The sequence below is a fragment of the Bradyrhizobium sp. CCBAU 45389 genome (assembly GCF_028128625.1).
Lineage (GTDB): Bacteria > Pseudomonadota > Alphaproteobacteria > Rhizobiales > Xanthobacteraceae > Bradyrhizobium > Bradyrhizobium liaoningense_B.
The window spans coordinates 62,161-153,349 of record NZ_LBIY01000006.1; the positions used below are offsets into that span (position 1 = coordinate 62,161).

Genomic DNA, 91,189 nt, shown 5'->3' on the forward strand with positions numbered 1-91,189 from the left:
CCCTCCGCCCCGGACCGGGAGCAGCCGGGCGACGACAATTGCGCGATCTGCGCCGTCGTTGCGATGGCAGGCACGGTCCTGTTCGCGACGCCGCCGCTGCTGCAGCTGCCGCAGGCGATCGAGCTGCTCTACCGCACCACTGATGCCGAGTTCATCCATCTGAAATCGGCCGGCACGGCGTTCCAGCCGCGCGCCCCTCCCGCGTCCTGACTCCAGACATCGCTAGATCACGCCCGCCCTCGCCGCTTCAGGCGATCGGCCGGGAGAAAGTTTGAAGTCGAATTCCGTCGCGCTGCGACGGCAGGCCGCCTCCGATCAGCAAAGAATCTTCCGGACGGCGCCTGAGTGGAATCAGGACCATGTCATTTGAATTGCGACGCGCGCAGCGTCTCGCCGGAGCGAGCCTGCTCCTGCTCGGCGCCGCCGCCACATCTGCGTTCGCCCAAGAGCTCGCACAGGCGCCTGCACAAGCACCTGCGCAAGACAAGTCATCGACGGAGATCCCCGCCGTCACCGTGACGGCGCCGAGCCCGATCGTGCGCAGGGTGGTGCCGACCCGCAGCCCGGTCCGCGTCGCCCGCACCGGACGCTCCCGCAGCCAGCAGCGCACGGCGGAAGCGACGCCGGCAGCGCCCGCGGCGGCTGCGGCGGCCGCGCCTCAGCAGGGCGTGCTGCCAATCGTGACCAACCAGTTCGCCACCGTCACCGTGGTGCCGAACGACGAGATCCGCCGCGAGGGCGGCGGCCAGCTCGGCGATCTCCTGTTCTCCAAGCCCGGCATCACCGGCTCGAGCTTCGCACCCGGCGCCTCCAGCCGGCCGATCATCCGGGGTCTCGACGTCAACCGCGTCGGCATCGTCGAGAACGGCACCAATGGCGGCGGCGCCTCCGATCTCGGCGAGGATCATTTCGTGCCGATCGATCCGCTCGCCACCAACCAGGTCGAGGTGGTGCGCGGGCCGGCGGCGCTGCGCTACGGCTCGACCTCGATCGGCGGCGTCGTCAGCGCCACCAACAACCGCATCCCGGATGCGCTGCCGTCTTGCGCGCCGTCGTTCCAGACCTGGGGAATGCCGACCAAGGCGCCGCTCGCATCAGCCGCGACATCGCCTTGCGTCACCGCGGAGACGCGCACCGCGTTCTCTTCGGTCGATCGCGGCGTCGAGAGCGGCGTGCTGCTCGACACCGGCGGCGGCAATTTTGCCTTCCATGCCGATGCCTATGGCCGCACGACCTCCGATTACAACATCCCGAGCTACCCCTACCTGAACGACCAGACGCGGCCCGTGAACGGGCGCCAGCCGAACTCGGCGACGCGCTCGGACGGCGCCTCGATCGGCGGCTCCTACTTCTTCCAGGGCGGCTATATCGGGGCTGCGATCACGCAGAACGACTCGCTCTACCACATCCCCGGCATCGACGGCGCCGATCACCAGACGCGCATCGACGGCCACCAGACCAAGATCAACGTCAAGGGCGAGTACCGCCCCGATGCGACCGCGATCGACACGATTCGCTTCTGGGCCGGCGCGACCGACTACCGGCACAACGAGATCGGCCTTGCCGATCCCGCCGATCTCAACAGCGACGGCATCAGACAGACCTTCACCAACAAGGAGCAGGAGATCCGCACCGAGGTGCAGCTGATGCCGTTCAACGCGCGCTTCGCCGAGGTGACGACGGCGCTGGGCTTCCAGGTTGGCCATCAGGAATTGAGCGCGCCGAGCCCGGACAATCCCGGCACGCTGTTCAACGGCCTGTGGGACCCCAACAACAACACGCGCGTCGCGGCTTACGCCTTCAACGAGTTCAAGTTCACGGAAGCGACGCGGGCGCAGATCGCCGGGCGCATCGAGCATGTCGAGCTGCACGGCACGACGCCGAACTTCCCGGCGGATTATCTGCCCGACGGCACGCCGCAGACGGCGATCGCGCGCAATCCGTCCTACACGCCGAAGAGCGGCAGCATCGGCCTGTTGCAGGACCTGCCGGGCGGCATGGTCGGCAGCATCACCGCGCAATATGTCGAGCGCGCGCCGAAGGCGGCCGAGCTGTTTTCCCGCGGCGGCCACGACGCGACGGCGACCTTCGACATCGGCAATCCTAACCTCGCCATCGAGACCGCCAAGTCCGTCGAGCTCGGCGTGCGCAAGGCGACGGGACCGTTCCGCTTCGAGGCGACCGTCTACTACACGCATTTCGACAATTTCATCTATCGCCGCCTCACCGGCGTGATGTGCGACGACGACTTCGCCTCCTGCGGCACACCCGGCGCGGAGTTGAACCAGGCGGTCTATTCGCAACGCAATGCCAACTTCCGCGGCGGCGAATTCCAGTCGCAGCTCGATATCGGCGCGTTCCAGGGCGGCATCTGGGGCATCGAGAACCAGCTCGATTTCGTCCGCGCCACCTTCACCGACGGCACCAACGTGCCGCGGATTCCGCCGGTGCGGCTGGGCGGCGGCGTGTTCTGGCGCGACGACAACTGGCTGATGCGGGTCAATCTGCTGCATGCCTTCGCACAGAACAATATCGCCCCGATCGCGGAGACGCCGACGCCGGGCTACAATCTGCTGAAGGCCGAGGTGAGCTACAAGACCAAGCTCGATCGCAACTGGTTCGGCGCGCGCGAGATGATTGCCGGCATCGTCGGCAACAATCTCCTCAACGAAAGCATCCGCAACTCGGTGTCCTACACCAAGGACGAGGTGCTGATGCCGGGCATCGGCGTGCGGGCGTTCGCGAACTTCAAGTTTTAGCCTCGGCTCTCGTCGGGGCCTGCGTCTGCGGGCCCCGACATGCTCACGTCGAGCACGCCAGCCGCTTCTCGAAGCGCCACTGGTCGACGGGGAACGGCCCGTTCGAGGTCTCCGATAGCATCACGAAGGTGCCGGCGTTGCGCCAGCCGCTTTTCTCGTAGAACCGTGCAGCGCGGTTGTTGCCGACGGCACATGCCAGCCACGCCAGCTCTACACCGCGCGCAGCGAGGCGGGTCTCGGCGTCGACGATCAGCGCTGCGGCCACGCCCGCGCCATGCGCCTCGGATGATACGAAGAGCTGGTATAATTCACCGTCCCTGATGGCGCAGAAGCCGAGAGGCGCACCGGCTGGGCCGACAACGCTGATATTGGGAAGCATGACCGCGAGCCGGTCGCGAAAGCTCGAGAGGGTGCGGAGGCGGACCAGCTCGGGCGGCGCAAGCGAGGCATGCGACCCGTGCCAGGCATCGTGCCATAGCTGTGCGAGATGATCGATCTCACTGGCATCGGCGGGCCGCACCTGCATGGTCGAAGCTCCAGTAGCAGCTATCCCCGCGCCTTGCTCCAGTCGGGCACGACCTGCCCCGACACGCCCTCGAAGGCGCCGTCGACGAGCTCGAACACCAGGATGCGGGCTGCGTCGACCGGGCCGGGCATGGTGACGCGGCCCTTGGGGACCGGCTTGAAGCCGACGCGGCTGTAATAGGGCTCATCGCCGACCAGCAGCACCAGGCGGTGGCCCCTCGCCTTGGCGTCCTTCAGCGCGCGCTCCATCAACAAGCGGCCGATGCCGCGGTCGCGGAACGGCGGCTCGACGGTGAGCGGCCCGAGCAGCAGCGCCGGCGTGTCACCGACCAGCACCGGCAATTGCCTGACCGAGCCGACCAGCAGCGTGCCGATGCGGGCGGTGAAGGAGACGTCGAGCAGATGGTCGACGTGCTCGCGGATGCGGTAGGCGCTGAGCACGAAGCGGCCGGGGCCGAAGGTACGCTCATGCAGCCGTTCGATCGCCTGGGCGTCGCCGGCGGCTTCGGGAAGGATGGTCAGGGAGAGATCGCTCATATCGTCTGGCGGAGTAGCATTTGCGAATGTTGAGGTCCATGGGCGTTGCAGCCAACCTCAGTTCCTTTTCAGCGCCGGCTGGGACAGGTAGGCCAGCATCTTCATCTCCTGCCGCCCCCGCGTCACCGTGTCGAGCACGAGCCCGGACGAGACCGACAGCATCGCCATGATCATCAGCCCCATCGACAGGATGGCAGTCGGGAAACGCGGCACGAGCCCGGTCTCGATGAAGGTGATCACGATCGGGATCGCAAGCACGATCGACACAGCGGCCAGCAGGATTGCGATGGCGCTGAAGAAGCGCAGCGGCTTCTCCGCGCGGTACAGCTTCAGCATGGTGCCGAGGATGCGAAAGCCGTCACGCCAGGTGTTGAGCTTCGAGAACGAACCCTCGGGTCGTGCGTAATAGGGCGTTTCGACCTCGGCGACCGGCAGCGACAATTCCAGTGCGTAAACCGCGAGCTCCGTTTCGATCTCGAAACCGTCGGACAGGACGGGGAAGGACTTGACGAAGCGGCGCGAAAACACGCGATAGCCGGACAAGATGTCCTGGAAGTCGCGGCCGAAGGTCCAGGCCAGAAAGCCGGTCAGCATGCGGTTGCCGGTGCGATGGCCGAGGCGGTAGGCCGCCTGCGACTGGTCGATGCGGAGCCCGACCACCATGTCGAGGTGCTCGTCGAGCAGCTTGTCGATCATGCGCGGCGCGCTCGGCGCGTCATAGGTGGCATCGCCGTCGACCAGGACATAGATGTCGGCCTCGACGTCGGCGAACATGCGGCGCACCACGTGGCCCTTGCCCTGCCGACGCTCGCTGCGCACGATGGCACCGGCCTCGCGCGCAACGGCCGTGGTGCGATCGCGCGAGTTGTTGTCGTAGACGTAGATCTCCGCCGACGGCAGCGCGGCACGGAATCCGGCGGCGACGCACGCGACCGCCGCCTCCTCGTTGTAGCAGGGCACCAGCACCGCGATTCGAAGTGGCGCGGATGTCATTGCGGCAGCGCCTCCAGCCGCCCCGGCTGCGGCCGGAGTGCCGCGACCTGCCACCCCGGCTCCCGCATCAGCCAGGCGAACCAGACGCTCCACAGCGAGAGCATCGCGATCGGCACGATGTAATAGGGCGTGAAGATCGGATGGCTGAGGAAGAAGACGAGATTGACGAGGAGATTGCCGGCGACGACGAGCGCGACCTGACGCACGGTCCCCTTGCCCGCCCGCAGCAGCCAAGCCGTCGAACCGATCGCCAGCACGATCAGCACGAACTGCATGTCGCGCAGGTACTGGCCGAGAATGGCGAGATCAAAGGCCGGCGCGACCACGTCGGCGCTGCCGTATGTCGTCGCCAGCGGGCTGCCGGCGTTGATGGCCTGCGCGATCAATGTCGGGCTCATGCCGACGAGCACGCCGGCGCCGAAGCCGAGGCCCTGCATGAAGGTCGCAAGCGTCCGCGCCGACAGGAATGCACCAGCCAGAAACAGGCAATAGCCGGCCGCGAGCAGCGCGTTCGGCAACCTGAAATTGACCGACGCGCCCAGCAGAAGTCCGATCAGTGCAATCAGTAGCACGCTGCGCCTGTCCCTGCTCAGCCATAGCGCGGTCAGGAAGCCCGCGACGGCGCAGATCGCCATGGTCGGCGCGACCGAATAGCTCGCCTTCGCCGGGTTGATCATGAGATAGACCGCGAGCGCGCCGAACAGGCCGGCGCCGACGATCGACGACTGCGTGCGCGCCATGGCAATGGCCGATAGCGCGAGGCCGCAGACGATCAGGCTTGCGGCAACGTAGAGCGGCACGACCTGATGGTCTTCCGGAAACAGCGCCAGCAAAAATCCGGTGCCGGGCGGATATTGTATCACGATGTTTCCGCTCGGCATCGGATTGTGGCACGGCCAGCGCGTCGAATCGCTCCACTCGGCATACGCGATCGCCTTCCACCTGCCTTTGGCATAGTCATCGTCATCCAGCACAACATTGGTGTTGAGCCCGGCGATGCCGAGGCGCTGGAACAGATGGGCCTGCCGGAGATAGCAGATGTCGTCATAGACCCCGCGTGCCTCGCTCCAGCGCGACATCGTGACGATGTTGCTGGCGAGGATCGCAAGGCAGATCAGACCGAAGGCGAGTTTGGCAATCTTCATCCGGTTTCCGTGGCGCGCTTTGGGGCAGGTTACTAGCACAGGCCGCCCTCACCGCCACGTCGCAATCAGCGGCCGGCCATCCAGCACCTCCGCGAGTCTTTGCCGGGTACCGAGCGTGGTCCCTTCGGGCAATGCGGAAATCGCGAAGAACCCGCATTCGACGATCTCGCGGTTGGGCTCGGGCAGCCGATCCTGCCTGAACTGCCTGACGACATAGACCGCGACGTGGTCGCGCCGGGAGATGTGGCTGTTGAAGAAGATGCCGTGCAGCACGGCCTCGCCGGTGAGATCGATGTCGCCCTCCTCCTTGAGCTCGCGCCGCATCGCCTGCTCCATGGTCTCGCCGAGATCGACGCCGCCGCCGGGCAGATACCAGCCGCTGATGTAGCTGTGCCTGACCAGAAACACCCGGTTCTCGGCGTCCAGCACCACGGCGCGGACCCCAAGCGTCATGCCGCGCACTAGCAGGAAATAGACGTGGAAGATCCGCCGCAGCAGCGGCTCGAATTTGCGTCGAACGCGGTTCAGACGATCCCCCATCAGGCTCCCAACAGGCCCCTGTGGGGACCACGCTTGCACAGTCCTTTCGACCTTGCCATTACAGCGGAGGAATAGCGAGGCAATCGCGCGCCATGGCCCCCTTCACGCTCGCCCATCTGTCCGACCCGCATCTGGCGCCGCTGCCGAAGCCGCGGCTGATCGAGCTCGCCGGCAAGCGCGCGCTCGGCTACGTCAACTGGACGCGCAACCGCCACAAATACCAGCGCCGCGAGGTGCTCGACGCGCTCGTCGCCGACATGAAGGCGCAGGCGCCCGACCACATCGCAGTGACGGGCGATCTCGTCAACCTGGCGCTGGAGGCCGAGTTCGCCCCCGCACGCGCCTGGCTCGACGAGGTCGGGCCGCCCGACCGCGTCACCACGATTCCCGGCAATCACGACGCCTATGTCCGCGCCACCTCTCATCGCTTCGGCGAGACCTTCGCACCCTATCTCGCGGGCGACGACGGCCGCATCGGTTTTCCGAGCGTGCGCCGGCGCGGGCCGCTGGCGCTGATCAGCCTGTCCACGGCGGTGCCGACCCTGCCGCTGATGGCGACGGGCACGCTCGGGCGCGATCAGCTCGCCGCCCTCGAGCAGGTGCTCGACCGGCTCGCGGCTGAGGACGTCTTCCGCGTGCTGTTGGTGCATCATCCCCTGAAGTCCGCCGCGCGCCAGAAGCGGATGACGGACTCCACCGATCTCCTGGCACTCTTGAAGCGCCACGGCGTGGAGCTGATCCTGCACGGACACGACCACATTCATTCGACGATGTGGTTCGAGGGTCCCAACGGCAACATTCCCGCGCTGGGCGTGCCCTCGGCCTCCGCGCTCGCACACGGACGCTATCCGGCGGCGGCGTACAATCTGTTCGCAATCGAGAAGGACAATGCCGGCTGGCGCTGCGAGCAGACGGTGCGGGCGCTGGGGGCGGGATTTCAGATCGGGCAGATCAAGCATACGAGGTTGATCTAGTCCCTGCCGTCATTCCGGGGCATGCGAAGCATGAACCCGGAATCCATCGGACCGCGGTACGTGACGATAAATGGATTCCGGGCTCGCGCTTCGCGCGCCCCGGAATGACAGTGAGTATTTTCACCAGCTCCGCAAGACCGCCAGCACGGCAAGCCCGAACAGCGCGGCGGCGCCGAGGATGAAGCCGAATAGAAACGGCCAGACGCGCGACCGGCGTGGCGGCTCCGTGGCCGGGGCTTGCGGTTCGGGCGGCACGACCATCGCATGCTCGCGCTCGATCATGCGGCGGGCGACATAGTCGGTGACGGCCTCGACGATTGCCTCCGTGTCGTGCGACTCGGCCAGCACGATGCGGCCGAAGCGGGTGTCCTGGACGAAGCGGTACATCCGCTTGTCGCGCCCCATCATGATGTGCGCGACGACATCGATCCAGAGCCGCGGCGTATCGCCCTGGCTGATGCCGCGGTCGAACAGGTCGATCTTGTCAGGCACCTGGGCGAACAGCGGGTCGAGCGCGTCATTGAGGATCTCGAGCCGCGCCACCTCGGCGTCCCTGAGGTCGACGACGACGCCGGTCCGGTCGGCGGCCTCGATCCGCGCGCGCAGCAGCGCATCGCGCAGCCGCACCGGGCGCGGCTGGCTGGGATGGGTCCCGCTGGTCTCCGGCTCTGACATTGTCGGCCTCGTCCTCGACTTATCGCCGTTAACCTATCAGCAACCAAGCTGCCCGCAAAGGGTCCATAATTCCAGATACTTACGGCACCCACAGGCGCGTCACCTGTGCCAAAAACAGACGATCCCACCCAGGCAGAGCCTGGATGGGACCATCCGTCCTTGGACGTCTTCTTAGTTCAGATTGGCAGCCTGGCCTTTAGGCCGAGACGCGCGAGGGCTCTTCTACGATCGAGAAGCGGACGCCGGCCTTGTGGCGGCTCTCTTCCGACACTTCGCGCCAGCAGTCCTCGGCTTCCTTCCGGGTCTTGAAGGGGCCTTTGACCTGGGCCGAGCCCTCCACGAGCTTGTGGAAGTTCATCGAACCGAACTCGCCGCCGATCACCCAGAAATTGCTGCCTTTGGTCATTGTCAGTCTCCTGTCGAAGCTCGTGGTGCGTTAGCCGAACTGGTTCATGGTGTTGTGGGCGCCGCCCGCCTTCAGGGCGGCTTCGCCCGCGAAGTACTCCTTGTGGTCGTCACCGATGTCGGAGCCGGCCATGTTCTGGTGCTTCACGCAGGCGATGCCCTGACGGATCTCGGCGCGCTGGACGTTCTTGACGTAGCCGAGCATGCCCTGCTCGCCGAAATACTCGCGAGCGAGGTTGTCGGTCGAGAGCGCTGCCGTGTGATAGGTCGGCAACGTGATCAGGTGGTGGAAGATGCCGGCGCGCTTGGCCGAATCCGCCTGGAAGGTGCGGATGCGCTCGTCGGCTTCCTTCGCCAGCGGCGTATCGTCGTACTCCGCCTTCATCAGCTCGGCACGGTTGTACTTGCTGACGTCCTGGCCCGCTTCCTTCATCGCGTCGTAGACCTGCCAACGGAAGTTGAGGGTCCAGTTGAACGACGGCGAGTTGTTATAGGCGAGCTTGGCGTTCGGCACGACCTTGCGGATGCGATCGACCATGCTGGCGATCTGCTCGATATGCGGCTTCTCGGTCTCGATCCAGAGCAGGTCGGCGCCGTTCTGCAGCGAGGTGATGCAGTCGAGCACGCAGCGATCCGCACCGGTGCCGGGACGGAACTGGTAGAGATTGGAGGGCAGCCGCTTCGGACGCATCATCTTGCCGTTTCGGTTGATGATGACGTCGCCGTTGCGGGCGTTCTCCGGCGTCACTTCCTCGCAATCGAGGAAGCTGTTGTACTGGTCGCCGATGTCGCCGGGCTTGTGGCTGACGGCGATCTGCTGCGTCAGGCCGGCGCCGAGCGAGTCGGTGCGGGTCACGACGATGCCGTCTTCGATGCCGAGCTCGAGGAAGGCGTGGCGGCAGGCGCGGATCTTGGCGAGGAAGACGTCATGCGGCACGGTGACCTTGCCGTCCTGGTGGCCGCACTGCTTCTCGTCCGAGACCTGGTTCTCGATCTGGAGCGCGCAGGCGCCCGCCTCGATCATCTTCTTGGCGAGCAGATAGGTCGCCTCCGCATTGCCGAAGCCGGCATCGATGTCGGCGATGACGGGGACGACATGGGTCTGGAAGTTGTCGATCTTCTCGATCAGCTCCTTCTCGCGGATGTTGTCGCCTTCCTTGCGCGCCTTGTCGAGGTTGCGGAAGATGTCGTTGAGCTCACGCGAGTCCGCCTGACGCAGGAAGGTGTAGAGCTCCTCAATCAGCGCCGGCACCGAGGTCTTCTCGTGCATCGACTGGTCGGGCAGCGGTCCGAACTCGGAGCGCAGCGCCGCGATCATCCAGCCCGAGAGGTACAGATAGGTGCGATCGGTCTTGCCGCCGAAATGCTTCTTGACCGAGATCAGCTTCTGCTGGGCAATGAAGCCGTGCCAGCAGCCCAGCGACTGCGTGTACTTGGTCGGGTCCTTGTCATAGGCCGCCATGTCGGCCCGCATCAGCGCCGCGGTGTAGCGGGCGACGTCGAGACCGGTCTTGAAGCGGTTCTGCAGGCGCATGCGGGCGACAGCCTCGGCCGACACGCCGTTCCAGGTCGGCTGGTTCTTGAGGAGCGCCTGGGCTGCCTCGATCTCGCTCTGATACGAAGCCGGGCGCTGGAGCGCGTTGATGCCGCGGGGCTGGTAATTCATGTGCCTATCCTTTCGCTGACGACGGCCGATGGCTGGCCATCGACATTCTTGACAATGCATTGCGAGATGCGTGTCAGGAGCTAAACGCGAAAACCGAAACTTCGTATAGATGGCTTGTTTTTTATTGGTGATGTCATGTAACATCAGAACATGTAATAGATGTTATTTTGTAAAGTTTGTAAAAATATAGGTCAGTAAGACTGTCCTTGATGCGTCAGGAGATCTGAAACATGCCCGCCGAATCCGGGAAGAAACTGTTCGTCGGCCCGCGCTTCCGGCGGATCCGGCAGCAATTGGGGCTGTCGCAGACCCAGATCGCCGAGGGGCTTGGGATCTCGCCGAGCTACGTCAACCTGATCGAGCGCAACCAGCGCCCGGTGACCGCGCAGATCCTGCTGCGGCTGGCCGAGACCTACGACCTCGATTTGCGCGACCTCGCCACCGCCGACGAGGACCGCTTCTTCGCCGAGCTGAACGAGATCTTCTCCGATCCGCTGTTCCGCCAGATCGACGTTCCCAAGCAGGAACTGCGGGACCTCGCCGAGCTCTGCCCCGGCGTCACCCATGCGCTGCAGCGGCTCTACGCGGCCTATACCGAGGCCCGCCAGGGTGAGACGCTGGCCGCCGCCCAGATGGCCGACCGCGACGTCGGAACGCGCTATGAAGCCAATCCGGTCGAACGCGTGCGCGAGCTGATCGAGGCCAACCGCAACTATTTTCCGGAACTCGAGCAGGCCGCGGAAAATCTGCGCGATGAACTGAACGTGCCGGCCGAGGGGCTTTATGCGGCGCTCGTTGAGCGCCTGCGCGAGAAGCATTCAATCCAGACCCGCATCATGCCGGTGGATGTGATGCGCGAGACGCTGCGGCGCTTCGACCGCCACCGCCGGCAGCTCCTGATCTCCGAGCTGGTCGACCCGCCCGGCCGCGCGTTCCAGCTCGCCTTCCAGCTGGGCTTAGGCGAATGCGCGCAAGCCCTGGAGACCATCATCGGCCGCGCCGGCCCGCTCGACGATGCGCCGCGGCGGCTGTTCAGGATCACGCTCGGCAACTATTTTGCCGCCGCCGTGATGATGCCCTACCCGGCCTTCCTCGCCGCCGCCGAAGCGCTGAACTACGACATCCACGTGCTGGCGCAGCGCTTCAATTCCGGCTTCGAGCAGGTCTGCCACCGCCTCACCACGCTGCAACGGCCGAACGCGCGCGGCATCCCATTCTTCCTCTTGCGCGTCGACAATGCCGGCAACGTCTCCAAGCGCTTCTCGTCCGGCACGTTCCCGTTCTCGAAATTCGGCGGCACCTGTCCGCTGTGGAACGTGCACTCGACCTTCGACACGCCGGACCGCCTGCTCAAGCAGGTGATCGAGCTGTCCGACGGCACGCGCTATTTCTCGATCGCACAGATGGTGCGCCGCCCGGTCGCGCCGCATCCGCTGCCGCAGCCGCGCTTCGCCATCGGCCTCGGCTGCGAGATCCGCCACGCCGCGCGCCTGACCTACGCCGCCGGCATGGATCTGGAGAAGACCGAGGGCACGCCGATCGGCGTCAACTGCCGCCTCTGCGAGCGCGAAAACTGCGCCCAGCGCGCCGAGCCGCCGATCACGCGCACGCTGATTTTGGACGAGACGACGCGGCGGGTGTCGAGTTTTGCGTTCTCGAATGCGAGGGAGTTGTGAGGGACGGCTGCGGGTTTAGCAAAAGACGGGCAATACAAACTCGGTGTCGTCCCGGCGAAGGCCGGGACCCATAACCACAGGCCGTAGTTTGGCGAAGACTGGTAACTCCGATCTCGCGCCACAACTCCTGCCTGTGAGTATGGGTCCCGGCCTTCGCCGGGACGACTCGTTGAGGGAGTTCGCGCCAGCCCTACGCCAGCGTATGCACGATCACCGGCCCCGCGGCGGCGTGCGCGTCGCCGGCGAGCAGCGGGCCGAGATTCGTCTCGATCCAGGCGATGGCGCGCTTGTTCGCCTCCTCGGCCTGCTCGAACTTGTCGAAGATCGAGATCGCGGTGACCGTGTCGTCGCCGGCATAGACGACGTAATAGGCGCGGAAACCGTCGACATCGCTGATGATCGGAACGGCGCCGTCCTTGATGCGACGCGTCAGCTCTTCCGCACTCCCGCTTTTCGCCTTGGCCTGACGGATGGCGGCATACATGGCATCCTCCCCTTCCGGCTGTTTGAAGCTTGGTGCTGTGAGCTTACACCTGACAGCAAACCCCGTCATCCTTGGTTAACCCCGCCCTAATCCGTCTCCGCGATCCGCAACCAACGGTTAAGCACGCCTCAACATCGCTGCCTTAGTCTCGCCCCACTCACTTTTCGCAAACAACGGCGGCCTATCCTGCCGGGCGAAGTGACATCAGGGGGTTCATCATGCGCATTGCGTTGCTGCTGACCGCGACCATCGTCGGCGCGCTCTTTGCCAATCCGTCCAGGGCCGGTTCGCTCGATGCCGACGCGGCGCAAGCGTTGCCGCCGGGCTTCCAGAGCTACCGCGGCTACATGTTCGACATCTCCGAGAACCGCGACCGCAAGGACGTCGACAAGCTCACCGAGAACCTCAAGAGCCAGATCGACGTCGTCGAAGGCGTCGGCCTCTCGCCGCGCGTGCTGCGCTTCTTCCACACCGTTCCGATCGTCGCCAGCGAGCTCGCCTGCCTCGACGAAGGCGCCGCCACCGCCTGCTACGGCCGGGTCACGCCGGACATGCAGCGCACCGCGCCCCGGGCCCTGACGGTCTGGGACCCCGCCAAGCAGCGCTGGACCAATCCCAATGCCGTCGACCTCGCGGTCGATTCGGGCCTCGGCGTGATCATGCTGCGGCCGGACATGATGCGCTACGAGAAGGAGGCCGTACTGCTGCACGAGATGCTGCACGCCTTCCACGCGCGGCTGCTGCCGGACGGCTACGCCAACAAGGGCGTGATCGGCTATTATGCCCTGGCCAAGTCCAAGGACATGCTGCCCAAGGAATCCTATGCGATGAAGAACCCGATGGAGTTCTTCGCCGTCACCGCCAGCATCTTCCTCTCCGGAAAGAGCGAATTCCACGATCCCAAGTCGCGCGAGACGCTCAAGGAAAAGATGCCGGACTATTACAAATACCTCGTCGGCGTATTCGGCTTCGACCCCGACCCGGCAGGATCGAGCGGCCCGGTTGCCTCGCTGAAGTGAGGCGAAACACCGCCAGAACGCAGAAGAGCCGCGCAAAATGCGCGGCTTTCTTGTTTTGGGTGCCGGAAGCTGCGGATGACGGGCGGCCGCCAATTGCCAAGGTGGGGCCCGATCTGCATAGTCCCGCCCGCATCGATACCTGTTTTCAAGAGGATGGAAGAACATGGCGGACGCCGACCTGGATGTCGTGATCCGGCAACTGGCCAGACAGCTGCATACGGGCCTGATGACCCGCGCCAAGGAGCGGCGGGATCGCTTCAACGGCCTTGCGGCCAAGGCCAAGGGCAAGGAGACCGGCGACCGCTTCAAGATGATGGCCAAGGCCACCATGGAGCAGGCCACCGCCGCCGCCAAGCGCCTGCAGATGTCCGCCGACAACGTCGCCGACAGCTACGCCCGCGCGATGCGCCTCGCCGCCAGCACGCCTGTCACGGTGAAGGTGGAGAAGAAGGCAAAGGACGAGAAGCCGGCGAAGAAGGTCAAAGCCAAGAAGGCGAAGGCCAAGAAGGCGAAGTAAGCGCGGTCCCTTCCCTTCTCCCGTTGCGGGAGAAGGTGGCGCGAAGCGCCCGATGAGGGGTTCTCTCCACTCGCAAGATTGTTCGTGAGGATAGAACCCCCTCACCCGTCTCGCCGCTACGCGGCGAGCCACCCTCTCCCGCAAGGGAAGAGGGTGCAGCGGCGAATGCCGCTTTAGGTATCCCTACCGCCTTGGCGTGGTGAGCCGGGTCGGCTCGGCACTGGCGAGTTCGGCGAGCTTGGCGCGCGCGGCATCGCGGGTGCGGACGTCCTTGCCGGGCGGAAGCGCCAGCGCTGCTTCGAAATCGGCGCGCGCGTCGTCGAGCTGGCCGCGGGCGAGAAATGCCAGACCACGGTCGAGGCGCGCCTGCGCATCGGAGGGATCGAGGCGCACCGCCGTGTTGTAGCTCAGGATGGCGCGATCGAGATCGCCGGTGGCCGCGAGCGCGAGGCCGCGCTGGTGATAGGGCGCGGCGTGCTTGGGATCATGCGCGATCGCCTCGTCGTAATCCTCGATGGCCAGCTCCAGATCACCGTTCTGCCGGCGTGCGAGCGCGCGGTCGCGATAGAGCGAGGCGCGGTTGGGATTGAGGTTGATGGCCTCGTCGAAATCGGCGATCGCCCGGCGGAAGTCGCCATGGCGCAGCGCGATCCGTCCGCGCCCCTCATAGGCAAAGGCGATCAGCGAGCCGCGCAGCGGCGAGAAGCCGATCACGGCCGCGCAAATATCGGGATCGTCCTCGTCCCCGCAATTGACGACCATATGCGTGGACAGGCCGACGAGCACGGCCAGGACGATCAGCAATGGTACGGCAACTCTGGTCATCTTCGACGCCGGCCGGCATTGCGCCGGCCACGCATCCCCTTTCGAAGGAAATCTCACGGCGAGGTGTTAGCACCCGCCGCGACGATCCTGTGTGCGCCAGGTCACAAAGCCCCGCGCAAATCCTGCCCGGTTCCGTCAGCCCCAGGGACCGCGCGAAGGGCCACGTGAGGGACCGCGCCAGGACGAGCGGCCCCACGGGCCTTGTGGCGGATAGTTCTCGTTGGCGCCCAGCGACGGCGCCGCATGCGCGCCAAGCTCGGCCGCGAGCTGTTGAAGCGCCGCGATGCGGTTCTGCGTCGAGGGATGGGTGGTGAAGAGATTGTCCATACCATGCCCAGACAGCGGATTGATGATGAACATGTGCGCGGTCGCGGGATTGCGCTCGGCCTCAAAGTTCGGGACCTGGTGCGCGGCGCCCTCGATCTTCATCAGAGCCGAGGCGAGCCACATCGGCTGGCCGACGATGCGGCCGCCGAGATTGTCCGCTGCATATTCGCGGGTGCGGCTGATCGCCATCTGCACCAGCATGGCGCCGAGCGGGGCCAGGATCATCAGCAGGATCGAGCCGACGATGCCCGGGCCGCTGTTGTTGTCGCGATGACCGCCGAAGAACATGCCGAATTGGGCGAGCATGGAGATGGCACCCGCAATGGTCGCGGTGATCGTCATCAGCAGCGTGTCGTGATGCTTGATGTGCGCGAGCTCGTGCGCGATCACGCCGGCGAGCTCCTCGCGGCTGAGCTGGTTCATCAGACCGGTGGTGACGGCGACTGCGGCGTTCTCGGGGTTGCGCCCCGTCGCGAACGCATTCGGCTGCGCTTCGTCCATCACGAATACGCGCGGCATGGGCAGGCCAGCGCGGCCCGCAAGTTCCGCAACGAGTCCGACCAGTTCCGGCGCACTTGCGCGATCGACCTGATGGGCGCCGTACATCGACAGCACCATGCGGTCGGAGTTCCAGTAGGTGAAGAGATTGGTCGCGGCAGCAATGACGAGCGCGATCATGGCACCGGAGGCCCCGCCAATCAGATAGCCCACCCCCATGAACAGGGCGGTGAGGCCTGCGAGCAGCATTGCGGTACGAAGATAGTTCATGGCCGTCTCCTGGAACGGCCGCGGGCAAGCCTCCGGCCGGCCCCTTCGAGGTATGGATGCAGGCAGCCGCTGCAAGGTTCGTGCGTCGCCGGGCCGCAGATTCATTGCGGTACGGCCAGCCTTTCCCTCCTCGCTAAATCTTGACCGGGATTTACACAAAAACGCGCGTCGGCGCTTAGCAACCTGGAAAGCGCAGGCTCGGCTAAATCGGCGGTAGCCGGGCACACCGCATGGTTGTCGTGCATTGACCCGGTTCCGTTGACATTGCGTCAGCACGGTGACCGTCATGATCGATCGCTCTCGCGCCGCTTCCACCGAGCCAGCATCCGCTGCCCCGCCTCACGACGCCAAGGAGGCCAAAGGTGACGCCAAGGGATTGCAGGAGGCGCTGCACGAGCAGCTGTTCGCCAATGACGACCACGGTCATTCGCCCGAGGCGCAGGCGCCGGCGGAACCGCAGCGGCGCTGGCCGCACCTGCGACGTGGCGCCAAGATCGCCATCGGCCTTGCCATCCTTGCCGTGTTCGGCTGGTTGCCGCTGCGCGCGATCTGGGAATATTCGAGCGTCGAGGCCGTGCTGAATTCCCGCCTCGTCACCCTGCGCACGCCGATCGGCGGTCGCGTGGTGGCCGCCCAGCGCCTGACCGATCAGGCCAGGTTAGACGCCGGCGCCGTGGTCTTGCGCGTGGTGAACTCGCGCGGCGACCGCACCCGGCTCGACGATCTCCGGCGGCAGAAATCGCGGCTGGAGAACGAGCGGCCGAGCCTCGCCGCCAAGCTCGCCTCCGCGCAAGCCGCGCAAAAGGACCTGGCGCGGCAGGCCGCGCAATTCCGCGACGGGCGGGTGCTTCAGCTCGAGGCCCGCATTGCGGAGATCCAGACCTCGATCGAGGCGGCCGCGGCGCGGCGGGACGAGGCCAGCGCCGCCGTCGAGCGCGCCTCCTCGCTGGCGAAAACCGGCAACGTCTCGACCGTCGAGCTGGCGCGGCTGACCCGCGAGCTCTCGGTGTCGCAGCAGACAGAGCTCGGTGCGCGTAAGCGGCTGGACGCCGCGAAGGTCGAGCTCACTGCGGCACGGAACGGCTCGTTTCTCGGCGACAGCTACAACGATCGTCCGAGCTCGGTGCAGCGCGAGGAGGAGATGCGCCAGCGCGCCAGCGATCTCGAGGCCGACCTCGCACGCATCGACACCGAGATCGCCTGGCTCGGCAGCGAGATCATCGTCGAGGAGGTCCGCTTCGCCGATCTCTCCGAGGCCAACATCACGTCACCCGTCTCAGGGCGCGTCTGGGAGATGATGACCTCGCCCGGCGAGGACGTGCAGGCCGGCCAGCCCCTGCTCAAGGTGCTCGATTGCAGCAGCGCCGTCATCACCGCGAACGTCACCGAGAATGTCTACAACCGCCTGCAGCTCGGCGACCACGCGACGTTCGAGCCGAACGACGGCGGTGCGCCGATCTCCGGCACCGTGGTCAATCTGACCGGCGCCGCCGGCGCGCCCGCCAATCTCGCCATCAATCCCGACGCGCTGAGCAAGGAGCCGTATCGCGTGACCGTTGCGCTTGCCGATGCCGCCGCCCACGGCTGCACGGTGGGACGCACCGGCCGCGTCGTGTTCGCAAGGCATGAGACCGCGCCGTGACGAGCGCGCTGACGCCCGGCCTGATAGCGCTCGGCGCCTTCCTGGCGATCGTGCCGCTGCTCCGGCGCGACAGCACGATGGCACGCTCATTCCTGGCCGTCGTGTCGCTGGTTCTCCTGCTGCGCTATCTCCAATGGCGCGTCACCGCGACCCTTCCTCCGCCGCATCTGACGGCGGATGCCGTGATCGGCTATCCTTTCATGCTGCTGGAGGCGGCTTCGCTGGTTGCGGTCTCACTGTCGCTGCTGTTCCTCAGTCGCACGCTCGACCGCACCAAGTCAGCCAGGATCGATGGCCGCGCCAGAGATCCGCGCGCGCCGCTGATCGACGTCTTCATCTGCACCTACAATGAGGAGCGATCGATCCTCGAGCGCACCATCATCGGCGCGACCGGCATGGCGTACGGCAATTATCGCGTCTGGGTGCTCGACGACGGAAGGCGACCCTGGCTGCGGCGGCTCGTCGGCGAACTCGGCTGCCATTATCTGACGCGGCCCGACAACCGCCACGCCAAGGCCGGCAACATCAATCATGCGCTCCGGCATGTCGGCGCGCTGCCGGAGCCGCCGCAATTCATCGCCGTTCTCGACGCGGATTTCGTGCCGCGGCCCGATTTCCTTTCGCGCACCGTCTCGCTGATGGACGATGCCTCGGTCGGCGTGGTGCAGACGCCGCAACACTTCATCAATCCCGACCCGATCCAGACCAACCTTGCCGCAACCGACGTCTGGCCGGACGAGCAACGCTTCTTCTTCGACATCCTGCTGCCGGCGAAGGATGCCTGGGGTGTCGCCTTCTGCTGCGGCACCTCGTCGCTCATCCGCTATGCCGGGCTGGTGCGGATCGGCGGGTTTCCGACCGACTCGGTGACGGAAGATTATCTCGTCACGCTGCGCCTGAAGGAATACGGCCTCAACACGATCTATCTCAACGAGCGATTGACCATCGGGCTCGCGCCGGAAGGGTTGAAAGAATACATCACCCAGCGCGCCCGCTGGTGCCTCGGCCTGATGCAGATCGTGCGCGGCCGCAGCGGACCGCTGTCGCGGACGTCGGAGCTCTCCTTCATCGACCGGCTCTCGCTGGCCGATGCCTTCATGAGCTGGGCCGCGGTCTACACGTCGAAGGTGGCGGGGCTCGTGGTGCCCTGGCTGTTCCTGCTGTTCGGCATCAAGGCGGTCCGGGCCGACCTGACCGAGCTGCTGCGCTATTTTCTGCCGTTCTATGTCTGGCACGGTCTCACCATGGCCTGGCTGTCGCGCGGCCGCTCGCTCGCCATGATGACGGATGTCTCGCAACTCATCGCCGCGCCTGCGGTGCTGAAGGCGGTGGCAACCGGCCTCTTGAAGCCGAAAGGACACAAGTTCAAGGTCACCGCGAAAGGCGGCGACCGTGACAGGCGGTTCGTCGAATGGCCGCTGCTGCGGCTCTATGGCAGCGCCCTTGTCATCACGCTCGCTGCCATCGCCTATGCCTTCATCCTGCATTTGCGCGGCGAGAACATCGCCTATGGCGGATTGGCCCTGGCATGGAGCCTCTACAACGCGGTCATCCTCACCGTGGTCTGCTTCGTCTGCATCGAGCAGCCGCGCAAGCGCAAGGCGGAGCGCTTCCATCGCAACGAGCCGGTGCTGCTGCGCCAGGACGGCAGGTCGCATCTGGCGCGGCTCGCCGACATCTCCATCACCGGCGCCCGGCTGATCGATCCCGATCCGCCGAGGCCCGGTAGCACGATCGAATGCCAGATCTACGGCCGCTCGATCGCCGCGATCGTGGTGCGGCGGACGACGGACGGATTCGCAGTCCGGTTCGAGGAGGGCATGGACACGCGCGTGCACGCGATCCGGGCGTTCTATGCCGGCGAGTATGTGCGCGCCTATCAGGGCGTCCGGGCGCTGCCGGTCGGCAAAGCGCTGCTGATGCGGCTGTTCGGCTAGGGTCTGCACGCGTGAACGTCGGCGTCTCACGGTTAACGATTCCCTTCCGAGCGGAATCGCTTCGAAGTTTGTTAAATTTTGCTGGGTACCTCTTTTGGGCATGATGACCTGGGGTACGACATGAGCAAGCGGGCCAAACGCAAGAAGGCAGAGGCCCTCGCAATACCCATGGCTGCGAGAGTTGCAATTGCGGCCGTGGCTGTCGCCGCAGCGGGATACGGTTTGCTGTTTCACCCCGCGAGCGTGCAGCCGGCGCGGAAGCCGTCCGCGCTCCAGGCCCAGGCCTCGTCAACGCCGGTCTACGTGGCAACGCCAGCTCGTGCATCGGCGCCGGTTGCGGCCGCGGCTACGGCTGCGATTCCGATTCCGGCTCCCGCCCCGGCACCGCTGGTCGAGCCGCCAAAAGCCGACGCCGGCGTTCCCGGAGCACTTGCTCGGCAAGTGGTTGACTACGCCAGCCGTCAGGCCCCGGGCACCGTGATCATCGATACCGGAAACACATTCCTTTATTTCGTGCTGAACGACAGGCAGGCGATGCGCTATGGCATCGGTGTCGGCCGCGAAGGTTTCACGTGGTCGGGTGAACAGACTGTAGCCCGCAAGGCAGAATGGCCGGACTGGCATCCGCCTGCCGAGATGGTTGGGCGTCAACCTTATCTGCCGCGGTTCATGGCGGGGGGCCCCGGCAATCCGCTCGGCGCCCGGGCGATGTATCTCGGCGAGACCGAATATCGCATTCACGGCACCAACAACCCCGATACGATCGGGAAGAAGGTTTCATCCGGCTGTATCCGGCTGACCAATGACGACGTCGTGGACCTCTATGAGCGCGTGAAAGTCGGAGCGAAAGTGATCGTGCTTCCGGCAACGGCTGCCCGCCGACCATCGCAGGGACCGACGCCCGACGCCGCTTTCCGATTGCCGGACCCGGCATCGCCGTCGAAGCGGCCCCTGGCAGCCAACGCGCAGATGTTGTCACCCGGACCGAAGATCGCCGAAGCCGTCCGGTAAACGCACGGCGAGCGCCCGGTCGCGAACCAGACTGGATGAGCCGGCCTGGCCTTGAGGGGATGGCCTGGGGCCGTCACTTCACATAAACTTCGGGCGAATCCACGCCCGCCTCCCCGCCGGAACCCCTATGCTCCAGACCCGATTTGCGATCGCGGCCGTCGCGCTCCTCGCATGCTCCGCCACCGCCTCTGCCCAATTCGTACCGCCGCCCGCAAGGCCTGTGGCGCCCAAGGCCAGCGCGCCCTCGCCGCGCGCGGCCTCGTGCCATAACGGCGCGAGCTTCGACCGCTTCCTCGCCGACGTGAAGCAACAAGCCGTCGCGGCCGGCGTCTCGCAGCGAACGATCGCGGAGGCTTCGCCCTACCTCGTCTACGACCAGGGCATCGTCAACCGCGACCGCGGCCAGCGCGTGTTCGGTCAGCTCTTCACCGAGTTCGCGGGACGCATGGCCGCGCCCTATCGCATGCAGAACGGCCAGCAGCACATCAAGAACCACGCCTCTGCATTCGCGCGCGCGGAAAAGGAGTATGGCGTGCCGCCGGCGGTGATCGCCGCGTTCTGGGGCCTGGAGAGCGATTTCGGCGCCAACATGGGCAATCTGCCGACGCTGAAATCGCTGGTCTCGCTCGCCTATGACTGCCGGCGCTCGGAGATGTTCGTGAACGAGACCATCGCCGCGCTGAAGATCATCGATCGCGGCGATCTCACGCCCGAGGAGATGGTCGGATCCTGGGCCGGCGAGCTCGGGCAGACGCAATTTCTGCCGGTGCACTACGTCAACTATGCCGTCGACTATGACGGCGACGGACGGCGCGATCTGCTGCGCAGCGAGGACGACGTGATCGGCTCGACCGCGAACTACATCGCCAATGGATTGAAATGGCGGCGCGGCGAGCCGTGGCTGGAAGAGATCAAGGTGCCGCAAAACCTGCCATGGGAGCAGACCGATCTCACCGTACAACAACCACGCTCGAAATGGGCGCAGCTGGGCGTCACCTATCCCGACGGACGGCCGCTGCCGAACGACAATCTGCCCGCCTCCGTGCTGCTGCCGATGGGACGGACCGGCCCTGCCTTCATGGCCTATGCGAATTTCGCGGCCTACACCGAGTGGAATAACTCGCTGATCTATTCGACCACCGCAGGTTATCTCGCCACCCGCATCGCGGGCGCGCCGCCGATGCGCAAGCCGGCCGCGCCGGTCGCGCAACTGCCGTTCAACGAGCTGAAGCAATTGCAGCAGCTTCTGGTCCAGGCCGGTTACAATGTCGGCAAGGTCGACGGCGTGCTCGGCCAGCAGAGCCGCGCAGCGGTGAAGGCGATGCAGATCAAGTTCGGCCTTCCCGCGGATTCCTGGCCGACCGCCGAACTGCTCGCCCGCATGCGCGGCGGCACGGCACAGGCGCAGCCGGCGGGAATTGTGCGGTAGAATTTTCGCATCGCACAAGCCGCTTTCGCGATTGTATTTTTCCATGAGGCTCCCATGTGAGTGGCTCAGGTTTTCTCCTGAGAATTCCACTCATTGAAGCGAGCATCACATGTCCTTCTACGACGCCGTCGTCCCCGCCTATTTGCAAATGCTGAACAGCCTGACCGGCCTGCTCACCAAAGCCGAGGCGCATTGCGCGGCGAAGAAGATCGATCCGAGCGTGTTGCTCGGCTCGCGCCTGTTCCCGGACATGCTGCCGCTGTCGAAGCAAATCCAGCTCGTCAGCGATTTCGCTGCCAAGGGCTGCGCGCGGCTGACCCATAGCGAGGTGCCGTCGAACCCCGATACGGAAAAGACGTTTGAGGAGCTGAAGCAGCGGCTGGCGAAGACGATCGACTACGTCAAATCGTTCAAGCCCGAGCAGTTCGAGGGTGCCGAGACCAAGGACGTCACCTTCCCGGCCGGCCCCGACAAATCCATCACCATGAAGGGGCAGCAATTCTTCAGCGCGTTCTCGCTGCCGAACTTCTATTTCCACGCGGCGACCACTCACGGCATTTTGCGCCACAACGGCGTCGAGATCGGCAAGCGCGATTTCATGGGCGCGAACTGACTTGTCAAATCGCACGGCGGCGGCAGTCAAAATCCGCTGCCGTCGCCGGAATTGCACATGAATTGTGCTACGCGGGCTTTGCCGCGTAGCTCGCCTGCACTTTCCGTATGGCTCGTCTCTTGCGCCTGATGTCGCGATGCACAAGTGTTCGGGACCTCTCACCGCCTGGAAGCATTCTCATGAGCCGTTCGACCAAATTGTTTGAGACCTACAAGCTCGGCCCGATCACGCTGGCCAACCGCCTCGTCATGGCGCCGCTGACGCGCAACCGCGCGGTGCCCGGCACGTTCGTCCCCGGCGCGCTCGCCGCCGACTATTACGGCCAGCGCGCCTCCGCGGGCCTCTTGATCACCGAAGCGAGCCAGGTCTCGCAACAGGGCCAGGGCTACCAGGACACCCCCGGCATCTACAGCAAGGAGCAGGTCGCCGGCTGGCGCAAGGTCACCGACAAGGTGCATGAGCGTGGCGGCAAGATCTTCATCCAGCTCTGGCATGTCGGCCGCATCTCGCATGTCGATCTGCAGGCGAATGGCGCGGCCCCGGTGGCGCCGAGCGCGATCCGCGCCAAGGGCAAGACCTTCGTCAACGGCAGCTTCGCCGACGTCTCCGAGCCGCGCGCGCTCGAGCTGTCCGAAATTCCCGGGATCATCGACGACTTCAAGCGCGCGACGAAGAATGCGCTGGAAGCGGGCTTCGACGGCGTCGAGATCCATGGTGCCAATGGCTATTTGCTCGAGCAGTTCGCCAAGGACGGCGCCAACAAGCGCACGGACGCCTATGGCGGCTCGATCGAGAACCGCGCACGGCTGATGCTGGAAGTCTCCAAGGCCGTCGTGACTGAAGCCGGCGCCGATCGCACCGGCATCCGCATCTCGCCGGTGACGCCCGCCAACGACATCTCGGATTCCAATCCGCAGGCGCTGTACGACCACATCGTCGACGGCCTCAGCGCGCTGAAGCTGGTCTATCTCCACGTCGTCGAAGGTGCCACCGGCGGGCCGCGCGACATCGCGCCGTTCGACTATGCGAGCCTGCGCAAGCGTTTTGCCGGCGCCTACGTCGCCAACAACGGCTACGATTTCGATCTCGCCAGCAAGGTGCTGGACGCGAATGCGGCCGATCTCATCGCCTTCGGCAAGCCGTTCATCTCCAACCCCGACCTCGTCGAGCGCCTGAAGGCGGGTGCGGCGCTGAACGACTGGGACAAGAACACGTTCTACGGCGGCGGCGCGAAGGGGTATACGGACTACCCGACGCTGGCGGCCGAGCCGGCGGAGTAGCGGCCCCGTAGCTCCATCCTCCGTCGTTGCGAAGAGCTCTTGCGACGAAGCAATCCAGACTGCCTCCAGGGAAAGACTCTGGATTGCTTCGCTGCGCTCGCAATGACGTTGTGGTGACAGCTGCGCCACAAACAAAAAGGCCGGGATCGCTCCCGGCCTTTCGCATTTGATGACGCTACGCGCCGCTTACTTTGCTTCCGCGCGCTTGGGCGGGGTGGCCGGCCACGACTTGATCAGGGTGTCGTAGTCCACCGTCTCGCCCTTCGGCTTCTCGTTGGCGAGCTTGCGCTGCGGGGCGATGGTGCCGTCCTTCTGGGCCTTGGCGAACCAGTATTCGGCCGTCTCCTTCTTGTGCAGCTTCGGACCGCAGGCGCCCTGCACGCCGGACTTCTCCAGGCGCTCCATCACGGAGTCCTGGGCAGCGGCCAGTGCGTCCATCGCGGCTTGCGGCGTCTTGGTACCGGACGATGCATCGCCGATGTTCTGCCACCAGAGCTGGGCGAGCTTCGGATAGTCGGGCACGTTGTTGCCGGTCGGGGTCCACTGCACGCGCGCGGGCGAGCGGTAGAACTCGATCAGGCCGCCGAGCTTCGGCGCACGCTCGGTGAACGACTTGTCCCAGATGTCGGATTCACGGATGAAGGTGAGACCGACATGGCTCTTCTTCAAGCTGACCGTCTTGGAGACGATGAACTGGAGATAGAGCCAGGCCGCCTTGCGGCGATCCGCGGGGGTCGACTTCAAGAGCGTCACGGAGCCGGCGTCCTGGTAGCCGAGCTTCATGCCTTCCTTCCAGTAGGCGCCGTGCGGCGACGGAGCCATACGCCACTTCGGCGTACCGTCCGCGTTCATCACGGCGATGCCCGGCTTCACCATGTCGGCGGTGAAGGCGGTGTACCAGAACATCTGCTGGGCGATGTTGCCCTGGGCCGGCACGGGGCCGGACTCGGAGAAGGTCATGCCCTGGGCCTGCGGCGGAGCATACTTCTTCATCCACTCGAGGTACTTCGTGATCGAGTAGACCGCGGCCGGACCGTTGGTGTCGCCACCACGCTCGACCGAGGAGCCGACCGGACGGCAGCCTTCCATGCGGATGCCCCACTCGTCCACCGGCAGACCGTTCGGAATGCCCTTGTCACCGTTGCCGGCCATCGACAGCCAGGCGTCGGTGAACCGCCATCCGAGCGAGGGGTCCTTCTTGCCATAGTCCATATGGCCGTAGACCTTGACGCCGTTGATCTCCTTGATGTCGTTGGTGAAGAACTCGGCGATGTCCTCATAGGCGGACCAGTTCACGGGCACGCCGAGCTCGTAGCCGTACTTGGCCTTGAACTTGGCCTTGTAGTCGGGGTTGGTGAACCAGTCGTAGCGGAACCAGTAGAGGTTGGCGAACTGCTGGTCGGGCAACTGGTAGAGCTTGCCGTCCGGCGCCGTGCCGAACGATTTGCCGATGAAGTCGTTGACGTCGAGCATGGGATCGGTGACGTCCTTGCCCTCGCCGGTCATGTAGTCCGATAGCGCGATCGTCTGATTGTAGCGGAAGTGCGTGCCGATCAGGTCGCTGTCGTTGATCCAGCCGTCATAGACGTTCTTGCCGGACTGCATCTGGGTCTGCAGCTTCTCGACGACGTCACCTTCCTGGATGATGTCGTGCTTGAGCTTGATGCCGGTGAGCTCGGAGAACGCCTTGGCCAGCGTCTGCGATTCGTATTCGTGAGTCGTGATGGTTTCGGAGACGACGTTGATCTCCATGCCCTTGAAGGGCTCGGCGGCCTTGGCGAACCACTCCAGCTCCTTCTTCTGGTCTTCCTTCGACAGCGTCGAGGGCTGGAACTCCGCAATCCACTTCTGGATCGCGGCGTCGTCGGCAGCGCGGACCGGCGCCGAGACGGTGAACGACACCGCCAGAAGCGCGGCAGTGCTGGACATGGTCAGAAAACTGCTCTTGGTCAATGGACCTTTCCTTCTCCTAAACTGTCGCATGTTGTTCCTCCGTTGCAGCGACAAACTTTTATACAGGCCCGGGTTGCCCCCGGATCTGGCCGTCCCTTCGCAAGCTTCAGACCGTGCGGAAAATGAGCACGGCCGTGGCCAGCGAAATTCCACTTGCGAGCCACAGGCTCGAGATCTCAAACCCCTCCTCACCGATCGGCAGCGTCGCGAGCGCGTCGGTGCCGACGAGGCCGATCCACGCGAGATGGATGACGGCTGCCGCAATAAGCGAGACGAACAGGCGGTCGCCGCGCGTGGTCGGAATACTGAGCACGCCGACGCGTTCGGCCTCGGGATAGACCGCGGCGAGCCACGTCATCACCGCCAGCGTGCAGGCCAGCGCGGCGAAGAAGATCGCGGTCGGCAGCGTCCAGGCCATCCATGCGATGGATTCCATAAGAACCTCCCTACACCCGGCCGAGCGCGAAGCCGCGCGCGATGTAATTGCGGACGAACCAGATCACCAGCGCGCCCGGAATGATGGTGAGCACGCCGGCCGCAGCCAACAGGCCCCAGTCCATGCCCGCGGCCGACACCGTGCGCGTCATGATCGCCGCGATCGGCTTGGCGTGCACCGAGGTCAGCGTGCGCGCCAGCAGCAGCTCGACCCAGGAGAACATGAAGCAGAAGAAGGCGGCGACGCCGATGCCGCTCGCGATCAGCGGCACCAGGATCTTGATGAAGAAGCGCGGGAAGGAATAGCCGTCGAGGAAGGCGGTCTCGTCGATCTCGCGCGGCACGCCTGACACGAAGCCTTCGAGGATCCACACCGCCAGCGGAACGTTGAAGATGCAGTGCGCGAGCGCGACGGCCCAGGGCGTGTCGAACAGCCCGATCGCCGAATAGAGGTTGAAGAACGGCAGCGCATAGACCGCCGCCGGCGCCATGCGGTTGGACAGCAGCCAGAAGAACAGATGCTTGTCGCCGAGGAAGCGGTAGCGCGAGAATGCATAGGCCGCCGGCAGCGCCACCGAGATCGAGATGATGGTGTTGAGGACGACGTATTCGAGCGAGTTGATGTAACCGGAATACCAGCTCTCGTCGGTGAAGATGCGCTTGTAATGCTGCAGCGTCGGGGTGTGCGGCCACAGCGTCATCGTCGAGACGATCTCGCTGTTGGTCTTGAAGCTCATGTTGATGAGCCAGTAGATCGGCAGCAGCAGGAAGATCAGGAACAGCCCCATGATGAGGCGGCGGCCGGGGATCGAATGCATCAGGCCACTCCTTCCTTTGGCTTGAGCGCTGGCACGGGCTTGAGCGCGGCCGAAGGCTTCGGCTCCGCCGCCGGCTCGCTCTCCGCCTGAACCTTCCGCTCGACACCGGCATTGGTCATGACGGTATAGAAGATCCAGCAGACGATCAGGATGATCAGGTTGTAGACCAGCGACAGCGCCGCGGCCTTGCCGAGATCGAACTGGCCGAGCGCGATCTTGACGAGCTCGATCGACACGAAGGTGGTGGAGTTGCCGGGTCCGCCGCCGGTGACGACGAACGGCTCGGTGTAGATCATGAAGCTGTCCATGAAGCGCAGCAGCACCGCGATCAGCAGCACGCGGTTCATCTTCGGCAGCTGGATCGCCTTGAACACCGCCCAGCGCGAGGCGCCGTCGATCTGCGCGGCCTGGTAATAGGCATCCGGGATCGACTTCAGGCCGGCATAGCAGAGCAGCGCGACGAGGCTGGTCCAGTGCCAGACGTCCATCACGATGACCGTGACCCAGGCATCGACTTCATTGGAGACGTAATTGTAGTCGATGCCGATGGCGTTCAGCACATAGCCGAGCAGGCCGATGTCGGGCCGGCCGAAGATCTGCCAGATCGTGCCGACCACGTTCCACGGAATCAGCAGCGGCAGCGCGAGGATGATCAGGCAGGCCGCCACGGTCCAGCCCTCGCGCGGCATCGACAGCGCCACGACGATGCCGAGCGGCACCTCGATGGCGAGGATCACCATCGAGAAGAACAGGTTGCGGCCGAGCGAGGCGAGGAAGCGGCCACCGAGATCGGTCGAGGGATCGAGCAGCTCCTTGAACCAGCCGACGCCGTTCCAGAAGAACTGGTTGTTGCCGAAGGTATCCTGCATCGAATAGTTCACCACCGTCATCAGCGGCAGCACCGCGGAGAAGGCGACGACCAGGAACACCGGCAGCACCAGGAACCAGGCTTTTTGGTTGACGGTCTTGTCCATCAGGCGGCTCCCTCCACCAGAAGGCTGTCGGCATAGACGTGCACGTGCGACGGATCGAATCTCAGCCCGGCGCTGCCGTCCGAACTCGTGAAGCCCGCCGGCGCGCGCGCCGCGAGCTTGGCATCGCCGAGGCGCGCACGGGCAAAGCGGATGCGGCCGAGATCGTCGATGCGCTCGATCCTGGCGGTGAGCAGGCCGGGCGCGGGTGCGACCACCTCGACGAATTCGGGGCGCACGCCGATCTCGATCCTGGCGCCGACCGGAAGGTTGTCGTAGCTGCGGTTCAGCGCGATGACGTGGCCGTCGATCAGCGCCTCGCGCCCCCTCACCTCCGCCGGCAGGATGTTCATGCCGGGCGAGCCGATGAAATAACCGACGAAGGTATGCGCCGGCTTGTCGAACAGCTCGGCCGGCGTGCCGCTCTGCACGACGCGGCCGTCATGCATCACGACGACGGTGTCGGCGAAGGTCAGCGCCTCGGTCTGGTCGTGGGTGACGTAGATCATCGTGAGATCGAGCTCACGATGCAGCGCCTTCAGCTTGGACCGGAGCTGCCATTTCAGCTCGGGATCGATCACGGTGAGCGGCTCGTCGAACAGCACGGCGGCAACGTCGTTGCGCACGAGGCCGCGGCCGAGCGAGATCTTCTGCTTGGCGTCGGCGGTCAGGCGGGTGGCCTTGCGGTTCAGATAAGGCTCGAGGTCGAGCAGGCGGCCGATCTCGGCGACGCGCCTGTCGATATCGGCCTTCGGCACGCCGCGGTTCTTCAGCGGAAACGCCAGGTTCTGCCCCACCGTCATGGTGTCGTAGATCACCGGAAACTGGAACACTTGGGCGATGTTGCGCTTCTGGGTTGACAGCGGTGTGATGTCCTTGCCGTCGAACAGGATTTTCCCCCGCGACGGCGTGATGATGCCGGAGATGACGTTGAGCAGCGTGGTCTTGCCGCAGCCGCTTGGGCCGAGCAGCGCATAAGCGCCGCCTTGCCGCCAGGTCATGGTGACAGGCTTGAGCGCAAAACTCTCCTGCGGCGCATCATTGCCGCCGTAGGAATGGGCGAGATCGACGAGGTCAATGCGGGCCATCGCGCATCTCCCCCTTACGAGCCCGGTGCCGCGACCAAACGGTCGGCGGCATCGAAGACGAAGACATCATTGGGATCGAGCACGGCATCGATGGTCTGGCCCGGCTCGAACTCGTGCACGCCGTGCAGCACCGCCACCCAGTTCAATCCGTCGCGGGTCAAATGCACAAAGCTCTCCGAACCGGTGATTTCGGTCACCGTCACCGTGGCATGGAAGGCGTGGCGGTCGGCCTCACCATTGGCAAGCCCGAGCTGATGGGCGCGGAAGCCGACGCGGTAGGTGCCGTCGGCGAGCGACGAATAGAGTCCCGAGGCCGGGGACGCGGTGCCGCCGGCATAGGCGACGTGCCCGTTCTTCTTCTCGATGCCGACGAGGTTGAGCGGCGGATCGGAAAACACCTGCGCGACGCGCAAGGTCTGCGGCCGGCGGTAGACGTTGGCGGTCTCGCCCATCTGCAGCGCCTTGCCCTCCCACATGCACACCGTATTGCCGCCGAGCAGCAGCGCTTCGGTCGGCTCGGTGGTGGCATAGACGAAGATCGCGCCGGAGGCTTCGAAGATGCGCGGCAGCTCGGCGCGCAGCTCCTCGCGGAGCTTGTAGTCGAGATTGGCGAGCGGCTCGTCGAGCAGCACGAGATCGGCGCCCTTGACCAGGGCGCGCGCGATCGCGGTGCGCTGCTGCTGGCCGCCGGAGAGCTGGAGCGGCGTCCGTTTCAGGAACGGCTCGAGCCGCAGCAGCTTCGCGGCCTCCGCCACGCGCGTCTCGATCTCCTCGCGCGGCTTGCCCTGCACACGCAAAGGCGACGCGATGTTCTCGTAGACCGTCAGCGAGGGGTAGTTGATGAACTGCTGATAGACCATCGCGACCGAACGCTGGCGCACGTCGGCGCCGGTGACGTCCTTGCCGCCAACCAGCACCCTCCCCGTGGTCGGCTTGTCGAGGCCGGCGAGCAGCCGCATGATCGAGGTCTTGCCCGACAGCGTCGGCCCGAGCAGCACGTTGAGCGTGCCGCTCTCGAGCGTCAGCGAGACGTCGCGGATGTGCTCGACACCGTCGACGGTCCGGGTCACGTGATCGAGTGTCACGCTCATGAGCGTCCTCCCGCTTCGAGCAGGGGACTTTGCGACACGGAGTGGGCCCTGATCCAGTCGTCAAGCGCCCCGATCTCGTCGGCAGATAGTCGCAGGCCGAGCTTGGAACGGCGCCAGACGATATCCTCGGCGGTGACGGCCCATTCGTTGGCCATGAGGTAGCGGACCTCGCGCTCGGTCAGCGTGGCGCCAAAGGCCTGGCCGAGATCGGCGGCCGACTTCGCATCGCCGAGCAGCTTGATGGCGCGGGTGCCATAGGCGCGCGCGAGGCGCCGCGCATGCTCATGGCCGAGGAAGGGATAGCCGCGCTGCAACTCCACGATCAGGCCGTCGATATCGGACACGTTCATGTCGCCGCCCGGCAGCGGCCATTTTCCGGTCCAGCCCTCGCGCGCTTTCGCACTGCGGAGATAGGGCGAAAGCCGCTCCAGCGCCTCCTCGGCGAGGCGGCGATAGGTCGTGATCTTGCCGCCATAGATCGACAGCAGCGGAGAGCCGCCGGGCGTGTCGAGCTCGAACACGTAGTCGCGCGTTGCGGCCTTGGCCTCGCTGGCGCCGTCGTCATAGAGCGGACGCACGCCGGAATAGGTCCAGACCACGTCCTCCGGCGTCACCGGCTTGGCCAGATATTCGCTCGCCGCGGTGCAGAGATATTGGATCTCCTCCGGCGTCGCCTTCACCTTGGCGGGATCGCCGTCATAGTCGCGGTCGGTGGTGCCGATCAGCGTGAAATCGTCCTGGTACGGGATCACGAAGATGATGCGGCCGTCGGCATTCTGGAACATGTAGGCGCGGTCGTGGTCGTAGAGCTTCTTGACCACGATGTGCGAGCCCTGCACGAGGCGCACCTTGGCTTTCGCATTGACGCCGGCGCCGCGGCCGAGCACGTCCTCGACCCAGGGGCCGCCGGCATTGACCAGCGCCTTCGCCCGGATCTGCGAGCGCTCGCCGGTGAGCGTGTTGAGCATGCTGACGGTCCAGACGCCGTCGGCCTGACGGATCTCGGTGGCGCGGGTGCGGGTGCGGATCTCGGCGCCCTTGTCGGCGGCATCGCGCGCGTTGAGCACGACGAGGCGGGCGTCGTCGACGAAGCAGTCCGAATATTCGAAGGCGCGGCTGTAGCGATTCGGGATCAGCGGCTTGCCGACCTCGTCACGCTTGAGGTCGACCGAGCGCGTGGCGGGCAGCAGATGGCGGCCGCCGATGTGGTCATAGAGGAAAAGGCCGAGACGCAGCAGCCAGGCCGGACGCAGACCGGCGTGATGCGGCAAAACGAAACGCAGGGGACGGATGATGTGGGGCGCAATGCCCCAGAGAATCTCGCGCTCGATCAGCGCCTCGCGGACCAGCCGAAACTCGTAATATTCGAGATAGCGCAGGCCGCCATGCACCAGCTTGGTCGACCAGGACGACGTCCCGGACGCCAGGTCGTTCATTTCGCACAGGAAAACCGTGTTGCCCCGGCCCACCGCGTCGCGCGCGATGCCGCAGCCGTTAACACCGCCTCCAATGATGGCGAGATCGAAAATACGCTCCAACAGACGCATCCCCCGGCGACCGCTCGTTCCTTCGAGCGGCTACTTTCGTTTTTGATTAGATCACACCGAAAAACGAAAGCAAGATGAAAGAGAGGCGAAAGGAAGTGAAAGAGGAACTTTTTGGTGGGCAAAAGGCTGCGGGAATGAGCAGCTTCGACGGCAATTCGAGAAGCAGCAGCGCCCTTGAATGATCCAATTCACAGAATTATAGTCATAATAGTCATATTGGTTTTAAGCTTGCATGGCCGACCGAAACACTGCACCCGACGCACTTCCGACTGATGACACCTGGACGCTCGCCAACGCCAAGGCGCGGCTGTCCGAGGTGATCGACCGCGCCCAAGCCGGCCCGCAGGTCATCACCCGACACGGCAAGCCCAACGCGGTGGTCGTTTCCGCCGAGGAATGGGCGCGCAAGACCGCACGCAAAGGCACGCTCGCCGAATTTCTGCTGGCCTCGCCGCTGCGCGGCGCCGACCTCGACCTTGAACGCGTGCCCGACGCACCACGCGACGAAATGCCGTGAACCTGTTGCTCGACACCAACGTGCTCTCGGAGATTCAGCGGCCCGCACCTTCGCCGAAAGTTCTGGCATGGCTCGATACGGTCGATGAGGATCGCGCGTTCATCAGCGTCGCCTCTATCGCGGAGCTTCGCCGCGGCATCGCATTGCTGGAGGATGGCCGCCGGCGCACCGCGCTGGCCGCCTGGCTTGCCCACGATCTGCCGGCGCGGTTTGCCGAACGAGTCCTACCGATCGACCATGCGGTGGCGGAGCGCTGGGGCGATCTGATGGCTCAGAGCCGCAGGAGCGGCGTTGCGTTGTCAGTGATGGACGGCTTCTTTGCGGCGACCGCGCTCGCAAACAGCCTCACGCTGGTAACGCGCAATGTAAAGGATTTTGCGACGTTCGGCGTCCCGCTGCTCAATCCGTGGGACGACGTATAGGACCCTATCTCAGCCGCACCACCGGTGCGGCTTCCGGTGCTGCATCCTGGGCATCGGCCTGCGGATCATCGATGTCGGCCCCCTTCGGCATCGCCTCGACCACCTCGATACCCTTGCTGTGGCAGATGGTGGCGAGGCGCTCGGGCAGCTCCTGGTCGGTGACGAAGGTCTGGATCTGGGTGATGTGGGCGATGCGCACCGGTGCGCTGCGGCGGAGCTTTGTCGAATCGGCGACCAGCATGACGCTGCGGGCATTGGCGATGATGGCCTGCGCCACCTGCACCTCGCGATAGTCGAAGTCGAGCAGCGCGCCCTCCTCGTCGATCGCGGACGCCCCGATGATGGCGTAGTCGACCTTGAACTGGCCGATCAGCTGCGTCGCGGTCGAGCCGACCACGGCGCCGTCGGCGCGCCGCACCGTGCCGCCGGCGACCACAACCTCGATGCGGGGATGGCGGTACAGCAGCATCGCGACATTGAGGTTGTTGGTGATGACGAGCAGATCCTCGTGCGAGGTCAGCGCGCTCGCGACCTCCTCCGTCGTGGTGCCGATGTTGATGAAGAGCGAGCAGCCGTTCGGGATCAGCGACGCAGCGGCGGCCCCGATCGCCTTCTTCTCGTCGGCGGCGACGAAGCGGCGCGCCTCATAGGCAAGGTTCTCGACGCCGGAGGCGATGATGGCGCCGCCATGGATGCGGGTCAGCGATCTCCGCTCGCAGAGATCGTTGAGATCCTTGCGGATGGTCTGCGCCGAGACCTCGAACCGGCGTGCGAGCTCCTCGACCATGACACGGCCGGACGCGCGTGCGATGTTGAGGATTTCGGCTTGGCGGTGGGTCAATCCGGTCACGGCAACGCCCTCAAATCAGAATGATGCATGGTGCGGCGGTTCGCGCCTTCGGTCAATGCGGGCGCCAATCACGGTTAACGGACGAAGGGCTCTCACCACGCCATTTCTTACCAAGTCATGGCGGCGGCAAGACGCGCGAGCAGGTCCGGATCGTCGTAGGCGCTCGCGGAAGCGACCGCGCCGGCGGCAACAAGGTCAGCATGGCTGAGAGTGGTGCGCATCCCGATGGTCGGGATACCGGCGGCCGTCGCCGACTCAATGCCGGTGCGGGAATCCTCGAACGCGATCGAGGCTTGCGCGCTGGCGCCGACAAAGCGCAAGCCTTCCTGATAGGGCAGCGGATGCGGCTTGCCGTGCGGCAGCTCGGCGCCGATCACGAGCGCCTTGAAACGGTGCGTAATGCCGAGGCCGGAGAGCAGCAGCTCGGCGTTGAGACGCGGCGCGTTGGTCACGGCCACCATGGGAATGCCGGCGCTGTCGGCCCGGTCGAGCAGCGCCATCAGGCCCTGCAGCGGCACGATCTGCCCAGCCACCAGGTCGCGAAAGATCGTCTCCTTCTCGTCGAGGATCGCGAGGCGCCGTTCCGGCGATTCGTCGGGCAGAAATCGCTCGCCGATCGACACGTTGGAAAAGCCCTGGAGCTCGCGCTTGAAGCGCTCGTCATCGACGACATGACCGCGCGGCGCGAACACGCGATGGAATGCCTCGCGATGAAGGGGGTCCGTGTCCGCCAACGTGCCGTCGATATCGAACAGCAACGCCCGGCCAATCTTCTCCCTTTTCGCCTCGATCATTTCCGTACTTTCCCAAATGTGCGATGCATCGATGCGCGAGACGTATCAATACGGCCCCGATCGTGCAATGACGCATCCACATGACGACAATGCGACACTCGACAAAGCGGCGCGCGGCTGCAACACTCTCGCCAAGATCAAAAAGGAGGAAACGATGACGATCAACCGACGCGATCTGGCTCTCTCGACTCTGGCGGTTTCCGCGCTCGCTCTCACCACATCGGCGCTGGCCGCTTCAGCAGACGAGGACGCCGTGGCGAAGAAGGTCGAGGCCTTCCGCCTCGCCCAGATCGCGGCCGACCCGAAGGCGCTCGGCGCGCTGTGCTGGGACGATCTGAGCTACAGCCATTCCAGCGGCAAGGTCGAGGACAAGGCGACCTTCATCACCAACGCCACCGACGGCAAATCAAAGTTCCTGTCGATCGAATACAAGGACCCGACCATCAAGGTCGTCGGCCCCGCCGCCATCGTGCGCTTCCACTGGCTGGGAGAACAGGAGATGGCAGCCGATGGGAAAAAAGTATCGACCAACCTTCACATCCTGATGAACTGGCAGAAGCAGGGCGACGAGTGGAAGCTCTTGTCGCGGGCCGCGACGAAGTTGTGATGGCGTTCTCACCCTCTCCCCCTGTGGGAGAGGGTGGCATAGGCGGCCTTTGGCCGCCGTTCTTAAAAACGCCGGAGCTTTGCTTCGGCGTTCTCTTAAGGCACGGCCGCCGAAGGCGGCCTATGCGACCTTCTCCCACATCCGCCTTCGCCAGGGCTTCGGCGGACATGAGGGGAGAAGAAAGTGCAGCGGCATCAAGGGCGGCAAAAAATTCCGACCACGCTTCGCGTGTCAGAAATCGCGCTGCCTGGCGCAATGCAGCGTATTGCGACCTGACGCTCGACAAAATCAAGTGCGGCTGCAACAGTGGGCGCAAGATCAAGGGACGGAGGATATGATGACACTGAATCGCGATCATGCTGCCACGACGGACTACGAGGCGGTGGCAAAGAACGTCGAGGCATTTCGCCTCGCCCAGATCGCGGCCGATCCGAAGGCGCTCGGCGCGCTGTGCGCGGACGATTTGAGCTACAGCCATTCCAGCGGCTTCCTCGAGGACAAGGCGGCTTTCATCGCCAACGCCACCGACGGCAAGACCGAGTTCCTGTCGATTACGTACAAGGATCCAACCATCAAGATCGTCGGTCCCGCCGCGATCGTACGCTTCCACTGGCTGGCCGAGATGATGACCGGCGGACAGAAAGTGGCAAACAGCCTTCACATCCTGATGAACTGGCTGAAGCAGGGCGACGATTGGAAGCTGTTGTCCCGCTCCGCGACGAAGTTGTGATGAAGTTCTTACCCTCTCCCCTTGTGGGAGAGGGTGGCTCGCCGCAACGCGGCGAGACGGGTGAGGGATTGACCTCTCACAGTTGAATTTGCGGAAGCAGACCCCTCATCCGGCGCTTCGCGCCACCTTCTCCCACAAGGGGAGAAGGAAGGGGCTGCAAAAAATTCCGACCACGCTTCGCGCGTCAGAAATTACCCGCGGCAGGCGCTTACTTACGCCGCCTCCTTCACATCGCCATTCAACAGCCTGCGCGCGGCGCGCTCGGCTTCGCGTGCGTTGCGGAAGAGCTGGCCTTCGAGGCGATTGAACAGGTGAGACGAGGCGAAGAAGCAGTAACCGCCCTGACCGCGAACGACGATGCCCGCGGTCTCTGAATTCACTTCGATGATGTAGCTATCCGGCATGCCCATAGATCCTCAGTGCGGGCAGATAACGGCATCTCTGCCCTTTGGTTCCTAGGGCAAATCAACCGGTTTCCACCCCGAATCGACGTGCAAATCAGTACGCCGGGACCTCATCCGTTTTATGACCCGTTCTTGGCGAAGCCGCGACGCGATGACTCGCGCGCGCCGCGTTTCGTGTGCTGCAAGTTTTCGTGAGACGAGACAGAGCGTCGCGCGCGATTAAGTCGCGATGACAGCGTCGCCCGAACGAACCGCCTGCGGGCGACCATGTTCGTCGATCGAGACGTAGGTGAAATTGCCGTCGGTGACGAGAAACGGATGCTCCTCCCCGCGCCGCAATGCCCAGGCTTCCAGATGCACGGTCATCGAGGTGCGCCCCACACGCACGAGGTTGGCGTAGACGGAGACGAGATCGCCGACATAGACGGCTTTGCGAAAATTCATCGCCTCGATCGCGACCGTGACGGTGCGCGACTTCGCGACCTTTGACGCAAACACGCCGCCGCCGACGTCCATCTGGCTGAGCAGCCAGCCGCCGAAGATGTCGCCGTTCGCGTTGGTATCGGCCGGCATCGCCAGCGTGCGGATGCAGAGATCGCCGCTCGGCCCAGTGTTCGCCTGTTCGTTCATGCCTTGCTCACTTGCGATTGCTCACTTGAAATTGTCCCAGCCCGGATCGGGCGCGAAGCGCTCGCCGAATCGCTCCGCCAGCGCGCGCAGGGTGGATACAATGTTTTCCACGCCGCGCGTGCGCGCATAGTTCAGCGGACCGCCGCGGAACGGTGCATAACCCGTGCCGAAGATCATGGCCCCATCAACCGCATCGGCGTCATCGACGATGCCCTCACGAAGCGCCGCGACACAGACATTCGACATCGGCAGCACCAGGCGGTCGATCATCTGGTCGGTGACGCGCGGGCCGGTCTCCGGCAACGGCGCCTTCTCCGCCTTGCCGTCCTTCCAGGTGTAGAAGCCCTTGCCGGTCTTGCGGCCGAGCTCGCCCTTGGCAACCTTCTCGCGCAGCCAGGCCGGCGTCGGCGGCAGCAGATCGCCGAACTTGGTCCGCAGCATGTCGCCGACATCGAGGCAGATGTCGAGCCCGACCTGGTCGGCGAGCTCGATCGGCCCCATCGGCATGCCGAACTGCTCAGCCGCGGCGTCGATCAGGCGCTGGTCGGTCTTCTCGTCCAGCATCACCATGGCTTCGAGCATGTACGGCGTCAGCGCGCGGTTGACGAGGAAGCCGGGCGAACTCTTCACGGCGAGTGGCAGGCGATCGATCGCACCGACGAAGGCGAGCGCTTCTTTCAGCACCTGCGCATCATTGCCGTCATGACTGACGACCTCGACCAGTTGCAGCCGCGAGACCGGATTGAAGAAATGCAGGCCGACCAGCCGCTCCGGCCGCGCCACCGTGGTGCGCAGATCCTGCAGCGGAATGCTCGACGTGTTGGTCGCGAGGATCGCGCCCGGCTTCATCCGCGGCTCGAGGCCGGCATAGACCTTCTGCTTCAGATCGAGCTTTTCCGGCACCGCTTCGATGATGAGATCGGCGTTGCGGACGCCCTCGCCGTCCATGTCGGGGATCAGGCGATCGAGCGCGTCGCGCACGTCGGTGGGTTTGCGGATGATCTTGCCGTAGAGGTCGGCCGCGCGCTTCACCGCGCCGGCGATCGGCTCCGCCTTCATGTCGGCCAGCGAGACGCGCAGCCCCTGCCCCGCGCACCACCCCGCGATGTCGCCGCCCATGGCGCCGGCGCCGATGACATGGACATGCTTCACCGTGTTGCCGGAGCCTGCCGCCTTCTTCATCTGCTCGCGCAGGAAGAACACGCGGATCAGGTTCTGCGCCGTCGGCGTCACCATCAGCTTGGCGAATGAGGCCTGCTCGGCCTTCAGCATCGCGGCCTTGCTGCCGCCATGGGTCTCCCAGAGATCGATCAGCGCGTAAGGCGCGGGGTAGTGCTCGCGGGATGCGGCCTTCGCCGCCTCTGCACGCATGCGCTTGGCCAGCAGTCCGCGCACCGGTCCGAGATTGGCCGCGCGGGTCAGCAGGCCGGGCTTGGCCCGCTTCAGGCGACCGAACAACACGTCTTTCACGGCACCACGGACGTGGCGCTCCTGCGTCACGGTGTCGACGAGGCCGAGCGATTTGGCGCGGCGCGCATCGATGGTGCGGCCGGTCAGCATCAGCGCCATCGACTGCGTCGGATTCACCAGTGCGGTGAAGCGCGCAGTGCCGCCGAGGCCGGGATGCAGGCCCAGCATGACCTCCGGGAAGCCGAAGCGCGCGCCGTCGATGGCGATGCGTGCCTGACAGGCCAGCGCGACCTCGAGGCCGCCGCCGAGACAGAAGCCGTGGATGACCGCGACCGTCGGCAGCTTGAGCGCTTCCAGATGGTCGACCACGGCATGGGCGGCGCGGATGCGCGTTTCCACCATCTCGGGATCGGCTGCGCCCCGGAATTCGTTGACATCGGCACCGGCGATGAAGCCAGACGGTTTTGCGGATCGGATGACGAGACCGGCCGGGCGCTCGGTCTCGATCGCCGCGAGCACGGCGTCGAACTCTTCCATCACGTCCGAGGACAGCGTGTTGGCGCTGGCGCCGTCACGGTCGAACAGCAGCCAGGCAACGCCGTCGGCATCGCGCGTCAGCTTGAAATGCTTGTAGGGACCATCGGTCGCAGGTTGCGGCCCCAGCGTCAGGACGCGATCGCCCAGCGCGGTCATGATCTTGGAATCCATGGTCACACCGCCTCGATCAGCATGGCGCCGCCGAGCCCGCCGCCGATGCATTCGGTGGCAACGCCGCGCCGCGTGCCGAGCCGCTTCATCGCATTGACGAGATGCAGCACGATGCGGTTGCCGGAGGTGCCGACGGGATGGCCGAGCGAGATCGCGCCGCCATCGACATTGAGCTTGTCACGGTCGATCTCGCCGGCGGCGCCGTCGAGACCAAGAATCTCGCGGCAAAATTTGTCATCGTTCCAGGCAGCGAGACAGCCGAGCACCTGCGTCGCGAACGCCTCGTTCAGCTCCCAGGTCTCGACGTCCTTGATGGTGAGGTCGTTGCGCTGGAGCAGCGGCGTCGCGGACATCACGGGACCGAGCCCCATGATGCTGGGATCGAGTGCGGCCCAATGGCTGTCGACGATGACAGCTTTTGGCTCGAGCTTGTGCTTGGCCACCGCCGCGTCGGACGCGAGGATCACCCAGGAGGCGCCATCGGTGATCTGCGAGGAATTGCCGGCGGTGACCTGGCCCCAGGGACGTTCGAAAACCGGCCTCAGTTTCGCGAGAGACTCGGCCGTCGAGTCCGGCCGCACGCCGTCGTCATGGTCGAAGAACTTGCCGTCGCGGGAGAACGCGGTCTCGACCTCGCCCTTCAGAAAACCCGCGCCTTGCGCATGCGCGAGCCGGCGGTGACTCTCGGCCGCATAGGCGTCCGACTGTGCTCGGGTGATGCCGAAGAGATGGCCGACGACCTCGGCGGTCTGGCCCATGTTCAGGTCGGTAACGGGATCGGTCAGCCCGCGCTCGAGGCCGATGATCGGCTTGAGATAACGTGGCCGCAGCTTGAACGCGGCGGCGAGCTTTGCCGCCACGCCCTTGGCGGTGGCGAGGCCAGCAAACCAGCGCACGCCGGAATTCGGCCAGACCAGCGGCGCGTGGCTCAGCGCCTCCGTGCCGCCGGCCAGGATCATGTCGGCATGGCCTTCGCGGATGTAGCGATAGGCGGTGTCGATCGATTGCATGCCCGAGCCGCAATTGATCTGCACGGTGAAGGCAACCATGTCCTCGCCCATGCCGAGCCGGAGCGCGGCGACACGGGCCGGATTCATCTCGTCGGCGATGACGTTGACGCAGCCGAGGATGACCTGGTCGAAATCAGCGGGCGAAAACGGCTGGCGCGCCAGCAGCGGCCGTCCGCATTGCACGGCGAGATCGACCGGCGTGAACGGGCCCGGACCCGAGCGTGCCTTCAGAAACGGCGTCCGGCTGCCGTCGACGATGAAAACCGGTCGTGCCATCAGCTTGCCGCCCTCTGCTCACCGAGTTCCTGGAAGAACTGATGCACGTCGCCGGCTTTCCTGTAAATCGGCGACAGCGCCTCCGGTGCAAAATCGTCGACTTCGATGACTTTTGTGACGGCTTCGTGAGCCCCCGCAAGCTGCTCGCCTTCGGCCTGCGTGATCACGCCCTTCGCGACGGCGTCTTTCCAGTCTCGGATATGAGCCGAGCGCAGGCGCTTGGCGATGGCGTCGGCCGCCGCGACCAGCTTGAACGCACGCTCCAGCCGGGCAAAGCCGCCGTCGTCGTCGACATCAGCAAGATCCGGCGTGAGCCGTTCGCGCGCCGCCGACGGCTCCAGCACGATGCCAGCGCATTGGTGCACGACACGGTCGGACGGGCCGAGCACGCGCGCGCCGAAGGGCTGGACCACGAACTTGAGGAAGCCGGCGACGAAGCGATTCGGCAGATTGGCGAGGATTTCGGCAAGCCGGTTCTCGATGGTCTTGAAGCCGGTCGCCATGCACCATTCCAACGCGGCAAAATCCTCCTTCTGCCGGCCCTCGTCCTGCCAGCGCTTCAGGACGGCCGAAAGCAGATACAGTTCGGAGAGAATGTCGCCGAAGCGCGCCGACAGCATCTCCTTGCGCTTGAGCGCGCCGCCGAGCGTCAGCAGCGCCATATCGGCGCAGAGCGCGAAGGCCGCCGAATAGCGCGAGAGCTGGCGGTAGAATGGCGTGGCATCGCCGGCGTCGGGCGCCATTGCGAAAGCGCCAAACGTCCAGCTCCGGCCGAAGGCGCGGAACAGCGTCTGAAAACTGTGGCCGACATGCTTCCAGAACGCCGCGTCGAAGGCGGTGAGCCCACGCTCGCGATCGGTGTCCGCCAGCGCGTTCATCTCGTCGAGCAGATAGGGATGGGCGCGGATGGCGCCCTGCCCGAACACGATCAGGTTGCGGGTGAGGATGTTGGCGCCCTCGACCGTGATGCCGACGGGCACGGCGCGATGCAGATTGCCGAGATAGTTTTGCGGACCGTCGATCACGGCCTTGCCGCCGTGAATGTCCATGGCGTCATCGACGGCGGTGCGCATCCGCTCGGTCGCGTGCAGCTTCATGATGCCAGAGATGACGGCGGGATGAATGCCGGCATTCAGCGCCGCGCAAGTCAGCCGGCGTGCGGCATCGAGCTGATAGGCGGTGGCGACGATGCGCGCGAGCGGCTCCTCGACGCCCTCGAACTTGGAGATGGAGATGCCGAACTGCTCGCGGATCCGGGCATAGGCGCCGGTGGTGCGTGCGGCATAGGCGGCGCCGGCCGCAGACAGCGACGGCAGCGAGATGCCGCGGCCGGCGGCGAGCGCGGTCATCAGCATCTTCCAGCCCTGGCCGAGGCGCTCCTTGCCGCCGATGACGTAGTCGAGCGGAATGAAGACGTCGCGGCCCCAGTTCGGGCCGTTCTGGAACACCTGCATCGAGGGCAGATGGCGCTGGCCGATCTCGACGCCGGGCAAGTTCGTCGGGATCAGCGCCACGGTGATGCCGAGCTCTTCCTGATCGCCGACGAGATGATCGGGATCATAGGCCTTGAAGGCGAGACCGAGCAGCGTCGCGACGGGGCCGAGCGTGATGTAGCGCTTGTGCCAGTTGAGCCGGAGGCCGACCACCTCGCGGCCTTCGAAATTGCCCTTGCAGATGATGCCGGTGTCGACCATCGAGGCGGCATCCGAGCCGGCCTCGGGACTGGTCAGGCCGAAGCAGGGAATGTCGCGGCCATCGGCAAGGCGCGGCAGCCAGCGCTCCTGCTGCTCCCTGGTGCCGAAGCGCATCAAGAGCTCGCCGGGCCCGAGCGAGTTCGGCACCATCACGGTGACGGCGGCGGCGATCGAGCGGGTCGAGATCTTGCGCACCACTTCCGAATGCGCGTAGGGCGAGAAGCCGAGGCCGCCGAACTCCTTCGGAATGATCATGCCGAAGAACTTTTCGCGCTTGACGAAGTGCCAGACGTCCTGCGGCAGGTCGCGCCATTCCCAGAAGATCCTCCACTCGTCGAGCATGGCGCAGAGCTCGTCGACGGGGCCGCTCAGGAAGGCCTGCTCCTCGTCGGTCAATCTGGCCGGCGCGATTTTCAGCAATTTCGACCAGTCGGGATCGCCGGTGAAGAGATCGGCATCCCACCAGACGTCGCCGGCCTCCAGCGCCTCGCGCTCGGTGTCGGACATCGCCGGCAGCACGCCACGCGCCCAGGAGAAGATCGGCTTTGTGATGGTGTCGCGGCGGAAGCTCATGGCGGACCTCATGCATCGGCGCGGTGACAGGGCATTTTAGCGGAAAGTGACCGGGGTGCGTGAACACTTCGCGGGCAAATCGAAGCGAATTGACGCGGCCGGGCGGCCGCCCAGGCCATAACGGCCGGGGCGTGGTGGCAGTTCCGGGAGGGGGAAGCGTCATTCCGGGGCGCGCCGACAGGCGCGAGCCCGGAATCCATCGTGCGGCAGCGTTAGTCGATGAATGGATTCCGGGCTCGACGCTGTGCGTCGCCCCGGAATGACGTGTGGAGAGAGAGGCGCCAGATCAATCCGGCCGCACCATCTCGAACATGTTTTCCGGCTTGATCTCGAAATAATCGCCGCGGCGGCCGGCGCGCACGATCGGGCGGGCGGCGGCGGTCTGATAGACGCCGTCCTTGATCATGGCCTTGTCGATGTGGACGGCGACCACCTCGCCCAGCGTCAGCCAGGCGTCGGCCTCCTTGCCGTCGGCGCCCTTGAGGCGAACGATGTCGGACACCTTGCACTCGAAGGCGACGGGGCTCTCAGCCACCCGCGGCACGTTGACGAGCTTGCCGGGCACGGCGGTGAGGCCTGCGAGCTTGAACTCATCGACCTCGGGGGCGACATGCGCGGCGGTCGCGTTCATGTGCTTGGCGAGGTCCATCGTGGTGAGATTCCAGACGAACTCCCTAGTCTGCTCCATGTTCGCGACCGTGTCCTTCCAATTGGTGGAGGAGAAGCCGATGATCGGCGGCACGTAGCAGAACGCGTTGAAGAAGCTGTAGGGCGCGAGGTTGACGTGGCCCTTGGTGTCACGCGAGGAGATCCAGCCGATCGGGCGCGGCGCGATGATGGCGTTGAAGGGATCGTGCTTGAGGCCATGCCCCTTGGAGGGCTCGTAGAAGTAAAGGTCTTTATCGGTCACGCGCTTGCTTCTCCGCTATCCGTCATTCCGGGGCGATGCAAAGCATCGAACCCGGAATCTCGAGATTCCGGGTTCGGTCCTGCGGACCGCCCCGGAATGACTGCGAAGCAGCTTATAGGAAGAAACCCGCCTGCCCGTCAGTGGCGCGGCGACAGACCCGCGATGACGAAATCGATCATCTGGTCGATGGTCGGGCCCGGCTTGGTGGCGCACTGGGCGATCATCTGGGGGTGGAAGAAGCGGATCATCGCGGTGCAGGCGCACAGCGAGGCCAGCGGCAAATCGGGCGCCTCGAACTCGCCGGAGGCCACGCCTTGCGCGATCATCTGGCCGATGACGCCGGCGATGCACTCCATATGGGCGACGCAGACGTCCCAGTCCTCCTCCATCGCGATCGCGACCATCTCGTGCAGCTTGTTGTCGCCGACATAGCGCTCGGTGTTCATGCGGTGGATGGTGGTGAGCAGCTCGCGGAAGCGCGGGAGTACCGGACCCGGCCGGGTCACGATCCGCTGCGCCTCCAGCTCGACCTCGCCCATCAGGCCTCGCGCCACCGCCTGGTGGATCGCCTTCTTCGATTCGAAGAAGCGATAGACGTTGGCGGGGCTCATCCTGAGCTCCTTGGCGATGTCGCCGACCGTGGTCTTCTGGTAGCCGATCTGACGGAACAGCCGCTCGGCCACCTCGAGGATGCGATCCCGGGTGTCGACTTCGATATGTTCCGAAACAAGGGCCATCAGTCAGGACTCGTTGGTCAGCAGTCTTCTCATCTATTCAGCCGCTTCGGCAAGCGGAATTGCGTGCTGGTCATCGCTCCCATGCTGCGGCGCGGCAGGCTGCTCGGGGGTCCCCGCCTCGTCCAGGCTCTTCCGGAACCACAGGGCATAGAGGCCCGGCAGGTACAGGAGCGTCAGGAATGTCGCGACAAACAGGCCGCCCATAATGGTGATCGCCATCGGGCCCCAGAAGGCCGAGCGCGACAGCGGGATCATGGCGAGGATGGCGGCGAGCGCCGTCAGCACCACCGGACGGGCCCGGCGGACGGTCGCCTCCACGATCGCCTCGCGGCGGGTCAGGCCATGGCTGACGTCGGTCTCGATCTGGTCGACCAGGATGACCGTGTTGCGCATGATCATGCCGGCGAGCGCGATCAGGCCGAGCAGCGCCACGAAGCCGAACGGGGCGTTGGCGACGTTGAGGCCCAAGGAGGCGCCGACGATGCCGAGCGGCGCGGTCAGGAACACCAGGATCAGGCGCGAGAAGCTCTGCAGCTGGATCATCAGCAGCGTCAGCATCACCATGACCATCACCGGGAAGAGGATGAAGATCGAGGCGTTGCCCTTGGCGGATTCCTCGAACGCGCCGCCGGCCTCGATCCGGTAGGCCGGCTCGAGATGGTCCTTGATCGCCTTCAGCTTCGGCGTGATCTGGTTGGTCACGTCGGGCGCCTGCACGCCGTCGACGACGTCGGAGCGCACGGTGATCGCCATGTCGCGGTTACGCCGCCACATGATCGGCTCCTCATGGGCGTACTCGATCTTGGCGATCTGCTGCAGCGGCACGGCGACGCCATTGCGCGAGGTGATGGTGAGATCGCCGACGCCGCCGAGGTCGAGGCGCTCGGACGGGATCGCACGGGCGACCACGCCGACCTTCTCGATGCCGTCGCGCACGGTCGTGACCTGCGAGCCCGAGATCAGCATCGCCAGCGCCTGCGAGACGTCCTGCGGGGTCAGGCCCATGGCGCGGGCGCGATCCTGATCGACGACGAGCTTGAGGTAAGGCGACTGCTCGTTCCAGTCGAGCTGGACGTCCTTGACGCTCTTGTTCTGCCGCATGACGTCGCGGACCTGATAGGCGATCTCGCGCACCTTGTTGGCATCGGGGCCGATCACGCGGAACTGGACGGGGAAGCCGACGGGCGGGCCGAAATTGAAGCGGTCGACACGGACGCGCGCCTCGGACAGGAAGCCATCGGCAGCCGCGCCCTCGATCTTGGCCTTGATGCGCTCGCGCGCCTCGACGCCCTTGGCGACGATGACGATCTCGGCGAAGGCCTCGTTCGGCAACTGCGGATTGAGGCCGAGCCAGAAGCGCGGCGAACCCTGGCCGACATAGGACGTATAGGTCTCGATGTCCTTGTCGTCCTTCAGCAGCGTCTCGGCCTTCTTCACCGCCTTCTCGGTGACGTTGAAGGCGGTGCCCTCGGGCAGGCGCAGCTGCAGGAACAGCTCGGGCCGCTCCGACAGCGGGAAGAACTGCTGCTGGACATGGCCGAAGCCGACGATCGAGGCGATGAAGACGCCGACGGTCGCGACCACCACGGTGATGCGGTGGTTGACGCACCATTGCACGATGGCGCGCAGGCCCCGGTACATGCGCGTCTCATAGACCGCGTGCGGATCGTGGTTGTGGTGCGCCTTCATGTCGGGCAGCAGCTTGACGCCGATATAGGGCGTGAAGATCACCGCCACGAACCAGGAGGCGACCAGCGCGATCGCCACGATCCAGAAGATGCTGCCGGCATATTCGCCGACCGCGGAATTGGCAAAGCCGATGGGGAGGAAGCCAGCGGCCGTGACCAGCGTTCCCGTGAGCATCGGAAACGCAGTTGATTCCCAGGCAAAGGACGCCGCACGCATGCGGTCCCAGCCCTGCTCCATCTTCACCACCATCATCTCGACCGCGATGATGGCGTCATCGACGAGCAGGCCGAGCGCGATGATCAGCGCACCCAGCGTGATGCGGTGCAGGTCGAGCGACATCGTGTTCATGACGATGAAGACGATGCCGAGCACCAGCGGCACGGACAGCGCGACCACGATGCCGGTGCGCCAGCCGAGCGCCAGGAACGAGACGAACAGCACGATGACGAGCGCTTCCATGAAGGAATGCACGAACTCGCCGACGGCATGCTCGACCACCTTGGGCTGGTCGGCGATCAGCTTGACGTCGATGCCCTGCGGCACGGCCTTCATGAACTCGGCGGTCGCCTTCTCGACCTCCTTGCCGAGCTCGAGGATGTTGGCGCCCTTGGCGGTGACGACGCCGATGCCGATGGCGGCCTTGCCTTCCTGGCGGACGACGAAGCTCGGCGGATCGACATAGCCGTGGGTGACGGTGGCGATATCGCCGAGGCGGAAGACGCGGCCGTTGCTCTCGACCGGCGTCTCGGCGACGGCCTTGGCGCCGTCCAGGGCGCCGGTGACGCGCAGCGGCACGCGCTGCGAGGAGGTCTCGACCGTGCCGGCCGGGGTCACATTGTTCTGCTTGGCGAGCGAATCGAACAGCGCCTGCGGCGTGATGCCGAGGGTGGCGAGCTTGGCGTGGCTGAACTCGACGAAGATGCGCTCATCCTGGTTGCCGTAGACGTCGACCTTGGTGACGCCGGGCACCTTCAGCAGGCGCTGGCGGAAACCTTCGGAGACCTTCTTGAGCTGGGCATAGTCGGCGCCGTCGCCGGTCATCATGTAGAGGATGGAATCGACGTCGGAGAACTCGTCGTTGACGACGGGCCCGAGAATGCCTGACGGCAGCTGGCCTTGCACGTCGACCAGCTTCTTGCGCAGCAGATAGAAGAGATAGGGCACGTCCTTCGGCGGCGTGTTGTCGCGGAAGGTGACCTGCAGCGCGGTGAAGGCCGGCTTGGAGTAGGTCTGCACCTTCTCGAAATAGGGCAGCTCCTGGATCTTCTTCTCGATGGGATCGGCGACCTGGGTCTGCATCTCCTGCGCGGTCGCGCCGGGCCAGATCACGGAGACGTTGACCACCTTCACCGTGAAGAACGGATCCTCGGCGCGGCCGAGCTTCTCATAGGAGAAGAAGCCGGCGACGCCGAGGATGAGCATCAGGAAGAGAACCAGCGTCGGATGGCTGACGGCCCAGGCCGAAAGGTTGAAGCGCTTCATCGCACTCTCCGAAAGACGATCCAGTTGCAAACAACGACAGCCGCTCTGTTCAAACCGTCGTCGCGAGGCAGCGAAGCAATCCAGGGGGCTGGGCAGGTTCTGGATCGCTTCGCCGCTTCAGCCTTTGCTTAGGGACAAAGGCCGAAACTCACCTCACACGACGTAACTTGTAAAAAACCTAGAAAGACAGGGACGACACCACCCGGACTCGCTGGCCCGGATCGAGCTTCTGCACGCCGAGGGCGACGATCTTGGCGCCCTCCTCGACACCGCCGGTGATGACGACGTCGTTGCTCTCGTAGGACTTCACCGTCACCGGCTTGAGCGTGACGCCGCCGTTCTCGTCGACGACGTAAAAAGAGGGCTTGCCGCCTTCGTTGAACAGCGCCGACAGCGGCAGCCGCGCGACGCGCTCGGTGGCGGCGTCCGACAGCGTCAGCGTCGCGGTCATGCCCAGTGCGACCTTGTCGTCGGCCTCGGGCAGCGAGAATTTTGCGAGATAGGTGCGGGTGGCGGGATCCGCCGCCGGCGCGATCTCGCGCAGCTTCGCTGCGTACTTCTTGTCCGGCTCCGACCAAAGAGTGACGCTGGCGACGCCCGACTTGGCGCGTCCAACCAGCGTCTCAGGGATCGCGACGACCGCTTCCTTCTCGGCAAAGCGGGCGACACGGATCGAAGCTTGGCCCGCGGCGACCACCTGGCCGGGCTCGATCAGCGTTGCGGTGACGACGCCACGGGCGTCGGCAACGAGCGTCGCGTAGGAAAGGGAATTCTTGCTCAGCTCGAGCGCGCGCTCGGCGCGGTTCAGGCGGGCCCTCGCCTCGTCGGCGGAAGCCCGGCTCGAATCCATCTGCGCGTCGGTGGTCCAGCCCTTGGCCTTGAGGTCCTTGGCGCGCTGCTCGGCGGCGGCGGCCTGGGCCAGCACGCCGGTCGCGGCGGTCTGTTCAGCCAGGGCCTGCTCGGCCTGGAGCTTCAGGTCGACCTCGTCGAGGGTGGCGAGCGGCTGGCCGATTTCGACGGTCTGGCCGACTTCCACCAGGCGCTTGGCGACCTTGCCGGCGACACGGAAGCCGAGATCGCTCTCGATCCGGGGCCGGACGGTGCCGACGAAGCTGCGCTCCGGGGTCTCGGCATCATAATGGGCGGTCGCCACCAGAACCGGCCGCGGCGGCTCGGCCTTTTCGGCGACGGTGTCATTGCACCCGGCCAGGGCGGCGGCCATCAGGGCCAGCGACACACCCGCCAAAAGCTTGGAATAGCTGGACAAAACGGACCGGACGAACATCGGAGGACACTCCTGCGGCTGCAATGAGAGGAATGTCGACTAATCACTGATAAAAGTCAATAATCGTCAGTCATCAGGAAAGCGTGATCGTTAAGGGGTGGTAAGGATTGGAGGATGGTTGCAGGGCGGTGTGATTGTAGGGCGGGCTAAGGCCCGCAACCCGGATGGAGCGCAGCGCAATCCGGAGCCTCAGGCGAGATGCCGTAGGGTGGGCAAAGGCGCGTAGCGCCGTGCCCACCATCTCTAATTTGAGCAATAACGGTCTGGTGGGCACGCTGCGCTTTGCCCACCCTACGGGACCGTTTGCGCGGCTCTACCGCCCCTGCTCGGCAAACTCGTGCTTGGTGTCGTGGCCGCCCACAAACACCAGGATGCCGCCAAGCAGCGGCAGGACCGCGAGGACGAGCAGGCCGGTCGAGGTCTGCCCCGTGGCTTCCTTGACCCAGCCGATCAGATACGGACCGCCGAAGCCGGCGAGGTTGCCGATCGAGTTGATCAGCGCGATGGCGCCGGCCGCGGCCGTGCCGGAGAGCCAGGCGGTCGGCAGGGTCCAGAACACGCCGAAGCAGCAGAACACGCCGATTGCGGCGACCGTCAATGCCACCATCGTCGCCGTGGGATCGGTGAGGTAGGAGGAGACGCCGAGCGCGACCGCGGTGAGCAGCAGCGGCGCACCGACATGCATCACGCGCTCGCGCGTCGCATCGGAATGCCGTGCCCACAGGATCATGGCGATGGTGCCGAACAGATACGGGATCGCGGTGACGAAGCCGGTCTGCGCATTGGTGAGGCCGAACGCCTTGACGATCTGCGGCAGCCAGAACTGCATGCCGTAGAGCGCGCCGACGAAGCCGAAATAGATCACGCTGAGCGCGATCACCTTGGGCGAGGACAGCGCCTCGCCGAGCGAGAGGTGCTTCACCGCCTGCTTGGCCGCAATTTCGGAATCGAGCTTCGCCTTGAGCCAGGCCTTCTGCTCGGCCGAGAGCCAGTCCGCCTTCTCCGGCCTGTCGGTGAGATAGAACCAGGTGACGATGCCGAGCAGCACCGAGGGGATGCCCTCGATGATGAACAGCCACTGCCAGCCCTTCAGCCCCATCATGCCGTCGAGCCCGAGCAACAGGCCCGAGATCGGCGCGCCGATCACGGTCGAGACCGGCACGGCGACGGCGAAGGCCGCGAGGAAGCGGGCGCGATATTCGGCCGGATACCAATAGGTGAGATAGAGGATGATGCCGGGAAAGAAGCCTGCTTCGGCGACACCGAGCAGGAAGCGCAGGACGTAGAAGCTGGTCACGCCGCTGACCATCGCCATCAGCGCCGAGATGATGCCCCAGGTCACCATGATGCGGGCGATCCAGCGGCTGGCGCCGAACTTCTCCAGCGCCAGATTGCTCGGCACCTCGAAGATGAAATAGCCGATGAAGAAGATGCCGGCGCCCCAGGAGAAGATCAGCGGCGTGAACTTCAGCTCCGCATTCATGGTCAGCGCGGCGAAGCCGAGATTGACGCGGTCGAGGTAGGAGAAGAAGTAGGCCAGCACCAGGAACGGAATCAGGCGCCAGGAGATGGCGCGGATCGTCGAGGTCTCGATCTCGCTCTTGGCGGCGCCGGCGGAACCGGCATAGGTCGTGGTCTGGCTCATCGCTTCCCCCCGGGGTTGTTGCTTTTATGGGCTCAAGCCGTTCCGAATCGGAACGGCTTGAGATTCTTGTTCTGACGCGTTTTCTTGACGCGAACCGGTATCCACTTCGCTTGAAAACGCTCTGGCAGGCGGTTTTGAGCATCGCGGGCGAAGAGTCAATGGAACAAGCAATGCACGGGACGCAGCCGGATAAACCTGTTGCGCCGCTGCGGACATCGCTGGTCCGCGCCGCCCTCGCACTGGTCGTGATCGCCTGCGGGCTGTCCCTGCGCTGGTACGGCTTTCCGCTCGGGCTCCCCGCCTTCGTGGTGAAGTACGGCGGCTCGCTGCTGTGGGCCACGATGGTGTTGTTGCTGGTCGGGGTCTTGCTGCCGGGGCTGACGCGGGCGCAGATTGCAGCCATCGCAGTGGTGATCGCGGTTGTCGTGGAATTCTCCCGGCTGGTGCATGTGCCGTGGCTCGATGCTTTCCGGCTGACCACGGCCGGCGCGCTGCTCTTGGGGCGCATCTTCTCGCTGTGGAATTTGGCGGCCTATGCGGTCGGGATCGTGTTCGGCATCTGGCTGGACGGCTGCGCCGCCCGATCGCGCACGCTCAACCCGGAAACGGCCGGCTCGACCCGCGAATGATCAACTCCGTCGGCACGGCGAGACCGCGGCCGCGCTCGATCTCATCGCCGCGCATCCGCTCCAGCAGCATGGTCGCGGCGTGGCGGCCCATGGCTGCCAGATCCCACGCGATTGCCGTAATGGGCGGCGTGTGCAATTCGGCGAGGTCCGAGTCGCTACCCGCGACCACTGAAATCCCGTCACCAACGGCAACGCCCATCGTCCGCAGCGCGCGCAGACAGCCGCCGAGCATGTCCATGGCCGCGACGAAGAGCGCTGTCGGAGGCTCTGCAAGCCCCATGAGCGACGCCGTCGCCCGATAGGCGTCTTCGCTCGACAGCACATTGTCTCGCACCAGCCGCGGATCCGGCGCGATGCCCGCCGCCGCGTACGCCGCACGAAAGCCCTCGAGGCGGCTTCGCGACGGAAAGGCCTTGAGGTCGCCGACCAGCATGGCGATCTTCCGGTGTCCAAGACCGAGCAGATGGCCCGTCGCAAGGCGCGCGCCCGCGCGATGATCGGCCGTGACGCGATCGAGCGCCTCAATGCGATCACGGTCGATGAGCAGGACCGGCATCGGCGCCTCAAGCAGCGCCTCGCGCACCTCCTGGTGCTGCTCGTCGCTCAGCGTCATCATCACGCCGTCCACGCGGCGCCTGCGGAAGGCACGCAGCAAGGCGATCTCGACGTCGGAGCGGTTGGTCGTGCTCGCCAGCAGCAAGGTGTATCCCGCCTCGCGCAAGACCGCCTCGGCTTCCTTGATGAACAGTGCAAAGCGCGGGATGTCGAAATCACGGATGGCGCAGGCCACGAGCCGCGACCGGCCCGCGCGCATGCTCTGCGCCGTGACATCGACCTCGTAACCGAGATGCGCCATCGCCTTTTCGACGCGCTCGCGCAGCTCCCTGGTCACCGCCGGATGATCGTTGAGCACACGGGAGACCGTGCCGACCGCAACGCCAGCCTCGCGGGCGACGTCCTTGACCTTCACGGTTTGCGATCGGGGAGCGTGTGACGGCATGTCATTTTATGAACCGGTTCACTTACCTGAGCAAGGTGAGGCGATCTGATTTTGCCGAAATTTTAGCCAATTAGCACCGCCATGGCCATTCAACTATCGAACCTGCTATGAACCGGTTCATTGACTCCACCACAGAACCCGGCACAATGGCCGTCGGCGGTGAAACGCCACGCAAGGAGGCCTCAGCCATGCCGCAGCCCAGGATCGCCTTTGTCGGATTTGGCGAGGCCGCGCGATGCTTTGCATCGCATCTGGCGGCGCGGACAGGGGCCCCGATCGTCGCGTTCTGTCAGGGCAAGACCAACGCACCACCCTACTCCGAGGCCTTCCGTGCGATGGCGGCCGGTTGTGGCGTGACCCTGGTCGAGCGGCTCGAGGACCTCACGGACGCGGACGTGATCTTTTCCGCCGTCGTCGTTGCCGTTGCGGCTGAAACGGGTGAGGCCATTTCCAGGATCGTCCGTCCCGGCTGCCTCGTCGTGGACATCAACGCCGCGACCCCGCAGACGAAAAGGCGCGTCGCCGCAGCCGTGGAGGCCCGCGGCGGTCTGTTTGCGGATGCGAACCTGATGGGGTCGGTCGATCTCTACGGTGCCGCGGTTACGCTCTACACGTCCGGCAGCGGCGCCGAGCGCTTCGCGGAGATGTTCAGGCCGCTCGGCTTCCGTATCGAGGTCGCGGGCCCCGAAGCCGGAACGGCAGCGGCCGTGAAGATGCTGCGAAGCGTGGTGACAAAAGGCATGGAGGCGCTGCTGGTCGAGGCGCTGACCGCCGCGACGCTCGCCGGCGTGCGCGACGAAGCCATGCACGGGCTTTGCACGTCGATGGATGCCACCCCCTTCAGCAAATTCCTGGACATGTGCGTCCGTTCCGACGTGCTGCACGCCGGGCGCCGCGCGGTGGAAATGGATGGCGTAGCCGCAGGCTTGCGGGAATTAGGTTTCGATCCCGTGATGACCACCGCCACGGCGGCGCGATTGAAGGTCTCTGCACAGCTAGGCCTGCGAGACGAATTTGCGCAACGGTCCAGCTATTCGGCCGACGAGGTGCTGGACCGATATGCGCATGCCGTAGCCGCCTCGGGCGAGATCGACGAGAGACTATAGACAGGACGAGGTTCACTCCGAGAGCTGAAACCGTTCGAAGCGATCGAGCTCCTCCTCGATCACGCGCTTCAGCTCCTTGCGTCCCGTCGTCTTCCTGCCCTGCCCGACCCAGGTCCATTTCTGCATCAGGAGCTTCTTCGCCTGCCGGTCGGTCTTGAGGTCGAGCGCGGCGACGATCTCGTCGCCGACCAGCACCGGCAGCGCGAAATAGCCGAGCTTGCGTTTGGCCTTCGGCACATAGGCCTCGAACAGATGGTTGTAGCCGAAGATGAGGCTGGTGCGCTTGCGCTGGATGATCAGGGGATCGAACGGCGAGAGGATGTGCACGAGATCCGGCGGAGGCCTCTCGCCGCCCGCCTCCAGCACCGTAGGCCTCGCCCAATGCTCCTGCTTGCCGGCACCGTCGATCGCGACGGGAACGAGCTCGCCGCGGCGGACGCGCGAGGCGATCATGCCCGCCACCGCCTTCTTGCGCGGCGCATCGAGATGGCAGATCGAATCCAGGCTGACGATTCCCTGCGAGCGCAGCGCGCGGTCGAGCAGATAGGTCGTGATGTCCTTGTTCGAGGCAGGTTTCGGCAGCTTGTCGCAGCCGAAATGGCGCGTCATCAGCTCGTAGGTCTTGAGCATGCCCTGGCGCTCGCTGACGGTCGCAACGCCCGTATAAAAGGCGAGCTGCAGGGCCCGCTTCGATGGTTTGCGGCTCTGCCAGAGGTGCTCCTTCTCGGTGAGCACGTCGTCCTCGATGTCGCGGATCGTCAGCGGGCCGGCGCGCAGCAGCCTCATCACCTTGCGCGTGTCTGCGGGCTTGACCGAGGCGTACCATTTGTGGCCCTCGCGGCGGTGCTCGCGCATCGCCGGGAGGAAAAAGCGGAAGTCGCCAGCCGGCACGTAGGAGAGCGCATGGGTCCAGTATTCGAACACGCTTTTGTCGGCGCTCTGGGCCTGGCGCAGATCGGCGCGCCGATAGGACGGGATACGGCTGAACAGGATGTGGTGGTGGCAGCGCTCGATGACGTTGATGGTGTCGATCTGCACATAGCCGAGATGGGAGACCGCATCCGCAACGGCCTGCGCGCCCTCGCCGAACGGCGTGCGTTCATCCAGCCGCTGGGCATGCAGCCAGATCTGCCGGGCCTGTGTGGTGGTGAGGGGGAGAGGTTTTGGCGCGCGTGACATTGCAAGACGCAATGTAGCGGGATTCGCGCCAAGAGAAAGAACGGGGCAAAGCCGCCGTCAAAGAAAAGCCGCGCTGCCATCTGCTGCCAGCGCGGCCGGATGGCGCGCGGCGCGCCTACTTCATCGACATCGCCTTCTGCGACTTCATGTAGTGCGCACAGGCGCTCTTCATCTTGCCGTTGCTCATGTCGGTGTTGGCCATCGCCATTTCCTTGTTGGCTGCCATCTTGGCCGGCGTGTCGGGGGTGCCGCCCATCGTGGCGGCGGTCTTCATCATGTTATCCTTGGTGCACGCCATCATGGCGGCGGATGCGGGGGACAGCGAAAGAGTAAACGCGACAAAGGCTGCAGCCGTGAGCAAGGTCTTCATCAAAAAGTCTCCTCCGTAAAACGAAACCGGCGTCATGCCGGCCTTCGCAATTACGTATTCTCTCGCGCAGACGTTTCGCAGAGAAGACAATTTTCTTGCTGCAGCGCGAAGGCAGACGCGGTCAGCGGCTTTCCTTCGTCGCCCCGGACCGGCCGCCGAGACTGCCTGTGGCGACGTCCGGCTCACACGACGCCCTGCCGCGCCCTTCGGCCTGGCAGCGATAGACGCTGCCGGTGAGACGGTCGACCAGCCACATGTTCTCGTCGTTCGGCGTTTCGAGGCCGACATAGCGTGAGGTGAGGCTCGTGACCAGCGTCGACAGCAGGATCGCCAGCGCGATCATCGCCGCGCCGATATAGATGGGCATGGAACTCAGGGACACAGTCCGATCCGGCGGACCACTGCGATAGAACTGGTACTCACTCGGCCTCGGCACGGGACGGTACTCGGCTCCCCTCGTCTGCGGTTGGTGGCGAGGAATCCTGCTAGGCGTGCATCTGGCCGATTTCTTGTTCGCGAGCAGGCGGGGCGGCGACGGCTTTGCGACGATCGGTGTGCGCAGGTTTCTGCAAGCGAGCCAGGCCCAAAGTGATCCGGATCACGCCAAAGCTGCGGCGCCCCGAACCCGCGCGGGGAGCGGGCACGACAATCGCAGTTCACCCACCGTACAGATTCGGGGAGTTGAGCACTGGCCGCCTGCTTCCCGCAGCCGAACCGCCGCAAAACGCGCTGGGATCGCCACAGAAGCTGCCATTACCACCGTGACCAGGATCACACTTTGGCTTTTGAACCTCCCCTATGCTCGCAGCATCAAATCGCCATCAGGCGTTACAGCGAGGAATACGACAATGACCCGTTTTGATAAGTTTTTTGGACTGAAGGCGATCACTCTTACCGCGGCGCTATCGATGACGGCGAGCTTTGCGCTGGCCGGCGACAACAACGTCTCGACCGACAAGATCCTTGACGCGCTGAAGCCGAAGCCGCTGACCCGCGGCCTGTCCGTCGGTCCGCAGGCCGATACGGCCACGCAAGCCAAGGAAGCGACGTTCCTGAACACGGTGCGCAACCGCTCGACCCGCTCGCTCTCGATGGGCGAGCGCGAGCAGATCGCCGAGTTAGCTGCGACCAAGCCGAAGATCGATCTGGAGATCCAGTTCGACTACAACTCGGCCGACATCGCCAAGACCTCGGTGCCGTCGGTGCAGGCGCTCGGCAAGGCGCTGTCCGATCCGGCGCTCAAGGGCTCGACCTTCGTGGTCGCCGGCCACACCGATGCGATCGGCGGCGAAGAGTACAACCAGGGGCTCTCCGAGCGGCGTGCCGACACCATCAAGAAGTACCTGGTGCAGAACTACGGCCTCAACGGCACCGATCTCGTCACCGTCGGCTATGGCAAGACCAAGCTGAAGGATACCGCCAACGGCGCCGACCCGATCAATCGCCGCGTCCAGGTCGTGAACATGGACACCAAGACCGCGTCGAAATGATCTGATAAGCAACTGCCGGCCAGCAAGCCGCCTGCCGCTCGAACGGCAGGCGGCTTTCTGTTGTCAGATCCAGCTCTGGAACAGCATCAGCCGATTGAACGTCTGCAGCGACGTGCCGATGAAGGCCGCCGAGATCGGCAGCATGACGACAAAGCCGATCGCGGCGACACCGACATAGGCCCACAGCAGCCAGCCCGGCAGGCCGCCCCGCCGCAAGACGTAGACCAGCGCAAGCGAAGCCGCGGTCGCGGCCGGCAGGTAGTAGTAGATGAATCCCAGCGTGCGCGGCAGCAGCGCCCAGGCAAGCCACGGGCCGAAGTAGAACGCCGCGATCAGGAACGCATCCCACCGGCGCATGACGATGAAATCGCGCAGCACGACGGCGAGCGCGAGCAGGGCCGGCCACAACACCAGTGGATTGCCGAGGAAGACGATCGCGGAGATATTGTCCTCCGCCGTCTTGTCGAACAGAAACCAGACCGGGCGCGCAAGCAGCGGCCAGGACGGCCACGAGCTCATATAGGTGTGCCCGGCGATCGCAGTCGTGGTGTTGTCGGCAAAGATCCGGCGCTGCGCCTCGACCAGATCCGGCAGCGACAATCCGTAGAGCGGAACGAACGCGGCGAGATAGGTCATCGCCGGCAGTACGGCGAAGCAAAGCGCGACATGGAGCGCCTTGAAGTCCGGCCAGAGGTCGGGCCGGTACCAATCGTCCGGCTTCGCGTCGGCGAACAGCGTGCGCCAGCCCTGCATCAGGCGGATCGCCGCGACGATGGCGATGCAGACGCCGAGCGGAAACAGGCCGCTCCATTTGCAGGCCGCGGCAAGGCCGAACAGGCAGCCCGCGAATGCGAACTGCGCATGCGGCCGCTCTTTGCGGAAGCCATGCATGAAGGCGGCGGTCGCGAGCAGACCGAAGCCGAGCGCGAAGATGTCGAGCATCGCAATGCGCGCCTGCACGTAGATCATCTGGTTGAACGCCGCGATCAGCGCGGCGGCGATCGCCGGCCCTTGCGCGGCGAACAGCGCGAGGCCGCAGAGATAGATCGCGACGATGGCGAGTGCGCCAAACAATGCCCCGGGATAGCGCCAGGCAAACGCGTTGTCGCCGAAGGTCGCGATCGACGCCGCGATCAGCTCCTTGGCCAGCGGCGGATGCATCGGATTGAGCATCGGCTGCGACATCGCGGGCGCCAGCATCTGCCGTGCGGCCGGTACGTAATGTACCTCGTCGAAGACGAATTTTTCCGGCGCGGCGAGACCGATCAGCAGCGCCAGATGCGCGATCAGGAAAATCGCGACAGCAATCACTGCGCTCCGCGACACCTTCGGAACCGCAGGCAATTTGATCGGCACTTCTGGGGATGTTTTGCGTGGCAAATTTGCGTCACCGCGGGCAAAAACGAAAGTCACTCTTCTCATTGAACGCAATCCGCCGCAAGTGTCACTAAGCATAACGCACGTCCACGCCGCTTGTGATAATTTCGCTACATCAGAAGCGCGCGCGGTCCGGTACGATCAGGGGCACATCGATCGGTTGCGAAATGAATTTGCGTTTTTGGCTTTTCCCCACACTGCTCACGGCCGCATTGTGCGCCGCGCCCTGCGCGCAGGCGCAGACGCGCGTCGGCGAAGCCGTCGTGATCCAGAACGAGGTGGTGCGGGTGGCCGCGACCACGACGCCGATCAGCGTCGGCGACAGCATGCTGCGCGACGAGACCGTACGCACCGGCGCCGACAGCGCAGCGCGCTTCGTCATGGCCGACAGCACCAATTTGTCGCTCGGCCCGAGCGCCACGCTGAAGCTCGACCGCACCGTCTTCAACGACGAGCACAGCTATCGCGACGTCGCGATCCGGATGACGACGGGCGCATTCCGCTTCGTCACCGGGCATTCCGAGAAGACCGCCTACAAGATCACGACGCCGCTCGCGACCATCGGCGTGCGCGGCACCACGCTCGACATCCTCTCCCAGCGCGGCCGCTCGGTCGTCGTGCTTCAGGATGGAGCCGCGAGCGTCTGCACGCTGAGCTTCCAATGCGTGCAACTGACCCAGCCCGGCGACACCGCGATCATCACCTCGACCGGCGGCAAGGTCTCCATCACCAAGACCAGCACGCCGCCCTGGACCTTCGCCGCCAACTGCGCCGCGAGCGCCGGGCTGTGCGCGGTCAACCAATACGCCGACGCCTCGCCGACCATCACGCCCGCCGTCCATGACGACGGCATGCTGTGCGGGCGGTGACGATGGTAAAGTTCGACTTCAGGCGCCTCATCCTCGCCGCTGCACTGACCGCAGCCGCTGCGTTTTCGCTTCTCGCTTTCGATACGCGTTCGGCAGCGGCCCAGTCGGCGGAGTGCGAGTCCGAGTGCGGCGAGCCGACGCCCTACCCGTCGCCGACCTACTCGCCGTCCCCAACGCCCACACCGACACCGACACCGGCACCGACGCCCACACCGGCACCGTCTCCCTCGCCGAATCCGTATCCGTCGCCGAGCCCGACACCGACGGGCGCGGATTCCAGCGGCAATTCGATCGGCGGCCTCGCCAATCAGCGCTTCAACCAGATGATCACCAACCGGGTGCTCGGCACGGTGCTGCTCGGCGTTAACGAGCAAATCAATTGCAGCGACTGCATCAGCGCGTTCGGCTCGGCCGGCTCGTTCTCGGCCGGCATCCACGGCCGCAAGGAGCTGACCAACAATCTTTCGCTGCTCGCCGGCATCGCCTACACGCAATACAACGAGGGCGGCTACAAGATCACCAGCGCGCCGATCGGCGCCTTCGCGCTCCGCTACGACTTCACCGATTGGGGCTCCTCGCGCCCATTCTTCGACGTCGGCACCATCCTGACGCCATGGGAGAAGGCGCGTTACACGCGCAGCTACAACACCAGCCTCGGTCCGGTGAGCGTCACGAGCTCGACCAACGCTTCGAACTACGCGGTCTACGGCCGCGCCGGCTGGATGAGCCGCGTGTCACCGCGCGACGAGGTCGCAGCCTCGATCGAGGTCTGGCAGCTCTGGCAGCGCGTCTCCGGCTATAGCGACAATGCGGTGGCGTTCAATCCATTCGACGCCACCATCGCTGATGGCACCGACCGCACCAGCCTCGTCAAGATCGGCGGCCAGTGGACGCATCTCTACGGCAGCAACATCGAGACCAACATCAACGGCGGCTGGGTGCAGTCGTTCGCCAGCCATAGCGGCATCGTCGCCACGGTGACCGGCAACGGCACGGTGGTGCCGACCATGGGCAACCAGGGCTGGTTCGAATATGGCGGCCGCCTCGGCTTCCGCGTGCAGAAGGGTTGGATCGTGGATTTGTTCGCCAACGGCACGCTGGGTCCGCAGCCGGTCGGCAACACGATTCATGGCGGCGTGGGGCTGAGGATCAATTATTAGCCGGCGGGCCCGGTCTCGTAGGGTGGGCAAAGCGACAGCGTGCCCACCAACTCTCGCGATCGGGGATGGACGGTGGGCACGGCGCTTTGCGCCTTTGCCCACCCTACGGCACCTGTGCTGACGCCCCTACGGCACCTATGCTGCCCTCACGCCGCCGACTTGCCCTCGAACGCGCGCCGCAACACCTCCACGTCCAGCTTCACCATCTTCATCATGGCCTGCATCGCGCGCGCGGCCGCAGCCTTGTCGGGGCTCGACAGGAATTCGAACATCACCTTCGGCACCACCTGCCAGGCCACGCCCCAGCGATCCCTGAGCCAGCCGCACTGCTCCTCCTTGCCGCCATCGGCGAGGAACGCATTCCAGACGCTGTCGACCTGGGCCTGGTCGTCGCAATGGATCATCAACGAGATCGCGTGGGTGTACTCCATCTTCATGCCGCCATTGAGCGCGACCAGCGGCTGCCCAGCCACCGTGAACTCGACGACGAGCACGGAGCCAGTCTTGCCGGACGGGCCGTCCGAGACATTGCGCTGAACGTGCGTGATCTCCGAATTCGGCACCAGCGAGGTGTAGAACTTCGCGGCTTCCTCGGCATCGCCATTAAACCACATGCAGGGCACGAGCTTGGACATCGTGAATGCTCCTCTTCAGCTGGCTTGGGTTTCGCTCAGGCATGCGCCATGTCGGACTGCGCGGCGAAGGCCGCGAGGTCCATCCAGTTCACACCCCACATGTGGCCGTCCGGATCCTCGAAGCTGCGGCCGTACATGAAGCTGTATTCGTCCTTCGGGCCGGGATCGGCCACCCCGCCGGCGGCCTCGGCCCTGGCGACGATGTCGTCGACCTCATCGCGGCTGTCCGCGGACAGGCAGAACAGCACCTGGTTCGAGGTCCTGGCATCCGCGATCGGCTTCGGCGTGAACTGGCGGAACTTGTCGTGGGTCAGGAGCATGGCGAAAATGGTCTCGGAGAAGACCATGCAGCTCGCCGTATCGTCGCAAAATTGCGGGTTCCTGACCGCCCCGATCGCCTCGTAGAAAGCGGTCGCGCGCTTGAGGTCGGTCACCGGCAGATTGACGAAGATCATCCTGGGCATCGGAAGCTCCTTGGGCGGGTTCCACCCAAGGACGGACGGGCCAACAGCCACCCGACACAGCTTCCGGATATTTTTTGAGGCTGCGCCTGCGCGGTTCTGCCGCATAGAACCGGCAGGCGATCAGGCAGGCTTACTTCTTCTCGCTGGGGTCCCGGTGCACGGGGTCGATCCACAGCACGGTCTCGGGCTTCTCGACCGGCTCGATGTCGAGGTTGATCGCCACCGCCTCGCCGTCGCTGCGCACCAGCACGCATTCCAGCACCTCGTCCGGGCTGGCGTTGATCTCCTGGTGCGGCACGTAAGGCGGGACGAAAATGAAATCGCCGGGGCCGGCCTCCGCAGTGAATTGCAGCTTCTCGCCCCAGCGCATCCGCGCCTTGCCCTTCACGACGTAGATGACGCTTTCGAGGTGGCCGTGGTGATGCGCGCCGGTCTTGGCGTCGGGCTTGATGTTCACGGTGCCGGCCCACAATTTCTGCGCGCCGACGCGCGCGAAATTGATGGCTGCCGCGCGGTTCATGCCCGGTGTCGACGGCACGTTGGTGTCGAGCTGGTTGCCGGGAATGACGCGCACGCCGTCATGTTTCCAGCGATCGTCATGATCGTGGTCATGGTGGGAATGCGAATGGTCATGGCCGGTCATGTGACTTGCTTTCTGTTGGTTCCGTGCGCGCCAAACTAACCCAAAGCCGCATCCGCAAGCCATACCAAAATCGGAACTCTCGTAGCTGCCTGACGTTGTCCTCGCGAGCAAAATCGAAGGAGAATTTTCATGGGTAGCACGACCGACAAGATCAAAGGCACGGCCAACGAGGCGATCGGCAAAGCCAAGCAGGGTGTCGGTGAAGCCACCGGTTCCGACCGCATGAAGGGCGAAGGCGCGGTCCAGGAAGTCAAGGGCAAGGGCCAGCAGGCCATGGGCGACGCCAAGGACGCCGCGAAGGAAGCGATGGATCGCGCCGCGGCTGCCGCACGCCGCGCGGCAGAGTGACGCGCGTAGAACTGGAAATGAAAAGACCGGCCGCAAGGCCGGTCTTTTTGTTTGTGCTGTCATTCCGGGGCGGCTCGAAGAGCCGAACCCGGAATCTCGAGATTCCGGGTTTGATGCTACGCATCGCCACGGAATGACGGTGTGAATTATTTCACCGCGAGCAATTCCACATCGAACATCAGCGTTGCGTTCGGCGGGATCACGCCGCCGGCGCCGCGCGCGCCATAGCCGAGCTGCGGCGGAATGATCAGCGTGCGCTTGCCGCCGACCTTCATCGAGGCGACGCCCTCGTCCCAGCCTGCGATCACGCGGCCCTTGCCGATCGGAAACTCGAACGGCTCGTTGCGATCGACCGACGAGTCGAATTTCTTGCCCTTCTGGCCGTTCTCATAAAGCCAGCCGGTGTAGTGCATCACGCAGATCTGGCCGGGCTTCGGCGAAGCGCCGGTGCCGACGACACTGTCGATAGTCTGCAAGCCTGAAGCTGTGGTCATGGTCTTTCCTGCGGTCTGGGCCGAGGCCGTGGTGGAAACGAAATCGGACACGCTGGCGATCACCGTGATCGCGAGTGCCGACATGATAGCGAAGAGCACGCGCTGGAAACGCTGCATTAGACACCTTCCATTTGAGGCGGGAGGTGTCTAACCCAACGCCGACGCCGTTTCCACCCCTTTAGACCTCGATATTTTCCAGCCTGACGGGGAGCTTGCGGATGCGCTGACCGGTGGCGTGATAGAGCGCATTGCAGATCGCCGCATTGGTGCCGACATTGGCGAGCTCGCCCAGGCCCTTCGCACCCGCGGGGTTGATGTGATCGTCCTGCTCGGAGAGCAGGATCACCTCGACGCCGGGTACGTCCGCATTCACGGGCACGAGATAATCGGCAAGATTGTCGTTGACGTAGCGCGCGTTGCGCTCGTCGATCTCGGTGGCCTCGAGCAGTGCCGAGGACATGCCCCAGATCAGGCCGCCCATCAGCTGGCTGCGCGCCGTGCGCGGGTTCATGATGCGGCCGGCCGCGAACGCGCCGACGAGGCGAGGACAGCGGATTTCGTGCGTGAAGCGGTTGACCCTGACCTCGACGAATTCGGCACCGAATGCGTAGGCGATCTTGTCCTTCATTTGATGGCCGCCGACGAGCCGGACGTGCCCGCTATGCATGGCCTTGAACGAGTCCAGCGGCGCGCCCTCCGGCTTCCACTCGCCATATTCCTCGACCACGCCGACGCCGAGCGCATCGAACGCCTTCTCGATATCGAGCGGACGATCGCTCTTCGCCGCCTGCGTGCTCGGCGCCTGGCTGATGCCGACGGTCTCCTTGGCCTTCTCCGTGAGGCTGTCGCTCGGCATCACGGCCTTGAACAGGCGCTGGCGGATCTGGTCGCACACCATCATCACCGCCGAGCAGGTGCTGGCGGTCGAGTTCGAGCCGCCCGCAACCGGCGCCGGCGGCAGATCGCTGTCGCCGATGAAGACAGCAACCCTCTCCAGGGGCACGCCGAGCCGCTCGGCCGCGGTCTGCGCGATGACCGTATAGGCGCCGGTGCCGATCTCATGGCCGGCGATCTCGACGCGGGTGCGGCCGTCGCGCTGGAGGCGCACACGGGCCGCTGCCGGTCCCATCTGGGTCGGGTAGCAGGTGGCCGCGCAGCCATAGCCGATCAGCCAGTCACCCTCCGCCATCGATTTCGGCTGCAGCGATCGCTGCGCCCAGCCAAAGGCTTTGCCGGCTTCGTCAAAGCATGCCATCAGCGATCGCGACGTATAGGGCTTGCCGCCGATCGGCTCATTGGTGGTGTCGTTGATGCGGCGGAGCTCGACCGGGTCCATGTCAAGCTTCACGGCGAGCTCGTCCATCGCGCTTTCCAGCGCAAACAGATACGGCACCTCCGGCGGCGAGCGCATGAAGCCGGGCGTGTTGCGGTCGGCGCGCACGATCGACACCAGACTGTCGACGTTCGGGCAGGCATAGAGCCGCGTGGTGGTCTTGGTGCCGCCGACACAATAGGCGTCCGGCCGCGAGGAGACCTCGGCGCCCTCATGTCTGAGCGCCACCAGCTTGCCGTCGCGGCTGGCGCCGAGCTTGATCTCGTGGCGCGTCTCGGCGCGGTGGGTCGTGATGGTGAAGCCCTGGTCGCGGGTCGGGACCAGCTTGATCGGCCGGTTCAGCCGCCTGGCGATGCCGGCGATGATGGCGGTGCGCGGCGTCATCGAGCCGCGCGAACCGAAGCCGCCGCCGACGTAAGGGTTGACCACGCGCACCTTGTCGGCATCGATACCGAGCTGCTCGGCGACGCCGTTCTTCAGGCCATGGACGTATTGGCTCGGCTCGTAGATGACGAGATCGTCCCCGATCCAGGCGCAGCTCGTCGAAAACAGCTCCATCGGATTGTGGTGCTGCGTCGGCGTATCGTAGGCGGCGGTGAGCTGTATCTCGGCCCCTTCGAACGCCTTGGCGAAATCGCCGACCTTCGGGTCTTCCTTGAACTGCGAATTTTGTCCCTTCGCCGCGGCCGTCGTCGTGCCCGGCGAGTCGAAGGTCGCGCTGGGCGTAGCGATCGTATAGCCGACCTTGACGCGGTTGGCCGCCTCGCGCGCGGCCTCGTAGCTTTCGGCGATAACGACCGCGATGATCTGTCCGTCATGGGCGATGTCGGGCGACTTCAGCGGCTGGATCGTGGTCCCGGCATAGCCGCCATTGCTGAACAGCTTCGACTCCTTCAGCTTCGGCGCGTTCTCGTGCGTGACGATGTCGATCACGCCGCGGACGGCCCTGGCGTCGTCGAGGTCAAAATTGTCGATGCGGCCCTTGGCAATCGCGCTGGTGACGAGGAACGCATAGGCCGGATTGGCCAGCGGCATGTCGGACGCGTAGGTCGCCCGCCCCGTGACCTTCGAGCGCGCGTCATAACGCGGCACGGGCTGGCCCATATTCGCCTTCGGCTCGGGAGCTGCAACGGTCATGGTCAAATCTCCATCGTTACGGCCTGCTGGAGCGCGCGTGCCATCACGCGCTTGCCGAGCGCGATCTTGAAACTGTTGTGCCGGCGGCCGCGAGCATCTGCAAAGGCGGCATCGGCAGCGCGCTGCGCCAGGCCGTCATCGAATTTCTGCCCCTTGAGCAGCGCCTCTGCCTCGCGGGCGCGCCAGGGGACAGTGGCAACGCCGCCGAGCGCGATCCGTGCGTCCCGGATCGTGCCATCCCGCACGTCAAGCGCGATCGCAGCGGACGACAAGGCGAATTCGTAGGACTGCCGGTCCCGCGCCTTGAGGTAGACCGAACGCGGCCAGCGGCCGGTCACGACAAAGGCCGAGATCAACTCGCCCGGCTGAAGCGTGGTCTCGATATCAGGCGAATTGCCCGGCGCCTTGTGCAGCTCCGCGAAGGGCATGCTGCGGCTGCCGGACTTGCCGGTGATCTCGACCGTCGTATCCAGCGCGATCAGGGCCTGCGCGAAATCGCCGGGATAGGTCGCGATACACTGGTCGGAGACGCCGAGCACGGCGTGCATGCGGTTGACGCCGTCCATCGCCGCGCAACCCGAGCCCGGATTGCGCTTGTTGCAGTTCTCGTAGGAGACATCGCGAAAATAGCTGCAGCGCGTCCGCTGCATCACGTTGCCGCCGAGCGTTGCCATGTTGCGCAACTGGGCGCTGGCGGCGAGCTTCAGCGAATTGGCGATAACAGGATAATTGCGCTGGATCTCGTCATGCGCGGCGACGTCGGACATTTTTGCAAGCGCGCCGAGCCGAAGGTTCTCGCCGTCCGGCTCGATCGTCGACCAACCCCGCGCGAGTGGATTGATGTCGACGATCGCGGTCGGCCGCATCACGTCGAGCTTCATCAGATCGATCAGCGTGGTGCCGCCGGCAAGCGGCTGCGCGGCGGCCTGGGTCAGCGGATTGTTGGCCGCGGCAGCGGCGCTGAGCGCCTGCACCGCCATGTCGGGGTCCGTCGCCCTCTGATACAGGAAGGATCGCATGCGCTTAGCCTTTCGAGATCTCGGGCGCCGCCTGCTTCACGGCCGCGACGATGTTGGGATAGGCGGCACAGCGGCAGATATTTCCGCTCATATATTCGCGGATGTCGGCCTCGGAGCCCGCATGACCTTCCTTGACGCAGGCAATCGCCGACATGATCTGGCCGGGCGTGCAATAGCCGCATTGGAACGCATCGTTGTCGACGAAGGCCTGCTGCATCGGGTGCAGGCGATCATCGGTAGCGAGGCCTTCGATCGTCGTGATCTCCTGCCCTTCGGCTGCGAGCGCCAGCGTCAGGCACGACACCACGCGGCGGTCACTGATCAGCACCGTGCAGGCACCGCACTGGCCGTGATCGCAGCCTTTCTTGCTGCCGGTGAGGCCCATATGCTCGCGCAGCGCGTCGAGCACGGTCGTGCGCGCATCGATGCGCAGGCGCCGATCCTTGCCGTTCACATGCAGCGTGACATCGACCGGCAGTGATGGATCCTGCGCAGCCGGTGCGCGCGCGTCCTGCGCGGCCGCGCGCGCCGTGATCGGAACAAGCGCGCTGCCGGCAGCACCCGCCATGAAGGCGCGTCGGTCGAAGCCGGATGGTCTGGAACTCGAGTTGTCGGGCATGAACGGCCTCCGCCGCTTTCGGATCAAGCGGCGCACACCTGCGCCGCTCCGCCCTTAACTGGGAGCGATGAGCCCCGTTCCGAATGAGAAAGGGCGGCGCAACAGATGCCGCGCCGCCCTCCGTCAACTTTTCCTGATCGTCTGCGAGGAACTGTCTCGCGAAGATCAATAACCCAGTGCGCAGCCGTCCTTGCGCGGATCGGAACCACCGGTGAGCGTGCCCTTGTCCCAATCGATCCAGATCGCCTGGGCGCCGCCGAGCGGGCCGACCACGCTGGTGGTCTTGTGGCCGAGCTTCTTCAGGCCCTCGACGATGTCGGCGGGAACGCTGTCCTCGAGCTGGTACTGGCCCTCGTAGTGCAGGCCGCGCGGCATGTCGATCGCCTCCTGCACGTCGCAGCCATAGTCGAGAATGTTGGTCAACAGATGAGTCTGGCCGGTCGGCTGGTACTGGCCGCCCATCACCGCGAACGACATCGCGGAACGGCCGCCCTTGGTCAGCAGGCCCGGCATGATCGTGTGCAGCGGACGCTTGCCGCCTTCGATGCAGTTGGGATGGCCCGGCTGGATGCGGAAACCGCCGGCGCGGTTCTGGAACAAGACGCCGGTCTTGTTGGAGACGATCGCCGAGCCGAAGGAATGCGCGACCGAGTTGATGAACGAGCAGACGTTCCGATCCTTGTCCACCACCGTGATGTAGATGGTCGAGGGATTCATCGGGGGCGCAACGTTCGGCAGGTCGAGCATGCCGTCCATGCGGATCTTGCTGATGTACTCGTCGGCAAAACCCTTCTCGAGCATCTCGGCGACGTTGATCTTCATGTGCTCGGGAGAAGCGACGTGCATCTCGCGATTCATGTAGGCGATGCGCGCGGCTTCGGCCTCGAGATGGAAGCGCTCGACGCTGACGGGCGCGTACTTGGTCAGGTCGAAGCGCGACAGGATGTTGAGCATCAACAGCGCGGTGACGCCCGGGCCGTTCGGCGGGCACTGCCAGACGTCATGGCCCTTGTAGGAGGTGCCGATCGGCGTCGTCGTCTCGGTGGTGTGCGCGGCGAAATCATCGAGCGTGTGCAGGCCGCCGATGCCGCGCAGGGTCTCGACCATATCCTCCGCGATCGCGCCCTTGTAGAAGGCGTCGCGGCCGTCCTTGGCGATCGCGCGCAGCGTCTTGCCGAGCTCGGCCTGGCGGATGACGTCGCCGGCCACCGGCGGCTTGCCGCCCGGCAGCAGGTAGCGCACGGTGTTGGTGCCGGCCTTCAGCTTCTCGAACTGGTTCTTCCAGTCGAAGGCGATGCGCGGCGCGACGACATAGCCTTCCTCGGCCGCCTTGATCGCGGGCTGGAGCAGGCGGTCGAAGCCGAACTTGCCGTGATCGCGCAGCACGGTCGCAAAGGCGTCGATCACGCCGGGGATCGAGACGGCATGCGCCGAGGTCAGCGGCACGGAATTGATCTTGCGCTCGAGATACCAGTCGGCGCTGGCCGCCTTCGGGGCGCGGCCGGAGCCGTTATAGGCGATGATCTTGCCTTCGCCGCGCGGCTGGATCAGCGCAAAGCAGTCGCCGCCGATGCCGGTCGACTGCGGCTCGATCACGCCGAGCACGGCCGAGCCGGCGACCGCGGCGTCCACCGCCGTGCCGCCCTCGCGCAGCACCTCGATCGCGGCCAGCGAGGCCTGCGGATGCGAGGTCGCGACCATGGCGTTGGTGGCATGGACCGTGGACCTGCCGGGGAAATGGAAGTTTCTCATCGAATTCTTGCTCTCGTTAGGCTTTCTTGGCCGTGGATGCGCGCGCCGCGCCGTCTCGGAAAAACCGGGTCTACATGGCACATTCCGGCCGGTCGGGGCAATGCTGGCATACCAGGGAAATGGCAGCCATCCGCTGGGCGTATAGACCTTTTGCAGGCGCTCGCGATGCGGGTTTTCCGGGCGCCGGCCGCCTGCTAAACGAGCGGCCATGACGTCCCAGAACATGGCTTACAAGGTCTGCGCCTTCTATCAATTCGCCGCCCTGCCCGATTACCGCGAGCTGCGCGAGCCGCTGCGCGCGTTCTGCGCCGGCCTGGCGCTGAAGGGCAGCGTGCTGCTGGCCGAAGAGGGCATCAACGGCACCATCGCGGGCGCGCCCGAGGCGATCGACACCTTCGCCCACGAGCTCGCACACGGCGCCCTGTTCGGCGGCCGGCTGAACAATCTCGAATTGAAGTTCTCGACCGCGGCGGCGATGCCGTTCGGCCGGCTCAAGGTGCGGCTGAAGAAGGAGATCGTCACGCTGGGCGATACGGCCGCCGATCCGACGCGCCAGGTCGGCACCTATGTCGATGCGAACGAATGGAACGCGCTGATCGCAGCTCCCGACACGCTTGTGCTCGATACCCGCAACGCCTTCGAGGTCGCGATGGGCACGTTCGAGGGCGCGGTCGATCCTGACATCAGGAGCTTTGGCCAGTTCAAGGAGTTTGCCGCGCAGCAGCTCGATCCGGCCAAACACCGCAGGATCGCGATGTTTTGCACCGGCGGCATCCGCTGCGAGAAGGCGAGCGCGCACCTGCTCGCGCGCGGCTTTGCCGAGGTCTATCACCTCAGGGGCGGCATCCTGAAATATCTGGAAGTGGTGCCGGAGGCGCAGAGCCGTTGGCGCGGCGAATGTTTTGTGTTCGACGAGCGCGTCGCGCTCGGCCACGGTTTGCGGGAACGAGACAAGGACGCGGGCACGTGACGAATGAGATCAGGACGCTGAGCGAGCGCATCGACACGCTGGAGATGCGCATCGCCTATCAGGACGACACCATCGAGACGCTGAACCAGACCATCACCGCGCAGTGGAAGCAGATCGACGCGCTGACGCGGAAGATCGCAGAGCTCGGCGAGCGACTGCAGCAGGCCGAGGCCCATGCACCGGGACCTGCCAACGAGCGCCCGCCGCATTATTGAGCGATATTACTGGCCAACCGCCTTGGGCAGCAGGTTCGCGACCGGGACCGACATCATCAGGCGGTCACGGCCGCCTTCCTTGGCGGCGTAGAGCGCCTGATCGGCCGCCTCGACAAGGGTGCCGACGCCGGCAGTGCGCTCCAGTGCCGGCCGGCAGGCCGCACCGCCGAGCGAAGCGGTGACGTAGCCTGACGCATGATTGCTGGTGTGGACGAGGCCGGCCGCGCGAATCGCCTTGCGGATCCGCTCGCCGATCCGCGCGCAGCCCGCGGCATCGGTGTTCGGCAGCAGCATGGCGAATTCCTCGCCGCCGTAGCGCGCAGCGAGATCGCCGGGACGCTGCACCTCGGCGGCGATGACCTGCGCCACAACCCGCAGGCAGGCGTCGCCCGCGGGATGGCCGTACTCGTCGTTGTAAGCCTTGAAGCGATCGACGTCGATCATCAGCAAAGCAAGGCTGGAGCGATCGCGATAGGCGCGCGCCCACTCCTCGTTCAGGCGCTCGTCGAAGCGACGGCGGTTGGCGAGCCCGGTGAGACCGTCCTCGATCGCAAGCGTCTCGAGCTTGGTTTCGAGCTTCTTCTGCTCGGTGATGTCGCGCGAGATCGCGACCACGCCATCGACGCGGCCGTTGTCCTTGCGCGTCACCCGCATCGTCGATTCGAGCCAGACCTCGCCTTTCTGCCGGTGCGAGTTGCGGTAGGTGACGCGCGCCTCCTCCTTCTCGCCGCGCTTCATGGCGTCGACGAGGGCCTGGACCTGCGGCAGGTCTTCGGCATGAATGCCGGTGAGCGCGGGCGTTCCGATCAGTTGATTGGCCCGCCAGCCGACAACGCGAACCGACGACGGCGAGACATAGCGCAGCCGCTCGTCGAGCCCGATCCGGGTCACCATGTCGCTGGAGCCTTCGGCGAGCAGGCGGAAATGCGCTTCCTTCTCGACCAGGGCGGCCGCCATGCGCTGCCCGCGCTGCAACTGCCGCACCATCACCGCGCCGATGATCGCGATCAGCATGACCAGCGCAAGAACGTAGAGCATGCGGGAGATCGCGGCGGCGCGCCAGGGCGCCAGCAATTCGTCCCTGTCGACGGTGGCGAGCATCACCAGCGGATAACGCGTGCTGCGCTTGAAGAAGCTGACGCGCTCGGCGCCATCAAGCGGTGACTTGAAATGATAGGCGCCGCTCGGCCGTTGCAGGCTCGGATCGCGAAACAGCGGGGCGTCGGCAACGCTGCGGCCGACGAACTTGTCGTTGCTGGGATTGCGCGCGACGATCAGGCCGTCGCCATGCGTCAGCGCCACGGAGCTGTTGCGGCCGATCTCGAACTGCTCGTAGAAATGCGCGAGATATCGGGAGCTGATGGTCGCGAGCACCACCCCGCCGAAGCTGCCGTCCAGCTTGTTGAAGCGGCGCGACAGGGTGACGACCCATTCGCCGTCGATCAGGCTCTTCACGGGCCGTCCGAAATGAGGCTCGCGCTTCGGCGAGAGCTGGTGCTGGCGGAAGAACGCGTCGTCGCTGAAGGTCGAGCCGATCGTGCCGGGCGCGGTCAGCGAGTTGCCATGGTCGTCGATGATGGCAAAGCTGTGCACGCGCTCCATCGCCTTCTTGCGTGCCTCCAGGAGGTTCTTGAGCTTGGCGATCGTGGCGGGTTCGGTGCCGTCCATCTCCAGCCGGCTGACGACGCCGACGACGCCGGAATCGAGCAGATCGAGGCTGTCCTCGGCATGCTGGGTCAGCGAACGCGCAACGTTCGCCATCTCGGTTTCGGCGCCCCTGAGCACCGCATCGCGCGCGGCCCATTCGCGCCAGGCGCTGACGCCGAGGATGGTCGCGCAGGTCAGCACGACGAACGCCGCCGCACGCAGCGGCAGGCGGCTCCATCCGGCTCTTTGGGTAGCAGCGCTCATGCGGCAGAATTTCTCCGATTGGTTCGGAAACTCTGCTGCTTCTCTTAGTGAACTCTGAAATCACTACCGGAATACGCGGCGATCTCCCCGCTTTCCAGTAGTCTTACGGACGCCGGGATCAACGCATCGCTAACAAGACCTTAGCAGGCCTATCGGAATCCGGCGGCCCACGCCGCTAGCTGAAGATCGCCTTAACCTTGTCCCAGAGCGAGAGGCTATCGGCCTCCGCATCGGCCTTCGACGGCGTCGGCTGGGCCGCGCTGACGGGATCGGACGCGGGGAAGGTGTCTTCCAGACCCGTATCGAGCTTGCCGTGATGATCGGTGGCAAGCGCCTCGCGCAGATCGTCGGCGTGCTTGTCGTGCGGGGCGGGATTGAATCTCTCAGCCATGATCTCCTCCTTTGGCTGGTCAACGCGACCCGATTGCGCTGGTTCCCCTGTTCCGCTGAGCGCCGGGGCGGTGTATCAGGAGCCATAACCTCGTTCAGGACCATTCGTGCCCCAGCCTGCAAAAAAGCCATTCATCGACGTGCTCTCCGGCCAGCGCCAATCCGTCCCGCCCATGTGGATGATGCGACAGGCCGGCCGCTATTTGCCGGAATATCGCGAGGTGCGCGCCAAGGCCGGCGGCTTCCTCGACCTCTGCTTCAACCCGGAGCTCGCCGCCGAAGTCACGCTGCAGCCGATCCGCAGGTTCGGCTTCGACGCGGCGATCATCTTCTCCGACATTCTCGTGATCCCCTACGCGCTCGGCCGCTCGGTGCGCTTCGAGGCCGGCGAAGGCCCGCGGCTCGAGCCGCTCGACGATCCGGCGAAGGTTGCAACGCTGGCGCCGCGCGCCGATCTCGGCAAGCTTCAACCGGTGTTCGACGCACTGAAGATCGTGCGCGGCGCGCTCGATCCCAGGACCGCGCTGATCGGGTTCTGCGGTGCGCCGTGGACGGTGGCGACCTACATGGTCGCAGGCCACGGCACGCCCGACCAGGCGCCCGCGCGGATGATGGCCTACCGGCATCCCGAAGCTTTCTCGAAGATCGTCGACGTGCTGGTCGACAGCTCGATCGAGTATCTGCTGGCGCAGCTCGCCGCCGGCGCCGATGCCCTGCAGATCTTCGACACCTGGGCCGGCGTGCTGCCGCCGACCGAGTTCGTGCGATGGTCGGTCGAGCCGACGCGGCGCATCGTCGAGGGCGTGCGCGCGAAGGTGCCGGATGCGAAGATCATCGGCTTCCCCCGCGGTGCCGGCGCGCTGCTGCCCGGTTACGTCGAGGCAACCGGCGTCAACGGCGTCAGCATCGACTGGACCGCGGAGCCGGCCTTCATCCGCGAGCGCGTGCAGTCACGCGTCGCCGTGCAGGGCAATCTCGATCCGCTGGTGCTGATCACCGGTGGCGCCGCGCTCGACCGCGCGGTCGACAACGTGCTGGCCAATTTCGCCGAGGGGCGGTTCATCTTCAATCTCGGCCACGGCATCCAGCCGGAGACGCCGATTGCCCATGTCGAGCAGATGATCAGGCGGGTGCGGGGCTGAGGGATCGCTTTGCGGCCATCCTTCGAGACGCGCGCAAGGGCGCGCTCCTCAGGATGAGGCTAGTGTTCGCGGCCCCCCCAACTCCTCATGGTGAGGAGGGCCGCCTTGCGGCGCGTCTCGAACCATGAGCTGAGGGAAAAGAAAGCCCGCAAACAAAACCGCGAAAACAACCCCATGCACAGTAGAGAGACCATGCCCAATCAATGACTTAGCGTGCGCTGAAATGGGATGGGCCGTCATCGCACCAGATCGCGCCGAGGTTTGACCCGTCGGGCAAAACAGGGGCATAATGCCATCATCGCCCCCTTGAGAAATTTGGTGAGAGTCTAGCGCGGCCGGCTGCGCTCGATGATCTCCGCCGCGCCCTTCGCGAGCAGATCGAGACCCACCGCACGGCCGAGCTCGCGCGGGCGGTTGGCCGGCCCCGTGCGCGAGGCTTCGATGATGGTGTTGCCGGAAAGGTCGAGCACGGACGCCGTGAGCGACATCTGGTCACCTGCGATGGTGGAGAAGCCCGCCACCGGCGAATTGCAGTGGCCGTTGAGCACCCACAGCACCTCGCGCTCGGCATCGGCTGATGCATGCGCGGCGGGATCGTCGATCGATGACAGGATTTTGCGCGTTTGCCAGTCCTGCGCGGCGCATTCGACGGCGACAATGCCCTGCCCGGCCGCCGGCAGCATCTCCGCCGCAGTGAATTCGTAGGCGATGCGATCAGCAAGTCCAACGCGGTCGAGGCCGGACCGCGCCATGATCAGCGCATCGGCCGGGCCCACCGCGCCGCCATCCGGCAGGCGCTGCTTCTCGCCATTGTCGAGCTTGCGCACGCGGGTGTCGGCGGCTCCCCGGAAGTGGATCACTTCCACATCCGGAAACAGCCGGCGCGCATAGGCGGCCCGGCGCACCGCGTTGGTGCCGATTTTAAAACCCTTGCCGCGGGACTGGCGCAGCGCCTCCAGCGTCACGCCGTCGCGCAGCACCAGTGCGTCGCCGGGCGGGTCGCGCGACAGGGTGGCGCCGATGACGAGGCCGGGCGTGTCCTCGTTGCCCGGCATGTCCTTCAGCGAATGCATCGCCGCCTGCAATTCGCCCGACAGCACGGCGGCGCGGATCTGCGCGACGAAGGCGCCGCCCTTGCCGCCATGCGGCAAGAGCTTGCTGGTCTGGTCGAGATCGCCCGTGGTGTCGAACTTGACGATCTCGACATCGAGACCGGGCACGGCGGCAGTCAGGCGGCGCGCGATCTCTTCCGTCTGTGCCAGCGCCATCGCGCTCTTGCGTGTGCCGATCTTGAATCGCGTAGCCAAGTCCAAACCCTCTCAAGCAGCGAAATTACCGCGCATCCTCCAATATCATGTCGGAGGCCTTTTCGGCGATCATGATGATCGGCGCGTTGGTGTTCCCCGAGACGAGGTCCGGCATGACCGAGCCGTCGACGACGCGAAGGCCTTCGAGCCCCCTCACCCTCAGCCGCTGGTCCACCACCGCGAGCGCATCGTTGCCCATACGACAGGTCGAGGTCGGATGGTAGATGGTGCTGCCGCGCTCGCGGCAATAATCCAGGATCTCTCCATCCGTGGATACCTTCGTCCCGGGATCGTACTCGCTGACCACGAACGGCTTCATCGCCGGTGCGTTCAGTATCCTGCGCAGGATCTTGATGCCTTCGACGTTGGTGGTGCGGTCGGTCTCGGTCGACATGTAGTTGATGCGGATTTCCGGCGGCACGGTCGGATCGGCGCTCTTGATGCGCAGGGAGCCGCGGCTCTCGGGACGGAGCTGGCACACCGACGCCGTAAAGCCGGAGAAATCGTGCAGCTTCTCGCCCATCTTGTCGGTCGAGAACGGCAGGAAGTGGACCTGGATGTCGGGCGAGGCGAGCCGCGGACTGGTCTTGAAGAATGCGCCCGCCGTGCCGGCGGCGATCGTCAGCCAACCCTTGCGGAACAGCGCATAGCGCGCGCCCGCCATGGTGCGGCGGAGCGGATGATTGACGGTGTCGTTCAAGGTGATCTTCTGCGAGCAGCGCATCACGATGCGGACCTGCATGTGGTCCTGGAGATCGTGGCCGACGCCGGCCGCGTCCAGCACCACGTCGATGCCGTGCTTGCGCAGGAGATCGCCGGGGCCGACGCCGGAGAGCTGGAGCAGCTGCGGCGAGTTGTAGGCGCCGCTCGACAGCACGACCTCCTTCCGCGCGCGAGCGCGGCGGACCGAAGCGCCTTGGCGATATTCGACGCCGACGGCGCGGCGGCCCTCGAACAGCACGCGCTGGCCGAGCGCCTCGGTCTCGATCTTGAGATTGCCGCGCGTCCTCGCGGGGCCGAGATAGGCGACCGACGTCGAGGCGCGGCGGCCGTTGTGCGTCGTGGTCTGGAACAGGCCGACGCCTTCCTGCGTCGCGCCGTTGAAATCGGGATTGTAGGGCAGACCGGTCTCGACCGCGGCGTCGATGAAGGCCTTCGACAGCGGATCGGTCACGATCATGTTGGAGACCGGCAGCGGCCCGCCCGTGCCGTGATATTGATCCGCACCGCGCGACTGGTTCTCGGCCTTCTTGAAATAAGGCAACACGTCGTCATAGCCCCAGCCGGTGTTGCCGAGCTGGCGCCAGCGGTCGTAGTCCTCATGCTGGCCGCGAACATAGAGCAGGCCGTTGATCGAGCTCGACCCACCCAGTGTCTTGCCCCGCGGCTGGAACACCTGGCGCCCCTTCAGCTCGGGCTCCGGCTCGGTCTGGTACATCCAGTTGACGGACTTCTCCTTGAACAGCTTGCCGTAGCCGAGCGGCACGTGGATCCAGATGTTCGAATCCTTCGGGCCCGCCTCGAGCAGGAGCACGCTGTGCTTGCCGCTCGCCGACAGCCTATTCGCGAGCACACAGCCGGCGGAGCCGGCGCCGACGATGATGTAGTCGAATTCGGGATCTGACGGCGTGAGGTAGGAATTTGCGTTCATGCGCTACTGTTCTTCTTGTTGGTGTGGCGTTTCCGTTGCGTCACTAGCACAATCATGCCTTGGCACGCAGCGCCTCGACCAGCGACTTGAACGCACGGGCATATTCCGCGCCCGCCCTTGCGATATCGGCGCGGCCGGCGCAGGCGACCGCGGCCTCTGTCACGGCGCCGAGCAGCAGACGCGCCAGCGGCTCGACCGGCTGCCGCGCGATCAGGCCGGCCTCCATCGCCGCGGAAAGCGCACGCGGCATCTTGCCGCCAAAGTGCTGCGCATCGATCTCGCGCCAGCGCTCCCAGCCGAGCACGGCGGGACCGTCGCGCAGGATGATCTGGCCGGTCGGCCCCTTCGCGGTCGCGGCAAAGTAATGCTGGGTGCCGGCGACCATTGCGGCGAGCACGTCCTTCTCGGCCCGCGCGGTGCGGTCGATCTCGGCGACGAGGTCGCGCGAGACAGCGTCGAACACCGCTTCAAACACCGCCTCCTTGGTCTTGAAGTGGTGATAGACCGCACCCTTGGCGACGGAGGCGCCTTCGGCAATCTCGTCCATGGTGGTGGCGGCAAAGCCCTGCGTCCCGAACAGCCGGCGCGCCGCCGTCAGGATCGCCTCCGATGTCGCCGCCCGCCGCTCCGCCTGTTTCGCCATGGCTCTCGTCTAGTCGAATTCGCGACAGGCGGCCAGTTGACTTTTCGACCACCGGTCGGTATTTACCGACTACCAGTCGGTTTTAATTGTGAGGTCGCCATGCCCACCCGTGACATCGTCGAAGCCTTTGCGAAGCGGCTGGAGGATGGCGACTTCGTCGGCGCGATCCTCGACTACTACACCCCGGACGCGGCGACCTATGAGAACCTCGCCGCGCCCGTGGTCGGGCGCGGCAAGCTCGCGGACAAGGAACGGGGCGTGCTGGCGGCGTTCAAGGAGGTCACTGCCGTGCGCCTCGGCCCGAGCCTGATCGATGGCGACATTGTCGCCAGCCGCTGGAAATTCTCCTTCACCAACGCCGATGGCGTGACGCGGACGCTGGAGGAGATCGCGTGGCAGACCTGGCGAGGCAATGAGATCATCGAGGAGCGCTTCTTCTACGATCCGAAGCAACTCGGACGCTGAGCAGGATTGCCCCTATCGGTACAGCATGACCGCGGCCATGCCGACGAGAGGCGCAACAAACTGAATGGTCTGCCATGCAGAGCCGTTGATGGACCACCGGCCATAGACGATCGTGCCGCCGGGATGCGATGACGATCCGGCCCGATCCCGGAACGCTTTCCATCGCGCCTCGGCCGGCCCGAGAAAGTCATCGGGCTTGACCGTCATGTCGGCGCTATTGAGCACCACCTGCATCATCTCGCCTTTCGGCTGGAACATGGCTTCTGACCCGGGTGGCGCAAGGAAGCTCCGCTTCGCCGCGATGTGCTGCTCATAGAAATCCTGACCGACCGTAACGGCAGCAGCATACGGACTGACATACGGCACCCCCGACATGCCGGGGACCTCGAGGTGGCCCACCCCGCGCACTTCCTGCCAGGGGATGAAAAGACCCTTGAGCCAGGGCCTGTGAAAGCGGATGCCCGCGGCAGACATGGAGACGACTGCCCGGTCCGCATGGAAGTGCCGGTAGGACGAGAACGCGATCCATCCCGATCCCAAGTAGAGCAACATCCAGCCGAAAACATTCAGCGATGGGTTCACGAGATGGCTCCAATAGAGACTGCGCATCGCGCCGACATAGCTGGAGCCGCCGGTCGACCCGCCGACCATCAGGCTGATGCCACCGATGAGGGCGGAGAAGACGATCAGGACAAGGGCTCCGATCAACAATTCCGGAAGCAGTGGCAGGCCGGACCGTCCGATCAGGGTCGTCAGTGCATAGCCTGCGAACGCCAGACCCAGGAGAGCCAAATAGACGGCGGCCAAAACCGCTCCATTCTGGCCCCGGCTCTCGGCGTGAAGCGCGATCGCAAGGCCGGCGACGCAAGCCCACATGGCCCAGGGAACCCGGTCCATCCGCCATTTGTCCATCGTGTATTCGACCGTTGCCGACACATCGGCTGAAGGCTCGCTCATGGACAGGCCCTCGGGATTTCGAATGAATCCAGTGCCGACGCGGGGCACGGTGGCCTGGCCGGTCCGCCAAACGTATCACGCGATCGGGCGGCATCTCGATCCGGCCAGGGTGCGGCAAAAAGCCGATCGGAGTCTTCCGGAACCCGAAGCCGCGCATGCGTTGATGCGAAGAGGCAGACAGCTTCCTTGCCGCCACCGAACAGGCCATGTGCCACAGGCGCGACGGATAGCACCGCATTTGTATCGATTTGTTATCGATACTGCGTAACGAACACGCAGAAGTGGTCACGACCACCCCCGCCAGCATGGATAATTCATAGTTCGTCAAAGGTTTGCGGAGAATTCTCCGGATCGAGCCGGATAAACGGCCCTGCTGCTAGGCTCTGGAATGCGGACTCAACTGACCAGCTATTTCGCGCGGCTGTTCGCCGGCGATCTGTCGGCGTTCGGCGGTCCTGCAACGGACGAAGCCGTGGCCGGCCACATCCGCGCCGAACAGATGTCGCTGGTGCTCGGCTATTCGGTCGGCATCATGCTCGCCAATGCCTGCAACGCCGTCGTGCTGGCCATCGCGCTGTGGGCCTCGCCCGACCGGACGTTCGCCCTGATCTGGGCGGTCACGGTCGCCGCAGCGGCGATCGCGTTCGGCCTGCAATCCCGCGCCGCGCGCCGCATCACCAAGCCGCACTTCGTCTCGCAGCGCGCCATGCATCGGCTGGTGCGCAATGCCTTTCTGCTCGGGGCGGCCTGGGGCATCGTCCCGGTCGCCTTCTTCGCCAATGCCTCGACCGGCGGCCAGCTCGTCATCACCTGCCTGTGCTCGGGAATGCTGGCCGGGGGCGCGCTCGCCTTCGCCACGGTCCCGATCGCGGCCATCGCCTTCACAGCCCCGATCTTCGTCGGCATCGCCATCTGCCTCGGCAGGAACGGCGACCTCGCCTTCCTGCTGATCGCCTTCCTCGTCGTAGTCTATGGCAGCGTGCTGCTGCGCGGCGTGTTCGTCAATTCGTTCTCGTTCGCGCGACGCGTGATGCGGCAGATCGAGGCGGAACGCACGGTCCGGCAGGATCCGCTGACGCAGCTGCCCAACCGCTTCGCCTTCAACGAGACGCTCGATGCCGCGCTGAAACGCCTTGCGCTCTCGGGCGAGGAGTTCGCGGTGCTGCTGCTCGATCTCGATCGCTTCAAGGAGGTCAACGACAAGTTCGGCCATCCCGCCGGCGACGAATTCCTGGTGCAGGTCGCGGGCCGCCTGCAGCGCTGCACCCGCGCGGCCGAGCACGTCGCGCGCATCGGCGGCGACGAGTTCGCGCTGGTGATGGCCAATCTGGCGCGGCCCGATGACGCGCTCGAGATCGCCGAGCGCTTCGTTGTGGCCTTCGACGAACCGTTCCAGATCGAGGGCCGCCAGATCGTCGGCGCGACCAGCGTCGGCATCGTGCTGGCACCGCGCGACGGCAACATGGCGCTCGACATCATGAAGAACGCGGACGCCGCGCTTTATCGCGCCAAGAAGGCGGGACCGGGCACCGTCTGCTTCTTCGAGCAAGCCGACGACAGGCTGTCCCGCGACCGCAAGGCGCTGCAAGCGGACCTGGAGGGCGCCATCGCGCGGGACGAGCTGTTCCTCGTCTTCCAGCCGCTCCTCGACCTCGACGAGAACCGCATCACCGGCTTCGAGGCGCTGCTGCGCTGGCAGCATCCCTCGCGGGGCCTCGTGCCGCCGAGCGAGTTCATCGGAATCGCCGAGGAGACCGGGCTGATCCACGAAATCGGCGACTGGGTGATCCGGCGCGCCTGCGCGACGCTGGCGGACTGGCCCGAAGACATCAGGGTCGCCGTGAATTTCTCCGCGTCGCAGTTTCACAACACGGCCATCCTCCAGACCATCGTGCAGGCTCTGGCCGATGCGAAGGTCTCTCCCTGTCGGTTCGAAATCGAGATCACGGAATCGATGCTGCTGTCGAAATACGGCTCGGCCGCGTCGATCCTGAACGCGCTGCTGCAACTCGGCGTCACCGTGGCGCTCGACGATTTCGGCACCGGCTTCTCATCGCTGACTTACTTGCGCAAGCTGCCGTTCAGCCGCATCAAGATCGACCAGTCCTTCATCCGCGACATGCTGGTGCAGCCGGACTGCGCCGCGATCGTCAAGTCGGTGATCTCGCTGGCGCGTGACCTCAACATCGGCGTGGTGGCGGAGGGCGTCGAGACCGCCGACCAGCTCGAATATCTGCGTCAGATCAGTTGCGACGAGGTGCAGGGCTATCTCATCAGCCGGCCGGTGGCGGCAGATGGCGTGCGGGCGCTGCTCGACACGAAGAAGTATCGAGCGATCTACGCCGCGTAGGTGCGCCTGTTCATAAACGTCAGCCTCCGAGCGTAAGGCCGGCGTCGCCCCCTGCTCGTCATCGACACGCGCCCATCCCCGACCAAAGCCGAATAGCAGTGCAAGGCCCACGCGCCTAGATTGAAGTCGTGAAGTCAAGTTGTCGGCGGGTAAACAGGGGATACCGCGTGATGAGCAGCTTCCTTTGGCGCTTGTGGCAACGGCACAAGAAAAACTCGCGGGATAACGCGGAGCCAGCTTCGGACGGGGCGGAATCTTCTTCCGAACAATTCGAAGGCAGGGATCGGCGACACCTGCTGCAAGCACTGTCCGTCCTCGCGACCGGCAGTGCGCTGACCGGAATATCACACCCGGCCGAAGCCAGAGATTCGAGTGATCTGCCGCCGCCAAGACGTGCGCTGACCGGCCGCGACGAGGCCGGCAAGTCGGTCCTGGCGTCTTTCGACGCGACGCCGAAGGTTGTCGAGATCGATGCAAATCCCGGACTGACTTTCTATGAACTGTATATGACCGAGGGCGTGCCGGAGCTCACCGGCCGCGAGCCAGATCCGATGCTGAAGGGAACGAAGGCTTTTCCGGGCCCCGGGGGCACGATGTTTCGTCTCATCTCCTATCCGCCGAAGCGCCCCGAAGGCTGGAAACCGCCGCCTGGCGTCACTTTCGAGAGCGGGCTCAGGGAAATGTCCGAGAAGATCCCCGGCATGGGAGACCATTTCGAGCGCGGCGCGCCGGGGATGCACACGTCGGACACCATCGACTACGGTGTCGTGGTTCGCGGCGAGATGACGCTGGAGCTGGACGACGGGCAGAAAGTCCATTTGCGTCAAGGCGACTGCATCGTACAGAACGGAACGCGCCATCGCTGGCGCAATCCGTTGCCCGAACCCTGCCTCATGGCGTTTATCTCGGTCGGCGGGAAGCGCGCCTGACACAGGAGCGTCGGGAGACCGCGGTGCCTGGGCTCGACTTCCAGGCAAAGCGGACGCGACGAATTGATCGTGACACGTCCCGACTAAACTTGGTCAGATCGCGTCGGCCCGCAGCAGCGTGTCCACCGTGATCGTGCCCCGCGCGCGGGAGACGCAGGCGCAGATCTTCTCATTGCTTTGCTTCTGATGGTCGCTGAAGAACACGTCGCGATGGTCGATCTCGCCGTCGACCGCGACCACGTCGATGGCGCAGAGGCCGCATTCGCCGCGCTTGCAGTCGTACATCACCTCGTGGCCGCTGGCGTTGAGCACGTCCAGCATCGAGCGCTCGCGCGGGATTTCGAGCTCGACGCCGGACCCCTTCAGGCGCACGCGAAACGTTTCGGTCGGCAGCGTGCCGCTGGAGCCGAAGGTCTCGTAGCGGAGATCGGGGAGCGGATGGCCGGCGCCGATCCAGGCATGGCGCGCGGCATCCAGCATCCGCATCGGGCCGCAGAACAGCACCAGCGCGCCTTGCGGCAGTGAAGCAAACAGCGCGTCGAGATCGAGCCGCTTGCCCTCGTCGCTGGCATGCACGACGAGGCGGTCACCGAGCATCGCGGCGAGATCGTCGAGATAGGCGGCTTCACGGCGCGACCGCACGGCATAATGCAGCGTGACGTTTACCCCACGCCGCGCCAGCGCCTGCGCGGCACCGAGGATCGGGGTGATGCCGATGCCGCCGGCGATCAGGCAATAGTTTTCGCGAGCCCAATCGACCGCAAGCAGCGAGGCGGGTTGGGTGATGTCGAGCCGCGCGCCCGGCTGCAACGACCACATGTAGCGCGAGCCGCCGCGGGAATCATCAGCGCGGCGCACCGCAATGCGAAGGCCCTGAGAAGAAGCCTCGCCGACCAGCGAATAGGACCGCGTCTCCGGCAGGCCGTCGATGGTCACGCTGACATTGATGTGGCTGCCGACCGGATAGGCCGCACCGTCGAACTGATCGGGGCGGATCAGGAATTCGCGGATGCCGGGCGCGAGATCGCGCGTCGAGACGAGCGTCGCCGGGGTCCAGGTTTCGATGAAGCGCATGGTGCTTGCCTCAATCGGTTGCGGTCTTGATCAGCGCGAGCGCCGGCAGGAGGTCGAGATGGGTCCGGTTGCGCAGCGCGAGCCGTAAGTTGCGCACCGCAAGCCGCGCGTGCTCGCGCATGATGGCTTCGGCGCGCGCGCCTTCGCGGTTCTCGATGGCGTCGATCACGACGCGATGGTGCTCCTGGCCGATGATCAGGATCTGCTGCGCCTCGGGGAGCGCCGACTGCGCCATCACGAAGCCGCTCGGGGATGCGAATGGCAGCGCCGAGGCGCGGTCGATCTGCCGGATCAGCGGCGGGCTGCGCGACAGTTCCGTGAGCTGGGCGTGGAAGCGTGCATTGAGCGTGACATAGGACGAGAACGCTTCGATCGAGATCGGCACCTGGCGCAGCAGCTCGTCGATTGCGCCGAGGCATTCCTTGAGCGGCTCGAGCTCGCGCGCGGAGACGCCGCGTTCGGCGGCAAAGCGCGCAGCCAGCCCCTCCAGCGTGCCGCGCACCTCGATGGAATCGGAGATATCGCGCTCGGAAAACGCCTTCACCATGAAGCCGCCGGAGGGGATCCCCTCCAGGAGGCCTTCCTCCTCGAGCCGCACCAGCGCCATGCGCACCGGCGTGCGTGAGGCGCCTGTGGTCTCCACCGCCTGCAGCTCGGAGATGCGCTCGCCGGGACGTAAAGACCCCGACAGGATCTGGTCGCGCAGCGCGAGCTGCGCCTTCACGGTCTGCGACACGGAACGATCGACCTCACGCTCGGCCATGACCCGCTACTCCGCGGCCTGGAGATGTTGCGGCGGCGGATTTTCCTTCGCCACCATCCTGTCGATCAGCTTGCGCGACCACATCGCGCCGGCATCGATGTTGAGGTTGTAGAAGACGCGATCGGGATTCTCGTCCATGGCGCGCTGCTGCGCTTCCAGGATCAGCTCGTCCTCGCGGAAGATGCCGGAGACGCCCTCGCGGATCTCGGTGGTGATGCGTTGCTCGCCGAGCTGGTAGTTGCGCGCGAAGGCCCAGAAGTAATGGCAGGTCTTCTCGGTCTCCGGCGTGATGGTGTTGAGCACGAAGCCGTTGACGCCCTGCGAGCGATCGCCTTCGGGCGCGCCGGTACCGGTCGGCGCCACGCCGACGTCGATGGCGATGGTGCACGGTGCCTCGAAGCGGATGATCTGCCAGCGGTCGACGAGGCCGGGCTTGCCGAGCTGCTTGGCCCAGAACGGCGGCGGCTCGATGCCGCGCATCCAGCGCGTCACCGTCACCGTCTTCTCGCCGTGGGTGACGTCGAACGGCGCTTCGGCCACCGCGTCGTTACCGATGGAGGAGCCGTGCACAAAAGTCTCGTGGGTGAGGTCCATGAGATTGTCGAGCACGAGGCGGTAGTCGCAATTGACGCGGATGGTCTTGCCGTCGCCGGCCCAGGCCGGATCGTCGTTCCAGTGCATGTCGGGCACGAGCGCGGGATCGGCGAGCGCGGGATCGCCCATCCAGAGCCAGATGTAGCGGTGGCGCTCGACCACGGGATAGGCGCGCACGCAGGCCGAGGGATTGATGGTCTCCTGCGAAGGCATGAAGGTGCAGCGGCCCTGCGCATTGTATTTCAGGCCGTGATAGCCGCAGACGACGGTGTCGCCCTCGAGCCGGCCCTTGGACAGCGGCACCAGGCGGTGCCAGCAGGCGTCCTCGAGCGCAGCCACCGAGCCGTCGGCCTTCCGGTACATCACGATGTGCTTGCCGCAGATCGTCCGCGGCAACAGCGCCGGCTTCACCTCGGCGTCCCAGGCCGCGGCGTACCAGGCGTTCATGGGGAAGGGTTTTGTCATTGGTCTCACTCCCACGGCTTATGTATGCGTTATGTATACAATATCGAAGGAATAGAAACGTTCAAGCGTGAAATATGCTTACTAAAATACCTTTACGATCGATACTGTATACATGCCAGACAATTGGTTGTTTTCCGCGAAGGCGGGGATGACCGCATGCGTCTTACCCTCCCCTGGAGGGGGAGGGTCGCTTCGGATGGAGCAAAGCAGAATGCGGAGCGGGGTGATCTCTCCACACGGGCACTGCCCGAGAGGAGAGATCACCCCACCCCGCTCGACCCTCCCCCTCCAGGGGAGGGTAAGAAAGCGCTGCCTCTTAGAACGCCTTACACCGCGAACACCTTCGCCAGCCCGGCCTGTGCCTCCTCCTGAATCCGCTTCAGGTGCTCGGTGCTGCGGAAGCTTTCGGCGTAGATCTTGTAGACGTCCTCGGTCCCGGACGGCCGCGCGGCGAACCAGCCGAAATCGGTCTCGACCTTGATGCCGCCGAACGGCTGGCCGTTGCCGGGCGCCTTGCTCAGCGTCGAGCGGACCGGATCGCCGGCGAGATCCCTCAGGCCGAGCTGCTCGGGCGTGACGGATTTGAGGATGTTCTTCTGCGGTGTCGTGGCGGCGACGTCGATGCGCGCGTAATGCGGCACGCCGAGCTCGGCGGTGAGGTCATTGAAGAGCTGGCTGGGATCGCGGCCGGTCTTCGCCATGATCTCTGCGGCGAGCAGGCCGAGGATGATGCCGTCCTTGTCGGTGGTCCACACCGTGCCGTCGCGGCGCAGGAACGAGGCCCCTGCACTCTCCTCGCCGCCGAAGCCGAAGCCGCCGCTGACGAGCCCGTCGACGAACCATTTGAAGCCGACCGGCGTCTCGACCAGCTTGCGGCCGAGCTTCTTGGCGACGCGGTCGATGATCGAGCTCGACACCACGGTCTTGCCGATCGCGGCATCCTTGCCCCAGTCCGGGCGGTGCGCGAACAGATAGGAGATCGCGGTCGCCAGATAATGGTTCGGATTCATCAGGCCGCCGGTGCGCGTGACGATGCCGTGGCGGTCGGCATCAGTGTCGTTGGCGAAGGCGACATCGAAGCGGTCGCGCATGCCGATCAGGCTCGCCATCGCGTAAGGCGAGGAGCAGTCCATGCGGATCTTGCCGTCCCAGTCCACCGTCATGAAACGGAAGGTCGGGTCGATCGCCTCGTTCACGACGGTGGCCTTGAGGCCATAGCGCTCGATGATCGGATGCCAGTAATGCACGGCGGCGCCACCGAGCGGATCGATGCCGATCCTGATGCCGGCGGATTTGACGAGATCGAGATCGACGACACTGCCGAGATCGGCGACGTAGGGCGTGATAAAGTCGAAAGGATGCACGTTCGCGGCCTTGCGCGCCTTCGCATAGTCCATTCGCTTCACGCCCCTGAGGCCGTCGGCGAGGTAGGCATTGGCGCGCTTCTCGACCACGCCGGTCACGTCGGTATCGGCGGGGCCGCCATGCGGCGGATTGTACTTGTAGCCGCCGTCCTCGGGCGGATTGTGCGAAGGCGTGACGACGACGCCATCAGCCAGACCAGACGTGCGGCCCTTGTTGTAGGTCAGGATCGCGTGCGAGATCACCGGCGTCGGCGTGTAGCCGCCATCCTTGTCGATCATGATGTCGACGCCGTTGGCGGCGAACACCTCGACCGCGCTCACCAGCGCCGGCTCGGCCAGCGCATGGGTGTCGATGCCGATGAAGAGCGGGCCGGTCAGCCCCTTCTCTTTTCTGTAATCGCAGATCGCCTGCGTGGTCGCGAGGATGTGGCCCTCATTAAAAGTGTTCTTGAACGAGGTGCCGCGATGGCCGGAGGTGCCGAACGCCACCCGCTGCGCGGGGTCCGCAACATCGGGCTTGCCCGCAAAATAGGCCGTCACCAGCCGTGGAATGTTGGTGAGCGCGTCCGGCGAGGCCTGCTTGCCCGCCGCGGGATGAACATCAGCCACTGAATGATCCTCGTCTTGTCGTGAGTGCGGGACACCATAGCATCCGAACGGTGTCCGCCAAACCACAACACGCGCGAGGGGGATGGCGTTCCTTGAATGTGAGGGACGAGCCGTCGCCATATACGCGGTGTCGTCCCGGCGAAGGCCGGGACCCATAACCACGAGACATCGTTTGGCGGAGGATAGTCGTCCGGTACTACGACCTATCGCAATCGATAGATCACGCGGTATGGGTTCCGGCCTTCGCCGGGACGACAGCGAGACGGTTGTGCGCTCACGTACCGGCGCGGAATCCGCTATGCTCCGCCCCACCGTCGCCTTCCGAATCGTCCCATGATCCCTTCGCGCAAGCTGATCCTGCTGATCGCCGGCCTCGTCGTGGCCGGTGCGCCGGCGCGGGCCGCGGAATTCTACACCGAGGACCTGCGCATCCCGATGGCGGAGGCAGGACCGCAGGGGCTGGAGGCGTTCCTGGTGCGCCCGGCGGGGACGAAGCGCTATCCGCTGGCGCTGCTCAGCCATGGCTCGCCGCGCAAGTTCGATGACCGCGCGACGATGTCCGCGCACAAATATTACGGCATCGCGCTGGAATATGCCCGGCGCGGCTTCGCTGCGCTGATCGTGATGCGGCGCGGCTACGGCACCTCGCCCGGCGGCCGTGTCGACAGCGTCGGCGGCTGTGCCAATGCCGCCTATCTACCGGCAGCGGCGGTTGCGGTTGCCGATTTGCGCGCCGCGATCGACGCGATGGCACGGCGAACCGACGTCACCACATCGGGCATGATCGCGGCCGGCCATTCCGCCGGCGGGCTCGCCACCGTCGCGCTGACGGCGCAGGCACCAAGCGGCCTCGTCGCCGCGATCAGCTTTGCCGGCGGCCGCGGCTCGCGCGACGACGACGACGTCTGCAACGAGGATGGGCTGGTGCAGGCCTTCGCGACCTTCGGCAAGACGTCGCGCGTGCCGATGCTGTGGGTCTATGCCAGCAACGATTCGTATTTCGGTCCCGATCTCGCGCGCCGGCTCTATGACGGGTTTCGCGGCAGTGGCGGCACCGCAAAATTCGTCGCAGCGCCGACTTACGGCGACGATGGACACTATCTCTATTCCGTGGCCGGCCGCCCGCAATGGACGCCCTATGTGGACGCGTTCCTGCGCGAGCGCGGGCTGAACCACGACATCCTGAGCCCGCCCGATCCGCTGCCGCCGCCGAACCAGCTCAACGAGGCCGCGCGCGCCGAGTTCGCGCGCTATCTCGCCAGCACGCTGCCGCACAAGGCGTTTGCGGTGTCGCCGAACGGCGGTTACGGCTGGCGTTCGGGGCGCACGACCACTGACGACGCCCAGCGCGATTCGCTCGCCGCCTGCATGAAATGGTCGACGACCTGCACGCTCTATGCGGTCAATGACCGATTGGCCGGACCTGCGCAGAAGCCAGCGACGGACCAGAGCGCCCGCGCGCGGTAGCGCTAGAGCCGTTCGCTGAGCGCGAGCTTGTAGCCGACGCCGGTGACGGTCGCAATGACGGGCGTGCCGCTGCCGACGAGCTTGCGGCGCAGCCGCGCCACCAGCGCATCGACGGTACGGATGTCGACCTCGGCCTGGCGGTTGCTGACAACCTCGATCAGATAGTCGCGGCTGAGCGGCCGGCCGTCGGCGCCGACCAGCGCAGCGAGCAGGTCGAATTCGGCGCGCGTCAACGCCACCGGCTTGCCGTCGGCGCCGAGCAGCTCGCGCCGCGTCAGGTCGATGATCCAGTCGCCGAAGGCGATCGAATTGTGGTTGCGCGCCGCCTTGCGGTCGATCGAGCGCCGCCGCAGCACGCTGCGTGCACGCGCGAGCAGGTCGCGCAGATTGATCGGCTTGGTGACGTAGTGGTCGCCGGCAATCTCGAGGCCGAGGATGCGATCGACGTCGGTGTCGCGGCGGGTCACGAAGATGATGCCCGCGTTGCTGGTCGCCTGGATCTCCTTGGCGAGCTCGAAGCCGTCGCCGTCCGGCAGCTGCACGTCGAGGAAGACGAGATCGGTGCGCGAGCGCAGCGCCTGGCGGCACTCCGCAACGGAGCCGGCGCCGATCACGTCGAAATTGTTGTCGTTGAAATAGCCGACCAGCATCGTCCGCGTCACCGGATCATCCTCGACCACGATCAGCCGCTCGCGGCCTGCGGGACGTATCTCCTGACGTGCGGAATCAGCCACGATGTTGGATGTCCTGTGTGCGTGCGACCCGGCCTGAAAAGTCGCGCCGTCGCGCAACACATTGTCATGTGAACGAACATTCACAGCTGGTTCGAGCCCCCGAAATTGCCTGCCCAATACTAGGCGTATTGTGCTGCCCAAACAATATTGGTCACGGTCTCGCCGTATTAAGTATGAATTACCGCACACTTCTCATCCGGCGCACCATCAATCCGGCATGGTCCCCGCGAGTGCCGCGGCGCCGGCTCGCACCGCCGATCCCACGGCCGGCTCCGGGTTCGATTGCCGGTTAACGTAAAGACTGCCTTCGGCTTCGGGAAAGCCGGCCGCGCCTCTATGGTCCCCCTGCAGATGGACAACCGATGGAGCAGGCGTGATGCAGGGGCAGCCCCGGCCAGTTGCCGGTCGAACCGAGAAAGCCACAACGCCCTTCGGCCGTTCGCATAGCCTCGACTTCCTGCGCGGTCTTGCCATCGTCGGCGTGATGGCGATCCACGTCTCACAATCCTTTCCATCCAACATCCGCGTCGTCGACTTCGCCTTCATGTGCGGCTGGACCGGCGTCAACGTGTTCTACTTCGTCAGCGCCATGACGATGTGCCTGATGTGGACGCAGCGCACCGAAACCAACCCGACGCGCAAATTCTACATCCGCCGTGCCTTGCGCATCGCGCCGCTGTTCTGGCTCGCGATCCCGATCTATCTCGCTGTCAACGGCACCGGTCCAAGCAGCAACGCGCCCAACGGCATCGGGCCGCTCCAGGTGATCCTGACGGCAACGTTCCTGCACGGCTTCTGGCCGGACAGCGTCAACAGCGTCGTGCCGGGCGACTGGTCGATCGCCGCAGAGATGACGTTCTATCTCCTCTTCCCGCTCCTGATCACCGCGTTCGGCGCGCGACGCCACCTCTATCTCGTGCTGGCGATCGTGCTGCATCTCGTCAATGTCTGCCTGTTCAAGCCGTACGCCTTTGCGCTGTTCTCCGCCTATTACGGGCCGGGCCACGAAGCCTTCGTCTGGAACGCGCTGCATCTCAGCTTCCTGAACCAGCTTCCGGTCTTCCTCGTCGGTTGCGCGCTGTTCTTCGCGCTGCGCGACGGCTTCGCCAAATCGGACGCAGCGATCCTCGCCGCCTTCGTCACACTGTCCTTCATCGCCGATCGCGCCACCGGCTCGCACGAGTTCAACTATCTGATAATCAACCTCGTGCTGGGCGCGCCGGTCGCCGGCTGCATTCGCCTGGCGATCCGCTGGTCGCCGATCGAGGCGCTCGGCCGCAACTCCTATTCGATGTACCTGTCGCATTTCGCGGTGATCTACGGCCTGCGCCAGATCTGGCCGCTCGCTGACGGGCTGGTCTCGCTGCTTGTCGCCTATGCCGTCACCGCCGCGCTCAGCTATCTCGTTGCGCGCGCGACCTGGCATCTGGTCGAAGAGCGCGCGCAGAATCTCGCGCACCGTCTGACGTCTGCGGGCGCCGGCAGCCCAGCCATGCGGCTTGACATCGCCGCCTCTGCGACGGCCACGCGCTGAACGCCCCTGCCTCCATCGTCGGGGGCCTGATGCGGCTTGCCTCGCTACCGGCTTCGACTCTACTGTGAAGGATATTCACGCTGGAGTAGGCGCCATGGAGGTCATACTGCTCGGCACCGGCGGCCCGCGCCCGGACCCGCGTCGGATGGCGACGACCACACTGATCAGGCTCGGCGATGAGAACATCCTGTTCGACGCCGGCCGCGGCGTCATGGTGCAGCTCAGCAAGGCCGGCGTGCCGCTCGGCGCCATCAACACGGTCTTCCTCACCCATCACCATTTCGACCACATCGGCGATCTCTACGACGTGATGCTGAATTCATGGATGCATGGTCGCAAGGACGATCTGCGCATCTATGGACCGCCGGATACCGAACGTCTCGTCAACACGCTGGTCACGCAGGTCTACGACAAGGACATCGCCTGGCGCGATCAGGGCGAGCCGACATTCGGCGGCTGGAAGCCGGTCGTCGCAACGGACATCATTCCCGGACCCGTCCTCGACACCGGCCGCTGGAAGATCAGCGCCGAGCTCGTCTCGCATGGCGACGGTCTCGACATCTCGCCGGCATTCCTGGCCCGCTGGATGTGTCTCGGCTACCGCTTCGAGGCGGAGGGGAAGGTCATTGCGATCTCCGGCGACACGGTCCCCTGCCCCGGTCTCGAGCGGCTGGCTGAGGGAGCCGACCTGCTCGTCCAGGTCTGCTTTCTCGCAACGCCCGAGATCAACAACGAGCACCTCCGCCGGCTGGCGAAGTACACGATCGCCTGCGGCGACACCGTCGGCAAGGTCGCGGCCAAGGCCGGCGTGAAGAAGCTCGCGCTGACCCATCACCGGCCCCGCACCGACGATGCCATGCTGAACGCTCTGCTCGCGGATGTACGACAAGACTATTCGGGTCCGGTCGTGCTCGGCGAGGACCTGACGCGGATCGAGGTCTGAAGACCGTCGATCTCAGGACGATGCAACCTCGATCCGGAACGACAAGCGCTCTTCCGCACCGGGCGCGATATGCATCAGGCCGGGCTTGTCGCTGAACTCGCCGTCGAAGCCGGCAGGACTGGCATGGCCGCGCCAGGGCTCGATGCAGAGGAACGGCGCGCCCGACGGTTTTGACCAGACGCCGAGCTCGCGAAAGCCGCGCCATGACATTGTGAGCCAGGGCCCGGTGGATGCGCCCCCGCCTGCGGCAAAGCGGACCGAGTTGCTCTCGATCCGGTCGAAGATGATGGCGTCGTCGACGAACAGGGATTCGGACAGGGGCAGCACCGTGCCTTTGACGGGCGTTGCTTCCGCTGCCGCACGCAGCAAACCGCCGTCGAGACGGCGGACGGGAGATGACTCGGCGTTCGCGAAGGTGAGCGCGTAGCTTTCCTTGGGCACACCGGGCTGGAGCGGCCAGTTGAAGGCGGGATGGCCGCCGAGCGAAGCCGGCAACGTCTCGCCGCCGGTGTTGGCAATCGTGAGTAAGAGGTCGAGACCGGCGTCGTCGATCGTATAAGTGGCCGTCAGGCGGAACGCGAACGGATAGAGCGCGCGCGTCGCCTCGCTGTCTTCGAGCACCAGCACGCAGCGGCTCGCGCCGCGCTCGGCCCACCGGAAGCGGCTGTCGCGCGCAAAGCCGTGCTGCGTCATCCGGTACGTCTTGCCCCGGTGCCGCAATTCGTCCTTGGCGAGACGCCCGACGATCGGAAACAGCAGCGGCGCGTGGCGCGGCCAGGCCGGTTCGGCCTGCCAGACGAATTCGACGCCGGCGTCGCTCCTCAGCGAGGACATTTCGGCGCCTTGCGCCTTGACGGTCGCGGTCAGCCCGCCGCTGCGGATCGTGTGCGTGTCGTCGGTCATGACAATCTCCATGGCGGCGAGGGCTGACGGGCCGAAGCGTGGCGGCTCGATGCGGCCGCATCATATCGCACCAGAGACGATTTCGCCCGCCCCAGGATGAGGCGGGCGAAGCTCAACTTCGAACGGCTTGCTTAAGCCTCCGATGAGCGCCCGACACTCTCG

Annotated in this window: 86 protein-coding genes (1 of these 86 cut by a window edge); 31 read left to right on the top strand and 55 right to left on the bottom strand. The window is 65.3% G+C overall.

Annotated elements, in window-relative coordinates; translation table 11 throughout:
- Together XH79_RS04955 and XH79_RS04960 are read left to right on the top strand one after the other, a co-directional pair.
- Positions 1-210: the 3' portion of a DUF2946 domain-containing protein gene (locus XH79_RS04955; protein ID WP_271580903.1), read on the top strand. It extends 195 nt beyond the left edge of the window; 210 of the gene's 405 nt are visible here — the last part of the coding sequence; its start codon lies off the left edge, out of view; it ends in the stop codon at positions 208-210.
- Between the two features lie 149 nt (positions 211-359).
- Entirely contained in the window at positions 360-2,759 is a 2,400-nt protein-coding gene (locus XH79_RS04960; protein WP_271580904.1) for a TonB-dependent receptor, read from the top strand.
- Positions 2,760-2,802: 43 nt separating this feature from the next.
- On the opposite strand, the gene XH79_RS04965 is transcribed toward XH79_RS04960, so the two are convergent.
- Genes XH79_RS04965 through XH79_RS04985 form a run of 5 tightly spaced genes read right to left on the bottom strand, consistent with a single transcriptional unit; the run spans position 2,803 to position 6,499 of the window.
- Positions 2,803-3,285, bottom strand: coding sequence for a GNAT family N-acetyltransferase (locus XH79_RS04965; protein WP_271580905.1), 483 nt, complete (start codon positions 3,283-3,285; stop codon positions 2,803-2,805).
- Between the two features lie 20 nt (positions 3,286-3,305).
- Entirely contained in the window at positions 3,306-3,821 is a 516-nt protein-coding gene (locus XH79_RS04970; RefSeq protein ID WP_271580906.1) for a GNAT family N-acetyltransferase, read from the bottom strand.
- A gap of 57 nt (positions 3,822-3,878) precedes the next feature.
- Positions 3,879-4,814 carry a glycosyltransferase family 2 protein gene (locus tag XH79_RS04975; RefSeq protein WP_271580907.1) on the bottom strand — a complete coding sequence of 312 codons (936 nt, stop codon included), beginning with the start codon at positions 4,812-4,814 and terminating at the stop codon, positions 3,879-3,881.
- Positions 4,811-5,959: a hypothetical protein gene (locus XH79_RS04980; RefSeq protein WP_271580908.1), complete on the bottom strand. Its 1,149-nt coding sequence runs from the start codon at positions 5,957-5,959 to the stop codon at positions 4,811-4,813. Before XH79_RS04980 ends, XH79_RS04975 begins: the two co-directional genes overlap by 4 nt.
- Positions 5,960-6,007: 48 nt before the next feature.
- Entirely contained in the window at positions 6,008-6,499 is a 492-nt protein-coding gene (locus tag XH79_RS04985) for an NUDIX domain-containing protein (protein WP_212347592.1), read from the bottom strand.
- A 92-nt stretch (positions 6,500-6,591) separates the two neighbouring features.
- Here XH79_RS04985 and XH79_RS04990 point away from each other — a divergent pair, with 92 nt between their 5' ends.
- A complete protein-coding gene (locus tag XH79_RS04990) occupies positions 6,592-7,473 on the top strand; it encodes a metallophosphoesterase family protein (protein ID WP_271580909.1) in 882 nt (293 codons plus the stop codon).
- A gap of 120 nt (positions 7,474-7,593) precedes the next feature.
- Here the strand turns inward: XH79_RS04990 and XH79_RS04995 are convergent, their stop codons facing one another.
- From XH79_RS04995 to XH79_RS05005, 3 genes are all read right to left on the bottom strand, one after another.
- Positions 7,594-8,148, bottom strand: coding sequence for a hypothetical protein (locus XH79_RS04995; protein WP_271580910.1), 555 nt, complete (start codon positions 8,146-8,148; stop codon positions 7,594-7,596).
- A 196-nt stretch (positions 8,149-8,344) separates the two neighbouring features.
- Positions 8,345-8,554, bottom strand: coding sequence for a DUF4170 domain-containing protein (locus XH79_RS05000; protein ID WP_008560963.1), 210 nt, complete (start codon positions 8,552-8,554; stop codon positions 8,345-8,347).
- Between the two features lie 30 nt (positions 8,555-8,584).
- Positions 8,585-10,219, bottom strand: coding sequence for an isocitrate lyase (locus XH79_RS05005; protein ID WP_271580911.1), 1,635 nt, complete (start codon positions 10,217-10,219; stop codon positions 8,585-8,587).
- 230 nt (positions 10,220-10,449) lie between these two features.
- Between XH79_RS05005 and XH79_RS05010 the strand changes: the two genes are divergently transcribed.
- Complete coding sequence (locus tag XH79_RS05010) at positions 10,450-11,895, top strand: helix-turn-helix domain-containing protein (protein ID WP_271580912.1); 1,446 nt, start codon at positions 10,450-10,452, stop codon at positions 11,893-11,895.
- 190 nt (positions 11,896-12,085) lie between these two features.
- Here XH79_RS05010 and XH79_RS05015 read toward each other — a convergent pair whose 3' ends face one another.
- Positions 12,086-12,379: an antibiotic biosynthesis monooxygenase gene (locus XH79_RS05015; protein ID WP_271580913.1), complete on the bottom strand. Its 294-nt coding sequence runs from the start codon at positions 12,377-12,379 to the stop codon at positions 12,086-12,088.
- A 218-nt stretch (positions 12,380-12,597) separates the two neighbouring features.
- Here XH79_RS05015 and XH79_RS05020 point away from each other — a divergent pair, with 218 nt between their 5' ends.
- A complete protein-coding gene (locus XH79_RS05020; RefSeq protein WP_271580914.1) occupies positions 12,598-13,398 on the top strand; it encodes a hypothetical protein in 801 nt (266 codons plus the stop codon).
- Between the two features lie 163 nt (positions 13,399-13,561).
- Positions 13,562-13,915, top strand: coding sequence for a hypothetical protein (locus tag XH79_RS05025; protein WP_271580915.1), 354 nt, complete (start codon positions 13,562-13,564; stop codon positions 13,913-13,915).
- A 183-nt stretch (positions 13,916-14,098) separates the two neighbouring features.
- On the opposite strand, the gene XH79_RS05030 is transcribed toward XH79_RS05025, so the two are convergent.
- Complete coding sequence (locus tag XH79_RS05030) at positions 14,099-14,740, bottom strand: tetratricopeptide repeat protein (protein ID WP_271580916.1); 642 nt, start codon at positions 14,738-14,740, stop codon at positions 14,099-14,101.
- Positions 14,741-14,875: 135 nt separating this feature from the next.
- The gene (htpX, locus tag XH79_RS05035; RefSeq protein ID WP_212348027.1) at positions 14,876-15,835 is read right to left on the bottom strand and encodes a zinc metalloprotease HtpX; all 960 of its coding nucleotides are present in this window, start codon (positions 15,833-15,835) and stop codon (positions 14,876-14,878) included.
- A 286-nt stretch (positions 15,836-16,121) separates the two neighbouring features.
- On the opposite strand from htpX, the gene XH79_RS05040 reads away from it, so the two are divergent.
- The 6 genes from XH79_RS05040 (at position 16,122) to XH79_RS05065 (ending at position 23,747) form a co-directional block, all read left to right on the top strand.
- On the top strand, positions 16,122-17,477 hold the full coding sequence (locus XH79_RS05040) for an HlyD family secretion protein (protein WP_271580917.1): 1,356 nt from the start codon (positions 16,122-16,124) through the stop codon (positions 17,475-17,477).
- Complete coding sequence (locus XH79_RS05045) at positions 17,474-19,414, top strand: glycosyltransferase (RefSeq protein WP_271580918.1); 1,941 nt, start codon at positions 17,474-17,476, stop codon at positions 19,412-19,414. The genes XH79_RS05040 and XH79_RS05045 overlap by 4 nt, the downstream gene beginning before the upstream one ends.
- A 120-nt stretch (positions 19,415-19,534) precedes the next feature.
- The gene (locus XH79_RS05050) at positions 19,535-20,425 is read left to right on the top strand and encodes a L,D-transpeptidase (RefSeq protein WP_271580919.1); all 891 of its coding nucleotides are present in this window, start codon (positions 19,535-19,537) and stop codon (positions 20,423-20,425) included.
- Positions 20,426-20,552: 127 nt separating this feature from the next.
- On the top strand, positions 20,553-21,854 hold the full coding sequence (locus tag XH79_RS05055; RefSeq protein ID WP_271580920.1) for a lytic murein transglycosylase: 1,302 nt from the start codon (positions 20,553-20,555) through the stop codon (positions 21,852-21,854).
- Positions 21,855-21,963: 109 nt separating this feature from the next.
- Positions 21,964-22,467: a DUF1993 domain-containing protein gene (locus XH79_RS05060; protein WP_212348040.1), complete on the top strand. Its 504-nt coding sequence runs from the start codon at positions 21,964-21,966 to the stop codon at positions 22,465-22,467.
- 179 nt (positions 22,468-22,646) lie between these two features.
- The gene (locus tag XH79_RS05065) at positions 22,647-23,747 is read left to right on the top strand and encodes an alkene reductase (RefSeq protein ID WP_271580921.1); all 1,101 of its coding nucleotides are present in this window, start codon (positions 22,647-22,649) and stop codon (positions 23,745-23,747) included.
- A gap of 186 nt (positions 23,748-23,933) precedes the next feature.
- On the opposite strand, the gene XH79_RS05070 is transcribed toward XH79_RS05065, so the two are convergent.
- From XH79_RS05070 to glpD, 7 genes are all read right to left on the bottom strand, one after another.
- A complete protein-coding gene (locus XH79_RS05070; protein WP_035667209.1) occupies positions 23,934-25,676 on the bottom strand; it encodes an ABC transporter substrate-binding protein in 1,743 nt (580 codons plus the stop codon).
- Positions 25,677-25,806: 130 nt separating this feature from the next.
- Positions 25,807-26,136: a DUF2160 domain-containing protein gene (locus XH79_RS05075; protein ID WP_018645276.1), complete on the bottom strand. Its 330-nt coding sequence runs from the start codon at positions 26,134-26,136 to the stop codon at positions 25,807-25,809.
- 10 nt (positions 26,137-26,146) lie between these two features.
- Positions 26,147-26,953, bottom strand: a complete 807-nt coding sequence (locus XH79_RS05080; RefSeq protein WP_271580922.1) for a carbohydrate ABC transporter permease — start codon at positions 26,951-26,953, stop codon at positions 26,147-26,149.
- Positions 26,953-27,927 (bottom strand): carbohydrate ABC transporter permease, encoded by a 975-nt coding sequence (locus XH79_RS05085; protein ID WP_212348051.1) that lies wholly within the window; start codon positions 27,925-27,927, stop codon positions 26,953-26,955. The genes XH79_RS05080 and XH79_RS05085 overlap by 1 nt, the downstream gene beginning before the upstream one ends.
- Positions 27,927-29,012 (bottom strand): ABC transporter ATP-binding protein, encoded by a 1,086-nt coding sequence (locus tag XH79_RS05090; RefSeq protein ID WP_271580923.1) that lies wholly within the window; start codon positions 29,010-29,012, stop codon positions 27,927-27,929. The genes XH79_RS05085 and XH79_RS05090 overlap by 1 nt, the downstream gene beginning before the upstream one ends.
- 14 nt (positions 29,013-29,026) lie before the next feature.
- Positions 29,027-30,103, bottom strand: coding sequence for an ABC transporter ATP-binding protein (locus tag XH79_RS05095; RefSeq protein WP_271580924.1), 1,077 nt, complete (start codon positions 30,101-30,103; stop codon positions 29,027-29,029).
- Positions 30,100-31,650, bottom strand: coding sequence for a glycerol-3-phosphate dehydrogenase (gene glpD, locus XH79_RS05100; RefSeq protein ID WP_271580925.1), 1,551 nt, complete (start codon positions 31,648-31,650; stop codon positions 30,100-30,102). The genes XH79_RS05095 and glpD overlap by 4 nt, the downstream gene beginning before the upstream one ends.
- A 232-nt stretch (positions 31,651-31,882) precedes the next feature.
- Between glpD and XH79_RS05105 the strand changes: the two genes are divergently transcribed.
- Entirely contained in the window at positions 31,883-32,167 is a 285-nt protein-coding gene (locus XH79_RS05105; protein ID WP_271580926.1) for a type II toxin-antitoxin system Phd/YefM family antitoxin, read from the top strand.
- Positions 32,164-32,589, top strand: coding sequence for a type II toxin-antitoxin system VapC family toxin (locus tag XH79_RS05110; protein ID WP_212348066.1), 426 nt, complete (start codon positions 32,164-32,166; stop codon positions 32,587-32,589). Before XH79_RS05105 ends, XH79_RS05110 begins: the two co-directional genes overlap by 4 nt.
- 4 nt (positions 32,590-32,593) lie before the next feature.
- On the opposite strand, the gene XH79_RS05115 is transcribed toward XH79_RS05110, so the two are convergent.
- Both XH79_RS05115 and XH79_RS05120 read right to left on the bottom strand, forming a co-directional pair.
- Positions 32,594-33,439, bottom strand: a complete 846-nt coding sequence (locus XH79_RS05115) for a DeoR/GlpR family DNA-binding transcription regulator (RefSeq protein WP_211409579.1) — start codon at positions 33,437-33,439, stop codon at positions 32,594-32,596.
- A 107-nt stretch (positions 33,440-33,546) separates the two neighbouring features.
- Complete coding sequence (locus XH79_RS05120) at positions 33,547-34,233, bottom strand: HAD family hydrolase (protein ID WP_271580927.1); 687 nt, start codon at positions 34,231-34,233, stop codon at positions 33,547-33,549.
- A 154-nt stretch (positions 34,234-34,387) separates the two neighbouring features.
- On the opposite strand from XH79_RS05120, the gene XH79_RS05125 reads away from it, so the two are divergent.
- Positions 34,388-34,840: a nuclear transport factor 2 family protein gene (locus XH79_RS05125; protein ID WP_212348072.1), complete on the top strand. Its 453-nt coding sequence runs from the start codon at positions 34,388-34,390 to the stop codon at positions 34,838-34,840.
- A gap of 334 nt (positions 34,841-35,174) precedes the next feature.
- Positions 35,175-35,570, top strand: coding sequence for a DUF4440 domain-containing protein (locus XH79_RS43080; RefSeq protein WP_018645287.1), 396 nt, complete (start codon positions 35,175-35,177; stop codon positions 35,568-35,570).
- 212 nt (positions 35,571-35,782) lie between these two features.
- Here the strand turns inward: XH79_RS43080 and XH79_RS05135 are convergent, their stop codons facing one another.
- The 10 genes from XH79_RS05135 to XH79_RS05180 form a co-directional block, all read right to left on the bottom strand.
- Positions 35,783-35,974: a hypothetical protein gene (locus XH79_RS05135; RefSeq protein WP_212348075.1), complete on the bottom strand. Its 192-nt coding sequence runs from the start codon at positions 35,972-35,974 to the stop codon at positions 35,783-35,785.
- A 219-nt stretch (positions 35,975-36,193) separates the two neighbouring features.
- On the bottom strand, positions 36,194-36,604 hold the full coding sequence (locus XH79_RS05140; protein WP_212348078.1) for an acyl-CoA thioesterase: 411 nt from the start codon (positions 36,602-36,604) through the stop codon (positions 36,194-36,196).
- A gap of 21 nt (positions 36,605-36,625) precedes the next feature.
- The gene (locus XH79_RS05145; protein WP_271580929.1) at positions 36,626-38,722 is read right to left on the bottom strand and encodes a 3-hydroxyacyl-CoA dehydrogenase NAD-binding domain-containing protein; all 2,097 of its coding nucleotides are present in this window, start codon (positions 38,720-38,722) and stop codon (positions 36,626-36,628) included.
- Between the two features lie 2 nt (positions 38,723-38,724).
- Positions 38,725-40,008 (bottom strand): acetyl-CoA C-acetyltransferase, encoded by a 1,284-nt coding sequence (locus XH79_RS05150; RefSeq protein ID WP_271580930.1) that lies wholly within the window; start codon positions 40,006-40,008, stop codon positions 38,725-38,727.
- Complete coding sequence (locus XH79_RS05155; protein ID WP_271580931.1) at positions 40,008-42,275, bottom strand: acyl-CoA dehydrogenase; 2,268 nt, start codon at positions 42,273-42,275, stop codon at positions 40,008-40,010. Before XH79_RS05155 ends, XH79_RS05150 begins: the two co-directional genes overlap by 1 nt.
- A gap of 286 nt (positions 42,276-42,561) precedes the next feature.
- Entirely contained in the window at positions 42,562-43,185 is a 624-nt protein-coding gene (locus tag XH79_RS05160; protein WP_271580932.1) for a flavin reductase family protein, read from the bottom strand.
- Positions 43,186-43,322: 137 nt separating this feature from the next.
- Positions 43,323-43,922 (bottom strand): TetR/AcrR family transcriptional regulator, encoded by a 600-nt coding sequence (locus XH79_RS05165; protein ID WP_271580933.1) that lies wholly within the window; start codon positions 43,920-43,922, stop codon positions 43,323-43,325.
- Between the two features lie 33 nt (positions 43,923-43,955).
- Positions 43,956-47,093: an efflux RND transporter permease subunit gene (locus tag XH79_RS05170; protein ID WP_271580934.1), complete on the bottom strand. Its 3,138-nt coding sequence runs from the start codon at positions 47,091-47,093 to the stop codon at positions 43,956-43,958.
- Between the two features lie 178 nt (positions 47,094-47,271).
- Positions 47,272-48,378 (bottom strand): efflux RND transporter periplasmic adaptor subunit, encoded by a 1,107-nt coding sequence (locus tag XH79_RS05175; protein WP_212348094.1) that lies wholly within the window; start codon positions 48,376-48,378, stop codon positions 47,272-47,274.
- 313 nt (positions 48,379-48,691) lie between these two features.
- Positions 48,692-50,023, bottom strand: a complete 1,332-nt coding sequence (locus XH79_RS05180) for an MFS transporter (protein ID WP_271580935.1) — start codon at positions 50,021-50,023, stop codon at positions 48,692-48,694.
- 170 nt (positions 50,024-50,193) lie between these two features.
- Here XH79_RS05180 and XH79_RS05185 point away from each other — a divergent pair, with 170 nt between their 5' ends.
- Entirely contained in the window at positions 50,194-50,652 is a 459-nt protein-coding gene (locus tag XH79_RS05185; protein WP_271580970.1) for a ribosomal maturation YjgA family protein, read from the top strand.
- Here XH79_RS05185 and XH79_RS05190 read toward each other — a convergent pair.
- On the bottom strand, positions 50,618-51,652 hold the full coding sequence (locus XH79_RS05190) for a LacI family DNA-binding transcriptional regulator (protein WP_271580936.1): 1,035 nt from the start codon (positions 51,650-51,652) through the stop codon (positions 50,618-50,620). The genes XH79_RS05185 and XH79_RS05190 overlap by 35 nt on opposite strands.
- Before the next feature lie 107 nt (positions 51,653-51,759).
- Between XH79_RS05190 and XH79_RS05195 the strand changes: the two genes are divergently transcribed.
- Positions 51,760-52,758 carry an NAD(P)-dependent oxidoreductase gene (locus tag XH79_RS05195; RefSeq protein WP_271580937.1) on the top strand — a complete coding sequence of 333 codons (999 nt, stop codon included), beginning with the start codon at positions 51,760-51,762 and terminating at the stop codon, positions 52,756-52,758.
- 12 nt (positions 52,759-52,770) lie between these two features.
- On the opposite strand, the gene XH79_RS05200 is transcribed toward XH79_RS05195, so the two are convergent.
- From XH79_RS05200 to XH79_RS05210, 3 genes are all read right to left on the bottom strand, one after another.
- Positions 52,771-53,937 (bottom strand): winged helix-turn-helix domain-containing protein, encoded by a 1,167-nt coding sequence (locus tag XH79_RS05200; protein ID WP_271580938.1) that lies wholly within the window; start codon positions 53,935-53,937, stop codon positions 52,771-52,773.
- A 115-nt stretch (positions 53,938-54,052) separates the two neighbouring features.
- Positions 54,053-54,307, bottom strand: coding sequence for a hypothetical protein (locus XH79_RS05205; RefSeq protein ID WP_212348112.1), 255 nt, complete (start codon positions 54,305-54,307; stop codon positions 54,053-54,055).
- Between the two features lie 121 nt (positions 54,308-54,428).
- Positions 54,429-54,674 carry a hypothetical protein gene (locus XH79_RS05210; protein ID WP_212348115.1) on the bottom strand — a complete coding sequence of 82 codons (246 nt, stop codon included), beginning with the start codon at positions 54,672-54,674 and terminating at the stop codon, positions 54,429-54,431.
- Between the two features lie 481 nt (positions 54,675-55,155).
- Here XH79_RS05210 and XH79_RS05215 point away from each other — a divergent pair, with 481 nt between their 5' ends.
- Positions 55,156-55,797, top strand: coding sequence for an OmpA family protein (locus tag XH79_RS05215; protein WP_271580939.1), 642 nt, complete (start codon positions 55,156-55,158; stop codon positions 55,795-55,797).
- A gap of 63 nt (positions 55,798-55,860) precedes the next feature.
- Here XH79_RS05215 and XH79_RS05220 read toward each other — a convergent pair whose 3' ends face one another.
- On the bottom strand, positions 55,861-57,141 hold the full coding sequence (locus tag XH79_RS05220) for a phospholipid carrier-dependent glycosyltransferase (protein WP_271580940.1): 1,281 nt from the start codon (positions 57,139-57,141) through the stop codon (positions 55,861-55,863).
- 200 nt (positions 57,142-57,341) lie between these two features.
- On the opposite strand from XH79_RS05220, the gene XH79_RS05225 reads away from it, so the two are divergent.
- Both XH79_RS05225 and XH79_RS05230 read left to right on the top strand, forming a co-directional pair.
- Positions 57,342-58,043 (top strand): FecR family protein, encoded by a 702-nt coding sequence (locus XH79_RS05225; protein WP_212348123.1) that lies wholly within the window; start codon positions 57,342-57,344, stop codon positions 58,041-58,043.
- Between the two features lie 2 nt (positions 58,044-58,045).
- A complete protein-coding gene (locus XH79_RS05230; protein WP_271580941.1) occupies positions 58,046-59,203 on the top strand; it encodes a hypothetical protein in 1,158 nt (385 codons plus the stop codon).
- A gap of 146 nt (positions 59,204-59,349) precedes the next feature.
- Here the strand turns inward: XH79_RS05230 and XH79_RS05235 are convergent, their stop codons facing one another.
- From XH79_RS05235 to XH79_RS05245, 3 genes are all read right to left on the bottom strand, one after another.
- Positions 59,350-59,838, bottom strand: a complete 489-nt coding sequence (locus tag XH79_RS05235; RefSeq protein WP_271580942.1) for a VOC family protein — start codon at positions 59,836-59,838, stop codon at positions 59,350-59,352.
- 35 nt (positions 59,839-59,873) lie between these two features.
- Positions 59,874-60,302 (bottom strand): VOC family protein, encoded by a 429-nt coding sequence (locus tag XH79_RS05240; RefSeq protein WP_212348127.1) that lies wholly within the window; start codon positions 60,300-60,302, stop codon positions 59,874-59,876.
- A 130-nt stretch (positions 60,303-60,432) separates the two neighbouring features.
- Positions 60,433-60,945 carry a cupin domain-containing protein gene (locus XH79_RS05245; RefSeq protein ID WP_271580943.1) on the bottom strand — a complete coding sequence of 171 codons (513 nt, stop codon included), beginning with the start codon at positions 60,943-60,945 and terminating at the stop codon, positions 60,433-60,435.
- A 129-nt stretch (positions 60,946-61,074) separates the two neighbouring features.
- Here XH79_RS05245 and XH79_RS05250 point away from each other — a divergent pair, with 129 nt between their 5' ends.
- Complete coding sequence (locus XH79_RS05250) at positions 61,075-61,293, top strand: CsbD family protein (protein ID WP_212348131.1); 219 nt, start codon at positions 61,075-61,077, stop codon at positions 61,291-61,293.
- A 146-nt stretch (positions 61,294-61,439) separates the two neighbouring features.
- On the opposite strand, the gene XH79_RS05255 is transcribed toward XH79_RS05250, so the two are convergent.
- From XH79_RS05255 to ggt, 5 genes are all read right to left on the bottom strand, one after another.
- Complete coding sequence (locus XH79_RS05255) at positions 61,440-61,904, bottom strand: FKBP-type peptidyl-prolyl cis-trans isomerase (RefSeq protein WP_212348133.1); 465 nt, start codon at positions 61,902-61,904, stop codon at positions 61,440-61,442.
- A gap of 61 nt (positions 61,905-61,965) precedes the next feature.
- Entirely contained in the window at positions 61,966-64,257 is a 2,292-nt protein-coding gene (locus XH79_RS05260; RefSeq protein WP_271580944.1) for a xanthine dehydrogenase family protein molybdopterin-binding subunit, read from the bottom strand.
- Between the two features lie 2 nt (positions 64,258-64,259).
- On the bottom strand, positions 64,260-65,276 hold the full coding sequence (locus XH79_RS05265) for an FAD binding domain-containing protein (protein WP_271580945.1): 1,017 nt from the start codon (positions 65,274-65,276) through the stop codon (positions 64,260-64,262).
- Between the two features lie 4 nt (positions 65,277-65,280).
- Entirely contained in the window at positions 65,281-65,844 is a 564-nt protein-coding gene (locus tag XH79_RS05270; RefSeq protein ID WP_442869911.1) for a (2Fe-2S)-binding protein, read from the bottom strand.
- Positions 65,845-66,060: 216 nt separating this feature from the next.
- Positions 66,061-67,647, bottom strand: a complete 1,587-nt coding sequence (ggt, locus tag XH79_RS05275; RefSeq protein ID WP_271580947.1) for a gamma-glutamyltransferase — start codon at positions 67,645-67,647, stop codon at positions 66,061-66,063.
- A 223-nt stretch (positions 67,648-67,870) separates the two neighbouring features.
- Between ggt and trhO the strand changes: the two genes are divergently transcribed.
- Together trhO and XH79_RS05285 are read left to right on the top strand one after the other, a co-directional pair.
- Positions 67,871-68,617: an oxygen-dependent tRNA uridine(34) hydroxylase TrhO gene (trhO, locus tag XH79_RS05280; protein WP_271580971.1), complete on the top strand. Its 747-nt coding sequence runs from the start codon at positions 67,871-67,873 to the stop codon at positions 68,615-68,617.
- A complete protein-coding gene (locus tag XH79_RS05285) occupies positions 68,614-68,832 on the top strand; it encodes a SlyX family protein (RefSeq protein ID WP_271580948.1) in 219 nt (72 codons plus the stop codon). Before trhO ends, XH79_RS05285 begins: the two co-directional genes overlap by 4 nt.
- A 6-nt stretch (positions 68,833-68,838) precedes the next feature.
- Here XH79_RS05285 and XH79_RS05290 read toward each other — a convergent pair whose 3' ends face one another.
- Complete coding sequence (locus tag XH79_RS05290; protein WP_271580949.1) at positions 68,839-70,743, bottom strand: diguanylate cyclase domain-containing protein; 1,905 nt, start codon at positions 70,741-70,743, stop codon at positions 68,839-68,841.
- 175 nt (positions 70,744-70,918) lie between these two features.
- Positions 70,919-71,134: a hypothetical protein gene (locus tag XH79_RS05295; RefSeq protein WP_271580950.1), complete on the bottom strand. Its 216-nt coding sequence runs from the start codon at positions 71,132-71,134 to the stop codon at positions 70,919-70,921.
- Positions 71,135-71,240: 106 nt separating this feature from the next.
- Between XH79_RS05295 and hemE the strand changes: the two genes are divergently transcribed.
- A complete protein-coding gene (hemE, locus tag XH79_RS05300) occupies positions 71,241-72,275 on the top strand; it encodes a uroporphyrinogen decarboxylase (protein ID WP_271580951.1) in 1,035 nt (344 codons plus the stop codon).
- 326 nt (positions 72,276-72,601) lie between these two features.
- On the opposite strand, the gene hemC is transcribed toward hemE, so the two are convergent.
- Genes hemC through XH79_RS05315 form a run of 3 tightly spaced genes read right to left on the bottom strand, consistent with a single transcriptional unit; the run spans position 72,602 to position 75,876 of the window.
- On the bottom strand, positions 72,602-73,582 hold the full coding sequence (gene hemC, locus XH79_RS05305; protein ID WP_271580952.1) for a hydroxymethylbilane synthase: 981 nt from the start codon (positions 73,580-73,582) through the stop codon (positions 72,602-72,604).
- Between the two features lie 25 nt (positions 73,583-73,607).
- Complete coding sequence (locus XH79_RS05310) at positions 73,608-75,233, bottom strand: GMC family oxidoreductase (protein WP_271580953.1); 1,626 nt, start codon at positions 75,231-75,233, stop codon at positions 73,608-73,610.
- A gap of 52 nt (positions 75,234-75,285) precedes the next feature.
- Positions 75,286-75,876: a TetR/AcrR family transcriptional regulator gene (locus XH79_RS05315; RefSeq protein WP_212348159.1), complete on the bottom strand. Its 591-nt coding sequence runs from the start codon at positions 75,874-75,876 to the stop codon at positions 75,286-75,288.
- A gap of 99 nt (positions 75,877-75,975) precedes the next feature.
- On the opposite strand from XH79_RS05315, the gene XH79_RS05320 reads away from it, so the two are divergent.
- Positions 75,976-76,341, top strand: a complete 366-nt coding sequence (locus XH79_RS05320) for a nuclear transport factor 2 family protein (protein ID WP_271580954.1) — start codon at positions 75,976-75,978, stop codon at positions 76,339-76,341.
- 12 nt (positions 76,342-76,353) lie between these two features.
- Here XH79_RS05320 and XH79_RS05325 read toward each other — a convergent pair whose 3' ends face one another.
- The gene (locus tag XH79_RS05325; RefSeq protein WP_271580955.1) at positions 76,354-77,298 is read right to left on the bottom strand and encodes a hypothetical protein; all 945 of its coding nucleotides are present in this window, start codon (positions 77,296-77,298) and stop codon (positions 76,354-76,356) included.
- Between the two features lie 388 nt (positions 77,299-77,686).
- Here XH79_RS05325 and XH79_RS05330 point away from each other — a divergent pair, with 388 nt between their 5' ends.
- Positions 77,687-79,648, top strand: a complete 1,962-nt coding sequence (locus tag XH79_RS05330; protein ID WP_271580956.1) for a putative bifunctional diguanylate cyclase/phosphodiesterase — start codon at positions 77,687-77,689, stop codon at positions 79,646-79,648.
- 170 nt (positions 79,649-79,818) lie between these two features.
- Positions 79,819-80,577, top strand: a complete 759-nt coding sequence (locus XH79_RS05335) for a cupin domain-containing protein (RefSeq protein ID WP_271580957.1) — start codon at positions 79,819-79,821, stop codon at positions 80,575-80,577.
- Between the two features lie 93 nt (positions 80,578-80,670).
- On the opposite strand, the gene XH79_RS05340 is transcribed toward XH79_RS05335, so the two are convergent.
- The 4 genes from XH79_RS05340 to pgm all read right to left on the bottom strand — a co-directional run bounded on the left by XH79_RS05340 (position 80,671) and on the right by pgm (position 85,446).
- Positions 80,671-81,651: a PDR/VanB family oxidoreductase gene (locus XH79_RS05340; protein ID WP_271580958.1), complete on the bottom strand. Its 981-nt coding sequence runs from the start codon at positions 81,649-81,651 to the stop codon at positions 80,671-80,673.
- Positions 81,652-81,661: 10 nt separating this feature from the next.
- The gene (locus tag XH79_RS05345; RefSeq protein WP_271580959.1) at positions 81,662-82,414 is read right to left on the bottom strand and encodes a GntR family transcriptional regulator; all 753 of its coding nucleotides are present in this window, start codon (positions 82,412-82,414) and stop codon (positions 81,662-81,664) included.
- 6 nt (positions 82,415-82,420) lie between these two features.
- Positions 82,421-83,473 carry an aromatic ring-hydroxylating dioxygenase subunit alpha gene (locus XH79_RS05350; RefSeq protein WP_271580960.1) on the bottom strand — a complete coding sequence of 351 codons (1,053 nt, stop codon included), beginning with the start codon at positions 83,471-83,473 and terminating at the stop codon, positions 82,421-82,423.
- 326 nt (positions 83,474-83,799) lie between these two features.
- On the bottom strand, positions 83,800-85,446 hold the full coding sequence (gene pgm, locus XH79_RS05355) for a phosphoglucomutase (alpha-D-glucose-1,6-bisphosphate-dependent) (protein ID WP_271580961.1): 1,647 nt from the start codon (positions 85,444-85,446) through the stop codon (positions 83,800-83,802).
- Between the two features lie 333 nt (positions 85,447-85,779).
- Between pgm and XH79_RS05360 the strand changes: the two genes are divergently transcribed.
- The gene (locus XH79_RS05360; RefSeq protein ID WP_271580962.1) at positions 85,780-86,913 is read left to right on the top strand and encodes an alpha/beta hydrolase family protein; all 1,134 of its coding nucleotides are present in this window, start codon (positions 85,780-85,782) and stop codon (positions 86,911-86,913) included.
- Between the two features lie 2 nt (positions 86,914-86,915).
- Here the strand turns inward: XH79_RS05360 and XH79_RS05365 are convergent, their stop codons facing one another.
- Positions 86,916-87,731, bottom strand: coding sequence for a response regulator transcription factor (locus XH79_RS05365; RefSeq protein ID WP_212348187.1), 816 nt, complete (start codon positions 87,729-87,731; stop codon positions 86,916-86,918).
- 292 nt (positions 87,732-88,023) lie between these two features.
- Here XH79_RS05365 and XH79_RS05370 point away from each other — a divergent pair, with 292 nt between their 5' ends.
- Both XH79_RS05370 and XH79_RS05375 read left to right on the top strand, forming a co-directional pair.
- Positions 88,024-89,181 (top strand): acyltransferase family protein, encoded by a 1,158-nt coding sequence (locus XH79_RS05370; protein WP_271580964.1) that lies wholly within the window; start codon positions 88,024-88,026, stop codon positions 89,179-89,181.
- A gap of 94 nt (positions 89,182-89,275) precedes the next feature.
- Positions 89,276-90,124: an MBL fold metallo-hydrolase gene (locus XH79_RS05375; RefSeq protein ID WP_271580965.1), complete on the top strand. Its 849-nt coding sequence runs from the start codon at positions 89,276-89,278 to the stop codon at positions 90,122-90,124.
- 12 nt (positions 90,125-90,136) lie between these two features.
- Here the strand turns inward: XH79_RS05375 and XH79_RS05380 are convergent, their stop codons facing one another.
- Positions 90,137-91,027, bottom strand: a complete 891-nt coding sequence (locus XH79_RS05380) for an aldose 1-epimerase family protein (protein WP_212348196.1) — start codon at positions 91,025-91,027, stop codon at positions 90,137-90,139.
- Between the last annotated feature and the right edge of the window lie 162 nt (positions 91,028-91,189).

Bases quoted from the DNA above. Each gene is read 5' to 3' on its own strand.
- XH79_RS04960 (WP_271580904.1), top strand. From the start codon at position 360: ATGTCATTTGAATTGCGACGCGCGCAGCGTCTCGCCGGAGCGAGCCTG.
- XH79_RS04965 (WP_271580905.1), bottom strand. From the start codon at position 3,285: ATGCAGGTGCGGCCCGCCGATGCCAGTGAGATCGATCATCTCGCACAG.
- XH79_RS04970 (WP_271580906.1), bottom strand. From the start codon at position 3,821: ATGAGCGATCTCTCCCTGACCATCCTTCCCGAAGCCGCCGGCGACGCC.
- XH79_RS04975 (WP_271580907.1), bottom strand. From the start codon at position 4,814: ATGACATCCGCGCCACTTCGAATCGCGGTGCTGGTGCCCTGCTACAAC.
- XH79_RS04980 (WP_271580908.1), bottom strand. From the start codon at position 5,959: ATGAAGATTGCCAAACTCGCCTTCGGTCTGATCTGCCTTGCGATCCTC.
- XH79_RS04985 (WP_212347592.1), bottom strand. From the start codon at position 6,499: ATGGGGGATCGTCTGAACCGCGTTCGACGCAAATTCGAGCCGCTGCTG.
- XH79_RS04990 (WP_271580909.1), top strand. From the start codon at position 6,592: ATGGCCCCCTTCACGCTCGCCCATCTGTCCGACCCGCATCTGGCGCCG.
- XH79_RS04995 (WP_271580910.1), bottom strand. From the start codon at position 8,148: ATGTCAGAGCCGGAGACCAGCGGGACCCATCCCAGCCAGCCGCGCCCG.
- XH79_RS05000 (WP_008560963.1), bottom strand. From the start codon at position 8,554: ATGACCAAAGGCAGCAATTTCTGGGTGATCGGCGGCGAGTTCGGTTCG.
- XH79_RS05005 (WP_271580911.1), bottom strand. From the start codon at position 10,219: ATGAATTACCAGCCCCGCGGCATCAACGCGCTCCAGCGCCCGGCTTCG.
- XH79_RS05010 (WP_271580912.1), top strand. From the start codon at position 10,450: ATGCCCGCCGAATCCGGGAAGAAACTGTTCGTCGGCCCGCGCTTCCGG.
- XH79_RS05015 (WP_271580913.1), bottom strand. From the start codon at position 12,379: ATGTATGCCGCCATCCGTCAGGCCAAGGCGAAAAGCGGGAGTGCGGAA.
- XH79_RS05020 (WP_271580914.1), top strand. From the start codon at position 12,598: ATGCGCATTGCGTTGCTGCTGACCGCGACCATCGTCGGCGCGCTCTTT.
- XH79_RS05025 (WP_271580915.1), top strand. From the start codon at position 13,562: ATGGCGGACGCCGACCTGGATGTCGTGATCCGGCAACTGGCCAGACAG.
- XH79_RS05030 (WP_271580916.1), bottom strand. From the start codon at position 14,740: ATGACCAGAGTTGCCGTACCATTGCTGATCGTCCTGGCCGTGCTCGTC.
- htpX (WP_212348027.1), bottom strand. From the start codon at position 15,835: ATGAACTATCTTCGTACCGCAATGCTGCTCGCAGGCCTCACCGCCCTG.
- XH79_RS05040 (WP_271580917.1), top strand. From the start codon at position 16,122: ATGATCGATCGCTCTCGCGCCGCTTCCACCGAGCCAGCATCCGCTGCC.
- XH79_RS05050 (WP_271580919.1), top strand. From the start codon at position 19,535: ATGAGCAAGCGGGCCAAACGCAAGAAGGCAGAGGCCCTCGCAATACCC.
- XH79_RS05055 (WP_271580920.1), top strand. From the start codon at position 20,553: ATGCTCCAGACCCGATTTGCGATCGCGGCCGTCGCGCTCCTCGCATGC.
- XH79_RS05060 (WP_212348040.1), top strand. From the start codon at position 21,964: ATGTCCTTCTACGACGCCGTCGTCCCCGCCTATTTGCAAATGCTGAAC.
- XH79_RS05065 (WP_271580921.1), top strand. From the start codon at position 22,647: ATGAGCCGTTCGACCAAATTGTTTGAGACCTACAAGCTCGGCCCGATC.
- XH79_RS05070 (WP_035667209.1), bottom strand. From the start codon at position 25,676: ATGTCCAGCACTGCCGCGCTTCTGGCGGTGTCGTTCACCGTCTCGGCG.
- XH79_RS05075 (WP_018645276.1), bottom strand. From the start codon at position 26,136: ATGGAATCCATCGCATGGATGGCCTGGACGCTGCCGACCGCGATCTTC.
- XH79_RS05080 (WP_271580922.1), bottom strand. From the start codon at position 26,953: ATGCATTCGATCCCCGGCCGCCGCCTCATCATGGGGCTGTTCCTGATC.
- XH79_RS05085 (WP_212348051.1), bottom strand. From the start codon at position 27,927: ATGGACAAGACCGTCAACCAAAAAGCCTGGTTCCTGGTGCTGCCGGTG.
- XH79_RS05090 (WP_271580923.1), bottom strand. From the start codon at position 29,012: ATGGCCCGCATTGACCTCGTCGATCTCGCCCATTCCTACGGCGGCAAT.
- XH79_RS05095 (WP_271580924.1), bottom strand. From the start codon at position 30,103: ATGAGCGTGACACTCGATCACGTGACCCGGACCGTCGACGGTGTCGAG.
- glpD (WP_271580925.1), bottom strand. From the start codon at position 31,650: ATGCGTCTGTTGGAGCGTATTTTCGATCTCGCCATCATTGGAGGCGGT.
- XH79_RS05105 (WP_271580926.1), top strand. From the start codon at position 31,883: ATGGCCGACCGAAACACTGCACCCGACGCACTTCCGACTGATGACACC.
- XH79_RS05120 (WP_271580927.1), bottom strand. From the start codon at position 34,233: ATGATCGAGGCGAAAAGGGAGAAGATTGGCCGGGCGTTGCTGTTCGAT.
- XH79_RS05125 (WP_212348072.1), top strand. From the start codon at position 34,388: ATGACGATCAACCGACGCGATCTGGCTCTCTCGACTCTGGCGGTTTCC.
- XH79_RS43080 (WP_018645287.1), top strand. From the start codon at position 35,175: ATGATGACACTGAATCGCGATCATGCTGCCACGACGGACTACGAGGCG.
- XH79_RS05135 (WP_212348075.1), bottom strand. From the start codon at position 35,974: ATGCCGGATAGCTACATCATCGAAGTGAATTCAGAGACCGCGGGCATC.
- XH79_RS05140 (WP_212348078.1), bottom strand. From the start codon at position 36,604: ATGAACGAACAGGCGAACACTGGGCCGAGCGGCGATCTCTGCATCCGC.
- XH79_RS05145 (WP_271580929.1), bottom strand. From the start codon at position 38,722: ATGGATTCCAAGATCATGACCGCGCTGGGCGATCGCGTCCTGACGCTG.
- XH79_RS05150 (WP_271580930.1), bottom strand. From the start codon at position 40,008: ATGGCACGACCGGTTTTCATCGTCGACGGCAGCCGGACGCCGTTTCTG.
- XH79_RS05155 (WP_271580931.1), bottom strand. From the start codon at position 42,275: ATGAGCTTCCGCCGCGACACCATCACAAAGCCGATCTTCTCCTGGGCG.
- XH79_RS05165 (WP_271580933.1), bottom strand. From the start codon at position 43,922: ATGGCCCTTGTTTCGGAACATATCGAAGTCGACACCCGGGATCGCATC.
- XH79_RS05170 (WP_271580934.1), bottom strand. From the start codon at position 47,093: ATGAAGCGCTTCAACCTTTCGGCCTGGGCCGTCAGCCATCCGACGCTG.
- XH79_RS05175 (WP_212348094.1), bottom strand. From the start codon at position 48,378: ATGTTCGTCCGGTCCGTTTTGTCCAGCTATTCCAAGCTTTTGGCGGGT.
- XH79_RS05180 (WP_271580935.1), bottom strand. From the start codon at position 50,023: ATGAGCCAGACCACGACCTATGCCGGTTCCGCCGGCGCCGCCAAGAGC.
- XH79_RS05185 (WP_271580970.1), top strand. From the start codon at position 50,194: ATGCACGGGACGCAGCCGGATAAACCTGTTGCGCCGCTGCGGACATCG.
- XH79_RS05190 (WP_271580936.1), bottom strand. From the start codon at position 51,652: ATGCCGTCACACGCTCCCCGATCGCAAACCGTGAAGGTCAAGGACGTC.
- XH79_RS05195 (WP_271580937.1), top strand. From the start codon at position 51,760: ATGAACCGGTTCATTGACTCCACCACAGAACCCGGCACAATGGCCGTC.
- XH79_RS05200 (WP_271580938.1), bottom strand. From the start codon at position 53,937: ATGTCACGCGCGCCAAAACCTCTCCCCCTCACCACCACACAGGCCCGG.
- XH79_RS05205 (WP_212348112.1), bottom strand. From the start codon at position 54,307: ATGAAGACCTTGCTCACGGCTGCAGCCTTTGTCGCGTTTACTCTTTCG.
- XH79_RS05210 (WP_212348115.1), bottom strand. From the start codon at position 54,674: ATGCCCATCTATATCGGCGCGGCGATGATCGCGCTGGCGATCCTGCTG.
- XH79_RS05215 (WP_271580939.1), top strand. From the start codon at position 55,156: ATGACCCGTTTTGATAAGTTTTTTGGACTGAAGGCGATCACTCTTACC.
- XH79_RS05225 (WP_212348123.1), top strand. From the start codon at position 57,342: ATGAATTTGCGTTTTTGGCTTTTCCCCACACTGCTCACGGCCGCATTG.
- XH79_RS05230 (WP_271580941.1), top strand. From the start codon at position 58,046: ATGGTAAAGTTCGACTTCAGGCGCCTCATCCTCGCCGCTGCACTGACC.
- XH79_RS05235 (WP_271580942.1), bottom strand. From the start codon at position 59,838: ATGTCCAAGCTCGTGCCCTGCATGTGGTTTAATGGCGATGCCGAGGAA.
- XH79_RS05240 (WP_212348127.1), bottom strand. From the start codon at position 60,302: ATGCCCAGGATGATCTTCGTCAATCTGCCGGTGACCGACCTCAAGCGC.
- XH79_RS05245 (WP_271580943.1), bottom strand. From the start codon at position 60,945: ATGACCGGCCATGACCATTCGCATTCCCACCATGACCACGATCATGAC.
- XH79_RS05250 (WP_212348131.1), top strand. From the start codon at position 61,075: ATGGGTAGCACGACCGACAAGATCAAAGGCACGGCCAACGAGGCGATC.
- XH79_RS05255 (WP_212348133.1), bottom strand. From the start codon at position 61,904: ATGCAGCGTTTCCAGCGCGTGCTCTTCGCTATCATGTCGGCACTCGCG.
- XH79_RS05260 (WP_271580944.1), bottom strand. From the start codon at position 64,257: ATGACCGTTGCAGCTCCCGAGCCGAAGGCGAATATGGGCCAGCCCGTG.
- XH79_RS05265 (WP_271580945.1), bottom strand. From the start codon at position 65,276: ATGCGATCCTTCCTGTATCAGAGGGCGACGGACCCCGACATGGCGGTG.
- XH79_RS05270 (WP_442869911.1), bottom strand. From the start codon at position 65,844: ATGGCGGGTGCTGCCGGCAGCGCGCTTGTTCCGATCACGGCGCGCGCG.
- ggt (WP_271580947.1), bottom strand. From the start codon at position 67,647: ATGAGAAACTTCCATTTCCCCGGCAGGTCCACGGTCCATGCCACCAAC.
- trhO (WP_271580971.1), top strand. From the start codon at position 67,871: ATGGCTTACAAGGTCTGCGCCTTCTATCAATTCGCCGCCCTGCCCGAT.
- XH79_RS05290 (WP_271580949.1), bottom strand. From the start codon at position 70,743: ATGAGCGCTGCTACCCAAAGAGCCGGATGGAGCCGCCTGCCGCTGCGT.
- XH79_RS05295 (WP_271580950.1), bottom strand. From the start codon at position 71,134: ATGGCTGAGAGATTCAATCCCGCCCCGCACGACAAGCACGCCGACGAT.
- XH79_RS05310 (WP_271580953.1), bottom strand. From the start codon at position 75,233: ATGAACGCAAATTCCTACCTCACGCCGTCAGATCCCGAATTCGACTAC.
- XH79_RS05315 (WP_212348159.1), bottom strand. From the start codon at position 75,876: ATGGCGAAACAGGCGGAGCGGCGGGCGGCGACATCGGAGGCGATCCTG.
- XH79_RS05320 (WP_271580954.1), top strand. From the start codon at position 75,976: ATGCCCACCCGTGACATCGTCGAAGCCTTTGCGAAGCGGCTGGAGGAT.
- XH79_RS05325 (WP_271580955.1), bottom strand. From the start codon at position 77,298: ATGAGCGAGCCTTCAGCCGATGTGTCGGCAACGGTCGAATACACGATG.
- XH79_RS05330 (WP_271580956.1), top strand. From the start codon at position 77,687: ATGCGGACTCAACTGACCAGCTATTTCGCGCGGCTGTTCGCCGGCGAT.
- XH79_RS05335 (WP_271580957.1), top strand. From the start codon at position 79,819: ATGAGCAGCTTCCTTTGGCGCTTGTGGCAACGGCACAAGAAAAACTCG.
- XH79_RS05340 (WP_271580958.1), bottom strand. From the start codon at position 81,651: ATGCGCTTCATCGAAACCTGGACCCCGGCGACGCTCGTCTCGACGCGC.
- XH79_RS05345 (WP_271580959.1), bottom strand. From the start codon at position 82,414: ATGGCCGAGCGTGAGGTCGATCGTTCCGTGTCGCAGACCGTGAAGGCG.
- XH79_RS05350 (WP_271580960.1), bottom strand. From the start codon at position 83,473: ATGACAAAACCCTTCCCCATGAACGCCTGGTACGCCGCGGCCTGGGAC.
- XH79_RS05360 (WP_271580962.1), top strand. From the start codon at position 85,780: ATGATCCCTTCGCGCAAGCTGATCCTGCTGATCGCCGGCCTCGTCGTG.
- XH79_RS05370 (WP_271580964.1), top strand. From the start codon at position 88,024: ATGCAGGGGCAGCCCCGGCCAGTTGCCGGTCGAACCGAGAAAGCCACA.
- XH79_RS05375 (WP_271580965.1), top strand. From the start codon at position 89,276: ATGGAGGTCATACTGCTCGGCACCGGCGGCCCGCGCCCGGACCCGCGT.
- XH79_RS05380 (WP_212348196.1), bottom strand. From the start codon at position 91,027: ATGACCGACGACACGCACACGATCCGCAGCGGCGGGCTGACCGCGACC.